Raw genomic sequence first — 83,000 nt, 5'->3', positions numbered from 1 at the left:
CCTCACTGCGCTCCGACCCCGTATCCCGGGCCTATTACGACCGCAAGATCGCCCAGGGCAAGCGCCACAACCAAGCCGTCATCGCCCTGGCCCACCGCCGCATCCTCACCCTGCACGCCATGATCCGCGACGGCGCCCTCTATGACCCCCAACCAACCCACCAGCTACCCGCTGCCGCTTGACCAACAACATAGGGGCACCCCCCTCTGGCGAGGAGCGTCAGCCGCGGAGCATCTCCGCGACCTCGAAGGCCGTCTCGAGTGACTGCTGGTGGTTGAGGCGCGGGTCCACGAGAGTCTCGTAGCGCTCCTCGAGGGCGGCCTCGTCGATGTGCTCGCCGCCGCCGAGAACCTCCGTGACGTCGTCGCCAGTGAGCTCGACGTGGATGCCCCCGGGGACCGTCCCCGCGGCGCGGTGTACCTCGAAGAAGCCGCGGACCTCGTCCAGGATCGTGTCGAAGCGCCGGGTCTTGTAGCCGTTGTCCGAGGTGATGGTGTTGCCGTGCATCGGGTCCGTCACCCACGTGACAGGCCGTCCGTCCTCCTTGACGGCCTCGACGATGGGAGGCAGCGCCTCGCGGATCCGGCCGGCGCCCATCCGGGTGATGAGGGTGAGACGCCCCGCGTCGCCCTCGGGGTTGAGGGCGTCCATGAGGGCGCGGACGTCGTCGCCCGTCGTCGAGGGGCCGATCTTGACGCCGACAGGGTTGTGGACCCCGGCCAGCAGGGTGACGTGGGCGTCGTGCGGGCCGCGGGTCCGCTCCCCGACCCACAGGAAGTGGGCCGAGGTGTCGTAGAGGCGCCCGGAGCGGGAGTCCTCGCGGATCATCGCGTCCTCGTAGTCGAGGAGGAGCGCCTCGTGGGCGGCGTAGAAGTCGACCTGGCGCAGCGCGTCGAAGTCGACGCCGGCGGCCTCCATGAAGCGCATGGCCCGGTCGATCTCCTCGGCGAAGGACTCGAAGCGCGAGTACGCCGGGTTGCCCGTGAAGCCACGGTTCCACGAGTGCACCTCGCGCAGGTCCGCGTACCCGCCCATCGTGAAGGAGCGGATGAGGTTGAGGGTCGTGCCGGCGCGCAGGTAGGCGTCGAGCATGCGCCCCGGGTCGGGGACGCGCGCCTCCGAGGTGAAGGCGTGGTCATTGACCGAGTCGCCGCGGTAGGACGGCAGGGTGACGCCGTCGCGGGTCTCGGTGTCCGAGGAGCGCGGCTTGGCGTACTGGCCGGCCATGCGGCCGATCTTGATGACCGGGGTGGAGGCGCCGTAGGTGAGGACGGCGGCCATCTGGAGGATGGTCTGGAGCTTGAGGCGGATGTTGTTGGCCGTGTTGTCCTGGAAGGACTCCGCGCAGTCTCCGCCCATGAGCACGAAGGCCTGGCCCTCGCTCGCCGCGGCCATGGACTGGCGCAGGGCGTCGACCTCGCCGGCGAAGACGAGCGGCGGGCGGCTGCGCAGGTCGCTCGTGACGGCCTCGAGCGCCGCCGGGTCCGGGTAGCTCGGCTGCTGGGAGGCAGGACGCTCCCTCCAGCTCGGAACGGTCGTGGCTGCGTCGGGCTCGTTCATCACGCCCGCATCATAGGGGGCGGCACGGAGCGCCCCCGCGTCCCGCCAGTGGGCGGGACGCGGGGGCGAGGTCGTGCTCCGGGACCCGGTCGACGGCGCGTGGCCGTCCCCGGGACTCGGACTCAGTGCTCGGCGGAGGCCTCGGCGGGCTCGACCGACTGGCCGAGGTCGCTCATGAGGTCCGTGAACCAGGACTGGGTGATGTCGAAGGGCTTGCCACCGGCGATGCGCTGGAAGTCGATCGCGGCGAGCTCGTCGCCGTTCTCCTCGTCCTGGCCGATGACGCCGGAGACGCCCTTGAGGGCGGAGTCCACGGCGAGGTCGCACATCGTCTTGATGAGGGCGAGGTCCTCGTCGTTGGCGGCGGCGGCGCGCGAGTAGTAGCCGGACTTCTGGACCATGACCTTCTCGGCGCCGATGAGCTCCGCGAACTGCTTCGCGAACCACTGGCCGGGGTTGATGGTGTCCAGCTTGACGTGGCCGAAGGGGTCGCGGGCGACCTCCTCGCCGGCGGCCTCCTTCTCAGCGATGATCTCCGGGACGCCGGCGCCCTCGGACAGGAAGATGTTGACGTTGCCCTGCTCGTCCATGAGGGCCTTGAGGCGCTCCGCCTCGGCCTTGAGGTCGAGCTTCATCTCCGGGAGGAAGACGGCGTGGACGTCCCAGCGCTCCTGGGTGAGGCCGAGCGAGGGGGCCCACTGCTTGTCCTTGAGCAGCTCGTGGTAGCGGCGGGCGGTCTCCGCGGTCAGGTAGCCGCAGTTGCGGCCCATGCACTCGTGGACGATGAGCATGCGGGGGTTGGAGCGGTGCTCGCCGATCACGTTGAGGGCGAAGCCGGCGCCCTGCTCGGCGGCGGTCCAGGCTCCGAGCGACTGGCGGATCGGGACGACGTCGTTGTCGATGGTCTTGGGCAGACCGACGACGGTGAGGTCGTAGTCGTGCTCCTTGAGGTACGCGGCGAGGTCCGCGGCGGTCGTGTTGGTGTCGTCGCCGCCGATGGTGTGCAGGACGTCGACGCCGTCCTTGCGGAGCTGCTCGGCCGCGAACTCGAGGGGGTTGACGCCCTCCTCGACGAGGCCGCGCTCGACGAGGTTCTTCGCGTTGGTGAGCTTGACGCGGGAGTTGCCGATCGGGGAGCCGCCGAAGTCGCGCAGGGTGCCGGCGTTCTTGCGGCCCTCCTCATCGATGACGACGTAGTTGCCGGTGAGCAGGCCGTGGTAGCCGTACTGGTAGGCGATGATCTCCACCTCGGGGGCGACCTCGGTGTAGCGCTCGATGAGGTCGCCGACGGCGGCGGACAGGCAGGGGGCGAAGCCGCCCGCGGTGAGCAGGGCGACGCGACGGATCGACATCGAGAACCTTTCAGGTCGGTGGCAGGTGCGCGCGGCGCTGGCCGCGCTGCGCCCACTCTACAAGGCGGCGCCGACCGACAGGGAGGGACGCCGGTCCCTCCGCCCCGGCACGCGAGGCTCAGGCCGTGGCGTCCGGTTGCTCCGGCTCGCGGTGCGCGGTCTCGGCGGTCTGCGAGGCGTCGGGCTGGGCCGGCGGCTCCGGAACCGCGACCTCTGGGGCGGGACGACCACCGGGCGCGTTGACGGGCGCCGCGGCGGGCCGGCGCTCGGCGAGGGCGGCGCGCATCTCGTCGACCACCTCGTCCGCGGACCTCTTCTCCGCGTCCATGGCCTTCTTGACGTCCGCCGCGTAGAGGTCGACGTACTCCTGGCCGGACAGGCTCATGAGGGAGTACATGATCTCGTCGGTGATCGAGCGCAGGACGAAGCGGTCGTTGTCCAGGCCCTGGTAGCGGGAGAAGTCAAGGGGCTCGCCGATGACGATCCCGACGCGGTGACGTGTCGAGGGGATGGCCTGGCCGATGGGCTGGGCGAGGTTCGACCCGATCATGGCCACCGGGATGACGGGCGCACCGGTCGCGAGGGCGACGCGCGCCACCCCGGTCTTGCCGCGGTAGAGGCGGCCGTCGGGGCTGCGGGTGCCCTCCGGGTAGATGCCGAAGAGCTCGCCGGACCGCAGCCGGTCGATGCCGGCCTGGAGGGCCGCCATGGAGGCCTTGCCGCCGGAGCGGTCCACGGGGATGGTGCCGACGGCGGTCATGAAGTTCTTGACCGCCCAGCCCTTGACCCCCTTGCCGGTGAAGTAGTCGGACTTGCCGATGAAGGCGACCTCGCGCTCGATGAGGAGCGGCAGGAAGAAGGAGTCGATGACGGCCAGGTGGTTCGACGCGAGGATCGCCGGCCCCTCGGCGGGGATGTTCTCCTCACCCCGGATCCAGGGCTGGTAGAGCATCTCCAGGGCCGGACCGGTGACGGTCTTGATGCCTCGGTACCCCACGCGGGTCCTCCTCCGGATGGTGAACGGGTCCACCGCCCGGAACGGCCGGCACGTCCAGCGCCTCACGACGGTGTCGGGGCGGGCGGACGCGCGGAACGGGGCAGGTGGAACGGCTGCTGGACGGAGTCTAGCCTCGCCACGTGGTTCCGCCTGACGCTTCGCACCCCTCTCGCTCGGGGAGCCCTGCCCCGGCGCAGGCCGTCAGGGGGACCGGGGACGGCGTGCAGGCGGCGTTCGCCGACATGGGGACCCCCCTGTCCGACGTCACCTTCGTCGTCGTCGACCTCGAGACCACCGGCGGGGCACCGGGCGCCGACGCCATCACGGAGATCGGCGCCGTCCGGGTCCGCGGGGGCGTCATCGAGGCCGAGTTCGGCACGCTGGTCAATCCTGGGCGCGCGATCCCGGCACAGATCACGGTCCTCACCGGTATCACGAACGCCATGGTGGTCGACGCCCCGCCCGTCGGCGAGGCCCTCATCTCCTTCCTGGAGTGGGCGCGTCCCAGTCCCGACGGGGACGCGGGAACGACGGTCCTCGTCGCCCACAACGCCCGCTTCGACGTCGGGCACCTCCGAGGAGCGGCGAAGGCCCTCGACCTGGACTGGACCGAGCCGCGGGTTCTCGACACCCTCGCCCTCGCTCGTCGCGCCTGGAGCCGCAGCGACGTCCCCAACCACCGGCTCGGCACCCTCGCGAGCTTCGTCGGCTCCCCCACCACGCCGACGCACCGCGCTCTCGACGACGCGCGCGCCACGGTCGACGTCCTCCACGCCGCGCTCGAGGCCCTGGCCCCTCTCGGCGTCACGCACCTGGAGGACCTCGCTACGGCGACCGACCCCGTGCCCGCGCGGCGGCGAGCCAAGTCGCGGCTCGCCGACGACCTGCCGACCTCGCCGGGCGTCTACGAGTTCGTCTCCCAGGCGGGCCAGGTCCTCTACGTCGGGTCGGCGGTCAACCTGCGACGACGGGTCCGCTCCTACTTCACGGCGGCGGAGAAGCGCTCGCGCGTCGCGCAGATGCTCGACACGACGGTCGAGGTGCGCACCATCCCGACGCCGACCGAGATCGAGGCGCGCGTTCGCGAGCTCCGCCTCATCGCCGAGCTGGACCCGCCCGTCAACCGCCGTTCGCGGCAGCCGCGGCGCCAGCCGTGGCTGCACCTGGTCGACGGGCGCGGTGGCGAGGGGCCGCACCTGGCGACGACGACGGTCCTGGCGACGGACGAGGTGGGCGCCGCGGTCGGGCCGTTCCGCAACCGCTCGAGCGCACAGGAGGCGCAGCGGGCCGCCGAGTCCGTCCTGCGCCTTCGGGCGTGGGACGGCAGCGGTCGGCGCGCCGTGGCCGCCGGTGACGAGCCCGCTGACCCCGCCACGGCGCGCCGAGCCCTGACCGGGGACATCGACGTCGTGGCGGTGCCGCTCCTCGAACGGGTCGCGCGGCTGTCCGCCGACGAGCGCTTCGAGGAGGCCGGAGCGTGGACCCACCGCCTGCGCGCGCTCATCCTCGGGGCCAGGCGCGCCGAGGCGGTCCGTCCGCTCATCGGGTGCCCGCACCTGATCGCCGCCCGACGCCGCGACGGTGGCGGCTGGGAGCTCGTCTGCGTCCGCTGGGGCGCCCTGGCCGGCAGCGCGGTCACCCTCCCCGGGGCCGACCCGCGGCCGTCGGTCGCCGCGCTGCGCGCGTCTGCCCGGGTCGTCGAGCGCCCGGAGAGGGTCGGGGCCGGGGCGAGCGTGGAGGAGACGCAGCTGCTCGCCGACTGGTGCCTCGACGCCGGGGCCCGGCTCGTGGAGGTCGGACTCGGCCCCGAGGAGGACGAGCGGCGCCACGCCGTCACCGGAAGCACCCCCCGTGGACCCGAGGACGCGCACGAGCGGGCCGAGTCCCAGGAGGCGACGGAGCGCCTCGACACCGTCCTGGCCGGACTGTCCTGGCCGGTCGGCGGGGCCGCCCGGCACCAGCGAGTCATCGACGCCGACGTGTGAGCCTGGTCTGAGCCAGGCCCGAACCTCTTGGGAGCTGCGCCCGCGAGGGGTCCGGGAACGCGACTCCCCTCGGGCGCGCGGCTCCGGCACGGGCCGCTGCAGGACGCTCACGACGCGACGCGCCCGCCGCCCCAGCGGGGCGACGGGCGCTTGAGCGGGAGGCGGGACCTGGTCAGCCAGCCGCGACGACGGCGCCGGGGCGGGCCTGCAGGGCGGCGGTGACGCCCTCCTGGAGGGCCATCGGGTCCAGCGGGCGCGGGACGACGACCTCGGCCCTGGACCAGGCGGCGAGCCAGGAGTCCTGCGGGCGAGCGGTGAGGAGGACGACCGGTGGGCGGCGGTCGAGCTCGGTGAAGAGCTCGTGGGCCAGGCCCATGCCACCGAGCTTCTTCGTCTCGCCGTCGAGGACGAGGCAGTCGAAGGGGGCCTCACCGGCCTCCTCACGGTCCTTGATGGCCATGCGCACGCCCTCGGCCGTGGCGGTCTCCGTCCAGCTCACGAGGGGCAGCCCCTTGGCGGGGCGACGGCCGACGCCGTCGATGACCTCGCGGCGCACGGAGGCGTCGTCGGAGAAGACGAGGAGCGCGAGGCGCTGCTGGGCGGCCTGCTCGGCCATACGGACCTCCAAGGGAAGGATGCGACTGTCCGGGACGCTGCTCGGCCCGCACGCGACGCGCGGACCGTCCCCGGTTCTGCGATCAGTGTAATCACACCGCGGCACTGGCGGTTCCGTCGATCAGAGCCTACGATCAATCGTGTTCGGAACGTCGGTTCGCCCTTATGACGATGGCGTCCGGCGTCACATCGAATCAGCAGAAAGGCAGACCTCATGGCCGTCTACACGCTTCCTGAGCTCCCCTACGACTACGCCGCGCTCGAGCCCCACATCTCCGGCAAGATCATGGAGCTCCACCACGACAAGCACCACGCCACCTACGTGGCCGGCGCCAACGCGGCCCTGGAGAAGCTCGAGGCCGCCCGCGAGGCCGAGGACCACGCCGCCATCAACCTCCTCGAGAAGAACCTGGCCTTCAACCTCGGTGGCCACATCAACCACTCCATCTTCTGGAAGAACCTCTCCCCCAACGGCGGCGGCGAGCCCGAGGGCGAGCTGGCCGAGGCCATCAAGGACTCCTTCGGCTCCTTCGACAAGTTCAAGGCCCAGTTCACCGCGAACGCCCTCGGCATCCAGGGCTCCGGCTGGTCCGTCCTCGCCTACGACTCCGTCTCCGGCAAGCTCGTCACCTTCCAGCTCTTCGACCAGCAGGGCAACGTCCCGGTCGGCACCATCCCGCTGTTCCAGGTCGACATGTGGGAGCACGCCTTCTACCTCGACTACCTCAACGTCAAGGCCGACTACGTCAAGGCCATCTGGAACATCGCCAACTGGCAGGACGTCTCCGAGCGTCTCTCCGCGGCGACCTCCCAGGCCCAGGGCCTCATCGTCCGCTGACGCGCTCCGGTGATCGCGCCAGGCGCGGCCACCGCGAAATCAGCGAAGGGCTCCGGCACCATCGTGGTGCCGGAGCCCTTCATCGTGCTCGGTCGACGACGAGGCGACGACGAGTGACGGGCGGGGGCGGTCGGGCCCCCCACGGGTCCCGGCCGCCCCCGCCCGTCACTCAGTGCGCGATCAGGCGCGCTCGGTTCACATGGTGGCCTCGATGTCCATGACGTAGGCGTAAGCGGAGCTGCTCGTGCCGGAGGCGTCCGCCGTCGAGGTCGAGCCCGGCAGGAGGACGACGACGCGCGAGCCCACGGGCACTCCGACGAGGTCCTTCAGACCGGTCGCGGTGGACATGTCGATGGGCTGGGCCTGGTCAGCGTCCCAGGAGGACTGCGTGCCGGAGTTCTTCCAGTCCGTGTAGGCCATGTTGATGAGGAGCGAGTCCTTCTCGGTGACCGCCGGTCCCGTGCCCTTGGCCAGGACGATGACCTCGGTCTTGGTCGGCTCGGTCGCGCCGTCATTGACCTTGATCGTCGCCGCGGCCCCGAGGTCGCCGGTGACCGTGATGCCGCGCTTGCTCAGCTCGTCCTCGCCGACCATCTGCGCGTCCTTCGTTCCCGCGGCGAGATCCTTGGCGCTGTGCGAGCCGGTGATCTCGACGACGAAGACGAGCGGGCCGGTCGGGGCGCCGGATGAGGAGGCGGAGTCCCCGTAGGCGAGGCTGGCCGGGATGGACATCTCCACACGGTCGCCGACGTGGTGGCCCGCGAGGCCGCAGCGCCACCCGGAGATGACGGAGACGAGGGAGAAGGTCGTGTCGGAGCCGCGCTGGAATGAGGAGTCGAAGACGGTGTCCGAGCCCCACTGCCACCCGGCGTAACCCGCCTTGACGAAGTCGCTCTCGGAGACCTCGGCGCCCGAGCCCTTCTCAAGCGTCTTGACGGTGAGGTTGCTCGGGGCGCTCTTGCCGCTCCACTTGAGCGTCGGCTCCTTGCCGGCGTCGCCCGAGACGGTCGGGAGGGCGTCGGAGTCGGAGTCGATCGTCAGGTCGGAGCACTGCACGTTCTGCGCGACCGTGGACGCGGCGGTCGCGGCCGCGGAGGCGGAGGCAGGGGCCGACGCCGAGGAGGAGCCGGACGAGCCGGAGCAGCCGGCGAGGGTCAGCGTGGCCGCGAGGGCGAGGGATGACAGGGCGAGGGGCGTGCGGCGCACGGGGATCTCCTTGGATGGGGGCGGTGTGTCAGTGGTACGTGGGCGGGACGCGGCCTGCAGGCCGGCTGTGAGAGGCCTCCGGACGCGGCACGACCGCCGGGCCCCGAGGGGCTCCGACGGTCGGCTCAGTGCTCCGGTCCGTTCGCGGACTGGGGAGCGGTCACGTCCGTGGGACGGCTCAGTGGAAGGACTCGCCGCACGCGCAGGTGCCGGTGGCGTTCGGGTTGTCGATGGTGAAGCCCTGCTTCTCGATCGAGTCGGCGAAGTCGATGGTGGCGCCGGACAGGTACGGCACGCTCATGCGGTCCACGACGACCTCGACGGACTCGAGCTCGCCACCTCCGGTCGGGAAGGCTCGGACGGCGTCGCCGTCGAGGAGCCGCTCGTCGAAGTAGAGCTGGTAGACGAGGCCGGAGCAGCCGCCGGGCTGGACAGCGACGCGCAGGCGCAGGTCGTCCCGCCCCTCCTGGACGAGGAGGCTGGCGACCTTCGCGGCCGCGGTCTCGGTGAGGAGCACCTCGTGCTCGGGGACCTCGGTGGTGGCGTCGGTGAGGGTGGTCTCTGCCATGTGTCTCTCCTGCTCATGAGGGGTCTGATGTCACCGGGGCAACGTCCCGGCCCACCGTCTTGTTCCCACCCACCCTACGTCCTCGGGCGCGGAGGCCCGACGTGACGGCGCTCACCGGGCGCGGCGCCGGCCGGGCCTCGCGCTCAGGCGAGGGTGACGAGCTCGAGGTAGGAGTCGTTCCACAGGTCCTCGTCGCCGTCGGGCAGGAGCAGGACGCGGTCCGGCTCGAGCGCCTCGACTGCGCCCTCGTCGTGGGTGACGAGGACGACGGCACCCTCGAAGGTGGACAGGGCCCCGAGGATCTCCTCGCGGCTGGCGGGGTCGAGGTTGTTCGTCGGCTCGTCGAGGAGGAGGACGTTCGCGGAGGAGACGACGAGCATGGCGAGCGCCAGGCGCGTCTTCTCACCGCCGGAGAGCACGCGGGCGGGCTTGTCCGCGTCGGACCCCGAGAAGAGGAAGGAGCCGAGCACGCTGCGCACCTCGGTGTCGTTCATCCCCGGCGCCGAGCGTCGGAGGTTCTCGACGACGGTGGCGCTGTTGTCGATCGTCTCGTGCTCCTGGGCGTAGTAGCCGATCTTGAGGCCGTGGCCGTCGATGACCTCGCCCGAGTCGGGGGTCTCCACGCCGCCCAGGAGGCGCAGCAGGGTCGTCTTCCCCGCGCCGTTGAGGCCGAGGACGACGACCCGGCTGCCGCGGTCGATGGCGAGGTCGACGCCGGCGAACACCTCGAGCGAGCCGTAGGCCTTGGACAGGCGGGCGGCGCGCAGCGGGGTCTTGCCGCAGGGAGCGGGATCGGGGAACCGCAGGTGCGCGACCTTGTCCGCCTCCTGCTCCGCCTCGAGGCCCTCGAGGAGCCGGTCGGCGCGCTTGAGCATCTGCTGGGCGGCGACGGCCTTCGTGGCCTTGGCGCGCATCTTCTCGCCCTGGGCGCGGAGCGCGGCGGCCTTCTTCTCCGCGTTGGCCCGCTCCTTGCGGCGGCGCGTCTCGTCCTCGGAGCGCTGGTGGAGGTAGGCGTCCCAGCCGAGGTGGTACACGTCGAGGACACCGCGGTTCGCGTCGAGGTACATGACCTGGTTGACGGTGTCACGCAGGAGCTCGACGTCGTGGGAGATGACGATGAACCCACCGGCGTAAGTGCGCAGGTGGTCGCGCAGCCAGAGGATCGAGTCGTGGTCGAGGTGGTTCGTCGGCTCATCGAGGAGCAGCGTGTCCGGCTTCTGGAAGAGGACGCGCGCGAGCTCCACACGGCGGCGCTGGCCACCGGAGAGCGTGCCGATCGGCTGGTCGAGGACCCGGTCGGGCAGGCCGAGGGCCGCCGAGATGCGCGCGGCCTCGCCCGCAGCCGCGTACCCGCCGGCCATGGTGAACTCGTGGTCGAGCCGGGTGTAGCGGTCCAGGGCCTTGGCCATCGCGTCGCCCTCGGCGGACTGGGCGATCCTCTCCTCGGCCTTGTGGATGCGCTTGAGGAGCGCGTCGATGCCGCGGGCGGAGAGGATGCGGTCGCGCGCGATCTCGGTGAGGTCGCCGACCTTCGTGTCCTGGGGAAGGTAACCGACCGAGCCGTTGCACGAGATCGTGCCCTCGTACTGAACGGCCTCGAGGCCGTGGCTCGCGTCGGCGTCGGCGACCGACTGGCTCGTGCCCTGGGCCACGGACTGCGCGGCGAGCAGCTTGGTCATCGTGGTCTTGCCGGCTCCGTTCCGGCCGACGAGCCCGATCCTCATGCCCTTGTCCACGCGGTAGTTCGCACCGGCGACGAGCTGGCGAGCGCCGATGCGCATGGTGAGGTCCTGGACGTTGATCACGGCGGCCATGCTACGGGTCGCCGGGGCGCCGGTCCCCGGCCGCACCAGGGTGGAGCGGCCGGGGATCGGTCACATCCGGGGCCGTCCGGCCGGGGCGCACCGGGTCAGTCCCACCAGAGCCACCACCCGGTCCGCCCACCGGTCCAGTCGGCGCTCAGGCGGCGGATCTCGTCCGGCATCGCCTCGGCGTCGAGGCCGTAGCGGTCGCGCACCGTTCGCCACAGCTCGCGGCACCGGCAGCACGGGCCGTGCTCCTCCGTGACCTCGATGTCCTGGAGGTCCGCGTCGGCCACCCAGAGCGCCTCGACGGTGACGCGCTCGTCATCGCGCTGCGGGCCGATCCCGTAACCGGACAGGAGGAGCCGTCCCTGCCCCTCGGCGCAGGCGGCGAGGAGCGTCCCGAGGCTCGGCGCGAGGTTCTGCCGGTCGCCGAGCGCCTCCTCCGGGAGCACGTCGAGGAGCCGACGGGAGCCGTCGGGACCGAGTGCCCGGAAGGGCGTGTAGTCATCGACCGGTGCGCCGTCGGCGCTGATGAGCCCCTGGGGCGCCAGGCCGTAGGCGGCGGGGAAGGCCGTCGAGCGCAGCTCGTCGCGGCAGCGGCCGAGCACCTCCCAGACCCCGGCGGCGACGGTCCAGCCCCGCGGCCCATAGAGGCCCTCGGCAGCCGGTCCGGTGGCGGCGTCGGCGTCGCTGCGGGCGTCCCCTTCGGCGGACGCGGTGCGCGGACGGGTCGTGGTGGACGTGCTCATCGTGATCTCCTCCTCGGCGGCGACGGGCGGCTGTCACCGCCTCGGGCGTCGCGCACCGTGCGGGACGAGCGTCGCCGGGATGCCGACCGGAGCGCTGGGCACCTGTGAGCGAGGCCGGGCCGCCCCGTCAGGCGTGCCGCTGGGGAGCCCGGGCCGGGCGGTGACCGGATGCTCCTGGCGGCGGGCCTCCGCCTGGTCGGTCCACAGGCTCCCGCACCGTCTCCGCGAGCATGACGGACGTCACCGCGTGCACGAGCGATGCGCCCCTCTGCGGCGTTACGCTCGGCTACAGCCCGTGCGAGGGCGTCCCCACACCCGCACCGACATCGCGGTCGTCCACAGACCCGTGGTGCCCGCTGCACAGAAAGGCCATTGGAGTGGCAACACAGACCTCAGCCCCGGAGGCGATCGTCGAGGCCGTCGGCGGCCCCGACAACATCGCCCACCTCACCCACTGCGCGACGCGCCTGCGCTTCCAGCTCAACGACGCGTCCGTCGTCGACACCCCGACCGTCGAGAAGATCCCCGGCGTCATGGGCGCGGTCCCCCAGTCCGGTGACCGCTACCAGGTCATCATCGGCGGGACCGTCCAGTCCATGTACGAGAAGATCATGGCCCTGCCCGAGATGAAGACCCTCGGCCAGGGCGGTGGCGCCAAGCGCCAGTCCGACGCCGACGTCAAGGCCGCTGCCCGCGCCGGCGGCGTCCGCGGGAAGTTCTCCTGGGTCGACAACTTCTTCGAGTTTCTCTCGGACTCCTTCCGCCCGATCATCGGCGCGCTCCTCGGCGCCTCGATCTTCATCACCTTCATGGCCCTCATGGGAACGCTCGGCGTCATCGGCAACTGGGCCGACTCCCGCGTCACCCTGGCCCCGACCTGGGCGTACCTCAACCTGACGTGGAAGTCAGTCTTCTACTTCCTGCCGCTCATGGTGGCCTACAACGCCTCCAAGAAGCTCGGCGCCGACCCGTGGGTCGGCTTCGCCGTCATGGCGATGACGATGCTGCCCGGCTTCGCGGCCCTCGGTGAGCTCGACCAGGCCACCAAGCTCACCTTCATGGGCTCGCAGATCACGACGATCAAGCTCTTCGGCGGCGTCCCGCTCACGATCTTCGACTACGGCTCGCAGGTGTTCCCGCCGCTGCTCATGGCGGCCGTCCTCGGCCCGCTCACGCGGTGGCTCAAGCGTGTCATCCCCGAGGGCGTCCAGCTCATCTTCGTGCCCTTCTTCGCCATGCTCGTCATGTTCCCGCTCACGAGCTTCGTGCTCGGCCCGATCGGCGTCTACGTCGGTGCGTGGCTCGCTCACCTGCTCAACGCCATCAACAGCGTCTCGCCCTTCATCTTCTCCATCATCATCCCGCTCGCGTACCCCTTCATGGTGCCGCTCGGCCTGCACTGGCCGATCAACGCGATCATGCTGCTCAACATCCAGGAGTACGGCTCCGACTTCATCCAGGGCCCCATGGGCTGCTGGAACTTCGCCGCCTTCGGCGCCACCGCCGGCGTCCTCTTCCTCGCCGTGCGCAACGACGAGAAGGAGATGCGCCAGACGGCGACCGGTGCGCTCTTCGCCGGCCTCGTGGGCGGCATCTCCGAACCGAGCCTCTACGGCATCCACCTGCGCTACAAGCGCATCTACCCGCGCCTCCTCGTCGGCTGCGTCGTCGGCGGCCTCATCCAGGGCATCTTCGGCGGCGTGACCACGAGCGCCTTCGTCTTCACCTCGCTGCTCACCATCCCGGCGTTCTCGAACATCCCGCTCTACGCCATCTCCGTCCTCGCCTCCTTCTTCACCGCGATGATCCTCGTCATCATCTCGGACTACCGGACGCCGGAGGACCGCGCCGAGCAGCGTGAGATCGCCGCTCAGAACGCCGCCGACGAGGCCCGTGAGGCCGAGCTCGCCGGGGTCTCCGCGACGAACGCCTCCGAGCACCAGCTCGCCGGCGGCTCCACCGAGGTCTCCGCCGCCGCTCCGGCCGCCGCCGCGGGCGCGAGCGCGGGCGCGGTCGAGTCCACCGCCCCGGCTGAGAAGCCGGCGCTCCAGCCGGGTGCCGTGACCGAGGTCGCGGCGCCGCTCACCGGCACCGTCCTTCCCCTCGCCCAGGTCGACGACCCGGTCTTCGCCTCCGGCGCGGTCGGCGACGGCGTCGGTCTCACCCCGGTGGGCGACATCGTTGTCACGGCTCCCGCCGCCGGCACCGTCGTGGTCGCCCCCTCCTCGGGCCACGCCTACGGCATCACGCTCGACTCCGGCGTCGAGATCCTCATCCACGTCGGCATCGACACCGTCAACCTCGAGGGCAAGGGCTTCGACGTCAAGGTCAAGCAGGGCGACCGGGTCGAGGCCGGGCAGGAGCTGGTCCGGGTCGACCGCTCCGTCGTCGAGGAGGCCGGCTACCAGCTGACCACCCCGCTGCTCATCACGAATACCGCGAAGTTCTCCTCCGTCGAGGTCGTCGCGGACGGCGAGGTCGCCCCGGGCGCCCCGCTCATCCGCGTCACCGCCTGACGGTCAGCGCTCCGCACGACGGCTGAGGGCCGGTTCCCCCGCGGGGGAACCGGCCCTCAGCCGTGCTCGTCGGCGGTCGCCCGGTCAGTCGCGGACCCGCAGCTCCCAGTAGGCGACGGCGGCCGCGGCAGCGACGTTGAGGGAGTCCACTCCCCCGGCCATCGGGATGCGGACGACGGCGTCGGCCGCCGTGATGGTGCGACGGGCCAGGCCGTCCCCCTCGGTCCCGAGCACGATCGCCACGCGGGAGTCCTGCCCGGCGCAGGAAAGCGAGGCCGAGAACTCGTCGAGGCTCACGGAGTCGTCCGACAGCGCCATCGCGGCGACCGTGAAGCCGGCCTCGTGGAGCTCGTCGAGAGCCGGCCAGCGGTCGATCCGGGTCCACGGGACCTGGAAGACGGTGCCCATGGAGACGCGGACGCTGCGGCGGTAGAGCGGGTCGGCGCAGCGCGGCGTCACGAGGACGGCGTCGATTCCGAGAGCGGCTGCGGAGCGGAAGGCCGCGCCCACGTTGGTGTGGTCGACGAGGTCCTCCAGGACGGCCACGCGGCGGGCGCCCTCGCCTCCCCGCGCGGAGGCGAGGAGTTCGCCCACGCCCGGCAGGACCGGCCGGTTCATCGCAGCGAGCGCGCCGCGGTGCAGGTGGAACCCGGTGATGGTCTCGAGGACCTCCTCCGGCGCGATGATAACGGGGACGTCGCCGCCGTCCTCCTGCCCGTCGGTGCCGTTCGCCGCAGCGATGACGGGGCGGAGCTCGTCGTGCCAGCGCTCCGCCATGAGGAAGGAGCGCGGGGCGTGACCGGCCTCGACTGCGCGGACGATGACCTTGGAGGACTCGGCTATGTAGAGCCCGCGCTCCGTCTCGAGGCGGCGCCGCAGCGCGACGTCAGTGAGGCTCGTGTAGTCGGCCAGGAGGGCCTGGACGGATCCGTCGTCCAGGCCCTCGAGGCCGTCGATGCGGAGGATCACTTCCGGTGCCTCGGCCGGTAGCCGACGTCGTTGAGCAGCGGGTCGCGCTCGACGGCCGGCTCCTCCTCGCGCCCCGCGGACCCGGCGAACTGGCTCTGGTAGAGCTCGTAGTAGGCGCCCTGGGCGGCGATGAGCTCGTCGTGACTTCCCTGCTCGACGATGTCGCCGTGCTGCATGACGAGGATGACGTCGGCGTCGCGGATCGTGGAGAGCCGGTGGGCGATGACGAAGGCGGTGCGGCCCTCGCGCAGCTCGACCATGGCCTTCTGGACGAGGAGCTCGGTGCGGGTGTCGACCGAGCTCGTCGCCTCGTCGAGGACGAGGATCTGCCGGTCCGCGAGGAAGGCTCGAGCGATCGTGATGAGCTGCTTCTCGCCGGCGGAGACTCCGGAGCCGGAGTCGTCGATGACGGTGTCGTAGCCCTTGGGCAGGGCGGAGACGATGTGGTCGACGCTCGCGGCGCGGGCGGCCGCGATGACCTGCTCCTGGGTGGCACCGGCGGAGCCGAAGGCGATGTTCTCCCCGATGGTGCCCTCGAAGAGCCAGGTGTCCTGGAGGACCATGCCGATCTGCTCGCGCAGGGCGTCACGGGTGAGGTCCTGCGTGCTCACGCCGTCCAGCGTGATGGTGCCCGACTGCGGGTCGTAGAAGCGCAGGAGCAGGTTGACGAGCGTCGTCTTGCCGGCGCCCGTCGGCCCGACGATGGCGACGGTCTGGCCGGGCTCGACGGTGAGGTTGAGGTCGGTGATGAGCTCGGTGTCCGGGCTGTAGGAGAAGCGGACGTGGTCGAAGACGACGCGGCCGCGCACCGGCTCGGGCAGGTCGCTCGACGCCGCGGCGTCGCGCTCCTCGGGAGCGTCGAGGATCTCGAAGACGCGCTCGGCGGAGGCCGCACCGGACTGGACCAGGTTCGCCATGGAGGCGAGCTGGGTGATCGGCTGGCCGAACTGCTGGGAGTACTGCAGGAAGGCCTGCACGTCGCCGAGCGTCATGGTGCCGTTGGAGACGCGCACACCGCCGACGACAGCGACGATGACGAAGTTGAGGTTGGAGACCAGGCGCATGACCGGCTGGATGGTGCCGGAGATCCACTGGGCCTTGTAGGAGCCCTCGTAGAGGCGCTGGTTGTCCCGGTCGAACATCCGGACGAACTCGGCCTCGGAGCTGAACAGCGCGACCGCCTCGTGGCCCGTGAAGGCCTCCTCGACGATGCCGGAGACGTCGCCGGTGGCCTTCCACTGCTCGGTGAAGCGCGGCTGGGCGCGCTTGGCGATGAGGACCGTGAGGACGGCGGCCACGGGGATGGTGCACAGCGCCACGAGGGAGAGGCGCACGGAGATCGTCAGCATCATGACCACGACGCCGACGATGGTGAGGATCGCGCTGAAGGCCTGCGACATGGTCTGCTGCAGGGTCTGGCTGATGTTGTCGACGTCGTTGGTGAGGCGGGACAGCATGTCGCCGCGGCTCCCGTGGTCGAGGTACGACAGCGGGACGAGGTTGACCTTCTCCTCGACGTCGGCGCGGAGCGCTCGAGCGGTGCGCTGGACGACCCCGGTGAGGATGAGGCCCTGGAGCCACAGGAACACGGCGGACAGGACGTAGACGGCGAGGGTCGCCAGGAGGATCCTGGCGAGCTTGTCGAAGTCCATGCCCTGGCCGGAGACGACGTCGTACTGGGACACCATGTCGGCGTACTTCGACTGGCCGGCGGCGCGGAGCGCCTGGGCGAGCTGCTCGCCCGACACGCCCGGCGGGACGCCCTTGGCGGCCAGCATCTTTCCCATGACGCCGCCGAAGATCACGTTGGTCGCGTGGGCCATGATCTTGGGGGCGACGACGTTGAGCACGACCGAGACGGTGGTGAGGAGCAGCGCGAGGGCGATGAGCCCGCGCTCAGGGCGCAGCGTCCCGATGAGGCGGCGCATCGTGGGGCCGAAGTTCTTGGCCTTCTGGTTCGGGGCCTTGGGGCCCGGTCCACGGCTCATGCCGCCTCCTCCGCGCTGATCTGGGACAGGACGATCTCCGAGTAGGTCGGGCACGTGTCCATGAGCTCGTCGTGGGAGCCCACGCCGACGACCCGTCCCTCGTCGAGGACGACGATGCGGTCCGCGGAGCGGATCGAGGCGACGCGCTGGGCGACGACGACGACCGTCGCACCACCGGTCGCGGCGGGCAGGCCGGCTCGCAGCCGCGCATCGGTCGCGTAGTCGAGGGCGGAGAAGGAGTCGTCGAAGACGTAGACGCCGGCCTCGCGCACGAGGGCGCGGGCGATGGCGAGGCGCTGGCGCTGGCCTCCGGAGAAGTTGACGCCGCCCTGCTCGACCTCGTGGTCGAGTCCGTCGTCGAGCTGCTGGACGAAGTCCGAGGCCTGCGCTGCGTCGAGGGCGGTCCACAGCTCCTCGTCCGTGGCGCCGTCCTTGCCGTGCTGGAGGGTCGTGCGGATCGTTCCCGAGAAGAGGTAGGCCTTCTGAGGGACGGTGGCGACGCTCGAGCGCAGCTCGACGGGGTCCAGCTCGCGCACGTCGACGCCGTCGATGGTGACGGCGCCCTCGGAGACGTCGAGGAGGCGTGGGATGAGGTTGATGAGAGTGGTCTTGCCGGAGCCGGTGGAGCCGATGAAGGCGGTGGTCCGGCCGGCCTCGAGCGTGAGGTCGACGTCGGCGATCACCGGGGCGTCGGCGCCCGGGTAGCGGAAGGTGACGTGGTCGAGCCGGACCTCGCGGCCGCGGCCGGTGCCGGCGGCCAGACCGGTCGGCTCCGGCAGGTGCTGCGGTGAGGCGGGCACGGTGATCGAGGGCTCGACGGCGAGCACCTCCTGGAAGCGGTCGGCGGCGACCTGGGCGCGCGGCAGCACCGTCACGAGCATGACCGCGATCATGACGGAGAAGAGGATCTGCATGATGTAGTTGAGGAAGGCCATGATGTCGCCCACCTCCATGCCGCCCGAGTCGATCCGGTGGCCGCCGAACCACATGACGCCGACGCTGGCGAGGTTCATGACGACCATGACGCTCGGGAACAGGATCGCGAAGAGGCGCCCGATGCGCAGGGAGGTGTCGGTGAGATCGTCGTTCGCGACGCGGAAGACCTCGTCGCGCTGGGGCTGGCGGACGAAGGCCCGGATGACGCGCACGCCCTGGATCTGCTCGCGCATGACGAGGTTGACCCGGTCGATTCGCGCCTGCATGACCTTGAAGTAGGGCAGGAGCCTGCTCATGATGACGCCGAGGATGATGAGCAGCAGCGGGATGAGCACGAGCAGGAGGCCCGAGAGCGGAACGTCGACGCGGAGCGCCATGATGGTGCCGCCGACGAGCATGATCGGGGCCATGAGCATCATGGCGCAGATCATGAAGACGACCATCTGAATCTGCTGGATGTCGTTCGTGGACCGCGTGATGAGGGAGGGTGCGCCGAAGCGCGAGACCTCCTCGAGGTTGAAGCGCTGCACGTGGGTGAAGATGTCGCGGCGCATCTCGCGGCCGAGCCCCATGGCGGCCCTGGCGGCGAGGTAGGTGCCGAGGACGGCGACGACGCCCTGGACCGCGGTGAGCGCGAGCATCGCGGCTCCGAGGTGCCAGATCTTGTCCGTGTCCCCCGTGATGACGCCGTCGTTGATGATGTCGGCGTTGAGGGTCGGCAGGGACAGCGCGGCGACCGTCTCCATGATCTTGAGGACGAAGACTGCGAGCAGCGAGCCCCAGTACGGGCTCAGATAGTGACGCAGGGTCTTGAATAGCACGCGAGGAAGGTTAAGCCCGCTCGCCCTCCGGTGTCTGCACCCGGTGCACGGTTCCTCGACGTTTGCGGCGCATGTCACCGGCCCCGCCCGAGCAGTACTCGGACGGGGCCGGTGAGTGAGCGTCGTGCCCCTGCCGCGGCTGCGGGTGGAGCCGCTTGACGGCGGGGTCCGTCAGCCCTGCTGACCGCCTTGGTCAGGACGCGTCGGCGGAATCGACGGCGGCGCGGACGGCTCCTGCGCCGGGCCTCGGGAGCCGCGTGCCGTCGCGGACTCGTCGGAGGCCTCGCGGGTCGCGGACTCGGCCTCACCGCGAGCCTGTGCCAGCGCCTCCTCCGGAGTCTGCAGGTTCGTGGCCGCGAGGTCGGAGGCGATGTCGAGACCCGAGTCCATTCCGGACAGGTCCACCCCGACGGTCTCCTCGTCGCCGCCGCCGCTGCGGAACGCACCGGAGCCGGAGGCCCCCGCGCCGTCCTTGCCGCCGAGAGCGCCGGCGATGCCGTCGAGGGCGGCCGTGAACTCGGTGGGGACGATCCACATCTTGGAGCTGTTGCCGTTGGCGATCTTGGGCAGCGTCTGGAGGTACTGGTAGGCGAGGAGCTTGGGGTCGGCGTTGCCGCGGTGGATCGCGTCGAAGACCTGGAGGATCGCTCGGGACTCACCCTGGGCCTTGAGGATCGCGGACTGTGCCTGGCCCTCCGCGCGGAGGATGGCGGACTGCTTGTCACCCTCGGCCGTGAGGATCTGGGACTGCTTGACGCCCTCGGCGGTGAGGATGGCGGCGCGACGGTCGCGCTCGGCGCGCATCTGCTGCTCCATGGCGCCCTGGATCGAGGCGGGCGGGTCGATGGACTTGAGCTCGACGTTGCTCACACGGATGCCCCAGCGGCCGGTCGCCTGGTCCAGGACGCCGCGCAGCTGGCCGTTGATCTGGTCGCGGCTCGTCAGCGTCTGCTCGAGGTCCATGGAGCCGATGACGTTGCGCAGCGTCGTGACGGTGAGCTGCTCGATGGCCTGGAGGTAGTTGGCGATCTCGTAGGTGGCCCGCTTGGGGTCGGTCACCTGGTAGTAGATGACGGAGTCGATGGAGACGACGAGGTTGTCGGAGGTGATGACGGGCTGCGGCGGGAAGGACACGACCTGCTCGCGCAGGTCGACCGTCGTGCGGACCCGGTCGATGAAGGGGACGAGGAAGTGGAGTCCGGCGCCGAACTCGGCCTGGAACTTGCCCAGGCGCTCCACGATGATCGCGTTCGACTGCGGCACGATCCGGATCGCCTTGGCGATGGCGACGACGACGAACAGCGCGATGAGGAGGAGGACGACGAGGGAGACGGTCGAGGCTGCTGCCATGGCCGGGCCTTTCTTGGGTGGTCGTGAGCTGGAGCTGTCTGTGGGGCCGGCGCGAGGGTCCGCGCTCAGGCGGGCTCGACGACGGCGACGGCGCCGTCGATGGCGATGACGCGAGCGAGCGCCCCGACATCGAGGTTGGCGGGGGCGGCGCCGTAGCCACCGCCGGGCGGGGGTGCGAGGCGGGCGCTCCACTCCTCCCCGCCGAGGCGCACCCGGCCGCCGTGCGCGTCGACCGTCGTGAGGGCGGTCGCCTCGCGACCGATCTGGGCGTCCACGTTGGTGCGCATGCTGGGTGCGCTGGCCTCCATGCGCCGCTTGATCGCGGGGCGGACGGCGGCGAGCAGGAGCGTGGAGACGAGGGCGAAGACGAGGACCTGTCCCCAGAAGGGCGCGCCGAGTGCGGCGGCGGCGGATCCGCCGAGGGCGCCACCGGCGAACATGAGGAAGGTGAGGTCGGTCGTCAGCGTCTCGATGACGCCGAGGACGAGGGCGGCGCCCAGCCACCAGAGCCATGCCATGCGGGTGTCCTCCTGGTCCTCAGTTGGTCCTCAGTCGGGTGCGGTCCGTGTCGCGGCTGCTCGGGCTCGGGCCGCTCAGGCGGCCTGCCCGCCGCTCGTGAACGCGCCTCGACCGCGCGCGGCGTAGCGGCCGCGGTCCTTAGTGATCTCAAGCGGGATGCCGAAGGTCTCACTCATCGTGGTGTCTGTGAGGACGTCGTCGAGGGCGCCCTCCCCGACGACCCGCCCGTCGCGTAGGGCGAGGGCGTGGGTGAAGCCGACGGGGATCTCCTCGAGGTGGTGGGTGACGAGGAGCATCGAGGGCGAGCCCGGGGCCGAGATGATCTCGGTGAGGGCGGCGAGGAGCTGCTCGCGGCCGGCGACGTCGAGGCCGGAGGCGGGCTCGTCAAGGATGAGGAGCTCCGGGTCCGGCATGAGGGCGCGGGCGATCTCGACGCGCTTGCGCTCGCCGGAGGAGAGGTTGGCCCAGGTGCGCTCGGCGATGGAGCCGGCACCGAGGGCGTCGAGGAGGGCGTGGGCGCGCTCGGCGTCGAAGTCGTCGTACTGCTCGGTCCACACCCCGATGCGCCCGTACGAGGCGGACAGGACGACGCTCATGGCCGTCTCGCCGCCGAGGACGTTCTGCGCGAGGGCGGAGGAGGTCAGGCCGATGCGCGGGTGGAGCTCGGAGATGTCGACCCGCCCCATGCGCTCATCGAGCACGTCGACCGTGCCCTTGGAGGGGAAGAGACGGGCGGAGGCGATGCGGGAGATCGTCGTCTTGCCGGCGCCGTTGGGGCCGAGGAGGACCCAGTGCTGCCCCTCGTCCACAGCCCACGTGACGTGGTCGAGGATCTGGGTGTCGCCCCGGTGCAGGGAGACGTCGTCGAGGTGCAGCACAGTCGTCATGGGGTCACCATAACGGCCGATGGTGACCTGAGCCCCAGGCACGCGCCGGGGAGCGCTCCCCCGTGCTCCGTCGGCGCGAGGTCGCCCCGGATCAGCTCCGAGGCTCACCCGAGCGGGCCCGCTAGAGTCCTCGCCCGTGGATCCTCTCGAGCTGCCCGTCTCCGTCGTGCTCGCGCTGTGGGCCCCGCTGCCCTCCTCGCGCGGCCTCGCCCTCGTCCAGGGGCCCGACGGCGCGCACGAGGTCCACGACGAGGCGACGGGCACGGCGAGCCCGATCGAGGAGTGGCTGCCCGCGCTCGGGCCCCTCACCCGGTGCGCGGCGGTGCTGCCGAGCGCTGCTGACCCCCTGCCCGGCCTCGCCCTCGCTCTGGACGCCGGCGAGGGCGTCCTCCTGGAGACGGCAGGCTCCCCCGCCGCCCCGGTCGCGCGGCTCCTCCTCGTGCCGGAGCGCTCGGGCACCTCGGTGCTGTGGCGGGCGCACCTCCTGAACGCCACTCCCCCGCCCTTCGACGCCGGTCAGGCGCGGCGCGAGGTGCACCGTGCCACCGAGGAGGCCATCGAGTCGCTCGTCGAGCTCGACCTCGCCCGCGAGCGCCCGGAGCTCGCCGACACGCTCACCGACGTCGTCACGGCCGTCCTCGACCCGCGCCTCGTCCCGCCGTCGCTCGATCCTCGGCGTCGTGAGCTGCTCGAGCGTTCCCTGCGGCTGGAGGCGATCTGCGACCTCGCCCTCGAGGACGACGGTGCCGCGGCGACGGCTCTCCAGGCGCGGCGCCGCGCCGAGGTCCTGCGCCCGCTGCTGGCGGTGGCGCGCCGGGGAGTGGCCGCGGCGACGGAGACCTGGGCCGTGGCCGGCCGCTGACCTGCCGCTGACCTGCCGCTGACCGGCCCGAGCACGCTGAGGGGCCCTGCACCGGACGTCCGGTGCAGGGCCCCTCAGCGGCGGCGACTCAGCGCGGGTTCGCGAGGGCCCACTCGTAGACGTCCATGGTCCGCTCGGCGATGGCGGTCCAGGCGAAGTGCTCCTCGACCCGCTTGCGGGACGCCGCGCCCATCCGGGCGGCGGCCTCCTCGTCCGTGACGAGGCGGGTGAGGCCGTCGGCGAGGTCCGCGACGAATCGCTCGGGCTCGATCGGTGTTCCGGTGCCGTCCTGCAGCTGCTCGATGGGCACGAGGAGGCCGGTCTCGCCGTCGACGATGACGTCGGGGATGCCGCCGGTGGCGGAGCCGACGACGGGCAGGCCCATGGCCATGGCCTCGAGGTTGACGATGCCGAGGGGCTCGTAGACCGACGGGCAGACGAAGACGTCGGAGGCGGCGAGGACGGCCTGGAGCTCGCGGTGCGGGAGCATCTCCTCGATGAGGATGACGCCGGTGCGCTCGGCCTGGAGGTCGCTCACGAGGCCGTCGACCTCGGCCTTGATCTCGGGGGTGTCGGGGGCCCCGGCGCACAGGATGACCTGGACCTCGTCGGGCAGCTGCGCGACGGCGCGCAGGAGGTAGGGCAGGCCCTTCTGGCGGGTGATGCGGCCGACGAAGACGATGGTGGGGCGGTCCCGGTCGATGCCGTAGCGGGCGATGACCTCGTCGGCGAGCGACTCCCACTCGGGGTCGGTGGGGCGGGCCCAGGCGTCGAGGTCGATGCCGTTGTGGACGACCTTGACGCGCTCGGGGTCGACCTCGGGGTAGGCGCGCAGGATGTCGGCGCGCATGCCGTTCGAGACGGCGATGACGGCGGAGGCGCCCTCGTAGGCCTGCTTCTCGGCCCAGGAGGACAGGGCGTAGCCGCCGCCGAGCTGCTCGGCCTTCCAGGGGCGCATGGGCTCCAGGGAGTGGGCGGAGACGACGTGCGGGATGCCGTGAAGGAGCCCGGCGAGGTGGCCCGCGAGGTTGGCGTACCACGTGTGGGAGTGGACGATGTCCGCCCCGGCGACGCCGGGGACCATCTCGAGGTCGACGCCGAAGGTCTTGAGGGCACCGTTGGCGCCGTCGAGCTCGGGGAGGTCGGCGTAGCCGGTGACGCCGGGGTCGGCGCCCTCGGTGCCTGGCTCGCGCGGGCCGCCGAAGGCGTGAACGCGGACGTCCGCGAGGGGGCGGAGGACCTTGGCGAGCTCGTTGACGTGGACTCCGGCGCCTCCGTAGATGTTGGGCGGGTACTCCTTGGTCAGCAGGTCGACCCTCATGGTCGTCTCCTCGCTCGTGCGTGCGCACGCTCGGTGGCTGGTGGGCTGGCGGACCGTGGGCGCGGGCGTGGCTGCTGCCTCGCGAGCGCCTCGTCGGACCGGTGGGTCGGGCCGCGTCGGGCGCGGCGCCGTTCACAGCAGACGGTATCGGTATCGGGGCCGGGCCGTTGCGCTTTCCGGTCCCGGGACGAGGCCGTGCGCGGGCTCGGCGGACCGCGCGCGGCCGCACGCGCGGGGCTTCCGCGGGGCTTCGGGGCGGGCGCGGTCGGCCTCGCCCCGTTCGGTCCCCGAAAGTGGTCCGGGACACGTATGGTGCTCACATGGCTTCCCCCCGTGTACTCGCAATCGTCCTCGCCGGTGGTGAGGGCAAGCGCCTCATGCCCCTGACGGTCGACCGCGCCAAGCCCGCCGTCCCCTTCGGCGGCATCTACCGCCTCATCGACTTCGCCCTGTCGAACATGATCAACAGCGGCTTCCTCAAGGTCGTCGTCCTCACCCAGTACAAGTCCCACTCGCTGGACCGCCACATCTCCAAGACGTGGCGCATGAGCGACATGCTCGGCAACTACATCGCCCCGGTGCCCGCCCAGCAGCGCGTGGGCAAGCACTGGTTCCTCGGCAGCGCGGACGCGATCTACCAGTCCCTCAACCTGCTCGACGACGAGCGGCCCGACTACGTCGTCATCACGGGCGCGGACAACATCTACCGCATGGACTTCTCCCAGATGCTCGACCACCACATCGCCTCCGGGCTGCCGTGCACCGTGGCCGGCATCCGGCAGCCGCGCTCGCTGGCGGACCAGTTCGGCGTCATCGAGACGGACCCCGAGGACCGCGGACGCATCAAGGCCTTCGTGGAGAAGCCCAAGGAGACCCCGGGCCTGCCGGACTCCCCGGACGAGGTCCTCGCCTCGATGGGCAACTACATCATGAACGCCGACGCGCTCCTCGAGGCCGTCACGGTGGACGCCGCGGACGAGTCCTCCAAGCACGACATGGGCGGCAGCATCGTCCCGTGGTTCGTCAACCAGGGCGCGGCCGGGGTCTACGACTTCAAGGACAACGAGGTCCCCGGCGCCTCGGAGCGCGACCGCGACTACTGGCGCGACGTGGGTACCGTCGACGCCTTCTACGAGGCGCACCAGGACCTCATCAGCGTGAGCCCGGTCTTCAACCTGTACAACGACCGGTGGCCGCTGTACGCGGGCTACACGAACGCGATGCCGCCGGCCAAGTTCGTCTACGGCCACCACGAGCGCCTGGGCCACGCGGTCGACTCGATCGTCTCGCCCGGCGTCATCGTCTCTGGCGGTGAGGTCATCTCCTCGGTGCTGAGCCCGATGGTCCGCGTCAACTCGTGGTCCTCGGTGCGCGAGTCGGTCCTCATGGACGGGGTCAACGTCGGGCGGAACACGGTCGTCAACCGCGCGATCCTCGACAAGTACGTCGTCGTCGAGGAGGGCGCCATGGTCGGCATCGACCACGAGCACGACCGTGAGCGCGGATTCACTGTCACCGAGTCCGGGATCGTCGTCGTCGCCAAGGGGCAGACGGTGACCCGCTGAGCGGCTGCGCGTCGCGTGACGGCGCCCCGGGACTGAGACGTCCCGGGGCGCCGTCACGCGTCCTGGCTAGCATCGCGCCATGACTCCCGAGATGACTGATGAGCCGCGTCCCAGCACCTCCTCCCCCGACGCCGACGACGTCGCGGCGCACCGCGTCACCGGGGCGCTGTCCGGGGGGCCGCTCGTCGTCGAGGGGCCGGGGCTGCTCGTCATGGACGTGGACTCGACCCTCATCGAGCAGGAGGTCATCGAGCTCATCGCCGAGCGCGCCGGAACCCGTGAGCAGGTGGCCGAGGTGACCGCGCGAGCGATGCGCGGGGAGCTCGACTTCGCCCAGTCGCTGCGCGAGCGGGTCGCCACCCTCAGGGGCGTCCCGGAGACGGTCTTCGCCGAGGTGCTCGCGGAGGTGCGTCCGACGACGGGCGCGCCCGAGCTCATCGCCGCGCTGCACGAGCGCGGCTGCCGCGTGGGCGTCGTCTCGGGCGGCTTCACGGAGGTCGTCGGGCCGCTCGTCGAGCGCCTCGGCATCGACCACTACGCCGCCAACGAGCTCGAGGTCGCCGACGGCGTCCTCACGGGACGCGTGCTCGGGCGGATCGTGGACCGCGAGGAGAAGGTCCGCTGCCTGGAGGCCTGGTCCGCGGCGGACGGCGTCCCGATGGAGCGCACGGTGGCCGTGGGCGACGGCGCCAACGACCTCGGCATGATCGGCCGCGCGGGCCTGGGCGTGGCCTTCTGCGCCAAGCCCGTGGTGGTCGAGCAGGCACCCGCATCGGTGCGGGTCCGCGACCTGCGCGCGGTGCTCGAGCTCTTCTGAGACGAGCTCCGCGGCCGTCGCCGGACGGATGCTGCCGGGGCAGAGGCTCCGAGTGCGGCGACGGTTCTCGCGGTTCAGCGCGTGGCAGTGAGGACGTCGGTGAGGTGCGCGGTACGGGGGCCGAGGGCGTCCCAGGCCACGGGGACGCTGAGGACGAGGGCGGTCGCCGTCGGGACGCCGAAGGAGACCTGGCTGGACAGGTCGTCGTCGGCGTCGTGGAGGGTGTGGGCCAGGATCGAGACGGTCGGCTCATGGCCGACGACGACGACCGTGCGGACGCTCTCGTCGAGCTCGGCGAGCAGGCCGAGGATGCCGTTGGGCCCCTCGTGGTAGATCTCGGGCTCGACGCGCACCTCGTCGGGGTCCAGGTGGGAGCGCATCGGGCGGGCGGTCTGACGGGCGCGCTCCGCGGGTGAGACGAGCAGGAGGGCGGTGCGGGGAAGACGCGCCGCGAGCTCGCGGGCGAGCTCCTCGGCCATGCCACGTCCCTTGGTGGTCAGCGGGCGCTCGAGGTCGGTCGGGGCGTCGTGGGCCGCCTTGGAGTGCCTCACGAGAACGAGGGTCTTCGTCTCAGGCGTCTGGGTCGTCACACGTCAACCCTACGTCACCCCGCTGTTCATCCGCCGGGGACGCGGACCGTTGACCTCAGCGGCCCATGCCGAGGCCGCCGTCGACGCCGAGGACCGTACCGGTGACGTAGGAGGCTGCGGGCGAGGCGAGGAAGAGGACGGGAGCAACGACCTCCCCTAGGTCCGCTGTCCGACCCATGGGGATGGCGGCGAGGTACTGCTCGCGGGCGGCGTCGCTGAGCCCCGCCGTGAGTGCGGTGTCGACGAGACCGGGGGCGACGACGTTCACCGTGATCCCACGAGGCGCGACCTCGCGCGCAAGGGATCGTGCGAGCCCCTCGACGCCTCCCTTCGAGGCACCGTAGGCGGCCAGGCCGGCTCCGCCTCGCGCCGCCATGACGGAGGAGACCAGGACGATCCGGCCGCGACGGGCGCGCATCATGCCGGGGAGGACGGCGCGCGCCGCGCTCATCGAGCCGGTGAGGTTGGTGGCGATGACGCGGTCCCAGTCGGCCGGGCGGGTCCGGGCGGCCAGGGCGTCCAGGGAGGTGCCGGCCGCTGCGACGAGGACCTCGACGGGACCGTGCTCCTCGGCGGCCCGTCGGACCACCGCGTCGACGGCGTCGGGGTCGGTGACGTCAGCGACGACGCCGAGGACGCCGTCGGGGGCCGTGCCCGTCCGCGAGAGGCCGGCCACGCGGTCGCCCTGAGCGGCCATGGCGGCGGCGACGGCGGCGCCGATGCCTCGCGAGGCGCCGGTGACGAGCACGGAGCGGGGGCGCCGGACGGCGGGATCCGTGGCCACGCGAGCACCGCGCGCTCCGGAAGGCGCGGAGCCGCTCACGGGCGCGGTGGTCGAGCTGGTCATGAGGGCAGGGTACGTGGCGCACGCCTCGCCCGGCCCCGTGCGGCCCTGTGCCAGAGTGTCGGGGTGACCAGCCACCCCCTCTCCCCCGCGTCAGACCTCCGCGCCGCGAGCACGCACGTCCCCGGCCCCGTCACGGGCCGCGGCGACGCCCTCACGGACAGGCGTGCCAACGGGCTCGTCGACGGGCTCAGCCCGTTGAGGGTCGGTCCCATCGAGGTGGCGACTCCCGTTGAGCTCGCCCCTATGGCCGGGGTGACGAACGCGTCCTTCCGCCGCCTGTGCCGTGAGATGGGTGAGGAGGCGCTTCCCGAGCACCTGCGCCCCACGACGCAGGGCGCGCTCCCCACGGCGGACGGCGGGCTGGCTGCGCCGGCGGGCACCTGGGTGACCGAGATGGTGACGACCCGTGCCCTGGTCGAGCGCAACGAGAAGACGATGGGCATGGTCCGCTCGGACCCCGCGGAGCGCGTGCGCTCCATCCAGCTCTACGGCGTCGATCCCGTCATCGCCGGCAGGGCGGTGCGGATCCTCGTCGAGGAGGACCTCGCCGACCACGTCGACCTCAACTTCGGGTGCCCCGTGCCGAAGGTGACGCGCAAGGGCGGAGGCTCGGCCCTGCCCTGGAAGAAGGACCTCATGGCGGGGATCCTGCGCGAGACGGTGCGGGCCGCCGAGGAGGGCGTGCGCCGAGCCCACCGCGACCGCGAGGTCCCCGTGACGATCAAGATGCGTGTCGGGATCGACGAGGAGCACGAGACCTACCTCGACGCCGCCCGCATGGCACGGGACGCCGGCATCGCCGCCCTGGCCCTGCACGGGAGGACGACGCGCCAGCACTACTCGGGTCAGGCCCGCTGGGACACGATCAAGCGCCTCAAGGACGCGACCGACCTGCCGGTGCTCGGGAACGGCGACATCTGGACCGGCGACGACGCGCTGCGAATGGTGCGCGAGACCGGTTGCGACGGGGTCGTCATCGGTCGCGGCTGCCAGGGACGCCCCTGGCTCTTCGCGGACATCGTCCACGCCTTCCACGGCTCCGCCAAGCGCACCCGCCCCGACCTCGACGCCGTCATCGCCGTCATCAAGGAGCACGGACGGCTGCTCGCCGCCGAGCTCGGCGAGGAGCGCGGCGTGCGCGACCTGCGCAAGCACGTCGGGTGGTACCTCAAGGGCTACCCGGTCGGTGGCGCCGCCCGCGGGTCCCTCATGAGGGTCTCCAGCCTGGCCGAGCTCGACGCCGCGCTGGCCGCCATGCGCGAGCGGCTCCCCGAGCAGGTCCCCTACCCGGGCGAGACCGTCGAGGGGCCGCGCGGACGCGCCGGCGCCCCGAAGCGCCCGCACCTCCCCGACGGCTGGCTCGACTCCGAGACCCTCACCGAGGAGCAGAAGCAGCTGCTGCTCAGCGAGGACGCCGAGTCCGACGTCTCCGGGGGCTGAGTCGCCTCCGGCCCCGCAGGCCGACCTCGGACGGCCTAGGAACGTGGAGTCCCTTCCCTGATCGGAAACGTCATGCACCGCTCTCCCACCCTGCTCGCCGTCCCCGCCGTCCTCCTGCTCGCGCTCAGCGCCTGCGGGCAGACCGCACCGAGCCCCTCCTCCGACGCCTCGACCGGCGCCACCGCGGTCCCCTCGAGCACCACCGCCGCACCAGGCGGCCCCAGCACCCCCGTGCCAACCGCTACCGGCGGCGCCACCACGCCCACGGCGCGGAGCGCACCGGCCACCGGAACCAACAGGGCCAGCGGCGCCACGACGGCGTCGGGAGCGGCCCTCAAGGACGCCGAGGTCGGCTCCTGCTGGGCCGACGCCACCGAGCAGGACACGAGCAGCGCCCGGCAGGTGCCCTGCTCCGAGCCGCACACCCTCCAGGTCATCGCGAGCAAGGACGTCCTCGCCGTCGGCGACTACGACGGCGACGAGCTCGCCCGCGGTCTCACGGACGTCTGCTACTCCGCGGCGGCCGCGATCGCCGTCGCGGACGACCAGGGCCTCTCGCTCCACGTGCCCACGAAGGAGCAGTGGGACTTCGCGGCCTCCAACGGCGCCTCGGTCACGGAGACCTGCGGGATCCTCACCGGCTCGCCGACGACGGGGACGCTGCCGCCCGCGACGCCGCGCTGACGAGGAGCACGGCGATCGCCGTCGTCGCCGGCACCGCGAGGACGAGCCCGATCGAGGAGACGAGGGTGCGCACGAGCTCCTCCACGATCTCCCCCGACAGGACCGTGTCCGCCGCGGGACGGTCGATGAGCCAGGCGGCGAGGATGAGCGGCAGCGCCGTGCCCGCGTAGGCGAAGGCCAGCGTGTAGACGGTCGACGCGATGTGGTCCCGGCCGATCCTCATCCCGCCCGCGAGCAGCCGTCGGCGGCCCAGAGCCAGGTTCGCGGCGTGCAGCTCCCACACGGCCGAGGCCTGGGTGATGGTGACGTCGTTGAGGGCGCCGAGGCCCGCGATGACCATGCCGCAGGTGAGCAGAGCCCGCAGGTCGAGCCCCTTGACGAGCGAGGAGAGCGTGAGGACGTCCTCGCCGACGCCCCCGGTGAGGTTCGCGGCGTCCACGCCCCACAGCGCCAGGAGCACGGTGACGACGACGCCGACGAGCGTGCCGAGCAGGGCGGCCGTCGTGCGGACGCTGAACCCGTGGGCCGTGTAGACGGCGAGCAGCACCGTCGCGTTCGCACCGACGAGCGTCACCCACATCGGCGGGGCGAGGGCGAGGAGCACCGGCAGGACGAAGCCGGCGAGGACGCCCGTGGCCAGAAGCAGGCCTGCCACGGCCCGCAGACCGCGCCTCCCAGCGACCGCGAGGACCAGCACGAGGTACACGATGCCGAGGGCGACGACGAGAACGTGACGGTCGTAGTCCACGAAGACGTAGGGAGTGCCGGAAGCGAGGGCGTCGCGCGTGTACATGACGCGGAGGCGGTCGCCGACGTCGGCGGCCGGGAGCGACTCGGAGGGGACGTGGACCGGGAGGATGAGGCCCTTGCCCTGCCCCGAGGTGATCCGTGCGCACACCGCGTCCTTCAGCAGCGAGGCCTCCGTGGTGGCGTCGCTGCCGGTGGCGAGGCTCGGGGCGGCCGCCGCGCAGTCGCCGACGTCGAGGCTCGTCACCTCCGCGGTGGCCAGGCTCGCGCCCTGCGCGGCGAAGGGCCGGGAGCCGATGAGCGAGGAGCGGCCGGGCCAGAGCACCGCCATCCCGATGAGCGTCGCGATCGCGAGCGGCACGACGATGGCCGCGAGCACCCTCCTCACGCGACGCGCCTCTCGCTCGGGCAGGTCGAGGGGAGCCGAGTGTGCGTGCTCGTGGGGCGCCGGGGTGCTCACGGCAGCACATGGCGCCAGACCGCCCGCGGAGCGCGAGTGCCGCCTGGCGGACGCCGCGCACGGCCCCGAGCGCGAGTCAGCCCGTTCGGCGCGAGACCGCCCCCTCAGAGGGCTGACTCACGCCGAACGGGCTGACTCGGCGAGACCGGTTCGGTCAGCAGCCGATGAGGCGCTGCGCGAGGTAGCCCTCGACCTCGTTCAGCGGGACGCGGGTCTGGGCCATCGTGTCGCGCTCGCGGACCGTGACGGCGCCGTCCTCCGGAGAGTCGAAGTCGTAGGTGATGCAGAAGGGCGTGCCGATCTCGTCCTGGCGGCGGTAGCGGCGGCCGACGGCGCCGGCGTCGTCGTAGTCGACGTTCCAGGCCTTGCGCAGGTGCGCGGCGAGCTCACGAGCAGGGCCGGTGAGCTCCTCCTTGCGGGACAGCGGCAGGACGGCCGCCTTGACGGGGGCGAGGCGCGGGTCGAGCTTGAGGACGACACGGGTGTCGACGCCGCCCTTGGTGTTCGGGGCCTCGTCCTCGGTGTAGGCCTCGACGAGGAAGGCCATGAGCGAGCGGGTCAGGCCGGCCGAGGGCTCGATGACGTACGGGGTCCAGCGCTCGTTCTTCTGCTGGTCGAAGTAGGACAGGTCCTTGCCGGAGTGCTCGGCGTGGGTGGACAGGTCGAAGTCGGTGCGGTTGGCGATGCCCTCGAGCTCGCCCCACTCGGAGCCCGTGAAGCCGAAGCGGTACTCCAGGTCCACGGTGCGCTTGGAGTAGTGGGAGAGCTTCTCCTTGGGGTGCTCGTACTGGCGCAGGTTCTCCTCGGAGATGCCCAGGTCCGTGTACCAGGCCTGGCGGTAGTCGATCCAGTACTGGTGCCACTCCTCGTCCGTGCCGGGCTCGACGAAGAACTCGAGCTCCATCTGCTCGAACTCGCGGGTGCGGAAGATGAAGTTGCCGGGGGTGATCTCGTTGCGGAAGGACTTGCCGACCTGGCCGATGCCGAAGGGCGGCTTCTTGCGCGCGACGCTCATGACGTTCGCGAAGTTGACGAAGATTCCCTGGGCGGTCTCGGGGCGCAGGTAGTGCAGGCCGGACTCGTCGTCGACGGGGCCGAGGTAGGTCTTGAGCAGGCCGGAGAAGGGCTTGGGCTGGGTGAACTGGCCGCGGGTGCCGCAGTTGGGGCAGACGAGCTGCTCGAGGGTGACGTCGTCGGGGTTCTCGACCCCGTGCTTGGCGGCGTAGGCCTCCTGGAGCTCGTCCTCGCGGAGGCGCTTGTGGCAGGAGGTGCACTCGATGAGCGGGTCGGTGAAGGCCTTGAGGTGGCCGGAGGCGGCCCACACCTCGGGCGGGAGGATGACGGAGGAGTCCAGGCCGACGACGTCCTCGCGGCCGCGGACCATGTACTGCCACCACTGGCGCTTGATGTTCTCCTTGAGCTCGACGCCGAGCGGGCCGTAGTCCCAGGCGGAGCGGGTACCGCCGTAGATCTCCCCGCAGGGGAAGACGAAGCCGCGCCGCTTGGCGAGGTTGATGACGCGGTCGAGCGTGGAGGCGTTCTGTGCCACGGAGGGTCTCCTCGTGTGAGTCGTGATCCGCACCTGGATGGTGGGAACGAGTGGCGCCAGTCTATTCGGGAGGGCACTGACCTCTGCGGGCAGCCCGGGGCCGACGGACGTCGGTCTCACCACATCCACCCGCCTCATGTTGACGAGAATCATCCTCGTGGGAAGAATGGTTCTCATGAACATCCTGTCCTCCCCGCGCCGCGCCCTCGCCGGAGCCGCCGCGCTCTCACTCGCCCTCGGCCTGTCCGCCTGCTCCGCCCTGTCCTCCGACTCCGAGAGCGCCGCGAAGGCGACCACCTCGAGCGGCGCCCTCAAGGTCTCCGCCTCCTTCTACCCCGTCCAGTACCTCGTCCAGGCCGTCGGCGGCGACCACGTCTCGGTCAGCTCCGTCACCCCGACGAACGTCGAGCCCCACGACTTCGAGCTCTCCCCCAAGGACGTCACCGCCCTGAGCAGCACCTCCCTCATCGCCTACGTCTCCGGCTTCCAGCCCTCCCTCGATGACGCCGTCTCCGAGGTCTCCGGACCCACCGTGCTCGACCTCGCCGGCGACGTCGACCTCGAGCACCACGACGGCGTCGAGGACGAGCACGAGGAGGAGGCCTCCGCGGGCTCCACCGACTCCGCCAGCGCCTCCTCCACCGGCTCGCACAACTCGGAGGCCAACGAGTCCGACCCGCACTTCTGGCTCGACCCGGTCCGCATGAAGGACGCGGCGGTCGCCGTCGAGGCCGCCCTCGCCAAGGCCGACCCGACCCACGCGAGCGACTACGAGGCCAACCTCAAGGCCCTCGAGGGCACCCTCGGCAAGCTCGACACCTCCTTCAAGGACGGTCTCGCCCAGTGCAAGCGCACCGACGTCGTCACCTCGCACGCGGCCTTCGGCTACCTGACCGAGCGCTACGGCCTCACCCAGACCTCGATCTCCGGCGTCGACCCCGAGTCCGAGCCGAGTCCCGCCGACCTCGCCGCCGTCAAGAAGGTCGTCGAGTCCACCGGGACCACGACGATCTTCACCGAGGAGCTCGTCTCCCCCAAGACCGCGGAGGCCGTCGCCAGCGAGACCGGAGCGAAGACCGCCGTCCTCTCCCCCATCGAGTCCGCCCCTGAGAAGGGCGACTACGCGAGCGCCATGACCACCAACCTCGACGAGCTGCGCACGGCCCTCGACTGCAAGTGACCGCACCGTGCGGACGGCGCACGTCGTCACACAAGCGGACCACCGGGCCCGACCAGCCGACGCCGTGCGATGATCGCCCGCGGCACCACGATCCTCGGGCGCGAGCGCCCCGGAAGGACACGGAACACCTCCATGACACCCACCTCCCCCGCGACCTCGGGTGAGCAGACGACGCCGTCCGGTGACCACCGGGCGGCGTCGTCCCCGCGTCCCGTGAGCGTCGACGACGTCAGCGTCGTTCTCGGCTCGAGCCTCATCCTCCACGGCGTCGACCTCGACGTCGACGCCGCCGAGTCCGTCGCGCTCCTCGGCGCGAACGGCTCAGGGAAGTCGACGCTCGTCAAGACCGTCCTCGGGCTCATCGAGCCGGCCGCCGGCACCGTGCGCCTCTTCGGGCACCCGACGACGCAGCGCTCCCGGGTCCCCTGGCAGCGCGTCGGCTACGTCCCCCAGCGGGTCGGCGCCGGCTCGGGCGTGCCGGCGACGGCCCTCGAGGTCGTCCGCTCGGGCCTGCTCGGCCCCCGCCGTCCCTTCGCCGACCGCGGGCGCCACGCCCGCGCCCGCGCCCTGGCGGCGCTCGACGCCGTCGGGCTCGCCGACCGCGCCGACGACCACGTCCAGGTCTTCTCCGGCGGTCAGGCCCAGCGCGTCCTCATCGCACGCGCCCTCGTGCGCGACCCCGAGCTCCTCGTCCTCGACGAGCCCCTCGCCGGCATCGACCGCGCCAGCCGCGAGGCGCTCGCCTCGATCCTCACCGGCCTGCGGGCGCAGGGCCTCACGCTCCTCACGGTCCTCCACGAGATGGGCGAGCTCGCCGACGTCGTCGAGAGGGCCGTCGTCCTCGACGAGGGCCGCGTCGTCTCCGACGGGCCCGTGGCCGACGTAGCGCCCGACCACCACGACCACTCCCGCCACGACTCCCTCGGCCACGACCACCTCGACGACTGCGAGCACGAGCACCCGCACGGCGACACCGGTCCGGCCGTCCACCACGCACCCGTGCTGTCCACGTCCCTGCCGGACCAGGACGGCCGCACCCCGGGAGGCACCCGATGATCGCCACCTTCGCCGAGATGCTCGCGAGCCCCCTCATGGAGCGGGCCCTCATCGTCGCCGTCCTCGTGGGCCTGTCCGCCCCCGTGGTCGGCACCTACCTCGTCCAGCGCGGGCTCGCCCTGCTCGGCGACGGTATCGGACACATTGCGCTCACCGGCGTCGCCCTCGGCTGGCTCGCCGGCGCCGCCGCCAACGTCACCCCCTCGGACGCCTGGGCCGTGCCCGGCGCGATCATCGCCTCCGTGACCGGCGCCGTCCTCATCGAGGTCATCCGCGCCAAGGGCCGCACCCGCGGCGACGTGGCGCTGGCCATCCTCTTCTACGGCGGCATCGCGGGCGGCGTCATCCTCATCAAGGTCGCCGGCGGCACGACGACCAACCTCACGAGCTACCTCTTCGGCTCGATCGCCACCGTCTCGGTCTCCGACGCCTGGTTCACGATCGTCCTGTCGGTCCTCGTGCTCGTCGTCGGCATCGGCCTGCGCGGCCCGCTCTTCTCCCTGTGCCACGACGAGGAGTTCGCGCGCTCCATCGGTCTGCCCACGGGCGTGCTCAACGTGACGATCGCCGTCGTCGCCGCGCTCACCGTCTCCGTGTCGATGCGGGTGGTCGGGGCGCTGCTCGTCTCCGCCGTCATGATCGTGCCCGTGGCCGTCGCCCAGCTCGTCTCCCACTCCTTCGGTCGCACGATGCGCCTCGCGATGCTCATCGGGGTCATCACCTGCGTCGTCGGCCTCACGATCACCTACGTCGTGGCCGCCTCCCCGGGCGCGATGATCGTCGTCCTGCTCGTCGCGCTGTACGCTCTCACCGCCGTCGTCACGGGCCTGGTGCACCTGGGCGGCCACGCGTCCCGCACCGTCGCAGGAGGGCCGGAAGGAGCCGTGACCCGATCATGACCACGCACCGAAGCACCGCCGGAAGCGTCTCTCCGCGCCCCCGCGCCACCTGGCAGCGCGCCGCCGTCTCCGACATCCTGGAGCGCACGGAGGAGTTCCGCTCCGCGCAGCAGATCCACGCCGCCCTCGAGTCCGAGGGCACGAAGGTGGGGCTGGCGACCGTCTACCGCAACCTCACGGCGATGGCCGAGTCCGGCGAGGTGGACCAGGTCCGCAACGCCGAGGGTGAGACGCTCTACCGCGAGTGCGAGCGCACCGAGCACCACCACCACGTCGTCTGCCGCGTCTGCGGCCACACGGTCGAGGTCTCGGGCGGAGAGCTGGAGTCCTGGATCCGCCGTGTTTCCGCCGAGGCGGGCTTCACCCGCATGGAGCACACCGCGGAGTTCTTCGGCCTGTGCGCCGACTGCTCGGCGAAGGCCGACGCCGAGGAGGCCGCGGGCTCGCAGGGGGCCTGAGCCACTGGCTCGCCCCCTCAGCCGGCCTCAGACGAGCTGGGCGGGAGCGTCCCCGGGGACGACGCGCGTGCCCCTGCTCCCCTCGAGCATGGCGGAGACGTCCTGGAGGCGTCCGATGTAGGCCTCGTGGCCGCTGCTGCGCACGAAGGCGGTGGCCGCCTCGACCTTGGGCCCCATCGAGCCGGCCGGGAACTCCATCGTGTCGAGCGCTTCCGCGCCGATGACGGCGATGCGCTTGTCGTTCGGGGTGCCCCAGTCGACGTGGACGGCGTCGGCGTCGGTCGCGAGGACGAGTGCCTGTGCACCGATCTCGCGTCCGAGCACGGCCGACGAGGCGTCCTTGTCGACGACGGCCTCGACGCCGGAGAGGATCCCGTCCTCGTCGCGGGAGACCGGGATGCCGCCGCCACCCGTGCAGACGACGACGTGCCCGGCGGACAGGAGCCGCTTGACGGAGTCGATCTGGATGACCCGCTCGGGGCGCGGCGAGGGAACGACGCGGCGCGGCAGCTCGCCGTCCATGGCGAAGGTCCACCCCCGGCCGAGTGCGAGGGAGCGGGCCTGCTGAGGGGTGTAGACGGGGCCGACGAACTTCGTGGGGTGCTGGAAGGCGGAGTCGGTGGGGTCGACCTCGACGAGGGTGAGGACGGTGGTGAGCTTCTTGCGATCGGGGAGGGTGTTGCGCAGCTCGATCTCGATGAGGTAGCCGATGAGGCCCTGGGTCTGGGCGCCCAGCGTGTCGAGGGGGTAGAGGCTGCCCTCGGTGTAGGCGGCGTTCTGGAGGGCGAGGAGGCCCACCTGGGGACCGTTGCCGTGGGTGATGACGAGCTCGTGCGCGCCCGCGATCTCGGCGAGGGAGCTGCAGGCGTCGCGGATGTTGCGCCGTTGGTTCTCGACGGAGATCTCCTCGCCACGGCGGGAGATGGCGTTGCCGCCCAGGGCGACGACGATCCTCATACGGTGCTCCTTGCGGGGTCTTCTCGGCGTGGTGAGAGCTTGATGGTAGCGGCCGCGAGCGGCGCCGTCGGGATCAGCCCTGCGGCGCGACCGCGTCCACGGCGCCGCCGAAGCGGCGGTCGCGCCCGACGTAGGACTCGACGGCCCGCCACAGGGCCGTCCGGTCGAACTCGGGCCAGGGAAGGTCGGAGAGGTAGAGCTCGGCGTAGGCGGACTCCCACATGAGGAAGTTGCTCGTGCGCTGCTCACCGCCTGTGCGGATGAAGAGGTCGACGTCCCGCATGGACGGCGAGTAGAGGTAGCGCTGAACGGTCCGCTCGCTGATCGAGGAGGCCTTGAGGCGCCCGGCCTCGACGTCCTGGGCCATGGCGCGGGCGGCGTCGGCGATCTCCGCGCGGCCGCCGTAGTTGAGGCACATGTTGAGGACCATCGTGTCGTTGCCGGCGGTGATCCGCTCGGAGCGGCGCACCTCGGACAGGACCGACTTCCACAGCCGGGGCTCGCGGCCCACCCAGTTGACGCGCACGCCCCAGTCGAGGAGATCGTCGGTCTGGGCGCGCAGCACCGTGCGGGTGAAGCCCATGAGGAAGCGGACCTCGGCGGGCGAGCGGCGCCAGTTCTCCGTGGAGAAGGCGTAGACGGAGAGCTCGGGGATCCCCAGCTCGACGGCGCCGGCGATGACGTCCATCATCGTGGACTCCCCCACCCGGTGCCCCTCGGTGCGGGCCAGGCCGCGCGCGTTCGCCCAGCGGCCGTTGCCGTCCATGACGCACGCGACGTGCTGCGGCAGCGCCTCACGAGGCAGCGCCGGGGGCATGAGGCCGTCGTGGTGGAGCGGGACGCGGTCGGGGACGAGCGAGGGGGCGGAGCCGGTTCCGGCGGCGTCGGTCACGTCAGGCCCTTTCGACGAGGGAGAGGGAGCGCAGGCGGCGCTCGAGGTGCCAGGTCAAGTATGCCGAGACGAGCCCGGAGGCCTGGGCCCTCTCACGGGACGCTGAGGCGTCGGCGACGCCCCAGGCACCCGAGAGCAGCGATCCGAGGAGCGCCATCGTGCCGGGCTCGACGTCGACGCTGCCGGCCGGGCGGCACGACTCGCACACGGCGCCGCCCGCCTGGACGTGGAAGGAGGTGTGCGGCCCGGGCGCGCCGCACCGGGCGCAGTCGAAGCAGGACGGCGCCCAGCCTGCGAGGGCGAGGGCGCGCAGCAGGTAGGAGTCCAGGACCAGCCCGGGCGCGTGCCGGCGCCGCGCGAGGGCGGACAGGGCACCGTAGAGGAGGAGGAACTGCTGCGGGGAGTCGGCGGTGTCGACGTCCCCGGAGTCCTCGGTGAGGCGCTCGGCCGTCTCCACCATGGTGGAGGCGCAGGTGAAGACCGCGTAGTCGCTCGTGATCAGCCCGGCGAAGGGGTCGATGGTCTCGACCTGGGTGACGACGTCGAGGTTGCGCCCCTTGTGGAGCTGGACGTCGATCATGGAGAAGGGCTCGAGGCGGGCGCCGAAGCGGGAGGTCGTGCGGCGCACCCCCTTGGCGACGGCGCGCACCTGGCCGTGGGAGCGGGTGAGCAGGACGATGATGCGGTCCGCCTCGCCCAGCTTGTACGTGCGCAGGACGATCGCCTCGTCCCGGAAGAGCCTCTCCACGGGGGCCACTGTGCCACGGGCGGCCGGCGACGGCGCCGAGGGCCGCTGCGCCGTCGGCGGACGGGGCCCAGCGGCGTCGGGATCGACGGGTGCGGCCCGAGATCGAACCCTGCTGGTTCGCTCTCGGGCCGCACCGTTCGATCTCGGCACCCCGCCGGCTGAGCGGGCCGGCCGTGCTCAGCGCATGGCGCGGTTGACGGCGGAGATGATCGCCTTGAACGAGGAGGTCGTGATGGAGGGATCGATGCCGACGCCCCAGAGGACCTGGCCGTTGACCTCGCACTCGACGTAGCTGGCGGCGCGGGCGTCACGGCCCTCGGACATGGCGTGCTCGGCGTAGTCGAGGACCCTGACCTTGACGCCGGTCTGCTCGAGGGCGGAGACGAAGGCGTCGAGCGGGCCGTTGCCGGAGGCGGTGAGGAGCTTGCGCTCGCCGTCCTCGCGGACCGTCACGGTGAGGATGGAGTCGTCCTCGCCGACCGCCGTGAGGGTGGCGCCCTTGAGCTCGAAGCGGCCCCAGGGGGCGAGGCCGGCGTCGGGAGCGGCCTTGGCGGGCAGGTACTCGTCGGCGAAGATCGCCCAGAGGTTCTGGGCGTTGACCTCGCCGCCGTAGGTGTCGGTGTGGCGCTGGACGATCCGGGAGAACTCGATCTGGAGGCGGCGCGGCAAATCGAGGTTGTGGGTCGTCTTGAGCAGGTAGGACACGCCACCCTTGCCGGACTGGCTGTTGACGCGCACGACGGCCTCGTAGGAGCGGCCCACGTCGTGCGGGTCGATCGGCAGGTAGGGCATGCGCCACGGCACGGCCGCCTCGGCCGCCTCGGCGTCGAGGCCCTCCGCCTTCTTCGCCTCGACGTCCTTGGCGCGGGCGGCGAAGCCCTTCTTGATGGCGTCCTGGTGGGAGCCGGAGAAGGAGGTGTAGACGAGGTCGCCGGCGTAGGGGGTGCGCGGGGGCACGTCCATCTGGGTGGAGCGCTCGACGACACGGCGGACCTCGTCGATGTCGGACAGGTCGAGCATGGGGTCGACGCCCTGGCTGAACAGGTTGAGGGCCAGGGTGACGAGGTCGACGTTGCCGGTGCGCTCGCCGTGGCCGAAGAGGCAGCCCTCGACGCGGTCGGCGCCGGCGAGGAGCCCGAGCTCGGCGGCGGCGACGCCGGAGCCGCGGTCGTTGTGGTTGTGCAGGGACAGGCAGACGGCGTCGCGGTGGGAGAGGTTGCGGCTCATCCACTCGATCTGGTCCGCGTAGACGTTGGGGGTGGCGCGCTCGACGGTGGCCGGGAGGTTGAGGATGATCTCGCGGTCGTCCTCGGGCTGCCACACGCCCATGACGGCCTCGCAGACCTCGAGGGTGTAGTCGCGCTCGGTGTCGACGAAGATCTCCGGGGAGTACTCGAAGCCGAAGATCGTGTCGTCCGTGAGGACCTTCTCGGCGCGGGCCATGACCTGGCGGGTGCCGTCGACGGCGAGCTCGCGGATGTCGTCGCGGCCCATGCGGAAGACGACGTCGCGGAACAGCGGGGAGAGCGCGTTGTAGAGGTGGACGGTGGCGCGCGGCATGCCGACGCAGGCGTCCACGGTGCGGTCGATGAGGTCGCCGCGGGACTGGGTGAGGACGGAGATGGTGACGTCCTCGGGGATGGCGTCGTCGTCGACGAGGGAGCGGACGAAGTCGTAGTCGGTCTGGCTGGCGGCCGGGAAGCCGACCTCGATCTCCTTGAAGCCCATGCGGACGAGGAGGTCGAAGACGGCGCGCTTGGCACGCGCGTCCATCGGCTCGATGAGGCTCTGGTTGCCGTCGCGCAGGTCGGTGGTGAGCCAGCGCGGCGCCTTCTCGATGCGCCTGGTGGGCCAGGTGCGGTCCGGCAGGTCCGTGTCGAGGGTGGAGAGGAAGGGCAGGTACTTCGAGAAGGGCATCCCGGAGGGCTGCTGGGGGGCGGGACGGGCGGTGCGCATGGGTTTCTCCTGGTGCAGGTGGCTGGACGCGGGTCCGGCTCCGGCGCGTCGCGTGGTGGTGCGGCGGGCGCGGGGTCGGGGTACCCGGTGGCTGGCGTCGCGGAGAGAGCCGCGGTCGGGGTGCCGGCCTGGTCAGGCCCCGCCGCGGCGACTAAGCAGGAGGCTGAGGCGCGTCCGGGTCATGCGGACGCGCGCGCTCGTGGTCGCTCGCACGTGGCGACCGTACCCCGAATCGTGACCCGTGTCAGACGGCGACGCGGACCGGACCTCGCACCGCCTCCAGACGGCGCCGGCACGCCCGCCACCGGTGGGCTCCGCGCGCACCGGCGCTGCGTGCGTCCCCCGCCCATCGGTCCCCGACGCTCCTTGGACCATCGCGACGAGACTGGACCGCCTGAGACAGTGTCTCAGGCGGTCCAGAATCACCAGCGTGGTCCATGCGCGCGGAGAGCTCGGGCGGCGCAGCGCCTCATGCGTCTGCTGGGCCCCCAGGGTCTCCAGGGTCTCACAGTCTCAGAGCAGGCCCTCGGCGAGGTCCAGCGGGGTGCCGAAGCGGTGCTTGGTGACGCTCACCGCCTGCTCGCGCAGGAACGGCAGGAGCTCGACGTGCGGCGAGGCGGTGACGCCCCCGGTGTAGAGGGCGACGTCCGGGCTTCCGCCGGTGACACGGCTCGCCTCGGACCAGCGGGCCTCGGGGTCGACGCCGCGCTGTCCGAGCAGCCGCACGCGCACGCCCAGCTCGCCGGAGGAGGCGAGGTCGGCGAGGCGCGACTCCCAGACGCCGGGCGCCTCGACGGCGACCTCGACGCCCGCGGCGCGAGCCGCCGACGCCAGACGCGTCGGGAGCTCCTCGGCGGCGGACACGCTCACCTCGCCGCCCGCGAGGACGCCCGCGGCGAGGACGCGCGCGAGGTCGGCGACGTTCGTGCCCGCGCCGGCGCGCACGACGACGTCGGAGGGCACGTAGCGCAGCACGTTGCGCTCGCAGGCGAGACCCGAGACGTCGCGCCCGACGCCGTACTCGTCGGCCCAGGCCGTCGCGTCGGCGACGAGGGCGCGGCGCAGGAAGGCGACGTCGCGCTTGTCGAGGTCGCCGGCGACGGCGTCGTAGACGGCCTTGACGCGGGGCTCGAGGAGGCTCCCCAGGTCGTGCCGGCCCTTCGCGGAGGCGCGCTCCTCCTCGGCGTCGCGGGTGGCGTCGTCGCCGGGCAGGACGTCGACGAGGCCGAGCAGATAGCTCGGGCCGCCCGCCTTCGTGGTGGAGCCGATGGCGGAGCGCTTCCAGCCGCCGAAGGGCTGACGGCGGACGATGGCGCCCGTGATGCCGCGGTTGACGTAGAGGTTGCCGGCCTCGACGCGGTCGAGCCACAGCGCGAGCTCGTCCGGGTCGAGGGTGTGCAGGCCGGAGGTGAGGCCGTAGTCGACGGCGTTGACGGCGTCGATGGCCTCCTCGAGGGTCTCCACGCGCATGACGCCGAGGACCGGGGCGAAGTACTCGGTGAGGTGGTACTCGCTGCCCGGGGTGACGCCGGCGCGGATGCCGGGGCGCCACAGGCCGTCGCCGAGGCTCTCGGGCTTGACGACCCAGTGCTCGCCCTCCCCCAGCTCGGTGAGGCCGCGCAGAGCCTTCTCGTCGTCGGGCTGGACGACCGGCCCGACCTCGGAGTCGAGGTTCCAGGGCATCTTGACGCGCAGCGACTGGGCGGCGTCGACGAGCTGGCGGGCGATACGCTCCGAGCGGCCGGCGGAGCCGACGAGGATGAGCAGCGAGGCCGCCGAGCACTTCTGGCCGGCGTGGCCGAAGGCGGAGGCGATCGTGTCCTTGACGGCGAGGTCCGGGTCCGCCGAGGGGGTGACGATGATGGCGTTCTTGCCGCTGGTCTCGCCGAGCAGGTGCATGCCGGGCTTCCAGGAGCGGAAGAGCTTCGCCGTGTCGTAGGAGCCGGTGAGGATGACGCGGCCGACGCCGTCGTGCTCGGCGAGGTGCTGGGAGACCTCGCCGTCGTCGAGTGCGGCGAGGACGAGGACGTTCTCGGGGACGCCGGCGTCGTGGAAGGCGCGGACGAGCTCGGCGGCGCAGCGCTTCGCGGGCGGGGCCGGCTTGAGGACGACGGTGGAGCCGGTCGCCAGGGCGGCGGCGACGCCGCCGGTGGGGATGGCGAGCGGGAAGTTCCAGGGGCTCGCCACGACGGTGACCTCCACCGGGGAGACGGTGGCGCCGCCGAGGTAGTCGGGGTCCTCGAGGAGGAGGGAGCGCTCGGCGTAGTGGCGGCAGAAGTCGATGGCCTCGGAGACCTCGGGGTCGGCCTGGCTGACGGTCTTGCCGGCCTCGGAGCCTGCGACCTCGATGAGCTCGCCGCGGCGGGCGCCGAGCGTGTCGGCGACGCGGTGGAGGATCGCGGCCCGTCCCTCGGCGCCTAGCTCGCGCCAGGAGGCGGCGGCGTCGCCGAGGTCGAGGATGAGCTCGTCGACGTCCGTCGTGGTGGCGAGGCGGGCGGCCGAGGCGTCGACGGCGTCGGCGCCCAGGCGGGAGTCCCTCATGCGCGCCGCGATGTCGCGGGCCCACTGGCGGTTGGCGGCGAGGGCCGGGTCGGAGTCGGGCTCGTTGGCGAAGGTGCGGCGGGCCTGCTCGGAGTCGGCGCCCGTGGGCTCGGGGACGCCGGCGGCAGCCTCGGCGAGGCGGTCCTGGGTGCGGTTCGGGGTCGGCACGGGCGCCGCGGGGTCGACGTTGGAGAGCGCGGCGAGGAAGCGGCCGCGCTCGCGGTCGAAGACCTCCTCGTTCATCGCGATGTCGAAGACGCCGGACATGAAGTTCTCCGGGGCCGCGTTCTCCTCGAGTCGGCGAACGAGGTAGGAGATCGCCACGTCGAACTCCTTGGGGTTGACGACGGGGACGTAGAGGAGGAGGTGGCCGGTGTCCCGGGTGACGACCTTCTGCATGTCCTCGGCCATGCCGGAGAGCATCTCGAACTCGACGGCGTCAGTGTCCTCGAGGCCGCGGGCGCGGCGCAGCTCGAAGCCGAAGGCGCAGTCGAAGATGTTCATGCCGGCCACGCCCAGGCGGATGTTGCGCGTCCGCTCGGGCGTCATGGCCCAGTCGAGGATCCGCTTGTAGTTGGTGTCCGTGTCCTGCTTGGAGGGCTGGGTGGTGAGGTCCCAGCCGTGGATCTCGGCGTCGACGCGCTCCATGGAGAGGTTGGCGCCCTTGACGCAGCGGACCTTGATCCGGGCGCCGCCGGCGTCGACGCGGGCCTTGGCCCACTCCTGGAGCCGCTGCATGGCACCGAGTGAGTCCGGGAGGTAGGCCTGGAGGACGATGCCGGCCTCGTAGCCCCGCAGGTCCTCCTGGTCGAGGATCGCGGTGAAGACCGCGATGGTGAGGTCGAGGTCCTTGTAGTCCTCCATGTCGAGGTTGAGGAAGGTGCCGTTGTCGCGTGCGAGGCGGTAGAGCGGGGTGAGGGCCTCGACGCCGTGGGCGACGACCTCCTGAAAGCCCCAGGGGTCGTGGGGGCCGGTGACGGCGGAGACCTTGACGGAGACGTAGTCGACGTCGTCGCGCTGGACGAGCTCGGAGACGGCCTCGAGACGGCGGGTGGCCTCGGCCTCGCCGAGGACGGCCTCGCCGAGGAGGTTGACGTTGAGTCGGTGACCGCCCTTGCGGAGGCGGGCGAGCGCGGGCCCAAGGCCGGCCGGGCTGGCGTCGACGACGAGGTCGCCGACGATCTCGCGGAAAGTGCGGCGGGCGACGGCGGCGACGGTGCGCGGGGCGAGCCGGGAGGCGGCGCCTCCCAGGCCCAGGGCGGCGCGCAGGTAGGGCGGGAGGAAGTCGTTGCGGCGCCTCGTGAGCTTGATGAGGGCGTCGCCGGCGACGTCGAGGTCGACGGGGCGGACGACGTCGTCGACGAAGCGGGTGGTGAAGTCGAGGCCCTCGGGGTCGGCGAGGATGCCGGACAGGAGCGCGGCCGTGCGCGGGGTGGACTCCGCCGAGGACTCGTCCGCCCATCGTCTCGCCCTCGTGACGGCGCGCTGGCCGATCTCCCAGAGCTCGTCCGGGCAGGCGCGGGCGGCGGGGTCAGTGGTTCCGGCGGGGGTGGTGGACATGCGCGGTTCTCCTCGGCTCCTCGGGTGGGTGCGCCGTCACGGTGGCACGACGGTGTGTCACGGGGCCCACGACGGCGTGACGAGAGTAACCCCTCGGAAACACTCGCGCAGGTCCTCGGTCCCCGCGGGTCGCTCGGCGTGGCCGGCGGAGCGCGCCTGCGGGCGCGAGCGTCAGAGGAGCACCGGGAAGAGCCCCCAGTAGGACAGGTCCACGAGGAGGACGACCGTTCCCGTGAGCGCGAGCGCGAGGACCGCGCCGGAGGGGACGGTGAGCCAGCGGCCGCCCTCGTCCCGTCCGTGACGCTCGTGCCCGCGCACGTGCCACGCGCGCGCGACGAGCTTGACGAGGAGGACGAGCGTGCCGAGCGCCGTCAGCTGCGCGACGGCCCAGCCGCCGTAGGACAGCCACGGGTTCGACCGGTAGGAGACCGCGAGCCGGGCCACGGCGACGAGGTAGGCCAGGTAGAGCACCCACGAGGCGGTCACGGACAGTGCCAGGGCCGCCGTCCACCGGCCGACGGGGTCGGGCAGGTGCAGGCCGCGGCGTCCCACGAGCCGGGGCGCCTGACCGAGGAGCCAGACGAGCCCCGCGGCGATGAGGAGGAGGAAGCCGGAGAGGATCGCGAGGACCATGAGGTCCCCGGAGGCGTACCAGCGGGTCGCTCCGGGCGTCGTCGCCGAGAAGTCCTGGACGGGGGTGGCTCCGGCGACCTGCGGGGAGGCGCTCGCCGTGACCGGCAGCCCGTCGATCCAGCGGCTGAGGTCGCGGGCGACGCCCGGAGCGAGCCTGCCGTCGGTGGAGTTGCCGAGCTTGAGGCCGTGGTTGGCGCGCTCGTAGTAGCGCACGGTGAGGGCCTTGTTGCCGTTAGCCGCGATGGCGTCGCGGACCGTCTCGGGCCCCTGCACGATCGGCATGGAGGAGTCCCCCGTCCCGTAGAGCATGAGGATGGGGACGCGGATGCGCCGCTCGTAGGAGCGGGCGTCGAAGTCGACGTAGTCGAAGCCTCCACCGGGGATCTCCTGGGATCCGAGGACGCGCGGGATGACGGAGAGGATGGCGGGCGGGACGCCGACGTTGTCGAGGTAGTTGACGGCGGCGAAGGAGGCCTGCTGGCGCAGGAGGACGACGGGGGCGCTGGCCAGGACGAGGAACGCGATCCGCTGGTCCTGGGCGGCGAGGACGACGCCGGGGAAGCCGCCCTCGGACTCGGCGTAGATCCCGACCTGGTCCGGGTCGACGAAGTCCTGCGACCGGAGCCAGTCCACGCTCTTCTCGTAGTCGGCGGCCATCGAGACGTAGTCGCGGCTGGTCGTGCTGTAGTTTTCCATGGGCTTGGAGGGCACGAGGGTGGTGACGCCGGTGGAGGCGATGGAGTCGGCCTGCTCGGCGAAGCCCCACGCGGTGTGCGTGCCCGCGCCGTGCATGAAGACGACGGCGCGGGTGGGGGTCGTGACGCCCTTGGGTCGTCGGAGCAGGGCGGGGAGCGTCTCGCCGTCGGCCTGGGTGACCTGGACCGTCGCCGTCTCGACGTCGTAGGTGCCGACGGCGGGGGTCGTGACGTCGCCGCCGACGCGGGTGTCGCTGGTGCTCGGGGCGAGGTCGGTGTGGACGGGTGTCGGGCTCCAGCGGGGGCCGGCGAGGGTGCCGACGAGGCTGAGGACCAGCAGGGAGACGACGACGGCGCCGGCGGTGCGGTGGTCGCGGGAAACGGCGAGGACGAGGGCGCCGAGGGCGACCGTGGAGAGGATCTCCCAGATCTCCTGGCGTCCGGTGCCGAGGACGGCCAGGAGGACGACGACCGCGGCGACGCCCAGCGCCATGATCCACAGGCGGTGGCGCTCGGTCCGCCAGACGTCGGTCAGGAGGGTGGCGACGCGGCTGGGCACCGCGCGCAGCCAGCTCCAGGTGGAGCGGACCTCCGTCTCGGTGAGGTGGGCGGGCTCGGCTCGGCGGCGTGCCCGTGCCTCGGCGTGGCGGGCGCGGGCGCTCTCGAGGCGTGAGGCGCGCGGGGAGGAGGGACGGCGCGACCCGTCGTCCGGTTCCTCCTGCGGTGCCCGCTCACTCACGTGGTTCGCTCCCCGGCCCGGCTCAGAAGCCCAGCTTGGCGAGAGCCTTGGGGTCGGACTGCCAGTCCTTGGCGGTGCGGACGTGGAGGTCGAGGTAGACCTTGCGGCCGAGGAGCTTCTCGATGCCCTTGCGCGCGTTGACGCCGATCTCCTTGAGGCGCGATCCGCCCTTGCCGATGATGATGGCCTTCTGGGAGTCGCGCTCGACGACGAGGCTGACGCGGACCTGGAGGCGCTGGCCGCGGCCCTTCACGGCGGAGGAGGTGGCGTCGCGGCGGGGGTCGAGGACCTCGTCGACGACGACGGCGAGCGAGTGCGGCAGCTCGTCGCGCACGCCCTCGAGGGCGGCCTCGCGGACGAGCTCGCCGATCATGACGGCCTGCGGCTCGTCGGTGATCTCACCGGTCGGGTAGAGGGGCGGCGAGGGCGGGAGGTAGCCGATGAGGACGTCCTCGAGGACATCGACCTGCTCGTGGCGCTTGGCGGAGACGGGGACGATGTCGGCCCAGTCGCCGAGGGCGTCGACGGCGAGGAGCTGGGCGGCCAGGGCCTCGCGGGAGACCGTGTCGCTCTTGGTGACGACGGCGACGACGGGCTTGCGCAGCTCGGCGAGGTCGCGGGCGATGTAGCGGTCGCCGGGTCCGACCTTCTCGTCGGCGGGGACGCAGAAGGCGATGACGTCGACGTCGAGGAGGGTCTCGCGCACGAGGTCGTTGAGCCGCTTGCCGAGGAGCGTCTTGGGGCGGTGCAGCCCGGGCGTGTCGACGAGGACGAGCTGGCTCGTCTCACGGTGGACGACGCCGCGCACGTTGTGGCGGGTGGTCTGCGGGCGGTCGCTCATGATGGCGACCTTCTGGCCGACCATGGCGTTGGTGAGCGTGGACTTCCCTGCGTTGGGGCGGCCGACGAGGCAGGCGAAGCCGGCGGTGTAGCCCTCGGGGACGTCGGGCACGACGATCTCGACGCGGGCCGAGGCGGGCAGGACCGCGTCCTCGTCCTCGCCGTCGCCCGCGCCGTCGCTGTCGTCGCCGGGCAGGACGGGGAAGCCGTCGGCGTCGAGATCGACGTCGGCTGCGACGTCGGCGGAGCCAACGCTTTTGCGCGTCGCCGTCTCGTCGGCGGAATCCGCGGAGTCGGCTGAGTCATCGTCGAAGGCGTTCGGGCCCGCCATGAGCTCGTCGTCGCTCGGGAAGCGGAAGGGGGTGTCGGTCATGGGGTTCTCCGTCGTGCGTCTGCGGGGTGCCTCGGTCGCCGTGGGCGCCGGGGGAAGGAAGTCAGTCAGTGGGCTCGTCGCCGTCGTCCGGATCGGGGGTGCGGGAGGCGAGGAGGCTCGTCACCTGGTGGCGGCGGCCGGTGGCCTCGTCCGCGACGAGGTGGACGCCCTGGGCGTCGCCGACGGCCCCGGGGATGGGCACGCGGCCGATGGCCTTGGCGAGGAGCCCGCCGGCGGTGTCGACGTCGTCGTCGTCGATCTCGAGGCTGAAGAGCTCGCCGAGCTCGCCGAGGCCCAGGCGGGCGGGGACGCGGAAGAGCCCGTCGCCGAGGTCCTCGACCTCCGGCTCCGCGTGGTCGTGCTCGTCCTGCAGCTCCCCGACGACCTCCTCGAGGAGGTCCTCCATGGTGACGATGCCGGCCGTCCCGCCGTACTCGTCGACGGCGAGAGCCATGTGGAAGTGCCCGGTCTGCATCTCGCGCAGGAGGTCGTCGGCGGCCTTCATCTCGGGGACGTAGACGGCCTCGCGGGTGAAGGCGGAGACCTCGCGCTCGGACTGCTCGGGGTGGGAGGCGAGGCGGCGCAGGACGTCCTTGAGGTAGAGGACGCCGCGGACGTCGTCGGCGTCGTCACCGATGACGGGGACGCGGGAGTAGCCGGAGCGCGTGAACAGGCGCATGGCGGCGGAGGCGGGCTTGTCCGCGTCGATGGTGACCATGTCGGTGCGGGGCACCATGACCTCGCGGACGAGGGTCTGGCCGAGCTCCACGACGCTGCGCAGCATCTCGCGGTCCTCGTCCTCGATGGACTCGGAGTCGCCGATCTCGTCGATCATCTCGCGCAGGTCCTCGGTGACCTCGGCGCGGGCCTCGGCGTCGGTGAGGGTGGAGGCGCGCCCCCAGTGGTTCTCGACCCAGCGCCACGGGGCGCCGACGGCGTCGACCTTCTCCAGGACGCCGGCCAGGGCCAGGAGGGTGCCGTCCGGGTTGCGGCGGCCGGCCGAGCGCGGCGAGAGGCCGACGACCACGCCCAGCAGCAGCGTGTTGAGGACGACGGCGGTGGCGAGGACGACCCACCAGCTGTTCATGAGACCGGCGAGCGCGAGGGTGAGGAGGACGGCGGCAAGCATGTCGACCGCGACGCGCACGGAGGCGACGGCGCCGAGGACCTTGCCGCGACGCTCCGCGAGCGCGAGGACGCGGGTGGCGCCGCGCCGCCCGGCCTCGACAAGGTCCTCGGCGGCGGCGCGCGTCATGCGCGTGAGGGCGGCCTCGGCGGCCGAGAGCAGCGCGCCGAAGGCGAGGACGGCGATCGCCAGGACGACGAGGAAGGCGACAGGGGTGCCGGTCACTTGCCCCGCTCCGCGAGGAAGGTGAGGAGGAGCCGGCGCTGGAGGTCGAACATCTCCTTCTTCTCCTCAGGCTCGGCGTGGTCATAGCCGAGGAGGTGGAGGATGCCGTGGGTGGTGAGCAGGAGCATCTCCTCGACGGCGCTGTGCCCGGCGTCGAGGGCCTGCTTGGCGGCGACCTGCGGGCACAGGACGATGTCGCCGAGGGTGCCGGCGGGGGTCTCGGAGTCGGGGGTCCCGGGGCGGAGCTCGTCCATCGGGAAGCTCATGACGTCGGTCGGCCCGGGCAGGTCCAGCCAGCGCACGTGGAGCTCCTCCATCGGCTCGGGGTCGATGAAGAGGATGTTGAGCTCGGCGCGGGGGTTGACGTGCATGGCCCGCAGGACGTGGTCGGCGAGGGCGGCGAACTCGGCGCCGTCGATCTCGGCGTCGGTCTCGTTGTTGACCTCGGTGGTCATGCGCGGTTCCTCTCTCGGAATTCCTGGGGCGTGCGCCCGGGTCGGTTGCCGCGACGGCGGTCATCGGCGTGCTGGGTGCGGTGGCCGGAGCGGCGCGAGCCGTCGCGTCCGTCCTCCTGAGCGGCGCGGGCGGCCTGCTGGGCCTCGTACTCGCCGTAGGCGTCGATGATCCGGCCGACGAGGCGGTGACGGACGACGTCCTCGCTGCCGAGCTCGCAGAACGAGATGCCGTCGACGCCGTCGAGGATGCGTCGCACGACGACGAGGCCGGAGGGGCGGCCGCCGGGCAGGTCCACCTGGGAGACGTCGCCGGTGACGACCATCTTGGAGCCGAAGCCGAGGCGGGTGAGGAACATCTTCATCTGCTCGGGGCTCGTGTTCTGGGCCTCGTCGAGGATGACGAAGGCGTCGTTGAGGGTGCGCCCGCGCATGTAGGCGAGCGGTGCGACCTCGATGGTGCCGGCGGCCATGAGCTTGGGCAGGGCCTCCGGCTCGAGCATGTCGTGAAGGGCGTCGTAGAGCGGCCGCAGGTAGGGGTCGATCTTGTCGGTGAGCGAGCCGGGAAGGAAGCCGAGGTTCTCGCCGGCCTCGACGGCAGGGCGGGTGAGGATGATGCGGGAGACCTGCTTGCGGGCGAGGGCGTCGACGGCCTTGGCCATGGCGAGGTAGGTCTTGCCGGTACCGGCGGGGCCGATCCCGAAGGTGATGGTGTGCTCCTCGATGGCGTCCGTGTACGTCTTCTGGCCGAGGGACTTGGGCCGGATGGAGCGCCCGTGGGTGGTGAGGACGTCGTCGGTGAGGACCTCGGTGGGGCGGGCGGCGGCGTCGAGGAGGCCGATGGCGCGCTCGACGGCGTCGGCGGTGAGCGGGGTGCCGGCGCGGGCGACGTCGATGAGCTCGGAGAGCAGGACGATGACCGTGTCGACGCGCTCGGGCGCACCGGCGACGGAGACGGAGGTGCCGCGGACGTGGACGCGGACGTCGGGGAAGCCCTTCTCGATGGCGCGCAGGACCTCGTCGCGCGGGCCGAGGAGGGCGACGGGCGCCAGGTCGTCGGGCAGGACGAGCGTGCGGCTCGCGTCCTCGTGGAGGCCGGTTCGCGAGCTGGTCGCGCTCGCGGCGCCGTGGGTCGCCGTGGCCGTGTGCGCGGTGTTCTGCTGGGCTGTCTGCTGCGCCGGCTGGGCGCCTGAGGTGATCGCCGAGGGATCGGCAACGTTGATGGGCGTGTTCGTCATCGTGGCCCGAGTCTATCGATCGCGCGGCCGCGGGCCGAGGGGCGCGACGGCGGGATCGGTCACGCGTGCGGGGTGTGAGGCGCGGGCGGAGCAGCCCCGGGGCCCGGGGCGAGCGATCTCGAGGACTCAGCCCCACAGCCCGGCGCGCTGCGCGAGGACCGCGAGCGCGACCGGCCCGGCGGAGGCGGTGCGCATGACGTGCGGGCCGAGGCGGACGGTGGTGGCGCCGGCGGCCTCAAGGGCGGTGGTCTCCTCGGGAGCGATCCCGCCCTCGGGGCCGACGACGACGGCGAGGAGCGGCGCCTTGGAGCGCTTGCCGGCCGCTGTCGGCGCGTCCCCCGCCTCGGGCGCCGGAAGCTCCGCGCCGCTGATCGGGGCGGTGCCCTCCTCGTGGAGGACGAGGACCGCTCCCCCGGCGTCGACGACGTCACGCACCCACGCAGCCAGCTGCTTGGTGCCGGCGGACTCGAGCACCTCGGGGACGCGGGCGCGGCGGGCCTGCTTCGCCGCCTCGTGCGCGGTGGCCTGCCAGCGGGCCCTGCCCTTGGCGGCCTTGGGCCCGTTCCACACGGAGACGCAGCGGCTGGACTGCCACGGGACGACGAGGTCGACGCCGACCTCGGTGGCGGTCTCGACGGCCTGCTCGTCGCGGCCGCCCTTGGCGAGCGCCTGGACGAGGGCGAGCCTGATCACGGGGGCGGGCTCCTCGACGCGCTCGGTGACGCGGACGCCGAGACGGTCCTTGGCACCGCCGGCCCCGGGCTCGGTCACCTCACACACGAGACGCAGCCCGGCGCCGTCGATGAGGTCGACGCGCTCTCCGGCGCGGAGCCGTCGCACGGTGACGGCGTGCCGTGCCTCGGGCCCGGTGAGGACGAGAAGGCCCCCCGAGGCGGCGGTCGCAGCGGCGCCGGCGGGCTCAAGGGTCTCGGGGGTGAGGACGAAGACGGGGGCGGTCACGGGTGCCAGCCTAGAGGCGAGAGGGTTCCGGCCCGCGCACGTCCCGGCGGCCTGCCCGGCCCCCCGCACTACAGTCGGTGCCATGAGTGAGTCGACCTCGAACCCGCCCTCGTCCGCCGCCGCCACGGCCAGCAGCGTCGAGGACTTCCGCGCCAAACTCTCCGCCGTGCGCGCCCGCCTTGAGGCCGCCGCTCAGCGCGCCGGGCGCGAAGCCTCCGAGATCCGGCTGCTGCCGGTCTCCAAGACGGTTCCCGAGGAGCGGCTGCGCAACGCCTTCGAGGCGGGCGTCCACGAGATGGGCGAGAACAAGGTCCAGGAGGCCAAGCGCAAGAGCGAGAACCTGGCCGAGCTCGGGATCCGGTGGGCGCTCATCGGTCACCTGCAGTCGAACAAGGCGAAGGACGTGGCGCGCTTCGCCGACGAGTTTCAGGCCCTCGACTCCCTCCACCTCGCCCAGGCTCTCGACCGTCGCCTCCAGACCGCGGGGCGTCAGCTCGACGTCTACGTCCAGGTCAACTCCTCCGGGGAGGAGTCGAAGTTCGGGCTCGAGCCGGGCGAGGTAGCCGGCTTCCTGCGCGAGGTGGCGGCCTTCGACTCCCTGCGGGTGCGCGGCCTCATGACGCTCGCGGCCCACACCGACGACCGGGACCGGATCCGCGAGTGCTTCCGGATCATGCGCGAGCTGCGCGACGCAGGAATCCAGGAGGGTACGGTCGGCGACGGCCAGCTCTCCATGGGCATGTCCGGGGACTTCGAGCTCGCCATCGAGGGCGGCTCGACCTGCGTGCGCGTCGGACAGGCCATCTTCGGTGCGCGCCAGTACCCGGACAGCACCTACTGGCCCGGGAACTGAGCAGCGCGCCCTCGGCAGGCTCGCCTCATCCCTCGGACAGGACCTCGTCCATGGTCACGATCCCGGTGCGCAGCGCATCGAGGACGAGCTGAACCCTGTCGCGCGCCCCGGTCTTCGCCAGGAGGTGCGAGACGTGGGTCTTGACCGTCGGCATCGACAGCCAGAGCCGGTCGCACAGCTCCTGATTCGTGAGCCCGAGCGCTATGAGGCGCAGGACCTCTCGCTCGCGGTCGGTGAGATCGGGGACGTGAGCCTGTCCAAGCGACGCCACGCTGGTCGGGGTCGCCGGCGGAGAGACCACCTGCTTCTGGCGCAGGGCGCCGAGGAGCCGACGGGTCGGCCCCGGGGAGATGACTGAGTCGCCGCGATCGACCGTGCGGATGGCACGCGCGATCTCCTCGGGCGCCGTGTTCTTGAGCAGGAAGCCGGCCGCACCAGCCTCGACCGCTCCCATGACGTAGCCGTCCGTGTCGAAGGTCGTGAGGATGACGACGCGCCCGGGTCGCCCCTCCCGCACCCAGCGGCGCGTCGTCTCAAGTCCGTCAGGCCCGGGCATCTGGACGTCGAGCAGGAGTACGTCGACCGGCTGCTCGGTGGCACGGACGAGGGCCTCGTCTCCGCGCTCGGCCCGCCAAAGGACCTCGAGGTCGTCCTGCGCGGACAGGATCATCGCGAGTCCGGCAGTGAGCAGCGGCTCGTCGTCGGCGATTCCCACCCGGATCCTGGTCGCACCATCGCTCGTCGTCTGGGACATCGTCACTCCTCTCCGTTCGTCACGGCGCCCGGGAGGCGCACGCTGACGCGCCAGCCGCCCGAGGCGGTCGGCGCCGCGCTCATCGCCCCGCCGAGGGACCCGACCTCCGCGCGCATCGCCGCGAGCCCGGTCCCGCCGTGCTCGGCGGCAAGGGCTCCGCGGGCCGCGGTCCCGTTCTCGACCTCGACCACGAGCCCGTCGTCGTCTACCCCGAGCTCGACGTCGATCGGCGAACCCGGCGCGTGGTGGAGTGCGTTGGTCGTCGCCTCGCGCACCACTCGGAAGGCGCACTGCGACGAGGTGGGACTCGGCTCGCCGAGCACTTCCATCCGCATTCTGACGATGCTCCCGGCCGCTCGGAGGCGGGCCAGGAGCGCAGGCACCTCGTCGATCCCGGGCCCGCGGACGCTCCCGGGGGCGGAGGCGCCGATAACGGAAGCAGCTGCTGTCCTGGCGGGCTCCCCAGTCGGGGCCTCGTCGTCACGCAGCACCTCGACGAGGGCGCGCACGTCGTCGACGGACCGTCGGCTCGTCTCGCCGATCACCGCGAGGGCGCCGTCGGCCTGAGCGGGGTCCTTCGCGAGGATGGCGCGGGCACCCTCGGCCTGCATGCCGATGACGGCGAGGGAGTGACCGACGACGTCGTGGACGTCCCGGGCGATGCGGTTGCGCTCGTCAGCGACGGCGAGACGGCGCTCGGTGTCCTGCTGGGCGAGGAGCAGCTCCACGCGTTCGGCCTCCTGCTCCCGGCGCTCACGCGTCCTGCGGCGCAGGAGCCCGCCGAGGAGGGCGACCGTCATGACCACCCAGCCCACCACGACGTCGGCAGCCACCTGCGCGACGTCCGGGAGCCCGTCGCCGACCTCGAGGGACACCCGCACGACCGCGGCGGCCGCCCCTGCGAAGCCCATCGCGAGCAGGAGCCAGGCTCGCGGACGGGGCACCCGGCTCGCGGCGGTCTCGACCGCGATGAGGCAGGCGCCAAGGACGACGAGCGAGAGGCTCGGGAGGACGAGAGCGTGGACGGCGCACGCGACACCGAGGACGATGACGGCGGCCGTCGGCCGAGCACGCCGCGCCAGCGTCGCGAGGACCGTCGCGACGACGACGGCGAGGTACGTGACCGGCAACGTCGCGTTGTCGCTCTCGCGGAACATCGTCGTGACACCGCCGAGGGTGCCCGGGGCGTTCCAGGTGCTCACGTACGCCACGAGGAGGGCGGCCAGGACGTCGGGCCAAGCGGGCCGCACCAGGGCGTGCAGGCGCTCTCGGGAGCGCCGCGGCGTCCGCGCACCGGGCTCGTGAGCCTCGGGATCGCGGAGACCTGACGTCATGGTCGAACGGTATCGGTTGCGCGCGGCCCCGGTCCTCATACCGCGGTATGAGCGGCGCCCGCGACGGCACCCGAGGAATCAGACCCGGGCCTGACGACCAGCGGCGCGCGCCCCGCCAGGCTTGAGCCATGACACAGGACACCAACGACCTCGCGATCAGCACGCGGGGCCTGACCAAGAGCTTCGGCTCGGGCGCCGCGGCGCGCACCGTCGTCGACCACCTCCACCTCGCCGTGCCGCGGGGCTGCGTCTACGGCTTCCTCGGGCCGAACGGCGCCGGCAAGTCGACGACGATGAAGATGCTCCTCGGGCTCCTCGCTCCGACCGAGGGCGAGACGAGCCTCCTGGGGCAGCCGCTCACCGCCGCGTCGCGCGGTCCGCTCATGGCGCGCACGGGCTCAATGATCGAGCAGCCGCCCGGCTACGGCCACCTGACGGGGGCGGAGAACATGTCGATCATGCAGCGCATGCTCGGCCTCAGCGACGCCCAGGTGGCCCGGGCCCTCGAGCTCGTGCGCCTCACCGAGCACAAGGACAAGCTGGTGCGCGTGTACTCGCTCGGTATGAAGCAGCGGCTCGGGATCGCGCTGGCGCTGGCCCGGGAGCCCGACCTCCTCATCCTCGACGAGCCGACGAACGGGCTCGACCCGGCGGGGATCGAGGAGATCCGCCACCTGCTCGTCTCGCTGGCCGGCGAGGGCGTCACCGTCATGGTCTCGAGCCACCTGCTCGACGAGATCGATCGCATGGCGACCGTCCTCGGCATCCTCGTCGCGGGGCGGGTCGTCTTCCAGGGCACGCGGGCCGAGCTCATGGAGCGTTCGGTGCCTGACGTCCTCGTGGCCACACCGAGTCCTCAGCTAGTCACCGACTCTATGCTCGCCGGTCTCGTCGTCGACGGCACCCGCCCGGCTCTCACGAACGAGGGCCTGCGCCTCCCGGGGCTCGCACCCGACGCCGTCGCCGAGCTCGTGCGCCGGCTCGTGGCGGCAGGTGTCCCCGTCCACGAGGTGCGTCGCGAGTCGCAGAGCCTCGAGGACGTCTTCATGGACCTCACCGGTGGGGCGGGGGTGCTGTGATGCGATCGCCTCACGCTGTTGCCCAGGTCTCCTCCCGGGTCGCCCTGTCCACGGCCGTGCGCCTGGAGGTTGCCAAGACCCGCCGGCTGTGGATCTGGCCCGTCGCCGCCGCGCTCGTCGTCGTCGGGCTCGGGCTCTCACTGCCGATGAGCCGCTCGGCGCGCGCCGCCCTCACGGCCCCCGGGGACCCGTGGCCCCAGCTCCTCCTGTCGACGTCGATGGCGGCAGCGCTCGTGTCCCCGGTCCTCACCGCCGTCCTGGCGAGCCGCCTCACCGAGGTCGAGCACACAGGGGGCGGGTGGATGATGGCGGCCGCCACCGGTCTCACTCCGGGGCGGCTGTGCCGCGCGAAGGCCATCGCCCTGTCGGGGGTGCTCGCCGTCGCGGTCACCGTCCAGGTCGGGACCGAGGTGCTCGTCGCCCGTCTCCTCGGCGCGACAGCCCCGCTGAGCGCCCGCCACTGGCTCGGGTACGCGCTCCTCCTCCTCGCCGTCGACGTCGTCTTCTGCGCCTGGCACGTGCTGCTCGCGGCCCGTGTCGAGAACCAGATCGTCACGGTCGGCGTCGGCTTCCTCGGCTCGTTCATCGCGCTGTTCTCCCTGCTCATGCCGCCGGCTCTCACGCGGCTCGTCCCGTGGGGCTACTGGGCCCTCATCACGCCCGCCGCCCAGAGCGGGGCCGGTGACGACGGAGTCCTCACCGTCGCGTACACCGTCCCGCCGCTCGGTTGGGTCCTCGGCTTCCTCGTCCTCACGACCGTGGGATTCCTCGCGGTCACCGCAAGACTCGACCGGATCGAGAGGTGATCCCCGTGCTCCGCTCCCCCCAGGCTTCCTCCTCCATCCCGTCCACGACGTCCCCCCTTACCTCATCGTCTGCAGTGACCGTGCCGTTCCCTCGTCTCGTCTCCGCTGAGATGCTCAAGCTCCGGCGCTCGATGGTGTGGCTCTTCGCCGTCCTGCTCCCGGTGCTCGCCGTCATCACCGGAACCGTCAACTACCTCGCTAACCAGGGCACGCTCCACGCGGGCTGGGACTCCTTCATGGGGCAGGTCACCGTGTTCTACGGCCTGTTCTTCTTCGCCGTCGGCGTCGCACTCATATGCGCCGCCGTGTGGCGGCCCGAGCACCGGGGCACCAACTGGAACGCGATGCGGACGACCCCGGCCGGCGCGGTCCGGATCGTGCTCGCCAAGACTGTCGTCGCCGTCCTGCCCGTCGCCGCCATGCAGGTGGTCCTCGTCGTCCTCGCGTGGGCTAGCGGCGCGCTCGTCGCCCACCTCGGCGGGGGCCTGCCAGCGAGCGTGCTCGTCGACGGCGCTCTCGGCATCCTCGCGGCCCTGCCCCTCGTCGCGCTCCAGTCGCTCCTCGCCATGGTGCTGCGCTCCTTCGGGGCGCCGGTCACCCTCGGCCTGCTCGGCACCATGGTCGGGCTCGTCCTGTCCTACGTCGGCACCGGGCTCGGCGCGCTGTGGCCGCACTCGCTCGCCACCCGAGCCCTCACGCTCGGGACCTCGGCGCTGTCGACCACGGGCGGCCTCGACTGGGCGGGCGTCGCTCCGGTGCTCCGGGGGACGGTCATCACGGGCATCGTCTTCTGGGGACTGCTCGTCCTCGTGGCCCGTCGTGGAGCGAGCAGCGTGTGATCCCCGTGCACGGTGACGACCCGCTCACCGGACGGCGCGCGTCGTCTACCCTGATCGCCGTGGGACAGATTCGGTACCTCACGGAGGTTGGGGCCGTGCACGCCCAGCAGATCAACGGCTTGTTCGTCGGCTGGCCGACGTCACCCAGCACGGAGCAGCTCATCGCGGTCATGGACGGCTCCTAACGACGGGTGTGGGCGCTCGACGGCGAGCGGGTCGTCGGCTACGTCAACGCCATCAGCGACGGCGTCCTCAACGCCTTCATACCCTGGCTCGAGGTGCACCCCGACTACCAGGGACGCGGAATCGGCACCGAGCTCGTGCGCAGGATCATCGTCGAGCTCGACGGGATGTACGCGATCGACCTGTGCTGCGACCCGGAGCTCGTCGCCTACTACGAGCGGATCGGCTTCTGGCCGCTCGCGGGGGCAGGACTGCGTCAGCCGGCTGTCCTCCGCGGCCGACCGGCTGAGAACGACAGACCGTCATGAGCATCGTCCTGCGATGCACGTCGGTCGCGCTCCCAGGGAACGTCGCCTCGCACCGGGTGTCCGAGCGCGTCGGGTCCCGGCTCGTCGACAGGAGCGAGCCGATCGTCGCCGGCACCCCGCGCCCCATCGACGTCTATGAGATGACGGTGGAGACGTGGCGCGCCCAGCGCCATCCCGAGGCCAGGATCGTCGTCGAGCCCGAGTAGGCGATTCAGCCCGCTCAGTCGAGGGGTCGCAGCGTCTCGGCGCGGGCGAGTGCCGCGACATCGGTGAGGAACCCGACGAAGCGCTCGCGGTCGTCGGGGGTCCAGTCCTGCGTGAGAGCGAGGATCCGGGCGTCGACGTGCGCGTAGCGCTCGGCGAGGCGGCCCGTGCCCGAGGCGTGGATCGTGACGGAGCGGCGGTCGTCCGCGTCGGAGCGCCGCTCGACCCAACCGCCCCGCTCGAGGCGCTTGAGGAGGCTGGTCATCGTCGTCGGTCCCATCCCGGTACGCCGAGCGAGCTCCGAGGGCGACATCGGGCCCTCGCGGTGGAGGAGGTCGAGGACCGCGAGGTCGGAGTCGTTGATCCCCAGCGCCGCGGCCGCCGCACGGTTCGACGCGGCGAGCTCGGTGCCGAGGGCGCGCAGCGCCAGGATGACCTCGTCGTCATGGGTGGCCGCTCCAGCCCCAGCCATCACGCGACCCGCACGACGAGGCGGCCGCGCACATGCCCGGCGAGGAGCTCCCGGTACCCCTCGCGCACCGCGTCGAGCTCGAAGGGGAGGACGCGCGCGACGTCGACGCTCACCTCCCCGGCGGCAGCGAGCCGGGCCACCTCGGGCAGGTCGCGCGGGTGCGCGTCGCGGGAGCCCGTGAAGACGGCGCGCCGCAGTGCGACGGCGGGTGCGGGGACGAGGGTGCCGGTCCGCCGCGCCGGTACGCCGAGGGCTCGCGCGAGGCCGAGGTAGCCGCCGTGGCAGTCGAGCAGCGCGGTCACCTGCCCCGGGGCACAAGCCCGGATCTGCTCGGCGACGTCGCCGTCGTAGGAGACCGGGATCGCACCCAGCTCGTTCAGCAGGTCAGCGCTCGACGGCCCCGCGATCCCAATGACGGTGGCGCCCCTGCGGAGGGCGAGCTGGGTGACGAGGGATCCGACGCCGCCCGAGGCGCCCGCGACGACGATGACGTCGCCCGCGCCCACGCCGAGTGCCCGCAGCGACCCGCAGGCCGTCTGCGCGACGACGCCCAGCGCGCCGGCGACGTCCCTGTCCAGGCCGGTCGGCGCGGCGACGACGTCGGACGCCGACGCCACGAGGTGCTCGGTGAGCGAGCCCCGACGCGAGCCGGACCCGGGGGCGCTGCGCAGGGTGCCGAGGACGCGGTCGCCCGGGGCGACGTGGCGCACGGCGTCGCCGACCGCCTCGACGGTGCCCGAGAAGTCGCGCCCGACCACGCGCGGGAAGCGCGGCTCGCCGTGGCCGAACCACCTCGACGGGCTGCGCAGGAGACTGAGCGCCTCGAGGGGCCGGACCGGCAGGTCACCCATGACGGTCTTCGCGTCGACGGGGTTGAGTCCGACGCGCTCGACGGCGACGAGCACCTCGCGCGGCCCGGGCCGAGGCGCGGGACGGTCGCGCATGACGAGGTCGTCGAGGTCGCCGAAGCGGTCGTACTCGATGGTGCGGTTCATGGCGTCCTCCCCAGGAGCGATCGTGCCCGAGCACGGAAAGTACGAATATCGTACTACCGCGTCGAACGGAAGCCTGCCGCATGGACCTCACCGCCGCGGGAGCGGCGCGGGCGCACCCGCCTCAGCGGCGCTTCTTGCCTCGTCCCTTGCCCTTGCCGCCCTTGAGCGCGTCGGAGAGCTTGCCGGCGAGCCCATCGTCCTTCGGGGCGGCCTGGCCGTCCTCGCCGCGCAGGCGGGCGAGCTCGGTGAGGAGCTCCTTCTGGCGGTCGTCCATCCGGGTGGGGGTCTCGACGACGATCCCGACGTGGAGGTCGCCGCGCGAGCTGCGGCGCAGGCGCCCCACGCCGAGGCCGTCGAGGACGACCTCGTCGCCGGGCTGGGTGCCGGCCTTGACGCTCACGGTGCGCTCGCCGTCGAGGGTCTCCAGCGGGAAGGAGGCGCCGAGGGCCGCGGCGGTCATCGGGACGCGCAGCTCGGTGTAGAGGTCGTCGCCCTGCCGCTCGAGGAACTCGTGCGGGCGCTCGTGGAACTCGAGGTAGAGGTCGCCGGCCGGGCCGCCGGCGGGGCCGGCCTCGCCGCGGCCGGACATGCGCATGCGCAGGCCGTCGGTGACGCCCGCGGGGACCTTGACCTCGAGGTCGTTGTGGACGTGGACGCGGCCCTCGCCGGCGCACTCCTTGCAGGGGGTGACGATGACGGTGCCGTAGCCCTTGCAGGTGGGGCACGGCGAGCTCGTCATGACGTTGCCGAGGAAGGATCGCTGCATCTGCTGGATGGAGCCCTGCCCGTTGCACTGGGAGCAGGTGACCGGGGAGGTGCCCGGGGCGCAGCAGGAGCCGTCGCAGACCTTGCAGGTGACGTAGGTGTCGATCGGCACCGTCTTGGTGGCGCCGAAGGCGACGTCGGCGAGGTCGACCTCGACGGCGACGAGCGAGTCGGAGCCGCGGCGAGCGCGGGAGGCGGGGCCTCGGCCGCCGGCTCCGCCGCCGAAGAAGGTCTGGAAGATGCCGCCGAGGTCGCCCAGGTCCGGCCCGGCGCCGCCGAAGCCCCCGAAGCCGGAGGCGTCGGAGCCGCCGAGGTCGTACATGCGGCGCTTCTCCGGGTCGGAGAGGGTGTCGTTGGCGGCCTGGACCTCCTTGAACTCCTCCTCGTGGCCGGGGCCGGCGATGTCGGGGTGGAGCTGGCGGGCCTTGTTGCGGTAGGCCTTCTTGATCTCCTCGGTGCTCGCGTCGCGGGAGACGCCGAGGACCTCGTAGTAGTCGCTCACTGAGCCGTTGTTCCTTCGTTGGTGGGTGGTGGCGGGTCGGGCCCGCGCTCACTGCTGTCTGTGCGGCCGGTGGTGCTGGACGCCCGCGGCCGGGGTCTGGGGTGGGGACGGGTCAGTCGCCGTCGTCCCCGGGGTCCTCGCCCCCGGTGAGGAAGCGGGAGAGGTAGTGGGCGACGGCGCGGACGGCGGCCATGGTGGCTGGGTAGTCCATCCTCGTGGGCCCGATGACCCCGAGGTGGGCGACGGCGTCGTCCGGGCCGGTGCCGTAGGAGGCGGAGATGACACTCGCCTCGGCCAGGGCGTCCTCGTGGTTCTCCGAGCCGATGGACACGCGCATCCCGTCGGTCCCGGAGCGGGCGATCCGTGCCGCGGAGAGGTCAGCGACGTCGGGATCGGCGAAGAGGCGCAGGAGGACCACCTGTTCCTCGATGGCGTCCAGGAGGGGGCCGATCGAGGAGAAGTCGAGGGTGGAGCGGGCCAGGTTCGCCGTCCCAGCGACGACGAGGCGCTCCTCGGCGTCGGGCCGCAGGGCGTCGACCAGCGCGGAGGTGACGGCGGCGAGGAGGACGCGCTCCTCGGCGGGCGCCTGCTCGGCGAGGGCGGCGAGGGTGGGGGCGACGTCGGCGGCGCGGCGCCCGACGAGGGCGGCGTTGAGGCGGGCGTGGAGGGACTCGAGGACGAGGGGGTCGACGACGTCGTCCGCGGAGATCGCCCGGGGGCCGCGCGCCTCCGGGTCCGCGGCGAGGCTGACGGTGCGCTGCTCGACGCGGCCGGTGTCCGTGATGATGACGAGGAGGACGCGCCTGGGTGACAGTGCCACGAGCTCGAGGTGGCGCAGGGCGGTGAGGCGCAGGCTCGGGTACTCGACGACGGCCAGCTGGCCCGTGAGCTGGGCGAGGACGCGGACGGTGCGGGCCACGACCTGCTCGAGGTCCGCCTCCCCGGTGAGGAGGGCGGTGATGGCGGCGCGCTCGGGCGCGGAGAGCGGCTTGACGCGGGCGACCTCGTCGACGAAGAGGCGGTAGCCCTTCTGGGTGGGGACGCGTCCGGCGCTCGTGTGGGGCTGGTGGATGTATCCCTCGTCCTCGAGGGCGGCCATGTCGTTGCGGATGGTGGCCGGGGAGACGCCGAGGCGGTAGCGCTCGACGAGGGCGCGCGAGCCGACGGGCTCGCGGGTGCGCACGTAGTCGGTGACGATCGCGGAGAGCACCTTGAGGCGGCGGTCGTCGGCCATGGCGGTGCTCCCTCCTGCGTTCGCCCTCACTGGTCACCCGCGCATCGTTAGCACTCGCGGGGTGTGAGTGCCATCCTACGCCGGGCCCCGGCGGGTCAGACGTTCGCCCAGCGTGAGGTTCCCCTAGCGTGCCCAGGGTGAACGCGCCCCTGCCCTACCGCTCGAAGATCACCCCCGGCTCGACGGCGGCCCGACGCGCCGCCCTGCGCGAGCAGGCCGCCGCGGGAGGCGCTCCGGCGGCGTCGGGCGGCGGGATGGCCTCGCAGCGCTCGGGCGGGCGCGGGGGCTCGGGACGCTCAGGCGCCGCCGGGGCCGGCCGGGCCGCGGTGCCTCCGCCGGCGCGTCCCTCGACCACGAACCGCTACGGCGGGGACGTCCTCGCCGCCGACCCGCACCGCGTCGGCCCGAACGCGATCCGCCCGGAGTCCGTCCACGTCGCCCTCACGCGAGGCATGGTGCTCGAGGACCGCGAGACCGGATTCGTCGGGGCGGCCGTCGCCGTCGAGAAGTCCGGGGGCCGGCACGTCGTCGTCCTCGAGGACCGCAAGGGTGTACGCCGCGGATTCAGCCTCGGCCCGGGCTTCTGGCTGGACGGCCGGCCCGTCATCGTCGACCCGCCCGTCGCCCGCAGGCGGCCGCCGTCGGGGCCCGTGTCCTCCAGTGGACGCAGACTCACGGCCTCTGGCTCCTACGCCGTCGAGGGCGGGCAGGCCAAGGTCGCGCGCGCCTCGCGGATCTGGGTCGAGGGCAAGCACGACGCCGAGCTCGTCGAGAAGGTCTGGGGCGACGACCTGCGCCACGAGGGCGTCGTCGTCCTCATGCTCGACGGCGTCGACAACCTCGAGGAGGTCATGGCGGAGTTCGGGCCGAGCCCGGACCGGCGCGCCGGCGTGCTCGTCGACCACCTCGTGCCGGGCTCGAAGGAGTCCCGGATCGCCGAGCGCGTGCGCCAGGCGCCCGGCGGTGAGAACGTGCTCGTGCTCGGGCACCCCTACATCGACGTGTGGCAGGCGGTGAAGCCCGAGCGCGTGGGGCTGACGGAGTGGCCCTACGTGCCCAGGGGGACGGACATCAAGCACGGCACCCTTGAGGGGCTGGGCTGGCCGCACGAGTCGCAGGCGGACATCGCGCGCGGCTGGCAGCGGATCCTCGCGACCGTGCGGAGCTACAAGGACCTCGAGCCGAGCCTGCTGGGCCGGATGGAGGAGCTCATCGACTTCGTCACCGCTCCGGGGACGCGCTGACTCCACGCGCTGCTGGCACACACGCGCGCGGCTCGGCCTGCGCGGGCTCAGGCGTCCTGGAGGGCGAGGCGGCGCCCCTGGACGAAGAGCCGCGCGTCGTTGCCGAGCAGACCGAGCGTGAGCACGACGCCGAGGACCTTGGCCCAGACAGGCTCGGCGATGAAGAGCAGGACCATCGCGGCGAGGACAGGCACGAGGTAGGTGAAGGTCTTGGCGACGTAGCCGCCGAAGGAGGGCATCTCGACGCCGCGGCCCTCGGCAACGGACTTCACCATGAAGTTGGGGCCGTTGCCGATGTAGGTGATGGCGCCGCACATGACCGCACCGATCGAGATCGACACGAGGTAGACCTCGGGCACGCCCGCGACGGTGGCGCCGCCGGGGTGGGCGACCTTGCCGGCCATCTCGAAGAACGTGACGTAGGTGGGGGCGTTGTCGAGCAGCGAGGAGAGGCCGCCGGTGAAGATGAAGAAGGTGATCCGGTTGAGCGGCAGGGAGCCGGCGACCTCATCGAGGTAGTGCAGTGCCGGGATCATGGTGAGGAAGATGCCGATGAAGAGGGTCGCGACCTCCCGGATCGGCCCCCACTCGAACTGGTTGTCCTCGAAGCGGGCACGGCGGTCGCCGAAGCGGTAGGAGCCGAAAGCGGCGATGAGCATGATGATCTCGCGCGTCGGGATCCAGTCGACGAGGGTGGCGTGCCCGGCCTCGATGGCCTCGGTGTCCACGGAGGGGGCGAGGGCGACGGCGGCGATGATGACGGCGAACCAGGCGAGGTTGGTGGCGCCACGCAGGCCGAGGGGCTCGATGTCGGCACGGTCCTCGCGGACGTTCTCGCCGGGCTCCTGCGCGTAGTAGTAGTGGTCGAGCGCGTAGTACGTGGCGAGCAGCATCGCGTTAGTGAAGAACCACTCGCGGAACAGGTTGAAGGTCCACAGGAAGGGCACGCCGCGCAGGAAGCCCAGGAAGAGCGGCGGGTCGCCCAGCGGGGTGAGCAGGCCGCCGCAGTTGGCGACGATGAAGATCGTGAACAGGACCGTGTGCGTGCGGTAGCGCCGCTCCGCGTTGGTGTTGAGCAGGGGGCGGATGAGGAGCATGGCGGCGCCGGTGGTGCCGACGAAGCTGGCGAGGACGGCGCCGATGCCGAGGAAGATCGTGTTGTTGCGCGGGGTCGCCTGGATGTCGCCCTTGAGGAAGATGCCGCCGGAGACGACGAAGAGGGCGAGCAGGAGGGCGATGAACTGGACGTACTCGACGACGGACCCGAAGACGACGGTGAAGCCGCCGACGATCCACATCCAGATGGCCACCGGGATGCCGAGGACGAGGGCGACGGTGAGCTGGCTGGATCGCTTCTCCCACCAGTCGGCCGTCGACGGGACGAGCGGGAGGACGGCGATGGAGGCGAGCATCGCCGCGAAGGGAAGGATGGACCACCACTGCAGCTGCACGCGGATCTCCTCTGGGTTCAGGACCCTCGGGGTCGGGGTGCGGCGCCGGATCGACACCGCCTTCGGTCGTTCTCACCCTACGACGTGACGTGTTTCGATCCCCGGGACGTGAGACGGATGGGCGACGCGAGACTTGTCACGGATGGTCCGCCGGGAGGAGGCGGACGGCGTCGTCAGCCGGGAGGATGCCCGCATGAGCACGCAGAACGACACCTCCCTCCCCCAGTCCGACGACGGCGCCCCCACGGCCCCGCCCCCGGAGCAGCGCGAGGCCCTCACGCGCCTCGAGACCATGGAGTCCCAGCTCGAGACGGCGCTCCCCCTCGTCGCCGACGCCGAGGCAGGACTGGCCGCCGTCCGCGCGATGGTCGAGGCGATGGAGCCGCTCATGGCGGCCTACGACTCAACGTGGGTCGCGGACCAGGAGGCGGTCGCCGAGCTCGACCCGCCGCTCGCCGTCCTCGGAGAGGACACGGTGTGGGACCTCTACGGCCGCGAGCACGAGGTCATGACCGAGCTGCTTCGGCTCTCGGCACGGGTTCTTGCCCCCGCTGACGAGGGCTGAGCACCGGACGCGCGACGACGGGGCGCCGCTGGACACGGTGATCCAGCGGCGCCCCGTCGTCGTGCGGACTACCGCCGCGCGCAGCGGACCGCTCAGCGGATGCGGGCGCGCAGCTCGTCGGGATCGGTGACGCCGTCGGCGATGACCTGGCGGGCGTCGTCCATCGCGTCCTTGACCTTCCAGGCGAGGACGCCGACCGGCTTGCCGGCGTCGTCGAGGTAGTAGACGACGAGGCGGCCGTCGTCGAGCGGCACCTCGAGGGTCTCGTGCTGGGTGCTCGTCTCCCCGACGGCCTCCCACCGGTTGCCGAAGACCTGCGAGTAGAAGAAGGGCGTGTGCTCGTAGGCGACGTCCTCCCCGGTCATGGAGGCGCCGGCGACGTCGCCGGACTTGCGGGCGTGGTCGATGTGCTCGATGCGGCGGCGGCCGAGGAGCGCGTCGGGGTAGCTGATGATGTCGCCGGCGGCCCAGACGTGCTCGTTGGAGGTGCGCAGGTACTCGTCGACGACGACGGCGCCGTCCTCGTCGACCTCGAGGCCGGCCTCGCGGGCGATGCCGGTGTTGAGCTCGGAGCCCAGGGCGACGACGACGAGGGTCGCGTCGAGGCGGGTCCCGTCGTCGAGGACGACGGCGAGGTCGTCCCCGTCGGCCTCGACGCGCTCGCCGCGGTGGTGGGGCAGGACGGTGACGCCGTGGTCGGTGAACATGCGTGTGTAGCGCTGGGCGAGGTCGGCGGGGAAGCGTCCCTCGGACAGGAGCGCTCCGTCGTGGACGAGGGTGACCTTCTCCAGGCCCTCGCCGGCGAGGGCGGCTGCGATCTCCTGGCCGATGTAGCCACCGCCGAGGACGACGGCGCGGGCGTCGGGCGTGGCGAGGCGGCGCAGGGTGCGGTAGTCCTCGAGGCTGCGCAGGGTGACGACGCGCTCGTCGTCGGGCGCCTCGATGGTGGCGGCGCGGGCGCCGGTGGCAAGGAGGAGGGCGCCGTAGCCGATGCGGGCGCCTCCGGCGACCTCGACCTCCTTGGCGGCCGTGTCGATGGAGGTGACCTCCGTGCTGGTGGTGACCTCGGCGCCGGTGTCCTCGGCGGTGCTCATGAAGTCGTCCTCGATGGTGAAGTCGGGGTCGGCCCAGAGCTTCTTGGACAGGGCGGGACGGGAGTAGGGCTGGTCGGCGTCGGAGGAGAGGATGCCGATGCTGGCGGTCTCGTCGCGGGAGCGGATGGCGCGGGAGGCGTTGTCGCTCACCTGTCCGCCGCCGATGATGAGGTAGTCGTATCGCTGCACGAGAAGTCTCCTGTGGTCGATGACGGGTGCGGGGCCGGGCCCCGCCGGGGTGCTGGTCGCACGGCGGCGGTGGCGGGTGCCCCAGTTGCCTCATGGTAATGGTGGTGGGCCTCGGTCGCGCCCCGGGTCGGCGGACGCCGGAGCCGGTCACCGGTAGAGGTCCTCGATGACGGCCGCTGCCGCCTCCAGGAATGCGGCGTGTCGCAGCTTGAGGGTCGGGGTGACGAAGGGGCCACCGGGGGTGAGGTCGGCGGTGAGGACGGTGGTCCGCTTGGCGCGCTCCGCCCTGGAGACCTGCTCGTTCGCGGAGGCGACGGCCCTCTCGGCGACCTCGCGGACGCCGTCGTCCTCGATCGGCAGCACGCGGCGCCCTACGGGGGCGGGCGCCGCGGCCGTACCGGCCGCGACGAGGACGAGCGCGCACGGGTAGGGTCGCCCCTCCCCCACGAGGACCGCGTGCTCGACGGCGTCGGCGCGCTCGACGAGCTCCTGCCAGGTCTCAGGGTGGATGGTCTTGCCGCCGGCGGTGGTCACGGCGTCGCGGGTGCGGCCGGTGAGCCAGAGGCGGCCGACGTCGTCCAGTCGCCCGGAGTCACCGGTGCGGAACCACCCGTCAGTGAAGGCCTGCGCGTCACCGGCGCCGTGGAGGTAGCCGGCGATGACGCCGTGCCCGCAGGCGAGGACCTCACCGTCGTCGGCGATGCGCAGGGCGGTGCCCGGGATGGGGGTGCCGACGCATCCGGCGAGGATGTCGTCGGGGCGGTTCCCGGTGAGCGGCGCGGTGGTCTCGGTGAGCCCGTACCCCTCGATGACGGGCACGCCCAGGCCGCGGAAGAAGCGGGAGAGGTCGGGAGGGAGAGCGGCGGCGCCGGAGAGGAGGTAGTCGACGCGTCCGCCGAGCAGGGCTCGCAGCCGTCGGCCGAGGACGAGGTCGACGAGGGCCTCTGCCGCCCGTTCGCGGCGCGTGGCGCCTCGCCCCATCTCCAGCCGCGTGCCGCGGGCGGTGGCGACGCGCTCCGCCCAGGCCCAGACGTGACCGAGCCTCATGCCCGTCAGGCGCTCGGCGATCGCGGAGCGGATCTTGTCGAGGACGCGCGGGACGACGACGAGGAAGGTGGGGCGGCGCGAGGCGAGGGCCGCCAGGACGTCCCGGGGGTCGGAGAGGTGGGCGACTCGCATGCCGTTGGCGAGGCAGACGAGCTGCAGGCCGCGAGCGAGGACGTGGGCCAGCGGCAGGAAGATGATCGTGCTGCCACCCTCGCGGACGACGTCGGTGAATGCGCTGGCGACGTTGGCGACCTGGCCGACGAGGTTGCCGTGGGTGAGCATGGCTCCCTTGGGCCTGCCGCCGGTGCCGGAGGTGTAGACGATGGTGGCGAGGTCGGTGGCCCTCAGGGCGCGGCGGCGGTGGGTCAGGACCGTGTCGTCGATGTCCGCGCCGGCCTCCGTGAGGGCACGGAGGGCGGGGTCGTCGTCGAGGCACCAGACACGGGCGCCCGCGTCCGCGAAACCGGCCCCGGTCAGGGCGCTGCTCAGGCTGGCGGCCTGCTCGCGGGTGCCGCCGAGGGCCAGGGTGACGCTCGCGTCGGTGATGATCTCGTCGACCTGGGGCTGGGCGGCGGTGTCGTAGAGGGGCACGACGACGCCGGCGGCGTACCAGGTGGCGAGCTCGACGACGGCCCACTCGTAGCGGGTGGAGGACATGACGCCGACGCGCCCGCCGGGCTGCAGGCCGGCGGCGATGAGCCCCTTGGCGGCGGCGGCGGCCTGCTCGTGGAACTGACGGTAGGTGACCGTCTCCCAGGGGCCGGCGGGGTCGGCTCCGGTGGGAAGACGGTCGAAGGCGACGGCGTCAGGCGTGGTCCGGATCCGGGGCTCGAGGAGGGTGAGGACGCAGTCGTCGTCGCGGACGGTGACGTCTGCGGGGACGGATGTCTCGGTGAGGGCGCTCGGGGCTCCGGGCTGCGCGTGCACCGCGTCTACTGGGTCGTGCGGGGTGGGACGGTCTTCGGGGTGGGGCACGTGACCTCCTCATGCGTCTGCCCTGGAGGGAGAGCGTCCCGGCAGGGGCCTGCGTGGCCCCGGGGCGCCAGGGCGCCAGGGCGCCTAGCCTAAGGCTGCCGGTCACCGCGTGAGTGCCGGCGGAGAGGCGCGGCCGTGGCCGAGGATCAGCAGGAGCAGCAGAGCAGCGGGAAGTGGGTCGGCGTCATCGGCGTCGTCGTCATCATCGGGACGCTCATCGCCTGGGCGGGGAGCTCGGGGGCGGTTACCGTCGCGGGGCCGCCGGCGCTCGCGGTGGCCGTGGCAGCGTGCTTCCTCGTCCAGTGGGTGGCGTTCGCGTTCGCCTACGCGAGGCAGACGGAGACCTTCTACGACCTCACGGGGGCGCTCACCTACGTCACAGTGACGGTGGGGCTGCTGGTGGCGGCGCCCTCGCCGGACGCGCGCACGTGGGTGCTGGCGGGCTGCGTCCTGCTGTGGGCCGTGCGGCTGGGCGGGTTCCTGTTCGCGAGGGTGCGTCGCTTCGGCGGGGACGACCGCTTCGACGAGATCAAGCCGAACTTCTGGCGTTTCTGCGCCACGTGGACGATCCAGGCCCTGTGGGTGAGCCTCACGGCGATGGCGGCGTGGGTGGCGATCAGCTCTCCGGTGCGCCCCGGCGGGGCTCTGGCAGCAGCGTGCCTGTGGGTGGGGCTCGTGCTGTGGGTGGCCGGGTTCGCGCTGGAGACGACCGCGGACCTGCAGAAGTGGCGCTTCAAGGAGGACCGGTCCAACCAGGGGCGGTTCATCCGGGACGGGGTGTGGGCGTGGTCAAGGCACCCGAACTACCTGGGCGAGATCACCCTGTGGGTCGGGGTGTTCCTCGTGGCGGCGCCGGTGCTGCGCGGATGGCAGTGGGTGGCGGTCCTCTCCCCCGTCTTCGTCACGTTCCTGCTGACGCGCGTGTCAGGTATCCCGATGCTGGAGCGCAAGGCGGAGAAGCGCTGGGGTGATGACGCTGACTACGAGGAGTACAAGCGGAGCACGCCGGTTCTGGTGCCCGTGGTGGGGCGGCGAGGCTGAGGCAGGCTCGTCTCAGCGGCTGGCCATGTTGAAGAAGAGTCCGCCGAGCAGGATCGCGACGGCGAGGGTGGCGAGGAAGACGACCACCTGGCGGGGCGTGATCGGGTAGTGCGGGTCATCGTTGGTGTTGTGGGCGAGTCCCCCGCTGGCGATGAGGACGCCCTCGGTGACGGCGGCGAGGACGACGAGCTCGGCGACGGAGAGCCACCAGCGCTGGTGAGGCCAGGCCGGTGATCCGACGATGAGGGCGAGGATGAGGGCGTAGGCGTGCTCGCCGGAGGTGAGACGGCCGAGGAGAGAGCTCTCGGTGCGGCCCGGGCGCTCGGGACGAGCCGCGGGACCGCTGCCTGAACGCGTGCCTCCGGGGCGGCTGTTGGCCTGGCGGGCGCGGTTCGCCCGGTTGGCGGCGCGGCGGCGGGCTTCGTCGTCTGAGGGACGGGACTGCTTCGACATGGGCCCGATCCTTGCAGAGTTGGGCACTGGGTCAGAGACTGGCGACGTCGGGGACGTCCCAGGTGCCGAACCATCCGACTGCGTCGGTGCACCGGGAGTCCTTGATGACGGAGAACTCGGGCACGTCGATGCCCTTGGACGCGGCGACGGCGACGAGGAAGTCACGCACGCGCCATACTCCGGCCGGGTCGAAGGTATCCACGCGCAGGAGCTCCTGGAGATCGGCCACGCTCACACCAAGGCGCGCGGCGAGCGCCTCGTCCGTGACGGGCAGTGAGTCTCGTAGGGCAAGGAGCTCCGCGGAGGTCCGGCACCGCTGCGCCGCGTTGATCGACACGGGCTGGAGTCTGCCAGCCTTTCCACCTGCGGGACCTGCTCAAACCTCCCCACGCAGAGATCAAGAGATCACTGGCGCGTAATGGCCCACCGAGAAACCGTCATCCCACATGGCGATAATAGACCTGGCATCGCCAACCAGAAGATCATCTTCAAGGCTACACTGTCAGCACCCACCCACACAGAAGGGCATCTCGATGCTGAAAAACCTCGTTACCCTAAACAATGTTGGACTCTACAAGACAGGCATCACCCCTGACCCGATACCATTCAAGAGCAGAACTGTCATATTTGCAAACAACGGATGCGGTAAGTCGACACTCACCGCTGTACTTCGAGCTGCTTCGGAAAATGATGACGACGCCATAGCAGAGCGCAAGCGGAAAGAAGCGAGCGAAAATCCCAAGATTTGTATAACACATTCCGCTGGTGCCGCCCGCTACGTCGAAGGACATTGGGTAGGAACATCCCCAAAAATCAAAGTCTTTGACTCCGAGTTTATTGAGGCCAACGTCCACTCCGCCAACGTAGCAAGAACTGCACAGAAAAGTAGTTTGGCTCGAATAGCCCTCGGAGAGACTGCGATCGACAAGCGTGACGACTTGGCGAGAATCGAGACGAAACTCTCAGAAATCAAGAACGAACTACGAAATGCAGAGTCAGAAATAAATAAAGTCATGCCCCCAGGATTTGATATCGCAAGATTCCAGGGGCTTCCGAAGATAACCGATGTCGAGGCTTCGATCACGGAGTGCCAAACCCGACTTTCCGCCTGCCGTCGCAGAGACGCCATCCTAAGTCGACCAATGCCCCCGCTATTCGATCTCACGATGCCCGACCCAGACGAAACCATTGAAGCGCTCCAATCAGCGACCGAAATGCACCAATTAGCCGTCGCTGCGCGAGTCGTGGCCAAGATGGCATCATTGGACGACCCTGCTCGCAGGGCGTGGATTCACGAAGGAATCAAGTACCTCAGCGGAGACCTCTGCCCTTTCTGTGCACAACCAGCAGCCACCTCACCGACAATCCCGGGATACAGGGCAATCTTTAATGATGAATTCGAACAGACGACGAGTCAAATTCGTGACATCAAGACCGAGATCGTCAGTCAATTTGACGGACTACAATCAAGAGTCGCTGACTGTTTCAACTTGGTTGATCGCAGCACACTCCAATGGAAAGAAGATGTCCCCACGTCAGTTGCACCGATCCCACACGCGGACGAGATTGCCGGAAAACTCAATGACGCATTGAACCTTCTCGTCGAGCTGTGCGATGAACTCCTGGACAACCCTCACCGCACCCCCAATTACGCCGACATCAAGTCCACCTATTGTGACATTCAATCAGAATTCAACTTCATCATATCGAAACTTAACACGGAAGTTTCAAGCATGCGAGCGGCCATTCACGAGTTCACGGGTCGACTAACGGATGCAGACACCGATCGCAACGAAGCGCTGCTAGCCGAGCTTCAAGCCTCAAGAATCCGGCATTCGGACGAAGGGGTTCACGCCATGACTGCATATGAAGCCAACCAGAGAACCCTCTCAAACCTGACTGAACAACGCAAGGCGGCGATGGTCGCATACAAATCGGCCGCCGAAACTACTTTTACGAAGTATGTTGATCGAACCAACCTCAGGCTAGCACATCTCGGTGCGCGATTTACGCTCGAGGACGCGAAGAACAACTTTACAGGCGGGTCCTTCCGCGGCGACTACATGATTCGCGTGGGAAACACAAACCTCAAGACCACCGAAAGGTCGTCAACATTCAGGACCGCGTTAAGCGAGGGCGACAAGCGGACCCTCGGGTTTGCGTTCTTCATTGAGTCAGTACTCGCGCTACCCGATATTCAAGAGCACACAATCATCTTCGACGACCCAATGACGAGCCTAGACCGGCCCAGACGATTCGAAACTATCAACGCAATATTGGAAGTGGCCGAAAGGACGCAAATTGTTGTGCTGGCACACGACGATACTTTCTTGCGAGAATTTTACGAAAGTTCTGTTCGGCGAAATACTGAGGGCTGCACTCCTGTCGCTTACGCTATCAATAAGTATCAGAATATGGAGGCCGAGATAGTTAAGGTAGACCTATCGGATATCCTGGAGACTGAGTATCAGCGGAATTATCGACTCCTAATGCGATTTCATGGGGCCGACAGAGGGGTGAACCCCATCGACGCAGCCAAAGCTCTTCGTCCAGTCTTTGAAGGATATCTCCACCGAATGTTTCCGGCAGAGTTGCCGGAAGGAAAGATGCTTGAACAGTGCATACAAACAATTGAGGGATCAGGCGCCGACGAAGCAATATCATCGCTCAAGCCTTTTACGTCCGAACTGCGACACCTGAAAGACTATTCGAATAGTTTTCATCATGACGGTTCACACGCAGCGAGAACTAACGTTCAAGTGGATGAATTGGCCGCTCAGCTGGGAGTCCTCCTAAAATTCATGAGAGCGGTACCCAAGGAGTTCTAAGGTCTACCACTTTGGTCAAACATCAAGATTCTTTCACGGGGTGGGTGCATCCGTGAGCACTGGCACCACAGCATCTGCCATCAGCCGGCCGCGGAGCGTAAGCGACGCCCTCCCCTTCGCCGCCGCGGCACCGTCGAGCAGTCCGTCGCCCACCAGCTGAGCGACGACGGGCACGAGGTGCCGCGGCGTGCGGCCGGGCTCGCCGTCATCCTCCCCCACCCGGGGGAAGGACGAGAGTTCCATGCCCTCGCGCAGCCGGATCCCGAGCATGACCCGCTCGAGCTCGCGGCTCTCCGCGTCGATCACCTCGTGCCCCGCCACGGGCAGACGCCCGCCCTGGATCTGCGCCGCCCAGGCCACCGGGTGCTTCGTGTTCCACATCCGCACGTCGCCCAGGTGCGAGTGCGCACCCGGGCCGACGCCCCACCAGTCCCAGTCCCGCCAGTACGCCTCGTTGTGCCGGCACTCCATGCCGGGCCGCGCCCAGTTCGAGATCTCGTACCACTCGTATCCGGCCGCAGCGAGCGCCGCGTCCGCCATCTCGTACTTCGTCGCCTCGTCGTCGTCCTCCGGCATCGGCAGGTCGCCGCGGCGCATCTGGGACCACATCTTCGTGCCCTCCTCGATGACGAGGGCGTACGCGCTCACGTGGTCCGGCTCCATGGCCACGGCCGCGTCCAGGCTCCGCGCCCAGTCCTCCATCGACTCCCCGGGCGTGCCGTAGATGAGGTCCACGGACTGGCTCAGCCCAGCGCGCTTCGCCCACTGAACCACCTGAGGCACGCGCTCCGGCCGGTGCGTCCGGTCCAGCGTCGCCAGCACGTGCGGCACCGCCGACTGCATGCCGAAGGACACGCGCGTGAAGCCGCCCTCCGCGAGCGCCGACAGGCCGCGCTCATCGACCGTCTCCGGGTTCGCCTCCGTCGTCACCTCCGCGCCGTCCACCAGCCCGAAGGTCTCCCGCACGAGCCCGATCATCCGGCTGAGGTCCTCCGGCGGCAGCATCGTCGGGGTCCCGCCGCCCACGAAGATCGTCTCCGCGGGCCGGATCGGCAGCCCTGCCTCCTCCATGCGCGCCCGCGCCAGGCGCAGCTCGCCCGCAAGCGTGCTCACGTAGTCCGACGCCGAGGCGCCGTCTCCCATCGTGAGGTTGGTGTACGTGTTGAAGTCGCAGTAGCCGCACCGCACCCGGCAGTACGGCACGTGCAGGTACACCGAGAAGGGTCGCACCCGGCCGTCCGGCGCCGGCGCGCCCACCTGCGCGGGCAGCTCCCCCGTCCCCGGCAGCGGGTCACCGTCGGGCTGCTTGGGGCTCACGCGGTGCCCTCCGCATCAACGTCGTCCTGATGTGTGCCCGTGCCCTGCGCGGCTCCCGCGCGCTCCAGCGCGGCCAGCACCGTCTCTCGACGCTCCGGCGCCCACGTCTCCTCCGTGCGCACAGCCGTGAGGTCACGGATGGTGCGGCCCTCGTCGATGCCGCGCTGCTCGAAGCGGGTGAGGACACGCCCCTCCCAGCGCGGCGACCAGCCGCCGCGCGCTCCCGACGGCGAGCCAGGGTCGATGCCGTTACCGAGAGAGTCCGCCTCCCAGGTCTGCGCACCCAGCTCAGGCGCACGCCCGGCGTCGGGCATCCGGAAGTAGGGCTGGGTCATGTCAGCCTCGAGCCCCACGGGCAGGGCGCTCGCAGCCTCCAGGACGTCGCGCATCTGCCAGGCGTAGTCCGCCCAGTCGGTGGCGAGCCGCCACACGCCGCCCGGCCGCAGGACGCGGGCGACGGCGTCGGCGAAGGGCGAGGCCACGAGGCGGCGCTTGCGGTGGCGGGGCTTGCGCCACGGGTCCGGGAAGAAGGTCCACACCTCGCTCGCGCAGCCCACCGGGAGCGCGGTCGCGAGCAGCTGGGAGGCGTCAGCCGGGATGACACGGACGTTCGCGAGCCCGGCCCGGCCGGCGTCGCGGACGATCTTCGCGATGGCCGTCTCCCAGACCTCGACGGCCGCGTAGTCGACCCCGGGGTTCGCGGCGGCCTGGGCGAGGAGCGCCTCGCCGCTGCCGGAGCCGACCTCGATGACCAGTGGGCGGAGCTGCCCGACGTGCCCGAAGGCCGCCGTCGGGTCGAGCCGCCAGGCCGGGTCGACGGTTCGCACGGCGTCGTCACGCGGGACATCGACGACGTAGCGCGGGCCGAGCTCGGCCAGCGCGGCGGCCTGCGCCTCGGTGAGCCGACCGCCCGCCCGGGAGAAGGAGCGGACGCGCGCGCGGATCGCGTGGGAGCGCGGTGGGTGCTGCTGGGCCATGACGCGGCCTCCTCAGCCGACCTGCTCGTGGCTCGCGGCCAGGACGTACTTCCGGGTGAAGCCCGCCAGGACGCAGTTGCCGAAGATCTCGGAGTTGAGCATCGCCTGGGCGTCGCGCGGGTCGTGGTGCGCGAACCACCGGGTGCAGGTGACGCGGTGACCGGGCGAGACCATGAGGCGGACCTCGTCGCCCGCCTGGACGGTGCCGTTGCGGAGCACGGAGAGGTAGACGCCGACGCGGGCGCGCTCGGAGAAGGTCTCCACCCAGTCGGAGCGGCCGACCCCGCGGGCGAAGGTCGGGCAGGGGTTGCGCACGCCGGTCACCCGGGCGCGGATCCCGGTGCCCGGGGCCCCGATGGTGAGGATCGCACCAATCTCGACGTCGTCGATGCCACCGGACTCACCGGGTGCGATGAGCAGGTTCTCCCCCAGACGCCCCGGGGTCAGTCCGGGCAGGAGGCCCGCCCAGTGCTGCTGCTCGACGGCGTCCATGACGTAGAGGGCCTTGTCGGGGCCGCCGTGGTGGGCGGCGTCGGACTGGTGGTCGCCGACGACGCCGAGCCGGTGGACCTCGACCTCGCCGTCGAGCGACGCCTTGCTGATCGAGGACTCCCCCGCGGCCCCGGCGTCGGGACGCGTCACGGCGACGGCGCACACGGCGCTCACGGTGCCGACGAGGTCGCCGTCGTGGAAGGGCGAGGGCTCGTCGCGGTGGCGGCCGTCCGCGCAGGCGTGCGGCGCACCGAGCAACCGTGCCAGAGGGAGCGGTTCCAGGGCGGCACCGTCGTCGGCCATGGCGGCCTCGAGCGTGCCGGGCGTAACGGCGACGCCGTCGGCGTCCAGGCTAACGGCGCTGCGGTCCGCACCGGCGGCCAGCCGGAGGGCGTCAAGGTCGGTGGGGCTCACGGCAGCCTCACTTGGCCCTGCCCGTCGGGTTGTCCGCACCGAGGGCGGCGATGAAGGCCTCCTGGGGGACCTCGACGCGGCCGATGGCCTTCATGCGCTTCTTGCCCTCCTTCTGCTTCTCGAGCAGCTTGCGCTTGCGGGAGATGTCGCCGCCGTAGCACTTGGCGAGCATGTCCTTGCGAAGGGCGCGGATCGTCTCGCGGGCGATGATGCGGCTGCCGACGGCAGCCTGGACGGGCACCTCGAACTGCTGCCGAGGGATGAGGTCCTTGAGCCGCTTGGTGAGCATGACGCCGTAGGAGTAGGCGGAGTCCTTGTGGACGATCGCGGAGAAGGCGTCAACCTTGTCCCCGTTGAGGAGGATGTCGACCTTGACCAGGTCCGCGTTCTGGTCGCCGTCGGGCTCGTAGTCGAGGGAGGCGTAGCCGCGGGTGCGCGACTTGAGCTGGTCGAAGAAGTCGAAGACGATCTCCGCCAGCGGCAGCGTGTAGTGCATCTCCACGCGTGTCTCGGAGAGGTAGTCCATCCCCTTCATGGTCCCGCGCCGCTGCTGGCACAGCTCCATGACGGTGCCGACGAACTCGCTCGGGGTCAGGATCGTGGCGGAGACGACCGGCTCGCTGACGTTGAGGATCTTGCCCTCGGGGAACTCGCTCGGGTTCGTCACCGTGTGCGTCTGACGGTCCTCGGTAGTGACCTCGTAGACGACGGACGGGGCGGTGGAGATGATGTCGAGGCCGAACTCGCGCTCGAGCCGCTCCTGGATGATCTCCAGGTGCAGCAGGCCGAGGTAGCCGCAGCGGAAGCCGAAGCCGAGGGCCACGGAGGTCTCCGGCTCGTAGGTGAGGGCGGCGTCGTTGAGCTTGAGCTTGTCCAGGGCGTCGCGCAGGGCCGGGAAGTCCGAGCCGTCCACGGGGAACAGGCCGGAGAAGACCATCGGCTTGGGGTCCTGGTAGCCGCCCAGGGCCTCGGAGGCGGGCTGGGCGGCGTTGGTGACGGTGTCTCCGACCTTCGACTGGCGAACGTCCTTGACGCCGGTGATGAGGTAGCCGACCTCGCCGGCGGCCAGGCCCTGGGAGGGCTTCGGCTCGGGGCTGATGACGCCGATCTCGAGGAGGTCGTGGACGGCGCCGGTGGAGAGCATCTCGATACGCTCGCGCGGCTTGAGGGCGCCGTCGACGACGCGCACGTAGGTGACGACGCCGCGGTAGGTGTCGTACACGGAGTCGAAGATCATGGCGCGGGCGGCGGCGTCCGGGTCGCCCGCGGGCGGCGGGACCGAGCCGACGATGCGGTCGAGGAGCTCGGGGACGCCCTGACCGGTCTTGCCCGAGACCTTGAGGACCTCGTCGACGTCGCAGCCGATGAGGGAGGCGATCTCCTCGGCGTGCTTCTCCGGCTCGGCGGCCGGCAGGTCGATCTTGTTGAGGACCGGGATGATCTCGAGCCCGCCCTCGATCGCCATGTAGAGGTTGGCGAGGGTCTGCGCCTGGATGCCCTGGGCGGCGTCGACGAGGAGGACGGCGCCCTCGCAGGCGGCCAGCGAGCGGTTGACCTCGTAGGAGAAGTCGACGTGCCCGGGGGTGTCGATCATGTTGAGGGCGTAGGTGCGGGCGGTACCGTCCTCGCCGGTGACGGTCCAGGGCATGCGCACGGCCTGGGACTTGATGGTGATGCCGCGCTCGCGCTCGATATCCATGCGGTCGAGGTACTGCGCGCGCATGTCGCGGGGCTGGACGACGCCGGTGGCCTGGAGCATGCGGTCCGCGAGCGTCGACTTGCCGTGGTCGATGTGCGCGATGATGGAGAAGTTACGAAGGTTCTCCTGCGCCGTGGCCGCGGGCGTGACGGTGGCAGCCTGCTCGGGCGTGGGGATCGGTGACACGTCGTCCTTCCGGAGGTCAGTCTCGTGCTGGGTCGGCCGCGGGCGGCCAACTCGGTCTCTGGGGGCAGTGTCCCACGGCGGCGGTGGCCGGCCGAGGTCCAGGCGGTGTGAGCCGTGCCCGACGGCGTCCGTCCCCACGGCCCGGCGACGCGCCCTCGCGCCGCGGCACGTGCGGCTGCCGTAGGGTCGCCCCGTGGTTGACCGCATCCTCGAGCTGCCCCTGGGCTGGGCCGTCGCCGCCCTGTGGGTCATCGTCATGTGCCGCGCCAACGCCACCTACTGGATCGGCCGCGGCCTCGCCGCCGGCACCGGCCGCACCCGCTGGGCGCCGGTCCTTCAGACCGCCGCCTACGAGCGCGCCCGCACCATGGCCGAGCGCTGGGGCGTCCTCGCCGTGCCCCTGTCCTTCGCGACCGTCGGCTTGCAGACCTGCGTCCAGCTGTGGGCGGGCGTCAGCCGGATGCCGCTGCGCCTCTACCTGCCGGCGGTGTGCGTCAGGTGCCTGCTGTGGGCCGTCATCTACGCGACCGTCGGGCTCGCCGTCGTCGCCGCCTGGATCTCTGCGGGCGGGGGCTGGGCGCTCGCGGGCATCGCCGTCCTCGTCGCGACGGTGGCCCTCGTGCGTCGTCGTCTCACCATGCGCGCGGCCGCGGCCCCGACTTGTCCCTCCGAGCGCCGTCGCCCTACTCTCGCGCCATGATCGCGTTCCGCACCCGACAGTGGTGGTGGCTCCCCCAGGGGCGAGCCACTCACGCCGCGTAAGCGGAACCCACGCAAGAGCTCGCCACCAGGCGGGCTCTTCGCGTTCTCGGAGGCGGGTCCTGGTGGCACGAACAGGAAGGCACAGGATGTCACTCCCTCCCACCCCGCCGGGCGTCACGGCCCCCCTCGCCGGCGCCGAGTCCCCCACGGTCGAGACCCGCCAGGTGCGCTACCAGTCCGACGGCGGACTCCTGCTCGAGCACCTCGCCGCCGCCGGCCTCATCACCACCACGACCGACCACGCCGGCAAGGCGCGCCCCCTCGACGCCGTGCTCCTCGAGTCCGTCGACATCGCCACGAAGGTCTCCCGCACGACGATCGCGGCCCTCGAGGCCTCCACCCGCCTCACCTGCGAGGGTGACACCGTCACCGTCGAGGCCCTCCCCCAGGCCAGCGCCGACGGCGAGGCAGCCCTGGCACGCCTGCGCGCCGCCCTGCCCGAGCAGGTCACCGCCGACGCCCCCGGGACGCTCACTCTCACCATCCCGCCGGCCCCCGACGACGGCGCCCTCGAGGAGCGCGAGCGCCTCACCGCCCTGTCGACCATCGAGCCGCTGCGCGTCCTCGCCGCCGCCGAGGTCGGGCACGAGCACCTGCCGCTGGAGGCGGGCGTCGTCGCCTTCGACTACCTCGCCACCATCGAGACCCTCCCCGAGGTCGCCCAGGGCGCCAACACCTGCCCCGACTACCTCTTCTACGACGCGCGGATCATCCTCGTCATCGACCACCCCACCCAGTGCGCGACCCTCGTCGGCGCGAGCGTCGACGCTGAGCAGCTCACCGCCCGCATGGACGAGCTCGCCGCCGCGATCGACGCCGTCGACGCCGAGGCCCTCGTGCGCGACGCCGAGCTCCGCCTCGTCTCCGCGCAGGACGCCCAGTCCGCAGGGGCGGCGCCGGGCTACACACGCAGCCCCCGCCCGGTGATCCACGCCGTGCCGACGCAGTCCGACGACGACTACGCCGCCACCGTCGAGCGCCTCAAGGAGTCCATCTCCGCGGGCGACATCTACCAGGTGGTCCCCTCGCGCGGCTTCACGATGCCCTGCCCGGACGCCCTGGCCGCCTACCACCAGCTGCGCGAGACCAACCCGAGCCCGTACATGTTCTACGTGGGCGCCCCGGACTTCGAGCTCCTCGGCGCCTCTCCCGAGTCCGCCCTCCTGCACTCCGCCAGGACGGGCGACGTCGCCATCCGCCCCATCGCCGGCACCCGTCCTCGCGGTCTCAACCCGGACGGCTCCGTCGACCACGAGCGCGACACGCGCCTCGAGCTCGAGCTGCGCACGGACGCCAAGGAGGTCGCCGAGCACGTCATGCTCGTCGACCTGGCCCGCAACGACATCGCCCGCGTCTCCGTTCCCGGCACCCGGCACGTCGACGACCTGCTGCGCGTGGACCGCTACAGCCGCGTCATGCACCTCGTCTCCGAGGTGACCGGCACGCTCGCCCCCGATCTCGACGCCCTGGACGCCTTCCGCGCCTCGATGACGATGGGCACCCTCACCGGCGCCCCCAAGCTCCGCGCCGCCGAGCTCATCCGCGAGTCCGAGGGCGTGCGCCGCGGCTCCTACGGCGGTTCCGTCGGCTACTTCCGCGGTGACGGCGAGCTCGACACCTGCATCGTCATCCGCTCCGCCTTCGTCAAGGACGGCACCGCCCTCGTCCAGGCCGGAGCGGGCGTCGTCGCCGACTCCGTCCCCGAGCGCGAGGCCGCCGAGACCGTCCACAAGGCCTCGGCCGTCCTGCACGCCGTCGCCGCAGCCCAGGCCGCGACCCTCGTCATCGACTCAGACACAGGCGCCGATGCCGACGGGGCCACGGCCCCCGTCGCGCCCACCGTCGCCTCCACCACCGAGAGCAAGGAGGCCTGAGATGCGCGTCGTCCTCCTCGACAACCGCGACTCCTTCGTCTACAACCTCGTCGACCAGCTCGCCTCCCTCGGCGCCGCCATCGAGGTCTACCGCAACACCGTCCCCGCCAAGGTCGTCCTCGACGCCCTCGAGCCGACGGACGAGGAGGCGGCCCGCGGGCAGCGCCCCGTCCTCGTCGTCTCCCCCGGCCCGGGCCACCCGCGCACGAGCGGCTGCCTCATGGAGCTCCTCGAGGCGGCCACCGAGCGCGGCATCCCGACGCTCGGCATCTGCCTCGGCTTCCAGGGCATCGTCGAGGCCTGCGGCGGCACCGTCGACCGCGTCGGCCCCGTCCACGGCCGCTCCGTGCGCGTCGAGGTCACCGACGACGGCCGCGCCGACCAGGCCTTCCAGGTGCTCGCCGGCGGCCCCCTCGACGTCGCCCGCTACCACTCGCTCGGCACCAAGTCGCTGCCCGAGTCCCTCGTGAGCCTCGCCGTCACGGACGCCGAGGACCCGGCCCAGGCCGGCATCGTCATGGCGGCCCGGCACCGGGCGCTGCCCGTCGTCGGCCTCCAGTTCCACCCCGAGTCCGTCCTCACCCCGAACGGCCCCGGGATCCTGCGGGCCCTCACCGCAGAGCTGACCACCGCGCTCACCACCACCCGGGCGGACTGAACGCCCCGGCGACGACCGGCGCGAACCAGCCGGCCGGCGGACCCCAGCCCCGACGTCGTCGCCCACCGACCACCCGGCACCGCACCCCCGCGAGAAGGGAACCCTCCACCATGACCCCACAGACAGAGCCCACCACCACCCCGGAGGCGGCCGAGCAGGCTGAGGCCGCCCGCCTCCTCCTGCGCTCCACCGTCCAGGGCGAGCGCCTCTCCTTCGACGAGGCCCGCGCCGTCTTCGCCGCCCTGTCCTCCGGGTCCTTCACGGAGGTCGAGACGGCCGCGCTGCTCGCCGCGCTCCACGCCCGCGGCGAGACCGCCGACGAGGTCGCCGGCGCCGCCGACGCCTTCCGCGCCGCCGCCCGCACCTTCCCGGAGGTCTCCAAGCCGCTCTTCGACATCGTCGGCACCGGCGGCGACGGCGTCGGCACCATCAACATCTCCACCGGCGCCGGCCTCACCGCCGCCTCCATGGGGCTCACCGTCGCCAAGCACGGCAACCGCGCCGTCTCCTCCAAGACGGGCGCCGCCGATGCCATCGCCGCCCTCGGCCTGCCCCTCGACCTCACGCCCGAGCAGGCCGCCTCCGCCCTCGAGGAGCACGGCTTCACCTTCCTGTTCGCCCAGGCCTACCACCCCGCCATGAGGTTCGTGGCACCCGTGCGCGGCGCGCTCAAGACGCCGACGATCTTCAACATCCTCGGTCCGATCATCAACCCGGCCCGCCTGACCTACCAGGTCATGGGCGTCGCCGACGCGAGCAAGCTCGACATGATCGCCGAGACCCAGGCACGCCTGGGCCGAGAGCGCGCCCTCGTCGTCAACGGCCTCGGCCTGGACGAGATCACGGTGCACGGCTCCACCACCGTCCGGGAGGTCGGCCCAGAGGGGGTGAGGGCCTACGAGGTCACGCCCGCGGACCTTGGTGTGCGCACCCGCGACCTGGAAGAGATCCTCGGCGGCCCGCCCGAGGAGAACGCCCGAATCCTCCGCGAGGTCTTCGAGGGACGCGGCACGGACGGCCAGCGCGAGGTCATCGCCGTCAACGCGGGCGCCCTGCTCTACCTCGCCGGACTCGTCGAGAGCCTGCGCGAGGGCACCGAGGCCGCCCTGGAGCAGCTGCGCTCCGGGACGGTCGCCGAGCACCTCGAGACCATGACGAAGGACGCGGCGGCCGCCCGCGAGGCCGCCTCCGGGAAGGACGCCTGATGACGCACCGCAGCTCCGACCTCAAGCCCGTCGAGGAGCGGCTCATCGTCTCCGGGACGGTGCTCGACTCGATCGTCGAGGCTCGCCGCAAGCGGATCCCCGAGCTCCGCGAGCGCTTCGGGCGCCTGCG

Annotated in this window: 73 protein-coding genes and 1 pseudogene (1 of these 74 only partly in view); 29 read left to right on the top strand and 45 right to left on the bottom strand. The window is 71.7% G+C overall.

Features of this window, described 5'->3' with window-relative positions:
* Positions 1-182, top strand: a pseudogene (locus IXW69_RS04485) (IS110 family transposase); the annotation flags it as partial.
* 37 nt (positions 183-219) lie between these two features.
* Here IXW69_RS04485 and IXW69_RS04480 read toward each other — a convergent pair.
* From IXW69_RS04480 to IXW69_RS04470, 3 genes are all read right to left on the bottom strand, one after another.
* Positions 220-1,560, bottom strand: coding sequence for a class II 3-deoxy-7-phosphoheptulonate synthase (locus IXW69_RS04480; protein ID WP_194785176.1), 1,341 nt, complete (start codon positions 1,558-1,560; stop codon positions 220-222).
* A 122-nt stretch (positions 1,561-1,682) separates the two neighbouring features.
* Complete coding sequence (locus tag IXW69_RS04475) at positions 1,683-2,912, bottom strand: pyrophosphate--fructose-6-phosphate 1-phosphotransferase (RefSeq protein ID WP_194785157.1); 1,230 nt, start codon at positions 2,910-2,912, stop codon at positions 1,683-1,685.
* 118 nt (positions 2,913-3,030) lie between these two features.
* Positions 3,031-3,909: a lysophospholipid acyltransferase family protein gene (locus IXW69_RS04470; protein ID WP_194785156.1), complete on the bottom strand. Its 879-nt coding sequence runs from the start codon at positions 3,907-3,909 to the stop codon at positions 3,031-3,033.
* Between the two features lie 140 nt (positions 3,910-4,049).
* On the opposite strand from IXW69_RS04470, the gene IXW69_RS04465 reads away from it, so the two are divergent.
* On the top strand, positions 4,050-5,894 hold the full coding sequence (locus IXW69_RS04465; RefSeq protein ID WP_407646527.1) for a DEDD exonuclease domain-containing protein: 1,845 nt from the start codon (positions 4,050-4,052) through the stop codon (positions 5,892-5,894).
* Positions 5,895-6,066: 172 nt separating this feature from the next.
* Here IXW69_RS04465 and IXW69_RS04460 read toward each other — a convergent pair whose 3' ends face one another.
* The gene (locus IXW69_RS04460; protein ID WP_194785154.1) at positions 6,067-6,510 is read right to left on the bottom strand and encodes a hypothetical protein; all 444 of its coding nucleotides are present in this window, start codon (positions 6,508-6,510) and stop codon (positions 6,067-6,069) included.
* 213 nt (positions 6,511-6,723) lie between these two features.
* Between IXW69_RS04460 and IXW69_RS04455 the strand changes: the two genes are divergently transcribed.
* Complete coding sequence (locus tag IXW69_RS04455) at positions 6,724-7,347, top strand: superoxide dismutase (protein WP_194785153.1); 624 nt, start codon at positions 6,724-6,726, stop codon at positions 7,345-7,347.
* Positions 7,348-7,542: 195 nt separating this feature from the next.
* Here the strand turns inward: IXW69_RS04455 and IXW69_RS04450 are convergent, their stop codons facing one another.
* The 4 genes from IXW69_RS04450 to IXW69_RS04435 form a co-directional block, all read right to left on the bottom strand.
* Entirely contained in the window at positions 7,543-8,553 is a 1,011-nt protein-coding gene (locus IXW69_RS04450; RefSeq protein ID WP_194785152.1) for an FKBP-type peptidyl-prolyl cis-trans isomerase, read from the bottom strand.
* Between the two features lie 178 nt (positions 8,554-8,731).
* Positions 8,732-9,121 carry a HesB/IscA family protein gene (locus IXW69_RS04445; RefSeq protein ID WP_194785151.1) on the bottom strand — a complete coding sequence of 130 codons (390 nt, stop codon included), beginning with the start codon at positions 9,119-9,121 and terminating at the stop codon, positions 8,732-8,734.
* A 143-nt stretch (positions 9,122-9,264) separates the two neighbouring features.
* Positions 9,265-10,935, bottom strand: coding sequence for an ABC-F family ATP-binding cassette domain-containing protein (locus IXW69_RS04440; protein ID WP_228524735.1), 1,671 nt, complete (start codon positions 10,933-10,935; stop codon positions 9,265-9,267).
* A gap of 95 nt (positions 10,936-11,030) precedes the next feature.
* On the bottom strand, positions 11,031-11,675 hold the full coding sequence (locus IXW69_RS04435) for a hypothetical protein (protein WP_228524733.1): 645 nt from the start codon (positions 11,673-11,675) through the stop codon (positions 11,031-11,033).
* A 377-nt stretch (positions 11,676-12,052) separates the two neighbouring features.
* Between IXW69_RS04435 and IXW69_RS04430 the strand changes: the two genes are divergently transcribed.
* Entirely contained in the window at positions 12,053-14,191 is a 2,139-nt protein-coding gene (locus IXW69_RS04430) for a glucose PTS transporter subunit IIA (RefSeq protein WP_323745172.1), read from the top strand.
* Positions 14,192-14,275: 84 nt separating this feature from the next.
* Here the strand turns inward: IXW69_RS04430 and IXW69_RS04425 are convergent, their stop codons facing one another.
* The 6 genes from IXW69_RS04425 to IXW69_RS04400 all read right to left on the bottom strand — a co-directional run bounded on the left by IXW69_RS04425 (position 14,276) and on the right by IXW69_RS04400 (position 21,661).
* Positions 14,276-15,160, bottom strand: a complete 885-nt coding sequence (locus IXW69_RS04425; RefSeq protein ID WP_407646525.1) for a TrmH family RNA methyltransferase — start codon at positions 15,158-15,160, stop codon at positions 14,276-14,278.
* Positions 15,157-17,148 carry an ABC transporter ATP-binding protein gene (locus IXW69_RS04420; protein ID WP_194785148.1) on the bottom strand — a complete coding sequence of 664 codons (1,992 nt, stop codon included), beginning with the start codon at positions 17,146-17,148 and terminating at the stop codon, positions 15,157-15,159. The genes IXW69_RS04425 and IXW69_RS04420 overlap by 4 nt, the downstream gene beginning before the upstream one ends.
* On the bottom strand, positions 17,145-18,905 hold the full coding sequence (locus tag IXW69_RS04415; protein ID WP_194785147.1) for an ABC transporter ATP-binding protein: 1,761 nt from the start codon (positions 18,903-18,905) through the stop codon (positions 17,145-17,147). The genes IXW69_RS04420 and IXW69_RS04415 overlap by 4 nt, the downstream gene beginning before the upstream one ends.
* A gap of 171 nt (positions 18,906-19,076) precedes the next feature.
* On the bottom strand, positions 19,077-20,255 hold the full coding sequence (locus IXW69_RS04410) for an SPFH domain-containing protein (RefSeq protein WP_194785146.1): 1,179 nt from the start codon (positions 20,253-20,255) through the stop codon (positions 19,077-19,079).
* Between the two features lie 65 nt (positions 20,256-20,320).
* Positions 20,321-20,773 carry an NfeD family protein gene (locus tag IXW69_RS04405; protein ID WP_194785145.1) on the bottom strand — a complete coding sequence of 151 codons (453 nt, stop codon included), beginning with the start codon at positions 20,771-20,773 and terminating at the stop codon, positions 20,321-20,323.
* Between the two features lie 75 nt (positions 20,774-20,848).
* A complete protein-coding gene (locus IXW69_RS04400; RefSeq protein WP_194785144.1) occupies positions 20,849-21,661 on the bottom strand; it encodes an ABC transporter ATP-binding protein in 813 nt (270 codons plus the stop codon).
* Between the two features lie 136 nt (positions 21,662-21,797).
* Here IXW69_RS04400 and IXW69_RS04395 point away from each other — a divergent pair, with 136 nt between their 5' ends.
* Positions 21,798-22,523, top strand: coding sequence for a hypothetical protein (locus tag IXW69_RS04395; protein ID WP_194785143.1), 726 nt, complete (start codon positions 21,798-21,800; stop codon positions 22,521-22,523).
* 88 nt (positions 22,524-22,611) lie between these two features.
* Here IXW69_RS04395 and glgA read toward each other — a convergent pair whose 3' ends face one another.
* Positions 22,612-23,844, bottom strand: coding sequence for a glycogen synthase (gene glgA / locus IXW69_RS04390; protein WP_194785142.1), 1,233 nt, complete (start codon positions 23,842-23,844; stop codon positions 22,612-22,614).
* 320 nt (positions 23,845-24,164) lie between these two features.
* Here glgA and glgC point away from each other — a divergent pair, with 320 nt between their 5' ends.
* Positions 24,165-25,409: a glucose-1-phosphate adenylyltransferase gene (glgC, locus tag IXW69_RS04385; RefSeq protein WP_194785141.1), complete on the top strand. Its 1,245-nt coding sequence runs from the start codon at positions 24,165-24,167 to the stop codon at positions 25,407-25,409.
* A gap of 79 nt (positions 25,410-25,488) precedes the next feature.
* Entirely contained in the window at positions 25,489-26,226 is a 738-nt protein-coding gene (gene serB / locus IXW69_RS04380; protein WP_267240543.1) for a phosphoserine phosphatase SerB, read from the top strand.
* A gap of 74 nt (positions 26,227-26,300) precedes the next feature.
* Here serB and IXW69_RS04375 read toward each other — a convergent pair whose 3' ends face one another.
* Positions 26,301-26,816, bottom strand: coding sequence for a SixA phosphatase family protein (locus IXW69_RS04375; protein WP_194785140.1), 516 nt, complete (start codon positions 26,814-26,816; stop codon positions 26,301-26,303).
* 55 nt (positions 26,817-26,871) lie between these two features.
* Entirely contained in the window at positions 26,872-27,663 is a 792-nt protein-coding gene (locus IXW69_RS04370; RefSeq protein ID WP_194785139.1) for an SDR family oxidoreductase, read from the bottom strand.
* A 63-nt stretch (positions 27,664-27,726) separates the two neighbouring features.
* On the opposite strand from IXW69_RS04370, the gene dusB reads away from it, so the two are divergent.
* Together dusB and IXW69_RS04360 are read left to right on the top strand one after the other, a co-directional pair.
* Positions 27,727-29,103 (top strand): tRNA dihydrouridine synthase DusB, encoded by a 1,377-nt coding sequence (dusB, locus tag IXW69_RS04365; RefSeq protein ID WP_407646523.1) that lies wholly within the window; start codon positions 27,727-27,729, stop codon positions 29,101-29,103.
* A 72-nt stretch (positions 29,104-29,175) separates the two neighbouring features.
* Positions 29,176-29,787 (top strand): hypothetical protein, encoded by a 612-nt coding sequence (locus tag IXW69_RS04360; RefSeq protein WP_194785138.1) that lies wholly within the window; start codon positions 29,176-29,178, stop codon positions 29,785-29,787.
* Here IXW69_RS04360 and IXW69_RS04355 read toward each other — a convergent pair.
* Entirely contained in the window at positions 29,738-30,913 is a 1,176-nt protein-coding gene (locus tag IXW69_RS04355) for a YibE/F family protein (RefSeq protein WP_407646528.1), read from the bottom strand. The two genes, IXW69_RS04360 and IXW69_RS04355, sit on opposite strands and share 50 nt — an antisense overlap.
* A gap of 235 nt (positions 30,914-31,148) precedes the next feature.
* Positions 31,149-32,543, bottom strand: a complete 1,395-nt coding sequence (locus IXW69_RS04350; RefSeq protein ID WP_323745170.1) for a glycine--tRNA ligase — start codon at positions 32,541-32,543, stop codon at positions 31,149-31,151.
* A 166-nt stretch (positions 32,544-32,709) separates the two neighbouring features.
* On the opposite strand from IXW69_RS04350, the gene IXW69_RS04345 reads away from it, so the two are divergent.
* From IXW69_RS04345 to IXW69_RS04330, 4 genes are all read left to right on the top strand, one after another.
* Positions 32,710-33,723 carry a metal ABC transporter substrate-binding protein gene (locus IXW69_RS04345; RefSeq protein WP_194785169.1) on the top strand — a complete coding sequence of 338 codons (1,014 nt, stop codon included), beginning with the start codon at positions 32,710-32,712 and terminating at the stop codon, positions 33,721-33,723.
* 132 nt (positions 33,724-33,855) lie between these two features.
* On the top strand, positions 33,856-34,779 hold the full coding sequence (locus tag IXW69_RS04340) for a metal ABC transporter ATP-binding protein (protein ID WP_194785137.1): 924 nt from the start codon (positions 33,856-33,858) through the stop codon (positions 34,777-34,779).
* Complete coding sequence (locus tag IXW69_RS04335; protein WP_194785136.1) at positions 34,776-35,678, top strand: metal ABC transporter permease; 903 nt, start codon at positions 34,776-34,778, stop codon at positions 35,676-35,678. Before IXW69_RS04340 ends, IXW69_RS04335 begins: the two co-directional genes overlap by 4 nt.
* A complete protein-coding gene (locus tag IXW69_RS04330) occupies positions 35,675-36,136 on the top strand; it encodes a Fur family transcriptional regulator (protein ID WP_194785135.1) in 462 nt (153 codons plus the stop codon). Before IXW69_RS04335 ends, IXW69_RS04330 begins: the two co-directional genes overlap by 4 nt.
* Positions 36,137-36,163: 27 nt before the next feature.
* On the opposite strand, the gene IXW69_RS04325 is transcribed toward IXW69_RS04330, so the two are convergent.
* The 11 genes from IXW69_RS04325 to IXW69_RS04275 all read right to left on the bottom strand — a co-directional run bounded on the left by IXW69_RS04325 (position 36,164) and on the right by IXW69_RS04275 (position 52,071).
* Complete coding sequence (locus IXW69_RS04325) at positions 36,164-37,093, bottom strand: carbamate kinase (protein WP_194785134.1); 930 nt, start codon at positions 37,091-37,093, stop codon at positions 36,164-36,166.
* A gap of 73 nt (positions 37,094-37,166) precedes the next feature.
* Positions 37,167-37,910, bottom strand: coding sequence for a polyprenyl diphosphate synthase (uppS, locus tag IXW69_RS04320; RefSeq protein WP_194785168.1), 744 nt, complete (start codon positions 37,908-37,910; stop codon positions 37,167-37,169).
* A 76-nt stretch (positions 37,911-37,986) separates the two neighbouring features.
* Entirely contained in the window at positions 37,987-38,733 is a 747-nt protein-coding gene (gene recO, locus IXW69_RS04315; RefSeq protein WP_194785133.1) for a DNA repair protein RecO, read from the bottom strand.
* Positions 38,734-38,910: 177 nt separating this feature from the next.
* Complete coding sequence (gene leuA / locus IXW69_RS04310) at positions 38,911-40,689, bottom strand: 2-isopropylmalate synthase (protein WP_194785132.1); 1,779 nt, start codon at positions 40,687-40,689, stop codon at positions 38,911-38,913.
* Between the two features lie 513 nt (positions 40,690-41,202).
* Positions 41,203-44,790 (bottom strand): proline dehydrogenase family protein, encoded by a 3,588-nt coding sequence (locus IXW69_RS04305; RefSeq protein ID WP_194785131.1) that lies wholly within the window; start codon positions 44,788-44,790, stop codon positions 41,203-41,205.
* A 171-nt stretch (positions 44,791-44,961) separates the two neighbouring features.
* A complete protein-coding gene (locus IXW69_RS04300; protein WP_323745169.1) occupies positions 44,962-46,857 on the bottom strand; it encodes an alpha/beta hydrolase family protein in 1,896 nt (631 codons plus the stop codon).
* Positions 46,858-46,879: 22 nt separating this feature from the next.
* Positions 46,880-48,070 carry a GTPase Era gene (gene era / locus IXW69_RS04295; protein WP_228524729.1) on the bottom strand — a complete coding sequence of 397 codons (1,191 nt, stop codon included), beginning with the start codon at positions 48,068-48,070 and terminating at the stop codon, positions 46,880-46,882.
* Between the two features lie 61 nt (positions 48,071-48,131).
* Positions 48,132-49,421 carry a hemolysin family protein gene (locus IXW69_RS04290; RefSeq protein WP_194785130.1) on the bottom strand — a complete coding sequence of 430 codons (1,290 nt, stop codon included), beginning with the start codon at positions 49,419-49,421 and terminating at the stop codon, positions 48,132-48,134.
* Complete coding sequence (ybeY, locus tag IXW69_RS04285) at positions 49,418-49,876, bottom strand: rRNA maturation RNase YbeY (RefSeq protein ID WP_194785129.1); 459 nt, start codon at positions 49,874-49,876, stop codon at positions 49,418-49,420. Before ybeY ends, IXW69_RS04290 begins: the two co-directional genes overlap by 4 nt.
* Positions 49,873-51,111, bottom strand: a complete 1,239-nt coding sequence (locus IXW69_RS04280; protein ID WP_194785128.1) for a PhoH family protein — start codon at positions 51,109-51,111, stop codon at positions 49,873-49,875. Before IXW69_RS04280 ends, ybeY begins: the two co-directional genes overlap by 4 nt.
* Positions 51,112-51,237: 126 nt before the next feature.
* Positions 51,238-52,071, bottom strand: coding sequence for a 16S rRNA (uracil(1498)-N(3))-methyltransferase (locus IXW69_RS04275; protein ID WP_194785127.1), 834 nt, complete (start codon positions 52,069-52,071; stop codon positions 51,238-51,240).
* Between the two features lie 82 nt (positions 52,072-52,153).
* Here IXW69_RS04275 and IXW69_RS04270 point away from each other — a divergent pair, with 82 nt between their 5' ends.
* The gene (locus IXW69_RS04270) at positions 52,154-52,924 is read left to right on the top strand and encodes a YggS family pyridoxal phosphate-dependent enzyme (protein ID WP_194785126.1); all 771 of its coding nucleotides are present in this window, start codon (positions 52,154-52,156) and stop codon (positions 52,922-52,924) included.
* A 25-nt stretch (positions 52,925-52,949) separates the two neighbouring features.
* Here the strand turns inward: IXW69_RS04270 and IXW69_RS04265 are convergent, their stop codons facing one another.
* On the bottom strand, positions 52,950-53,678 hold the full coding sequence (locus IXW69_RS04265) for a response regulator (protein ID WP_194785125.1): 729 nt from the start codon (positions 53,676-53,678) through the stop codon (positions 52,950-52,952).
* A gap of 2 nt (positions 53,679-53,680) precedes the next feature.
* The gene (locus IXW69_RS04260) at positions 53,681-55,012 is read right to left on the bottom strand and encodes a sensor histidine kinase (RefSeq protein WP_194785124.1); all 1,332 of its coding nucleotides are present in this window, start codon (positions 55,010-55,012) and stop codon (positions 53,681-53,683) included.
* 128 nt (positions 55,013-55,140) lie between these two features.
* On the opposite strand from IXW69_RS04260, the gene IXW69_RS04255 reads away from it, so the two are divergent.
* The 6 genes from IXW69_RS04255 to IXW69_RS04235 all read left to right on the top strand — a co-directional run bounded on the left by IXW69_RS04255 (position 55,141) and on the right by IXW69_RS04235 (position 58,433).
* Positions 55,141-56,091, top strand: a complete 951-nt coding sequence (locus IXW69_RS04255; RefSeq protein WP_194785123.1) for an ABC transporter ATP-binding protein — start codon at positions 55,141-55,143, stop codon at positions 56,089-56,091.
* Positions 56,091-56,897: an ABC transporter permease gene (locus IXW69_RS04250; RefSeq protein ID WP_194785122.1), complete on the top strand. Its 807-nt coding sequence runs from the start codon at positions 56,091-56,093 to the stop codon at positions 56,895-56,897. Before IXW69_RS04255 ends, IXW69_RS04250 begins: the two co-directional genes overlap by 1 nt.
* Positions 56,898-56,977: 80 nt before the next feature.
* On the top strand, positions 56,978-57,736 hold the full coding sequence (locus tag IXW69_RS04245) for an ABC transporter permease (protein WP_323745168.1): 759 nt from the start codon (positions 56,978-56,980) through the stop codon (positions 57,734-57,736).
* A 59-nt stretch (positions 57,737-57,795) separates the two neighbouring features.
* The gene (locus IXW69_RS11870) at positions 57,796-57,921 is read left to right on the top strand and encodes a hypothetical protein (protein ID WP_267240541.1); all 126 of its coding nucleotides are present in this window, start codon (positions 57,796-57,798) and stop codon (positions 57,919-57,921) included.
* 6 nt (positions 57,922-57,927) lie between these two features.
* Positions 57,928-58,227 (top strand): GNAT family N-acetyltransferase, encoded by a 300-nt coding sequence (locus IXW69_RS04240; RefSeq protein WP_194785121.1) that lies wholly within the window; start codon positions 57,928-57,930, stop codon positions 58,225-58,227.
* Positions 58,224-58,433, top strand: coding sequence for a GNAT family protein (locus IXW69_RS04235; protein WP_194785120.1), 210 nt, complete (start codon positions 58,224-58,226; stop codon positions 58,431-58,433). Before IXW69_RS04240 ends, IXW69_RS04235 begins: the two co-directional genes overlap by 4 nt.
* 14 nt (positions 58,434-58,447) lie before the next feature.
* Here the strand turns inward: IXW69_RS04235 and IXW69_RS04230 are convergent, their stop codons facing one another.
* The 4 genes from IXW69_RS04230 to hrcA form a co-directional block, all read right to left on the bottom strand.
* Positions 58,448-58,903: a MarR family winged helix-turn-helix transcriptional regulator gene (locus IXW69_RS04230; protein ID WP_194785119.1), complete on the bottom strand. Its 456-nt coding sequence runs from the start codon at positions 58,901-58,903 to the stop codon at positions 58,448-58,450.
* Positions 58,903-59,898, bottom strand: coding sequence for an NADP-dependent oxidoreductase (locus tag IXW69_RS04225; protein ID WP_194785118.1), 996 nt, complete (start codon positions 59,896-59,898; stop codon positions 58,903-58,905). The genes IXW69_RS04230 and IXW69_RS04225 overlap by 1 nt, the downstream gene beginning before the upstream one ends.
* 121 nt (positions 59,899-60,019) lie before the next feature.
* A complete protein-coding gene (gene dnaJ, locus IXW69_RS04220; RefSeq protein ID WP_194785117.1) occupies positions 60,020-61,165 on the bottom strand; it encodes a molecular chaperone DnaJ in 1,146 nt (381 codons plus the stop codon).
* A 112-nt stretch (positions 61,166-61,277) separates the two neighbouring features.
* Positions 61,278-62,399 carry a heat-inducible transcriptional repressor HrcA gene (hrcA, locus tag IXW69_RS04215; protein ID WP_194785116.1) on the bottom strand — a complete coding sequence of 374 codons (1,122 nt, stop codon included), beginning with the start codon at positions 62,397-62,399 and terminating at the stop codon, positions 61,278-61,280.
* A gap of 128 nt (positions 62,400-62,527) precedes the next feature.
* On the opposite strand from hrcA, the gene IXW69_RS04210 reads away from it, so the two are divergent.
* A complete protein-coding gene (locus IXW69_RS04210) occupies positions 62,528-63,643 on the top strand; it encodes a DUF3097 domain-containing protein (protein WP_194785115.1) in 1,116 nt (371 codons plus the stop codon).
* Positions 63,644-63,690: 47 nt separating this feature from the next.
* Here the strand turns inward: IXW69_RS04210 and IXW69_RS04205 are convergent, their stop codons facing one another.
* Positions 63,691-65,094: a sodium:proton antiporter gene (locus IXW69_RS04205; protein ID WP_194785114.1), complete on the bottom strand. Its 1,404-nt coding sequence runs from the start codon at positions 65,092-65,094 to the stop codon at positions 63,691-63,693.
* 193 nt (positions 65,095-65,287) lie between these two features.
* Here IXW69_RS04205 and IXW69_RS04200 point away from each other — a divergent pair, with 193 nt between their 5' ends.
* Positions 65,288-65,659 carry a DUF4298 domain-containing protein gene (locus IXW69_RS04200; protein ID WP_194785113.1) on the top strand — a complete coding sequence of 124 codons (372 nt, stop codon included), beginning with the start codon at positions 65,288-65,290 and terminating at the stop codon, positions 65,657-65,659.
* Between the two features lie 92 nt (positions 65,660-65,751).
* Here the strand turns inward: IXW69_RS04200 and IXW69_RS04195 are convergent, their stop codons facing one another.
* On the bottom strand, positions 65,752-66,942 hold the full coding sequence (locus tag IXW69_RS04195) for an NAD(P)/FAD-dependent oxidoreductase (protein ID WP_194785112.1): 1,191 nt from the start codon (positions 66,940-66,942) through the stop codon (positions 65,752-65,754).
* 147 nt (positions 66,943-67,089) lie between these two features.
* Entirely contained in the window at positions 67,090-68,964 is a 1,875-nt protein-coding gene (locus IXW69_RS04190) for an AMP-dependent synthetase/ligase (RefSeq protein ID WP_323745167.1), read from the bottom strand.
* Between the two features lie 135 nt (positions 68,965-69,099).
* Between IXW69_RS04190 and IXW69_RS04185 the strand changes: the two genes are divergently transcribed.
* Complete coding sequence (locus IXW69_RS04185) at positions 69,100-70,005, top strand: DUF1295 domain-containing protein (protein ID WP_194785111.1); 906 nt, start codon at positions 69,100-69,102, stop codon at positions 70,003-70,005.
* Between the two features lie 12 nt (positions 70,006-70,017).
* Here the strand turns inward: IXW69_RS04185 and IXW69_RS04180 are convergent, their stop codons facing one another.
* Entirely contained in the window at positions 70,018-70,458 is a 441-nt protein-coding gene (locus tag IXW69_RS04180; protein ID WP_194785110.1) for a hypothetical protein, read from the bottom strand.
* A 31-nt stretch (positions 70,459-70,489) separates the two neighbouring features.
* Positions 70,490-70,795, bottom strand: a complete 306-nt coding sequence (locus tag IXW69_RS04175; protein ID WP_194785109.1) for a DUF2316 family protein — start codon at positions 70,793-70,795, stop codon at positions 70,490-70,492.
* 196 nt (positions 70,796-70,991) lie between these two features.
* Here IXW69_RS04175 and IXW69_RS04170 point away from each other — a divergent pair, with 196 nt between their 5' ends.
* Entirely contained in the window at positions 70,992-73,286 is a 2,295-nt protein-coding gene (locus tag IXW69_RS04170; RefSeq protein ID WP_194785108.1) for an AAA family ATPase, read from the top strand.
* A gap of 33 nt (positions 73,287-73,319) precedes the next feature.
* On the opposite strand, the gene hemW is transcribed toward IXW69_RS04170, so the two are convergent.
* From hemW to lepA, 4 genes are all read right to left on the bottom strand, one after another.
* The gene (hemW, locus tag IXW69_RS04165; RefSeq protein ID WP_194785107.1) at positions 73,320-74,603 is read right to left on the bottom strand and encodes a radical SAM family heme chaperone HemW; all 1,284 of its coding nucleotides are present in this window, start codon (positions 74,601-74,603) and stop codon (positions 73,320-73,322) included.
* Complete coding sequence (gene trmB, locus IXW69_RS04160) at positions 74,600-75,580, bottom strand: tRNA (guanosine(46)-N7)-methyltransferase TrmB (RefSeq protein ID WP_194785106.1); 981 nt, start codon at positions 75,578-75,580, stop codon at positions 74,600-74,602. Before trmB ends, hemW begins: the two co-directional genes overlap by 4 nt.
* A 12-nt stretch (positions 75,581-75,592) precedes the next feature.
* Complete coding sequence (locus tag IXW69_RS04155; protein ID WP_194785163.1) at positions 75,593-76,375, bottom strand: MOSC domain-containing protein; 783 nt, start codon at positions 76,373-76,375, stop codon at positions 75,593-75,595.
* A gap of 118 nt (positions 76,376-76,493) precedes the next feature.
* Entirely contained in the window at positions 76,494-78,371 is a 1,878-nt protein-coding gene (gene lepA, locus IXW69_RS04150) for a translation elongation factor 4 (RefSeq protein WP_323745165.1), read from the bottom strand.
* A 193-nt stretch (positions 78,372-78,564) separates the two neighbouring features.
* Here lepA and IXW69_RS04145 point away from each other — a divergent pair, with 193 nt between their 5' ends.
* The 5 genes from IXW69_RS04145 to trpB form a co-directional block, all read left to right on the top strand.
* Entirely contained in the window at positions 78,565-79,071 is a 507-nt protein-coding gene (locus tag IXW69_RS04145) for a DedA family protein (protein WP_323745164.1), read from the top strand.
* A 148-nt stretch (positions 79,072-79,219) separates the two neighbouring features.
* Positions 79,220-81,007 (top strand): anthranilate synthase component 1, encoded by a 1,788-nt coding sequence (locus IXW69_RS04140; RefSeq protein WP_194785105.1) that lies wholly within the window; start codon positions 79,220-79,222, stop codon positions 81,005-81,007.
* A 1-nt stretch (position 81,008) separates the two neighbouring features.
* Complete coding sequence (locus tag IXW69_RS04135) at positions 81,009-81,665, top strand: anthranilate synthase component II (RefSeq protein ID WP_194785104.1); 657 nt, start codon at positions 81,009-81,011, stop codon at positions 81,663-81,665.
* A gap of 110 nt (positions 81,666-81,775) precedes the next feature.
* The gene (gene trpD / locus IXW69_RS04130; protein ID WP_194785103.1) at positions 81,776-82,870 is read left to right on the top strand and encodes an anthranilate phosphoribosyltransferase; all 1,095 of its coding nucleotides are present in this window, start codon (positions 81,776-81,778) and stop codon (positions 82,868-82,870) included.
* Positions 82,870-83,000 carry the 5' portion of a tryptophan synthase subunit beta gene (gene trpB, locus IXW69_RS04125; RefSeq protein WP_194785102.1) on the top strand. It continues 2,209 nt past the right edge of the window, so the window shows 131 of its 2,340 coding nt (coding positions 1-131); its start codon is at positions 82,870-82,872; the stop codon falls past the right edge of the window. Before trpD ends, trpB begins: the two co-directional genes overlap by 1 nt.

This window comes from Actinomyces haliotis (genome assembly GCF_015355765.1).
GTDB classification, from domain to species: domain Bacteria; phylum Actinomycetota; class Actinomycetes; order Actinomycetales; family Actinomycetaceae; genus Actinomyces; species Actinomyces haliotis.
The sequence above is the reverse complement of the archived record's forward strand: the minus strand, read 5'-3'. Positions and strand labels throughout refer to the sequence as shown.

What these genes read in the sequence shown, in the direction of transcription:
- IXW69_RS04135 (WP_194785104.1), top strand. Translation starts at nt 81,009, where the DNA reads ATGCGCGTCGTCCTCCTCGACAACCGCGACTCCTTCGTCTACAACCTC.
- IXW69_RS04435 (WP_228524733.1), bottom strand. Translation starts at nt 11,675, where the DNA reads ATGAGCACGTCCACCACGACCCGTCCGCGCACCGCGTCCGCCGAAGGG.
- IXW69_RS04335 (WP_194785136.1), top strand. Translation starts at nt 34,776, where the DNA reads ATGATCGCCACCTTCGCCGAGATGCTCGCGAGCCCCCTCATGGAGCGG.
- glgA (WP_194785142.1), bottom strand. Translation starts at nt 23,844, where the DNA reads ATGAGGGTCGACCTGCTGACCAAGGAGTACCCGCCCAACATCTACGGA.
- uppS (WP_194785168.1), bottom strand. Translation starts at nt 37,910, where the DNA reads ATGCCCCCGGCGCTGCCTCGTGAGGCGCTGCCGCAGCACGTCGCGTGC.
- trpD (WP_194785103.1), top strand. Translation starts at nt 81,776, where the DNA reads ATGACCCCACAGACAGAGCCCACCACCACCCCGGAGGCGGCCGAGCAG.
- IXW69_RS04180 (WP_194785110.1), bottom strand. Translation starts at nt 70,458, where the DNA reads ATGTCGAAGCAGTCCCGTCCCTCAGACGACGAAGCCCGCCGCCGCGCC.
- IXW69_RS04370 (WP_194785139.1), bottom strand. Translation starts at nt 27,663, where the DNA reads ATGACCAGCTCGACCACCGCGCCCGTGAGCGGCTCCGCGCCTTCCGGA.
- IXW69_RS04235 (WP_194785120.1), top strand. Translation starts at nt 58,224, where the DNA reads ATGAGCATCGTCCTGCGATGCACGTCGGTCGCGCTCCCAGGGAACGTC.
- IXW69_RS04445 (WP_194785151.1), bottom strand. Translation starts at nt 9,121, where the DNA reads ATGGCAGAGACCACCCTCACCGACGCCACCACCGAGGTCCCCGAGCAC.
- hrcA (WP_194785116.1), bottom strand. Translation starts at nt 62,399, where the DNA reads ATGGCCGACGACCGCCGCCTCAAGGTGCTCTCCGCGATCGTCACCGAC.
- IXW69_RS04410 (WP_194785146.1), bottom strand. Translation starts at nt 20,255, where the DNA reads ATGGCAGCAGCCTCGACCGTCTCCCTCGTCGTCCTCCTCCTCATCGCG.
- trmB (WP_194785106.1), bottom strand. Translation starts at nt 75,580, where the DNA reads ATGGCCCAGCAGCACCCACCGCGCTCCCACGCGATCCGCGCGCGCGTC.
- IXW69_RS04250 (WP_194785122.1), top strand. Translation starts at nt 56,091, where the DNA reads ATGCGATCGCCTCACGCTGTTGCCCAGGTCTCCTCCCGGGTCGCCCTG.
- IXW69_RS04265 (WP_194785125.1), bottom strand. Translation starts at nt 53,678, where the DNA reads ATGTCCCAGACGACGAGCGATGGTGCGACCAGGATCCGGGTGGGAATC.
- IXW69_RS04230 (WP_194785119.1), bottom strand. Translation starts at nt 58,903, where the DNA reads ATGGCTGGGGCTGGAGCGGCCACCCATGACGACGAGGTCATCCTGGCG.
- IXW69_RS04405 (WP_194785145.1), bottom strand. Translation starts at nt 20,773, where the DNA reads ATGGCATGGCTCTGGTGGCTGGGCGCCGCCCTCGTCCTCGGCGTCATC.
- serB (WP_267240543.1), top strand. Translation starts at nt 25,489, where the DNA reads ATGACTCCCGAGATGACTGATGAGCCGCGTCCCAGCACCTCCTCCCCC.
- IXW69_RS04340 (WP_194785137.1), top strand. Translation starts at nt 33,856, where the DNA reads ATGACACCCACCTCCCCCGCGACCTCGGGTGAGCAGACGACGCCGTCC.
- IXW69_RS04400 (WP_194785144.1), bottom strand. Translation starts at nt 21,661, where the DNA reads ATGACGACTGTGCTGCACCTCGACGACGTCTCCCTGCACCGGGGCGAC.
- IXW69_RS04325 (WP_194785134.1), bottom strand. Translation starts at nt 37,093, where the DNA reads ATGAGGATCGTCGTCGCCCTGGGCGGCAACGCCATCTCCCGCCGTGGC.
- glgC (WP_194785141.1), top strand. Translation starts at nt 24,165, where the DNA reads ATGGCTTCCCCCCGTGTACTCGCAATCGTCCTCGCCGGTGGTGAGGGC.
- IXW69_RS04460 (WP_194785154.1), bottom strand. Translation starts at nt 6,510, where the DNA reads ATGGCCGAGCAGGCCGCCCAGCAGCGCCTCGCGCTCCTCGTCTTCTCC.
- IXW69_RS04260 (WP_194785124.1), bottom strand. Translation starts at nt 55,012, where the DNA reads ATGACGTCAGGTCTCCGCGATCCCGAGGCTCACGAGCCCGGTGCGCGG.
- IXW69_RS04475 (WP_194785157.1), bottom strand. Translation starts at nt 2,912, where the DNA reads ATGTCGATCCGTCGCGTCGCCCTGCTCACCGCGGGCGGCTTCGCCCCC.
- IXW69_RS04345 (WP_194785169.1), top strand. Translation starts at nt 32,710, where the DNA reads ATGGTTCTCATGAACATCCTGTCCTCCCCGCGCCGCGCCCTCGCCGGA.
- IXW69_RS04455 (WP_194785153.1), top strand. Translation starts at nt 6,724, where the DNA reads ATGGCCGTCTACACGCTTCCTGAGCTCCCCTACGACTACGCCGCGCTC.
- IXW69_RS04225 (WP_194785118.1), bottom strand. Translation starts at nt 59,898, where the DNA reads ATGAACCGCACCATCGAGTACGACCGCTTCGGCGACCTCGACGACCTC.
- IXW69_RS04305 (WP_194785131.1), bottom strand. Translation starts at nt 44,790, where the DNA reads ATGTCCACCACCCCCGCCGGAACCACTGACCCCGCCGCCCGCGCCTGC.
- IXW69_RS04420 (WP_194785148.1), bottom strand. Translation starts at nt 17,148, where the DNA reads ATGAGCCGTGGACCGGGCCCCAAGGCCCCGAACCAGAAGGCCAAGAAC.
- IXW69_RS04155 (WP_194785163.1), bottom strand. Translation starts at nt 76,375, where the DNA reads ATGGCCGACGACGGTGCCGCCCTGGAACCGCTCCCTCTGGCACGGTTG.
- leuA (WP_194785132.1), bottom strand. Translation starts at nt 40,689, where the DNA reads ATGCGCACCGCCCGTCCCGCCCCCCAGCAGCCCTCCGGGATGCCCTTC.
- IXW69_RS04440 (WP_228524735.1), bottom strand. Translation starts at nt 10,935, where the DNA reads ATGGCCGCCGTGATCAACGTCCAGGACCTCACCATGCGCATCGGCGCT.
- IXW69_RS04170 (WP_194785108.1), top strand. Translation starts at nt 70,992, where the DNA reads ATGCTGAAAAACCTCGTTACCCTAAACAATGTTGGACTCTACAAGACA.
- era (WP_228524729.1), bottom strand. Translation starts at nt 48,070, where the DNA reads ATGACCGACACCCCCTTCCGCTTCCCGAGCGACGACGAGCTCATGGCG.
- IXW69_RS04200 (WP_194785113.1), top strand. Translation starts at nt 65,288, where the DNA reads ATGAGCACGCAGAACGACACCTCCCTCCCCCAGTCCGACGACGGCGCC.
- IXW69_RS04255 (WP_194785123.1), top strand. Translation starts at nt 55,141, where the DNA reads ATGACACAGGACACCAACGACCTCGCGATCAGCACGCGGGGCCTGACC.
- IXW69_RS04140 (WP_194785105.1), top strand. Translation starts at nt 79,220, where the DNA reads ATGTCACTCCCTCCCACCCCGCCGGGCGTCACGGCCCCCCTCGCCGGC.
- IXW69_RS04360 (WP_194785138.1), top strand. Translation starts at nt 29,176, where the DNA reads ATGCACCGCTCTCCCACCCTGCTCGCCGTCCCCGCCGTCCTCCTGCTC.
- IXW69_RS04480 (WP_194785176.1), bottom strand. Translation starts at nt 1,560, where the DNA reads ATGAACGAGCCCGACGCAGCCACGACCGTTCCGAGCTGGAGGGAGCGT.
- ybeY (WP_194785129.1), bottom strand. Translation starts at nt 49,876, where the DNA reads ATGACCACCGAGGTCAACAACGAGACCGACGCCGAGATCGACGGCGCC.
- IXW69_RS04330 (WP_194785135.1), top strand. Translation starts at nt 35,675, where the DNA reads ATGACCACGCACCGAAGCACCGCCGGAAGCGTCTCTCCGCGCCCCCGC.
- IXW69_RS04280 (WP_194785128.1), bottom strand. Translation starts at nt 51,111, where the DNA reads ATGACGAACACGCCCATCAACGTTGCCGATCCCTCGGCGATCACCTCA.
- IXW69_RS04270 (WP_194785126.1), top strand. Translation starts at nt 52,154, where the DNA reads ATGAGTGAGTCGACCTCGAACCCGCCCTCGTCCGCCGCCGCCACGGCC.